Below are 112371 nucleotides of genomic sequence, written 5' to 3' on the forward strand. Positions count from 1 at the left end.
ACGAAGTCCTCGTAGCGGAACTCGTTAAACCCAAACCAGCGGCGGGATTCATCGCGGAACTTCTTCCAGTTCTCGTAGATGCCGCGGTAGGTAGCGTCCCTAGCAGCGATCTCCTCGTAAAGAGCGGTGGCTTCTCTGTTGGCCGCCTGGAGCACGCTGGTAGGGAAGGGCCTGAGCTGAGCCCCCGCCCGCTGCAAGCGCGCCAGCGCCGGGGCGTTTTTGGTATCGTACTCGGCCAGGGTTCGCTCGTTGGCCTCGGCGCAGGCCGCCTTGACGATTTCCTGGTATTCCTTGGGCAGGCTTCTCCAGCGGTCGAGGTTGACCAAGACAGATAGCGTGGAACCGGGCTCCCACCAGCCGGGGTAGTAATAGAAGCGGGCGGCCCTGTGCAGGCCCAGTCTTTCATCGTCGTAGGGGCCCACCCACTCGGCTCCGTCGATGGCTCCGCGGTCGAGGGCCAGGAAGATCTCGCCCCCTGCCAGGGTCTGCACCGTAACCCCCAGACGGGCCATCACCTGGCCACCCAGCCCAGGGATGCGGAAACGCAGGCCTTTGAGGTCTTCTAGGCCCCGGATCTCCTTGCGGAACCAACCCCCCATCTGCACCCCGGTATTGCCCGCCGGGAAGGTAATGGCATTGAAGTCGGCAGCCACCCGCTGCATGGCCTGCAGCCCACCCCCAAAGTAGAGCCAGGCGTTCTGCTGGCGAGGGTTCAGACCAAACGGCACCCCGGCGTCGAAGGCCAGTGATGGGCTTTTGCCTATGTAGTAGTAGTTGGCGGTGTGGCCCATCTCGACGTTGCCGGCCTGCACCACGTCCAGCACCTGCAGCCCGGGGGCAATCTCACCGGCCGGGTAAGGGGTAATCTCAAAACGCCCATCGGTCATTTCGGCTACCCGCTTGGCTACAATCTCGGCGGAGCCAAACAGGGTATCCAGCGAGCGGGGCCAGCTGGTGGCCATGCGCCAGCGCAAGCGCGGCATGGTCTGGGCATAGACCGGGCCAAACACGGTGCTGGCAGCTATAGCACCGACCCCTGCCTTCTTCAAGAAGTCACGTCGCTTCATTAAAGCTCCCTCCTTAGCGAAAAGGTATGTTTTCTTGCACGTCTGGTGCGAGGTGATTATATGCTAGCCAGTATAGGGCATCAATAGCGGTTTCAAAAACCCCTGCTTATGAAAGAGTTCAGCATTCTTTTGCACACAACCCGAGCTGCAGTAAAAGCGGTTCCCTCAATAGCACATATAGCAGTTATGCGAAAATAGCAGCAATCCCTAAAAATCCAACGTTTTTTCCACCTGCCATGGCTGGCACGCCAGCTGGCCCCTAGGATCTCAAACAAGTACAAGTAGATACTAGCGAATGTAGAAATACGTTTCGGCTACATCGCGTACCCTCGAGCCCGAACGCTGAATGTAAATAGAGGTCTGCTGATCCCAAAGCGCCAGGCTGTAGGTACCCCGGAACACAAAGCCGGATGGATGGGGGGTATCGGTATAAATGGCCCGCACCCGCTGCAAACCAAGGGGCGGACGCACCTCGTAGCGGAAGCCAGGCGGCCCCGAAAGCCTATGCGTGCCAGGGTTTAGAAAAACCCGATCGAACTCGTAGGCCAGCCCATCGGAATCTATGCCAACCAGAACCACGTAGCCCGGCCGGGTCAGGCTGATGATAAAGCTCACGCTATCCCCAACCCGATAATCAGCCGCCACCCCCCGATCCGGCTCAAAGCGGGTGATGACAGGGCTTAGTTCGAAACCAAAGCGCAACCCCACCGTAATGCTCGAGCGCGTGGGGAAGCACGCGGAGATCAATGCCACCAAAAGAACCAGCCCCAGCCTTGCACGCATAATTCCTACGAGACCTATTGTACCCCACCGCCGCTGGCAGTGGCCTTGTTTAAACAAAAGCTAAAAAAGCCCGGCTTGGGCCACCGGAGCAAAAGTTCGGCGGTGCGCCCCGCAGGGGCCCAGGGCCCTTAGAGCCTGCAGGTGCGAGGTGGTACCGTAGCCCTTGTGCTGGGCAAAGCCATAGCCCGGATAGCGCTGCTCGAGCGCCTCCATATACCGATCCCGCGCCACTTTAGCCAGGATGCTGGCCGCCGCGACCGTCGGGCTATGCCGATCGGCTTTGGGCGGTGCACGCAGCAGGTGCGGTGCGTCGGGTCGGGATGGGTTGGTGCGCAGATACTGTTGCCACTCCTGTTCCAAGCGCAGGTAATCGGTAAGCAAGGCTTCCGGAGGTACTGTAAGCTGCTCCAAGGCTCGAGCAGCCGCCAGGTGGGTGGCCCGTAGAATGCCAAGCCGGTCTATCTCGGCCACCTCGGCCCATCCCACCCCCCAGGCCAGGGCCACCGCGCGGATCTGCTCGGCCAGGTGCTCGCGCGCCCTGGGGGTGAGGGTTTTGGAGTCGCGAAAGGGATAAAGGGCTGGCTCCGCCAGAGGCGGCAGGATTACCGCCGCCGCCACCACCGGCCCGGCCAACGCACCCCGCCCGGCCTCATCCACGCCGGCCACCCGCAAGCCCAGTTTCCACCAGTCGGACTCGAGCGCTGACATACCGGGCCCAAGCCTACCAGAATCGAAACCAACCAACTTGTAGGGGACGGGTCTTTCAAGTAAGAATGCACGATGTGTCAGGTGAAGCACAAAGCCTCGAGCATTGATGTTAGATTGTCCTCATCTATTGGTACCGGCCATGCCGCCCCGCCCAGCCCCTAACCCCTACGCGACCCTCGAGGTGGCCGATCCCCTCGAGACCTTGCGTATTCGCCTCACCCTGTGGTTACTTCCCCTCGGGGCTGCAGCCGCCCTAACTGCCTGGGGTCTGTCGGTCACTTCCGATAAACTATCGCTGCCCGATCGGTATCTGCTTTTACCAATGGCCGTGGGGTTTATCGCCCTGGAATTTCACCTCTGGCGCAATCCGCAGAACGTTCGATGGGTCTGGCAGATTGCCCTGGGCATAATAGCGATTTACGAGATTGTCAGTCTATTTTATGAGGCCGCCTACAAACTACACCAACGCGACGGCATTACCCCCGCGGCTTTGTGGTTCCCCATGGTCTACCTGATGGCCTTCAATCTGCTTAATCGTAGACAGGCCCTGCGTTTTTCGTTGGTGTATCTGGTTTTGGGTTTGCTGGCAGGCGCTACTGGCATGCTCATGAGCCCTTCCATCAATGTCACCTCCATCAATACCGCACTGCAATTCACTTTTTCCAACATTGCCTACCTGGCCCTGCTGTACATGTTTGCTTACCTGCGACGGCACTACGCCCAGATGCACCAGATGGCCCACACCGACCCCCTCACCAACCTAATCAACCGCCGGGCCATGCAGCAAAAACTGGAAAGCGAGCTGAGTCAGGCACGCCGCTACAATCGCCCCTTTGCGCTTCTGCTGGCCGACCTCGACCATTTCAAACAAATCAACGACACCTACGGCCACTCGGTGGGCGATCAGGTATTGCGGGAAGTAGGCGGAAGGCTGGCGCAGCACCTGCGCGAAAGCGATAGCCTGGCCCGGTGGGGCGGTGAAGAATTTCTGATCCTGGCCCCTGAGACCAACCTTCAACAGGCCTACTTGCTGGCGCAACGGCTGCTGGGAGCCATCTGCGAAAGCCCCATATCGGGCGTGCGGGTCACGCTAAGCCTTGGGGTGGCCTGCTACCGGCAAGGCGACAGCATCGCCGCCTTGCTAAGCCGCGCCGACGAGGCCATGTACCGGGCCAAGGCCGGTGGACGCAATCAGATTGTGCTGGAAGAGGAGATAGAAGACATCGTTATTCCTTCCCACTCCACCACGCCGGAGTTGTGATACCGGATTCAAAAAGACAGCCATCCAAAGCAAAGACCTCCAGAGGCTATCTTTTTGCATCCTAGAGCACACCCCTCGCTACGCTCAGCGAAGAAAGCGTATACCTTCCAAGGGGCGATATCGCCCTCCGCTACGCGGATAACTTCGGTCGGGTTGGTTCACCGAATCTGTTTCCCACGCATACCCATGTACAGCGTATTTTGCTATAGGTGGGTGCAGCCCAGCCGGCCCGATTGGGGATAAGCTATAGCCATGCAATTCGACGAGCTATCGCCCCGCACCCTGCGCGATCCCTACGGCTACAGCGGCAAGTGGCACTTTTACCCCGAGGACGTACTGCCCATGTGGGTGGCCGATATGGACTTCCCCATCAGCCCGGCCATCACACAGGCCATTGTGGAACGGCTGCAGGAGCGGGTGGGCTATCCCCAGATGAAAGGGGATTATCGGCTGCTGGAGCGCATTATTCAGCAGCAAAGCCAGCATGGCCTGGAAGGTCTTACCCCCGAAAATCTACTGCTTACCACCTCGGTGGTACCGGCCATCTACGCCAGCGTGCTGGCCTTGAGCAGCCCCGGCGATGAGGTGATTACCCAGGTACCGGTCTACCCCCCGTTTCTCAACGTGCTCAGCGAACACCACCGCGTAGCCCGGCACAATCCGCTGCAACCCACCCCCAGCGGCTGGGAGATTGACTTTGAGCAGCTCGAGCGCCTGGTAACCCCCCGCACCCGGATGCTGCTGCTGTGCAACCCCCAGAACCCCACCGGGCGGGTCTTCCGGCGCGACGAGCTGGAGCAACTGGCCGAGTTTGCCCTGCGCCACCGCCTGTGGGTGATGTCCGACGAACTCTGGGCCGATCTGATTTACGAGGGCCAGCACATCCCCATTGCCTCCTTAAGCCCCGAGATTGCCCAGCGCACCGTAACCCTCACCGGGCCTTGCAAGTCGTACAACACCGCCGGCCTGGGCGGCGGGGTGGCCATCAGCCACAACAAGCAGATCCTGAGCGCCCTGGCCCAGGTCAGCAAGGGCCTTGGGGGCCACCCCAACGTGCTCGCCATGGCGGCCTGGCGGGCCGCGCTCGAGCACGCCCAGGACTGGTTACAGCAGGTGCGGGCCTACCTCAAGGGCAACCGCGACCTCATCACCCGGTTCATGCAGCAGCACCTACCCCAGGTTGGCTACCGGCCCCCGCAAGGCACCTACCTGGCCTGGCTGGATTTCTCACAAACCCCCCTGGCCCAGGCGGCGCACAGGGTCATCCTCGAGCAGGCCAAAGTCGGCCTCAACGACGGCAGGATGTTCGGGCCGCAGTACCAGGGCTGGCTGCGTCTAAACTTTGCGACCAGCCGCCAGCTTGTACAAGAAGCGCTCGAGCGCATTGCACGGGTAGTCCAGGCGGTCGACTAGGCGCCCCACCCCCGCTTGAACCCTATGGGAAGCAGCGGAAAACGCCGCCTCTCCCCAGGCCCGCGCAGCCCGGGGTCTGGCCAGCAACGCCTTTTCGTAGGCTACCCCCATTTCGGTAGTATCGTTCACTTTGACAAGCCTAAACGATACTACCGAAAGATCGATCGCCACGAAGCTACAAAAACGCGGCCAAATGGATCTTGCCCACCCCGCCTTTGAGCAGCGCAACCAGGATGGGCCTTGCTCGGCTGCATCCCAGCGCGGCAGGGGTTCAGGCGGTGGGCTCGATCAGGCCATAATTGCCGTCGCGACGCCGATAAATCACGTTAATCTGCTCGGTATCGGCGTTGCGGAAAACAAAAAAGTCGTGTCCCAGCGCCTCCATCTCGAAGGCGGCATCTTCTGGGGTCATGGGCTTCATGTGAAAGCGTTTGGTGCGCACGATGCGAGGCTCGGCTTCTTCCTCGGTTTCGCTGCGAGCGCTTCCAGCCAGAACGGCTTCCGGAACCGCGTGGCGCGCGCGCTGAAAGTGGCGTTCTTTGTAGCGCTTGAGCTGGTACTCGAGGCGGTCAATCGAGCGATCGATGGCCGCGTACATATCGGGGTCGGCCTCCTCCACCCGCACAATACCCCCCGGCACATTGACCTGGATCTCAGCCTTGGCCTTTCGCTCGATGCGCGGGCCCTGGGCCATCGAGAGCACCACTTTGGCCTCAACGTTGTCGTCAAAGTAGCGATCCAGGCGGGCCATCTTCTTGTCCAGGTAGTTCTTGAGGGCCTCGGTGATCTCAATTTGGCGACCAACCAGTTTGTAAACGTTCATGACTGCCCTCCAATCGTGTCCCGAGTTGGCTTCCCAGGCGGAGTTTCGGGATGGCAAAGGCACTCGGAAACCTCCGCCAAGTCCGGGATTCCCGAAACGCTGCTTCAGGCTTTCAAAATGCCTACCCGCCTGGTAACTCCATACTACCATCCCCCGGCAAGGGATATTTGTCAGGCCAGGCTGTACCTTCCCTCCCGGTCATCGCGCACCAACTGGCCGGCCTTGAGCACCACCACCCGCTGGGGATAGGCCTCCACCAGATCGCGGGAGTGGGTGGCCACCAGCACGGTGGCCCCTCGAGCGTGCACCGACTTGAAAATCTCCAGCACCGCCAGGGCGTTGGCCGGGTCGAGGTTGCCGGTGGGTTCGTCGGCCAGCAAAACCTGGGGGTCGCCCACCAGGGCCCTGGCAATAGCCACCCGCTGGGCCTCCCCCACCGAAAGTTCGTCGGGGTAGGCTCGCTTCTTGTGAACAATCCCCACCTGGCGCAACACGCGGGTCACCCGCAGATCCCATTCGCTTCTGGGCACCCCCAGCACGTGCAGGGTGAACAGCAGGTTCTCTTCAACGGTTCGATCCCTCAGCAGCCGGTGATCCTGGAAGACCACCCCGATCCGCCGGCGGTGCAGGGCGATGCGGTCGCCATGGAGCGACTTAAGGTTCTCTCCGGCAAAATAAACCGCCCCTGAAGTGGGCTCGAGGCGCTTTAGAATCAGGTTGAGCAGGCTGGATTTACCCGCACCGGAATGCCCGACCAGAAAAACAAACTCACCTTTTTTGATCTCCAGGTTCAGGTCGAAGAGGGCCTTGGTCTGGGTGCGGGGGTACTCGAGCATCACCCGGTGAAAGTGGATCATCGGTATCCAGGGTACAACATGGTGCCGTTTGAAGCCTCGAGCAATGTTTGCACGCGAACACTTCGCTCTCATCTACAACCGCTACACTGGGCTATTAGGTGAACGAGACCATGAAGCGCAGAGCCTGGTTGATTGTGCTGGGTGGCATCCTGGCCGCCCTTGTCTATGCCCAGCTTTCAGGGGGGGTGGCCGAGACCTTCAACCGCAACCCCTACGGGCAAGCCCTGATCCAAACCTATCAGCTTTTGCAAAACCAGTACCTCACCCGTCTCGAGCCCGATCAGCTCAACCGCGTGCTCGAGGGCGGCATACGGGGCATGCTAGGCGCTTTGGACGACGAGTTTACCAGCTACTCGCCACCCCAACGGGCCAACCTGCGCAACCAGGATATCCAGGGTGAGTTTTTTGGCATCGGCGCCACCCTGGCCCCCAACGAGAACGGCGGCGGCGCACGGGTGCAGGGGGTGATCCGGGGCCTGCCGGCCTTCAACGCCGGCATCCGGGCCGGGGACGTCATCGTTGAGGTCGATGGTCAGGATGTCACCAAGCTCGACCTGAACGAAATTGTGGCCCGGATCCGGGGGCCGCAAAACACCCGGGTCACCGTGGGCATCCGCCGCGAAGGCACCAATGCCATCCTGCGCTTCGAGATGATCCGGCAGCGGGTGGAGATCATCTCGGTCTCCAAGACCATCCTGCCCGGCAACGTGGGGTACATAGCCCTGGAAACCTTCGGCAACGTGCGGGTCATTGAGCAGCTCAACGCCGCCCTGAACGAGCTAAAGCAGCGGGGTGTGCAAAAGCTGGTCTTCGACCTGCGCGACAACGGCGGTGGTCTGCTGGATCAGGGCTGCCAGGTGGCCCGGGCCTTTATCCGCGAAGGGCCCATCGTGTACACCCGCACCCGCAACGAGACCCGGCTCTACTGCGAGGCCAACGGCCAGGTCACCTGGAGCGGGCCCATGGTGGTGCTGATCAACGGCAACTCGGCCTCGGCTTCGGAGATTGTGGCGGGGGCCATGCAGGACACCGGGCGGGCCAAGGTGATCGGTGAGACTTCGTTTGGCAAAGGGGTGGGGCAGAATGTGATTAACCTGGCCAACGGCGGCGACCTGACCCTGGTGACCTTTGAATGGCTCACCCCCAAGCGCCGGGGTATTAACAAGCAGGGCATCAAGCCCGACATCGAGGTCAAGGACACCCGCTTTGAAGTACCGGTGGCCTTCGAGGGCACCGGGGCCAAGCCCGGCGAGACCGTGACCATCACCATCGGCGGCCAGACCTTTACCACCAAGGCCGACGCTCAGGGCAAGTTTAACTTCAGCCAGCCCCGGCCCGCGGTCAACCTGCCCGCCGAGCGCGGTCAGGCCGAGGTGGATCTGAACAAGGACGCCATTTTGCGGCGGGCGCTGGAAGAGCTTCGATAACATCGTTGCACACAGGCCGAAGGCTCAAAAGCGGGTTTTGCACCTTTGCGAAGGGCTTTCGGCCTTAGGCTTTAACCGTGGCGATGATCCGGCTGGAAGACCTCAGCAAGCGGTACGGCTCTTTTGTGGCCCTGGACGGATTGAACCTGGAGGTGCGCCCCGGCGAGACCCTGGCCCTCTTAGGCCCCAACGGCGCGGGCAAAAGCACCACCATCAAGGCGCTGGTGGGGTTGCTGCGGCCCAGCCGGGGCCGGGCCCTGGTAGGGGGGGTGGATGTCTGGAAAGACCCGGTGCGGGCCAAGGCCCAGTTTGGCTACGTCCCCGACCGACCCTACCTGTACGGCAAGCTCTCGGGCCTCGAGCTCCTGCGCTTTGCCGCCGGGATCTACCGCCTGCCCAGGGCCCAGGCCGAGGCCCGCATCGAGGCGCTCTTGGTGCAGTTCCGCCTCGACCGCTTCGCTTCCTCGCTGATCGAGACCTACTCGCACGGCATGCGGCAAAAGCTCTCACTGGCTATGAGCCTTCTGCACGCCCCACCGGCCCTCATTCTGGACGAGCCGATGGTGGGGCTCGACCCCCACGCCACCCGGCTGGTCAAGGATCTGCTGCGGGAGTACTCCAAGGACGGGCGGGCGGTGCTCTATGCCACCCACCAGCTCCACCTGGCCGAGCAGGTCGCCGACCGGGTGGCCCTGGTGCACCGGGGCCGTCTGCTGGCTTTGGGCTCCCCTAAGGAACTCCTACACCAGCACGGCTCGAGCGACCTCGAGGAGTTTTTCTTACGCCTCACCGAAGACGCCAGCGAGTCTGCCGGCGTACTGGCCTAGTTGAGCGTGCGTATATCGTCTGGCAGGCGCAGGGCAAAGGCCGGTATCTCCACGCGAAACAGCGTGCCCAGCATGTTCTGGAAGGTATAAAAACCCCACATCGAGCCGGGGGGATGGGCCATGGAGCAGAAGCTGTTGTATTTGTAAAGCTGACCGGGCTCGAGGATGGGCTTTTCACCCACCACCCCCTCACCCTCCACGTGCACCAGCCCTCCCCGAGCGTCCTGAATGAACCATTCCCGGCGCAGGAGCTGGACGGTTTCGTGGCCTCGGTTTTCCAGGGTGATGAAGTAGACGAAGATGTGCTGCCCGGGCCTCGAGTGCGCCTGGGCGTAAACCACCTCTACCTCAATATGGATGTCGTTCCGGATGGGCAGGCTTACCGACACGGTACGAGCATAACCCCTCCCTCGTGAATCCGGATGTTGCGGCCGCCCCAGGGCAACGATTTTTCACCAGGGAAGCAGGCCAGGTTCTCCGCTTAGAGCGGATCATCCTGAAAAACCACCGTTTTCAGGTACAGCGACTCCGGCACATGCAGGCTCCAGGGGTGGTCGGGCGGGTTGTAGTGAACGGCGTGCACCCGCAGGCGGCGGCCTTCATCGGCGGCGGCCCGGCGGGTCACCTCCAGCAGCGCGTCCAGGCCCAGGTAGTAGGCGCAGCTCGAAAGCCACAGCCAGCCTTCCCGATCCAGCAGCCGAAGGGCCGGTCGCAGCAGATCCACCAGCAGCCGCTTGACCCTGGGCAGCTCGTCGGGCTTCTTGACCAGGGTGGGGGGGTCGAGCAAGACATGCTGGAAAGGCGGGGTTTTGCCTCGAGCCAGGTCTTCCAAGACCGCCAGCGCATCGCCCTGGCGAATATCCACCCGCAGGCCCTGCATCGAAGCGGCCCGATCCAGCACCGCCAAAGCCTCGAGGTCTTTATCCACTGCCAGCGCATAGGCCCCCTTGCGGGCTGAACGTAGCGCAAAAGCCCCCACGTAGCTGTAAACGTCCAGCACCCGCTCACCAGGCCCCACCATCTGCTCGAGCCGCCGGCGGTTCTCCCGCTGGTCGAGGTAGTAGCCGGTTTTCTGGGCCAGGGCCAGGGGAATCTGGAAGACCAGGCCATCTTCCTGAACCTCCAGCACCGACGGTACCTGGCCGTACAGCACACCCACCTGCTCCGGGAGTCCTTCCTGACGGCGGCTGTCCACGTCGGAGCGTTCGTAAATGCCGGTTGGCTGCAAAGCTTCGATCAGGGCCGGCAGCCAGTGCGCCCGCAGGGCTTCCATGGCCCGGTTGCGCACCTGCACCACCAGCACGCCGCCAAAACGATCCACCACCAGCCCCGGCAATCCATCGGCTTCGGCGTGCACCAGGCGATAACAATCCCCCATCTGGGCTCGTTTCTGCTGTGCGCGCGCAAAGCGCTGCAGGAAAAACTTTTTGTCCAGGGGCCCGTCCTCGAAGCGGTACACCCGCACCGCCACCCGGCTCTGGGGGTCGTAGTACCCCACACCCAAAAAACCTTCCTCTTCGGAGAAAACCCGCACAAGGCCGGCCTGCCCGGGTGCCGAAGCCAGCTCATCGGCGAACAGGCCCGGATAAAAGTTGCGCACCTTTTTGCCTTTGCCGGCCTTAGCGATAACTTGCTTCACCTGCGCCCTCAAATTGCTCCCTGCTTTGACGACAGCAACCCAAGGTCAGCAGGAGCGGTAACCTGGCTAAAGAATTTGGTGGGCCGTGCAGGACTTGAACCCGCGACCTGGCGATTATGAGTCGCTTGCTCTAACCAACTGAGCTAACGGCCCCCAAGCAGGAACTAGTCTAGCGGGTTTGATCAGTTTGCTCAACGCGGGGGGGGCGGGTGCCTGTCCTGGCCGGTTATCTGGTCTTCCAGCTCGCCGATGTAGGCGGCCAGGGTATTACCGGCCTTTTCGATATCCTCCCGCAGTTCGTCCTCCAGCCGGTCTATGCGCTCCACGATGGACTGCAAGCGGGCCTCGAGGCCCGCCGGGCTCTGGGCTTTGAGGCCGGCCAGCTCACCCTCGAGCCACTTTTTGAGTTCCGAGAAACGGCTGGCCTCGGCCTCGTCGGCCAGCTTGCGGGCCGCCAAGAGCTCGCGGGCATACCGCTTGACCTCGAGCAGGGCGGCGGTTTCGAGGCCCACCGTGTACATGAAGTAGACGGCCACCAGCACCGCCATGATGGTAAGCATCACCACACCAAACGGAGCGGTGACCTGGGTCAAGAAGAGCGAGAGTGTTTTCTCCTCGCTAAAAACGGCCCAGTTTCGCCAAGCGAATAGCGCCATAGCGACAATCAGCAGCAAAAGGAAAACGTTGCGCCCTCGCATCTTCTAGCCCCGTACGATTATATCTCACCCAATTAACCCGCCGGGGCGCTCGAGGCCCTGCGCAGCCGATCCATAATGGCCCGCCCCAGGCCCACCTCGGGTATCGGCTCGGCATAAATAGCCTCCAGGCCCAGCCGGTCGAGCTGGTGCAGCGCTTCAAACAGGTGGGCGGCGGCTTCTAATAGACTACCGGTTGGGGACAAGACCTTGACCACCTTGAACCCCTTGGGCACCTCCTGAAAAGCCAGGTAGCCCACCCGCTTGCGAAGGAGCGGGGGTATATCCTCGGGCGGAGCGATGCGAATGGGGGTGTGGGGGGCGTAGTGCTGGGGCAGCTGGCCCGGAACCAGGGGTTTTTCCCGCTCCCCTACCTGCAGTTCCAGCGCACCCAGCACCTTCTCCAGCTCCTCCAGCGCCACCGCACCGTAGCGCAGCACGGTCGGTTTTTCGGCCAGCAAAACAATGGTCGACTCCACCCCAAACTCGGTTCGCCCCCCATCCAGGATTAGATCCACCCGCTCCCCCAGCGTTCGCAGAACGTGTTCGGCCCGGGTGGGGCTCAGGTAACCGAAGGGGTTGGCGCTGGGGGCGGCCACCGGTACCCCAGCCTGTCGAATGAGCGCCTGGGCCACCGGATGGGCCGGCATGCGCACCGCCACCGTCGGGAGCCCCGAGGTCACAATCCCCGGCACCTGCTCCGACTTGGGCAGCACCAGCGTGAGGGGGCCCGGCCAGAAGCGCTCCATAAGCTGCTCGGCTACCGCTGGAATCTCCCGCACCACCTTTTGCAGCATCCCCCGGTCGGCCACATGAACGATCAGCGGGTCGAAGCTGGGGCGCTGTTTAGCCTCAAAGATTCTGGCCGCAGCCCGGGCATCCAGGGCGTTGGCCCCCAGGCCGTAAACGGTCTCGGTCGGAAACGCTACCAGCCCCCCACTGCGGATGATCTGGGCGGCGCGCTCGAGGTTCTCGGGGGTGGGCGGTACAACCATAACAACCTGCACATCATAGCAGAGTCGGTTTAGCGGCCAGCAAGCGAAGCGGTAGACTGAAACCATGAGTTGGCTAGAGCGCCTCAAAGAAGGCCTGAGCAAAACCCGCGACAACCTGGTCAAAGCCATCCCCTGGAGCGAGAAACCCGAGGCGGTGCTGGAGGAGCTCGAGTTCGCCCTGATTGCCGCCGATGTGGGCGTGGAGGCCACCCAGGAAGTTCTGGAAGAAGTGCGCCAGTCGGGCAAAAAAGACCTGCGCGAGGCACTAAAACAGGCCCTCACGGTGCAGCTCGAGCCCGACCGCTTCCGGGCCAAAATCCGCAAGGCGGGCTTCAACCCCAACGCCAAAAAGGCCACCGTGGAGCCTGCCGGCAAGGTGATTCTGATGGTGGGGGTGAACGGGGTGGGCAAGACCACCACCATCGCCAAGCTGGGGCAGTACTACCAGGGCAAGGGCAAAAGCGTGATGTTCTGCGCCGGCGATACCTTCCGTGCCGCTGGCGGGGCCCAGCTGGGGCTGTGGGGGGAACGGCTGGGCATCCCGGTGATTCAGGGCCCCGAAGGCTCCGACCCCGCCGCGCTGGCCTTCGACGCGGCCTCGGCCCGCAAGGCCCGGGGAATCGATCTGCTGCTGGTAGACACCGCCGGGCGGCTGCACACCAAGCACAACCTGATGGAGGAGCTGGCCAAGGTCAAGCGCTCCATCGCCAAGGCCGACCCCGGCGAGCCCGGCGAGGTCTGGCTGGTGCTGGATGCCGTCACGGGGCAGAACGGCCTCGAGCAGGCCAAAAAATTCCACCAGACCGTGGGCCTGACCGGGGTGATCGTCACCAAGCTCGACGGCACCGCCAAGGGGGGGGTGCTGGTGCCCATCGTGCGCGAGCTGGGCGTGCCCATCAAGTTTATCGGGGTGGGCGAGAAAGCCGAGGATCTGCAACCCTTCGACGCCGGGGAGTTTGTCGAGGCCTTGTTGGGCGCATGACCCCCCGCGAGCTTTACACCCTGTACCGCCCGCTGGCCTCGAGACAGCATTCCGGGGAGGTTGCGGGCATCCCCTATCTGCTCCAGCCCAGCTTCCCTCTGTTGCTGGCCAACACCGCCTTCGGCTACGCCGAGGCCGCGCGAGAGGAGCTCGAGGCCCGCTTTCGGGCCGTTGGAGCGCCCCCGGCCTTTACTGTGCTCGAGGGCTCCGAGGTCTCGAGGCTGCTGGATCTGGGCTACCGGGCTACGGCTGCGTTTGAGCTCTGCCAGTCCGAACCCAGCCCCCGCGCCTACTGGACAGAACAGGTGCCCTGGTCGGAAGCCTGGACCATCGCACGCCTGCTCACCGAGGCCTACCAGGCCCCCCAGTGGCGCTTTGCTTTGGCCCAGCAGGTTGGCAAGCTGCTACAGGCCCCCAGCGGCCAGGCCTTTGTGGCTTATCTGTACGGCGACGCTGCGGGCGCCATCTTCACCCATCAGGACACCGGTCTCCTGGCCGGGGTGGTTCCCCCACGGCTGGGGAACGGGGTGGGCGCAGCCCTGATAGGACGCATCCACCCCAGGCCCTTCGTGCGACTGGCCGGAACCGAGGCCGAGCTGCCTGGCCGCGTCCTAAGCCGCTTCATACGCTACGCCTTAGAATAAACCCGATGCAGACCCAATCCACCCCGCTCGACAGAAACGCCCTCTTGCTGGCCTTCGCCTGGCTGGTGGCGCTGGTCGCCACCCTGGGCAGCCTCTATTACTCGGAGGTGCGCAACTTCATCCCCTGTACCCTGTGCTGGTACCAGCGCATCGCCATGTACCCACTGGTATTCATCCTGGGCATCGCCACCTGGCGCAACGACCCCCACATCCGCCCCTATGCCCTCACCCTGTCGCTTTTGGGCCTGTTCTGGAGCAGCTACCATCTTCTGGAGCTATGGGTGCCCGGCCTGGCCCCCAACGTCTGTAAAGGCCCCATCCCCTGCAACGTGGAGTACATTCCCAGTTTCCCCATTCCGCTGCAGGCCGGTATTGCTTTCTTGCTCATCTCGCTGGCGTTGTTTTTGCTGCGACCCACCCGGCGTTCGTAGCGGCTAGGCTCTTTTGCGAACCCAGTGGGGCACCCAGAGGGTGCAGAACAGGGCCACACCCAGGGGCAGGGCGATGGTGAGCGCCAGGGTGGGGTCAAAAAGCGCAAAAAGCGCCCCGGCACCCATCAGGATGAGGGCAGCAAAGGCAAAGGCCCGGTGTCCGGAGAGCTCGAGGCGCCCAATCAGCGACCCCTTTGCCTCGGTTGTGTTCTGGCGCAGGGCTCTGGTCAGGCCCAGCATGGCGTACCAGGCCAAAGCCAGCATGACCGAGATCACCAGCAGCGCATCGCGCCAGGAGCCCACGGTCTGCACCAGCAGCAGGTAGAGCAGCTGGGTGGCCAGCGTGAGGCTCAGGTGGATGCGGCTCTGCAGGCGGTTCTGGGCCGGGCTCAGGCTCACCTCCGCCGAAACCCACAGGGCCATGGCCCAGGCCAGGAGCGCAAACACCAGGGCCAGCAAAAGGTCAATAGCCATCGGTCACCACGTTGAGCAGGGGTTCACCCCGCAGGTAGCGGGCCACCTGCTCGCGCACCAGCCGGAAGCCCCGCTCGAACAGCCTGGGGGTGGAGCCGGCGATATGGGGGGTGAGAAACACCTCCGGCAGCGACCACAGCGGGTGTCCCTCGGGCAGGGGCTCGGGGGTGGTCACGTCGGTGACCAGGCGCACCTGCCGGGCCCGGATGGCCTCCACCAGGGCCTCCTGGTCTACGGTTTTGCCGCGCCCCGCATTCACGAACAGCGCCCCCGGCTTCATCTGGGCAAACTGGGCGGCCCCCACGAGCTTATCGGTCTGCGGCGTGTAGGGCAGCAGGTTCACGATCACATCGGCCTTTGGGAGCAGCTCGGGCAGGTCGGCCCAGGTATGCACCCCTGCACGGGCCCGGCGGGCCACGCGCAGGAACGAGACCCCGAAGGGGGCCAGGCGCTCCTCGGTGGCCCTGGCGATGGAGCCATAGCCCAGGAACAGCACCGTGGAGCCCTCGAGGTCATCCACCCAGCGGTAGGCCCAGCGCTGCTCGTGCTGGGCATCGCGGAACTCGGGAAAGCGCTTGACGGCGCTCAGAATGGCCCCCACAATCCACTCCGAGACCGGGATATCGTGCACCCCAGCAGCATCGCACAGCACCAGGCCGGGGGGCAGGTAGGGCAGGATCCAGTCCACCCCGGCGGTAAGGGTCTGCACCACCTTGAGCCCTTTGAGGTTGGGCAGCTCGGCGAAAAAGCGCCGGGCCCCGCCATAGGGGGCCACCGCGAACTCGGCCGCAAGGGCTTTTTCCGATAGAGGCCCCTCTTTGGGCAAAAAAGCGATCTCTACCCCTTCCGGAAAGCCCTGTAAAAACCGGGAATCCACTGCTTCGGGAACCAGTACGATCATCAAGGGTTACTATATCGCGCCTCGAGGCTTCCCCCAGCCTGTACAATCACCCTAGCCGTGAGCGATGCGACCGATATTCAAACCCGCAAGCGCAGGCACCTGGAGGTCTGCCTCCAGGAACCGGTGGCGTACACCCGGCTCACCACCGGGTTTGAACGCTACCGCCTGCGCTACCGGGCGCTGCCCGAGCTGGCCCTGGAGGAAGTAGACCTCACCACCCGGTTTTTGGGCAAAACCCTAAAGGCCCCCTTCCTGATTGGGGCCATGACCGGCGGCGAGGCCCACGGGGCGCGCATCAACCAGGCCCTGGCCCAGGCCGCCGAAGAGCTGGGGGTGGGCCTGATGCTGGGCAGCCAGCGGGTGATGCTCGAGCGCCCCCAGGCCCGCGCCAGCTTCCAGGTGCGCGCGCTGGCCCCTAGCATCCTGCTGGTGGGCAACCTGGGGCTGGTACAGCTCAACAAGGGGTACGGCCTGGCGCAGCTTCAGCAGGCGGTCGAGCTGGTACAGGCCGACGCCCTGGCCCTGCACATCAACCCCCTGCAAGAAGCCCTGCAGGTGGGGGGCGACACCGACTTTAGGGGTCTTTTGGATAAGCTGCGGGGCCTGCTGCCCCAACTGCCCTTCCCGGTCATTCTCAAGGAAGTAGGGCACGGAATTGGGAAGGAAATTGCCCAGCAGCTGGCCCCCCTGCCCTTTGCGGCGCTGGACGTGGCCGGCGCCGGCGGTACGAGCTGGGCCCGGGTGGAGGAGCTGGTGCACCACGGGCGCATCCTGCACCCCGAGCTGGTGGAAATAGGCATTCCTACCGCCCAGGCCCTGGTGGAATGCCGGGCCACCCTACCCCACAAACCCCTGATCGCCTCCGGGGGGATCCGCAGCGGCAGCGAGGCCGCCAAGGCCCTGGCCCTGGGTGCCCAGGTGGTGGCGGTGGCCCGCCCGCTGCTGGAACCGGCCCTACAGGGCCCCGAGGCGGTGGTGGCATGGATCAAAAACTTCCTGCACGAGCTGCGGGTCGCCCTGTTTGCCATCGGGGCCCGCACCCCCGCCGAAGCCCTGGGCCGCATCGAACAAGTGCAATAAAAAAGCCCCCGGTTGCCGGGGACTGCGCGGGTTTTGGTTGCGGGGATAGGATTTGAACCTATGACCTTCGGGTTATGAGCCCGACGAGCTACCAGACTGCTCCACCCCGCGTCGGTAGCTGCATGTGACAGCTTTTACATAGTAACCGCGAACGCCCATTTGGTCAAGATGGCTATAAGCACCACGAGGTTCATTTGCCGCTTGTGCCCTTTCTTCACGTGCTACAATGGGCCGCAAGATGAGTTTTAACTTGAAGGAGACGCTATGAAACAACTTTTGTGCGCGGCGCTTCTATTTGTTTCGCTGAGCTGGGCGCAACAAAGCCAGCCTGCACCTGCAATAGAGCAGACCCTGCAGCAGGCCCAGGCCGCCCTCGAGGCCGGGCGCCTGAACGAGGCCGTGCAGGGCTTTGAAGCCGTCATAGCCCGCGACTTCTCCAACTACAGCGCACACTTCGGGCTGGGGCTGGCCCTGTACCGCCTGGGTGATCTGCGCGGGGCGGCCTTCGAGTTCACCCAGCTCACCGTACTGAATCCCGATCGCTTTGAGGGCTGGTTTAACCTGGGGGTGGTGCGCGACCGCCAGGGCCAGGCCGGCGAGGCCGCCGAGGCGTTTGGCAAGGCCATCGAGGTGGGCGAGAAGGCCGGCCTCGGCCCGGGCGAGCTGAAACCGGCCTACGTGGGCCAGGTTAAAGCCCTACGCACCCAGGGTCAGCACGATGCCGCTGCGGCTGCCGCCCGCAAAGGGCTGGAAAAAGCCGCTGGCGACCTCGAGCTAACCTCGCTGCTGGCCGATAGTTTGGTCAAGGCCAACAAGCCGCTCGAGGCCCTCCCGGTGCTGTACCAGATTCTAGCCAAAGACCCAGCCAATACCCAGGCCATCTCGCAAATTGCTGACATCTATGTGGCCCAAGGGCTGCCCCTGCGGGCCCTGCGCGAGATCGACCGGGGACTGGAAGCCACCAAGGACAACACCGCGCGGGCCCAATTGCTGCTCAAGAAATCCACCCTACAACAGGGCCGAGAACAGCAGGCCACCCTGCAAGAAGCCGTCCGCCTTGACCCCAAGCTATGGGCGGCCCACTACAACCTGGGCGTAGCCCGCCTGCGCGATGGCAACCCCCGGGGGGCGCTGGAGTCCTTCCAGAGCGCCTACGCCCAGAACCCCGACGAGCCCAGGGTGCTGCTGGGTCTGGCCACCACCTACGACCGCCTGGGCCAGGCCGCTGAAGCCGCTCGCTTTGCCGAAATGGCCGCCAAGGCCAGCCAGGGCACCGACCGGCTCGAGGCCCTGTTTCTGCAAGGCAAGTCTGCGTACACCCTGCGCCGCTACAGCGAGGCGGCCGAGCTGCTGTCGCAGGTAACCCAGCAAAAACCTGACAACGCCGAGGCCTGGTTCTTCCTGGGAGTTGCACAGTTCAACTTGAAGGACTATGCCGCTGCCGCCGAATCGCTGGAAAAAGCCCAGGCCCTGGCCCCCAGCGCTGCCACCGCGGCCAACCTTGGGGCTGCGCTCTACTCGGCAGGAAGGTACTCCGATGCCGAACGGGTGCTTTCCCAGGCGGTGGCCCTGGATGGCCGCAACGCGGTGGCCTGGTACAACCTGGGCCTCACCCTGCGCTCGCTGGGCCGGGTGGCCGAAGCCCGACGGGCCTGGCAGCGTTCCGCCGACCTGGGTTATGCCCCGGCCCGCGACCTGTTGCGGTAGATTGATGGCATGGGTTGGATTCGAGCAAACTGGTTGGATGCGCTGATCTTTCTATTGGTAGCGGCCATTATGGCGGGTGTGGTGTTCTTTTTGCTCGGGGTCAATCCGTTTAGCGGCCCGCAAGGGAACCCAGCACCCCCACCCGTCGTGGCACCCCAGCCCCAGGCCGCTCCCACAAGCCCGTCATCCGAACCGCAAACCCTGGCACCGGCGCCACCACAGCCCCAGAGCGAGCCGGAGCCTGTGGTAACGCTCCTACCCGTTCCGCAAACCCCCACAACAACCAGCAAACCCGTTCCGGTTCCTCCCAAAGTGACGGATCGCACCCCCGCAAGCCCACAACCCACAGCCCGCTCCGCTCCTCCAAGCAGCGAGCGCCCGAGCCTAAGCGCCGATGCAGACGGCAGTTGGCGGGTGGTGGTGGGTTCCTTTGGCAACCGTGCAAACGCCGAGCGCCTGGCGGCCACTTTGCGTGAGCAGGGATACCCGGTGGGCCTCGAGGCCGCCGGCGACCTCACCCGGGTCTGGGTGGGCCCCTACAGCAGCCAGGGTCGGGCCCGCGCTGTGGCTGGAACCCTCGAGCAGTACCAACCCCAGGTGGGCCGGGTTCCGGCTGCTGCACCCACCCCTGAAACCACCCCGCAAGCTGGCCGCTACCTTCAGGTGGGGGCTTTCCGCAACGCCCAGAGCGCCCAGGCGGTTATCGAGAGCGTGCGGCAGGCCGGCTACCCGGTGGTGCTGGTGGAGGAAGCCGGCCTGGTCAAGGTTCGGGTGGGCCCCTTCGAGGATACCGCTGCGGCAGCCGCCGATCTGCGGGCTCGAGGCCTCGAGGTTCTGGAGGTTCGCTAGATGCAGCAAATAGGAGTGTTCTATGGCTAAAGTACCCAGTGCGGCCATCTCCCGCCTGGTCACTTATCTGCGGATTTTGGAAGACCTCGAGGCCCGGGGGATCAACCGCACCTCCTCCGAACAACTGGCCGAGGAGGCCCAGGTCACCGCCTTTCAGGTACGCAAAGACCTCTCGTACTTCGGCAGCTACGGCACGCGGGGGGTGGGCTACACGGTGCAGGTTTTGCGCCGGGAGCTCCGGCAAATTCTGGGCCTGAACCGCCGCTGGGGCCTCTGCATTGTGGGCATGGGCCGCCTGGGCCAGGCCATCGCCGACTACCCCGGCTTCAGCGAGATCTTCGAGCTAAGGGGCCTGTTCGACCGCGACCCCTCCAAAATTACCACCACCTTCCGGGGTTTGCAGGTCGAAAGCATGGATAACCTGCCGCGGGCCATAGCCGAAAGGCGCATCGAATTCGGCCTTCTGGCGGTTCCTGCAGATTCGGCCCAGGCAGTGGCCGATCGTCTGGTAGAGTCAGGTATCAAGGGCATCCTGAACTTCGCTCCAGCAGTTCTGGAGGTGCCCAAGGAAGTCGCGGTGGAGAACGTAGATTTTCTCACCGGACTGAGCAGGCTCTCGTTCTTCGTCTTAAACCCCAAATGGAGAGAGGAGATGATCGGATGAAAAGGTTCATCGCGCTGGTAATAGCGGCTTTTGCACTGGCCGGCTGTAGCAACTTTGTAACCGACTTTGGGATTCCCACCCTACGCTTCCACCCGGTATCGTTTGGGCCCGCTGCAGGTGGTTACCAGGTCTCGTTTGAGGTGCAGCCCATACCCGGCAGTCCGTCCGCCTATGTTACCCGCATCTACATCAACGGCACGCCCTCCCAGCTATCCGGGTTTGGTGTAGCCGAGTGCCTGCCTCCAACCACCGCCGATGCCTGCCCTAAACTGGCCCAAACCCTTACTTTTGCCGCCAACCCAGGCACCTTGGAGATTACCGGCTACCAAGCCCAGAGCCTGAACGGCACCGTGCGCGATGTCACGCTACCTGCTCCAGTACTCATTAATCCGTAAAAAACTTAAAACTTGGGTAGGCTGGTTTTTTCTGCTCTGTTTCCAAGCTATAATCGTTTAGATGAGCATCAAGGACTTTACCCCCGACCTACCCACCTTGCTAGAAGACTTTGAGCTGCGCCTGCGTGAGGTGGTGCGCTCGGAGGTGGAGTTCGTCCGGCTCATCGAGGAAGACCTGGTCACCGCGGGGGGCAAGCGGGTGCGTCCCCGGCTGGTTTTTCTAGCCAGCAACGCCCTGGGGGGTGTGCCCCATGCCATGGAGCTGGCCCTGGCGGTGGAGCTTTTGCACTCGGCCTCGCTCCTGCACGACGACCTCGTAGACGACGCCGAGACCCGGCGCGGCAAGGAGGCCGCCTTTCGCAAGTACGGCAACGCAGTCTCGGTGCTCTCGGGCGACTACCTGCTCTCGAGGCTCATGGCGCTTTTAGCCCAGACCGGGCGCATGGAGCTGGTGGCCATGTTTGCCGAGACCGCCCGGCAGCTCTCCGAGGCCGAGGTGCTGCAGTTTCAGGTGGCCGCCCTGCACGACTACTCGCTGGAAAACTACGAACGCATCATCGACGGCAAGACCGCCTCGGTGATGCGGGTGGCCTGTGAGGGGGCCGCGGTGCTGGGGGATGCGCCCCCGGCAGAGCGCGAGGCCCTGGCCCGTTTTGGCTCGCTCTATGGTCAGGCCTTTCAGATGCGCGATGACTACCTGGACTTGATGGGCACAGCCGAGGTGCTGGGCAAGCCCGCCGGCGGGGATGTGCGCGAGGGCAAGGTAACCCTCATCACCCTGCGGCTTCTGGAAGCCTACCCCGAAGAGGTGGGGGCCATCTTCAAGCGCCGGGCTGCTGAGCCGGGGGATATCGCCCGCCTGCAGGAGCTGGCGGTGCTTTCGGGGGCCGACCTCGAGGTCATCAATGCCATCGCTGCGCGGGTAGAGCAGGCTATTGCGGCGCTACGGGTTCTTCCCCACTCGCCCTACCGCGACGAGCTAGAAAGCCTGGCAAAGCGCGAGCTGGTGCGGATTAAATAGGCTCTACCCTTCTACGGGTGTGGGCTTGCCGTGCTCATCCACCGCCACATAGGTAAGGTTGCCTTTGGTAGCCAGCACCTTGGGCTCGCGTAGGTTCTCGCGGTAAACCTCGACCTCCACCGTAAGCGAGGTGCGGCCCACCCGTACCACCCGGGCCACCACCTCCAGCAGATCGCCCACCTTAATAGGCACCTCAAACACCACCTCGCCCACCCGCACCGTCACACAACGCTTGCGGGCGTGGCGGATGGCCGCATAGGAACCCACCTTATCCATCAGACCCAGCACAAAACCGCCAAAGGCGTTGCCACCGGGGTTGGCGTGTTCGGGAAAAACCAGCTCTAGGGTGCGGGCTTCGCTCATAGCACCCACCTTATACCAGATTCAGCCTCCCTCGACGAACTCCTCGAAACAGGTAATACTCTTGACATTCTGCATATGGTAGTCTCTTAGGCGTTGAAAACAGAGCGGTTTTCAAAAAACTTGCGACGCTTGAAAGCAGGAGAACCGCGCTAGGGGCCAGCATCCAGAGCACAGGCCCCACACAACGGAGGTTGCGTCATGTCACTCAGAAACGCCTACCGCCCCCCTGGCGACTCGAGCCTGTGGGATAGTTTTTTGCGCCGCCTCGAGACCACCATCCAGGTGGCCAAGATTCACCCTGCCACCATCCAGTACCTAACCCACCCCAAGCGCATCGTAGGGGTCTCGCTGCCGGTGGTGATGGACGACGGAGGGGTGCGCAACTTTACGGCCTACCGGGTCATTCACAATATCGCCCGCGGGCCGGCCCTCGGAGGGGTGCGCTACCACCCCGAGGTGGGGCTGGGCCAGACCTGTGGCATGGCCGCCTGGATGACCCTTAAATCGGCGGTATTTGGCCTGCCCTTTGGTGGCTCGGCCGGGGGCGTGGCGGTGGAGCCTACCAAGCTCTCCAGGCGGGAGCTCGAGCGCCTCTCGCGCCGTTATGTGACCGAGCTTATCGAACTCATCGGGCCGGACGAAGACGTGCTGGCCCCCGATGTGGGCACCAACGCCACCGTGATGGCCTGGTTTCAGGACACCTTCACCATGACCCGCGGCCAGACTTCTCTCAGCGCCGTGACCGGCAAGCCCACCCCGCTGGGTGGGGTGGCTGTGCGGGATGAGGGCGGCGGGCAGGGGCTGGTGTATGCCCTGGCCGACCTGGCCCGGGTCAAGGGCTGGCCGGTAGAGGGTGCCAGCATAGCCATCCAGGGCTTTGGACAGGTGGGCAGCGCGGTGGCGCGCTACGCCGCTAAGGAAGGGCTGAAGGTGGTAGCGGTCTCCACCAGCCGGGGCGGGGTGTACAACCCCGAGGGGCTGGACGTGGCGGCTCTCGAGCAGCACTATGCTTTGCACGGCCACCTCGAGGGCTTCCCCGGGGCCAAATTCATCACCAACCACGAGCTGCTCACGCTCAAGGTCAACTACCTGGTTCCCGCGGCCGTCGAGGGCGTGATTCACGAGCACAACGCCCGGCAAATTGCCGCCGAGGTGGTGATCGAGGGGGCCAACGGGGCCATCACCCCCGAGGCCGAGTACCTGCTCAAGCTACAAGGTGTTCAGGTAGTGCCCGACATCCTGGCCAATGGCGGGGGTCTGGTGCTCTCGTACCTCGAGTGGGTACAGGATCTCTCAATGCTTTTCTTCGAAGAGGCAGAGGTGCAGCAAAAGCTGCGTGAGTTTATCCACCAAAGCTTGCAGGCAGTGCTCGAGCGGGCCAAGCCCCTGCAGGGCGACCTGCGGGCCGGCGCTTATGCCCTGGCCCTCGAGCGCATCAACGAGGCCACCCGCTTGCGGGGGGTGTATCCATAAAGAGTTTTTAGCCAACCACCTATCCATTTTCGGAGGAACACATGAAATCTGAACCTCTCTCCTATCTATGCAGCGACAACATCGGCCCCTGGGAAATCTATCTGGCCCAGGTGGATCGCGTCACCCCCTACCTGGGCAAGCTGGCTTTCTGGGTGGAGGATCTCAAGCGACCCAAGCGCATCCTAATCGTGGACGTGCCCGTCCAGATGGACGACGGCTCGGTGGCCCACTTCGAAGGCTACCGGGTTCACCACAACACCTTCCGCGGCCCGGCCAAGGGCGGGATCCGCTACCACCAGGACGTCACCCTTTCCGAAGTGATGGCCCTCGCAGCCTGGATGACCATCAAGAACGCCGCGGTGGGACTGCCCTACGGGGGCGGTAAGGGCGGCATTCGGGTAGACCCCCGCAAGCTAAGCCCCGGCGAGATCGAGCGCCTGACCCGGCGCTACACCTCCGAAATTGGCATTATCATCGGCCCAGACAAGGACATCCCCGCCCCCGACATGGGCACCGGGGCCCGCGAGATGGCCTGGATGATGGACACCTACTCCATGAACGTGGGCCGCACCGCACCGGGGGTGGTGACGGGCAAACCCATTGCGGTGGGCGGCTCACTGGGGCGACAGGATGCCACCGGCCGCGGGGTGTTTGTAACCGCTGCCGCCGCTGCGGAAAAAATCGGGCTGCCCCTGCAGGGCAGCCGGGTCGCGGTGCAGGGCTTTGGCAACGTGGGCAACGCCGCCGCCCGCATCTTCCACGACCACGGGGCCAAAATTGTGGCGGTCTCAGACGTTACCGGCGGCATCCGCAACGACGGCGGCATCGACCCCTACGACCTCACCACCTACGTCCGGCAGATGGGCGGGGTCAAGGGCTACCCCAAGGCCGAGCCCATTCCAGCCGCCGAGGTGCTCACCACCCCCTGCGAGTTTCTAGTGCCGGCTGCCCTCGAAAAGCAGCTCACCGAGGCCAACGCCTGGAAGGTGCAGTGCAAAATTGTGGCCGAGGGTGCCAACGGCCCCACCACACCCGCCGCCGATGATATCCTGGCTGAGCGGGGGATTCTGGTAATACCCGATGTGATCGCCAATGCCGGTGGCGTAACGGTGAGCTACTTCGAGTGGGTGCAGGATTTCAACAGCTTTTTCTGGACGGAAGACGAGATCAACGCCCGGCTCGAGCGCCTTATGCGCCAGTCCTTCGAGGCGGTCTGGCAGGTGGCGCAGGACAAAAAAGTGACCCTGCGCACCGCCGCCTACATCGTGGCGGCCACACGGGTGCTGGAAGCCCGCTCCTTGCTGGGCCTGTACCCGTAATACCGGATTCAAAAAGATAGTCCTCCAAAACAAAGACCTCCAGCGGCTATCTTTTTGAATCTAGAGCACTCCCTTCGGTCGGGTTAGTTCGCCACCATTCGGTGACGAACTAACCGAATCTGGTTCGGGCCACGGGTTGAATTGCCTAAGACGGCCCCAGCGCCTTGGCGTATGCTAAATATGTGACGCTCAGCAACACCTGGCCCCGCTACGGCAAAGTAACCCTCAAACCCTTTACCGAAGCCCTTACCGAGACCGAGTGGCGGCGGTTTTATGAGTGCTTCCGCGATCCGGAAATTGCTGAGTGGAACGGAAGCCGTCCGCTCAGGATGCCCTTGTGGCTTTTCAAGCGGGTGGTGATGGGCGAGGTCAGCCGGGGCGATCGGATGGGGTTTGGCATCCTGGACGAGAACGGGGAGTGGCTGGGCACGGTAGAGCTTTACGAGATGAGCCGCAACGAGGCCACCTTGGGCATTCTGATTGGTGCCAAAGACCGCTGGGGGCAGGGCTACGGCACCGATGCGGTTCGGGCGGTGCTCGAGTACGCTTTCTGCACCCTGCAGCTGCAAAAAGTCAAGCTGCGCACCTACCGGCACAACCTGCGGGCTCAACGGGCCTTCCAGAAAGCCGGTTTTCGCTACCTCGAGACCCCCCCCACCCCAACCCCCCGCTTCAACTTCGGCCTGGCCCCCAAAGCCGAGTTTGTACCGATGGAGATTACCAGGGAAGACTGGAGCTGCTACTGAACTGTGCGCAGCCACAGCGCACCCCGGGGTGCCAGGGTCAGGCCGGGTTTGGGCTGGGGGTCGCCCCGCAGGGGCTCGAGCGGCCCGAAAAGCGAAAGGGCCACCCCCAGCACCATCTGGGCAAAGTGCATCCCCAGACAGATGCGCTCCCCCCCACCAAACGGCAGATACCCCCAGGCCGGAATGCGCCCCTCGAAGCGCGCGGGGTCAAACACCAGGGGGTTCTGCCACAGGTCGGGGTGGCGGTGGGTCAGGTAGGGGCTGTAAAGCGCCAGCGCACCTTGTGGAATGAAGATTCCGTCGAACTCGAGGGCCCGCGCCACCCGGCGGCTCCCGATGAAGCCCGGCGGGTACAGGCGCAGGGTCTCCTTGATGAGCAAGGGATGCCCCGCAGGGTGATGCCAGTCGGGGTGGCAGGCCGCGTGCCACAGGGCCCAGGCCAGGGTGTGGGCGGTGGTGTCGTAGCCCGCCGCCAGCCCGATCAGCACCTCCTCCAGGGGCAGGTGGGCAGCCAGCCCCAAACCCCGCGCCTGCAGCTCGGCCGCCCGGCGGCGCACCCGGGCAAACAGCAGGGGCCGCGGCCACAAGGGGGCGGGAAAGGGCCGTTTGAGCGGTGCCAAAAACCGGGCCAGCTCGGCCTTTGGAAACTGCCCCTCAAAGTAGGCCAGATTGAGAGCCGTCTGGGCCACCTCGGAGGCCCAGCGGTTGGCCTCGAACACGCCCTGGGGGCGGATTTCTTGCAGGGCCGTGCGGAGGCGGGCCTCGAGCCCCCCCAGGGCCCTGGCGTGGAAATGGGGGTTGAGTTCCTGGCGCCGGGCCCTGTGCAGGGGGGCCTCGGTGGTGATGATGCCGCCGTTCAGGTAGGGCACCAGGCTGGAAAAGCTGCCTTTGGAGCGGAAGGTTTCCAGGTCGCTCAGAAGCCGCCGGTTCCACTCCGGGCTGTACCCCACCACCGCCGGGCGGCCCAGGCCCAGGGCAAACAGGGGCCCCAGGGCCGCCCCTTCCTCGAGCAGGCCCAGCGGCTCCCCTGCCCAGCGCGGCAGGTGGGCGAAAACCCCCCAGGGATACCCCCGGGGCTTTGGCAGCCCCCTAAGCAAGCCCACCCCCTTCCAGGAGCCAGCCGGCCCCGTTCCAGCCCGAAAGCAAGGAGAGCGGAACCCCCCCGCCCGGGTGAACCGTTCCGCCCACCTGCGCCAAATTGCGCAGACCCGCCACCCCCCAGCCAGGCCGCAGGGCCCCCAAGAGCCCGTGCGGCGCCCGCCCGTACAGGGCCCCGCGGTAGGCGGTCAGGCTGTAGTCCTGGGGGCTCATGGCCCGCCAGGCGGCGATGGGCAGGGGGTGCACCTGGGCGAGCCTGCCCAGCAGCAGCCGGGCGTAGTCCTCGGCTTCCGGGGGCCTGGCCCGGCCCATCGGGGGTGCGTTCACCAGCAAGAAGGCGGCCTGGCCATCGGTGTGCAGGTACAGGGTGGGATCCCGGGGCCAGCGCCCGGCGGCGATCTCCCGCCACTCGGCCCGGTAGTCGGAGGAAAAATAAATGTGGTGGCCCAGCGGCACCGCCTCGGACAGCTTTAGTAGCAGGGCAAAACCCGAGACCCCCAGGGCATAGCCCGGCATGGGCAGGCCCAGCCACTGGAGGGTGAAGTGCCGGTCGGCGGCGGAGATGTAGAGGTCGGCCTGGAAGCGGCCCTGGTCGGTCTCCACCCCCTCCACCCAGCCCCGCCTGTGCCAGATCTTTAGCACCCTGTGTCCAAAGGCGAACTGCACCCCCTGGGCCAGGGCCAGAGCGTACAGCCGGTCGGCCAGGGCCCGCATCCCCCCCGCCAGGTGAAACACGCCCAGCCCCAGCTCCACCCAGGCGATGTTGTGCAGCACCGCCGGGGCCCGGTAGGGGTTGGCCCCCAGGTAGGTGGCAAAGCGCAGGAAAAAGGGGGTCAGGTAGGGGCCGGACTGCACCAGGGCCGCCAGCGACCGGGTGGGGTGGGCCTTCAGGCCGTCGCGCAGGGCGTAGCGCAGCAGCCGGGCCGGGTGCGGGGGGGCCCCTTCGATGAAGGTATCCCTGGCCCCTTCGTAGATCGTGCGGGCCGCCTGCAACAAGCGCTGGTAATCCCGGGCTTCCTGCAGCGAGAGCTGGGCTAAGGTGGCCTCGAGGTTCAGTTCCGGCGCGAAGACCCGTCCATCGGGCCAGGTGTAGCGGGTGAGGGGCGAAACCGGCTCAAGTTCGGGCAGTCTGGCCCCAAAGGCTTCGCAGATGCGGCGGGGAATCTCGGGCAGGGTGAGGACGGTGGGGCCGGTGGGCACCCCTTCCCAGCCGATGGCCTTGCCGCCCGGGGCCTCGAGCTGCTCGAGCACCGTGACCTCGAGGCCCGCCTTGCGCAGGCGCAGCGCCGCCGCCAGCCCGGCAAAACCCGCCCCAATCACGATGGCCTTCATCGGCTATATTCTCGCCCTTTCCAGGTATATTTGCCTTGTGCAGAACGCCAGTAGATGGGCGTGCTGAGCAAGGGGGCCAGCGGCACCAGCACCGCCTCCCAGGCCGGACGCCCGGTTTTGAGGCCCAGCAAGAGGCGCTCGAGCAGCCCCAGCACCCCCACCCCAAGCCACAGCGGATTGAACAGGGCCAGCGGCCAGCACAGGGTATAGGCCAGCAGGTGCCCCAGGTACGAGAGGGCCAGCACCGCCCGGCTGCGCCCATGAAACTCGATCAGGTTCTTGCCCAGGCCCTCCACCATCTCGCCCAGGCCCCGGTACATCCGCACCGCCACCAGGCCACCCCCCAGGGCCAGGGCCAGGCGCTGCCCCGCGGCCTTGGTTTTTTGCGCCAGGCGCACGTCCTCCAGCACCTCCCCCCGCACCCCAGCATGCCCCCCCGAGGCCCGGTAGGCCGGCCGGGTAAAGGCCATCACCTGCCCATTGGCCGCCGACGCCGAAGGAAAGGGGGTTCGCAGGAGGGGGTAGGGCAGGTAGCACAGGAGCACATCATCGATCAGGGGCAGGATCACCCGTTCGGCCAGGCTGTGGGTCATCTGGCGCGGATACACCGAGACCAGCCCGGCCCCTTCGCGCTCCATGCGGGCCAGCACCGCCTGCACCCCGCCCTGGCCCCAGTGCACATCGGCATCGGTGAAGATGAGCACCTCGCCCTGGGCGGCCTGGGCCAGCTGGTAGCAGGCCCAGGTCTTGCCCAGCCAGCCCTCGGGTTTGGGCAGGCCCACCAGCAGGCGCACACGGGCATCCTGGCGGCTATATTCCTCGACCACCTGGGCGGTCGCATCGCTGGAGTGGTCGTCCAGCACCAGAATTTCCTGCACCCCCTGCCGCAGCAGGCCCGGCAGGGTTTCCCGCAGGTTGTGGGCCTCGTTGCGGGCCGGCACCAGGAGCGAGACCGCAGGGCGCGGCCCGTGGGGCTCCTCCCGCTTTAGAACCGGGAACAGGCGCATATTCAAAAGCAGCACCGCAAGCTTGAGGCCCAGCCAGGCCAGCACCCCGTATCCAAGCACCCCGAGGATAGACAGCATACGCTTACGAAGCGCCTTTACGCTCGGCCAGCGCAATCAGTTTACCCAGCGCCGCCCCCCAGGCCGCCATGCGCTCGTGGGTGCTCCTGCGCCCGGCCAGCCAAAGTTCGAAGCCCGGCAGCGGTTCCTCGGGGGGCGCGTTGCGAATCTGATCGTCCAGCCCGGCCAGCATCTGCTCCAGCTGCTCGCGCAGCAGCTTCAAATCGGGTTCTATGGGCGCACCAAAGACCAGGTAGGCCTCGGGGTACTCGTGCCCGCGCAGCACCACCCTCGAGGCCACCGGCACCACCGGCACCAGGGCCTGTTCGGCGAACCAGACCACCCCCCGGCTGAGCTCGCCCAGCGGCCCCGGCGGGCACAGCTCACCCTCGGGGAAGACGATCAGCACCTCTCCTCGCTTGAGGGCCGCCAGCGCATCCCTGGGCTTGCTGGCCGAGACCGTATCGAGGTGGCGAAAGAAAGCAAACTCCCGCAAGCGGCGCTCCCCCACCACAATTCTGAAAGGCCGCCCGGCTCCCCAGAACAAGACGGGCAGCAGATAGCCATCCCACCAGGAGTGGTGATTGCCGGCCAGCACACAGGCCTGCCCCGGCAAGGCCCCCCGCACCCACACCCCCCGCAGGCCCCGCTGCAGCGTGCGGCGAAACAGGGCCTTGAAGGCTACGGTCAGCAAGCGTTCCCAGGGACGCATCATATCTGCCCTCTGAACCGTTTCAGGCCGCCGCGCCCCCCCAGCGGCAGGTATTCCAGCCAGGCCAGCCCGTTCATGGCCAGGCCACAAACCAGCGCCCCCGGCCACAGGCCCAGCAGGGCCAGCCCCACCGGCAAAAACAGGGCCTCGAGGCGGTAGGCCCAGGCAAAAGCACCGTCCTGGTGCAGGCTGGGCCCCAGCCGTCGGTACATCCAGGAGATGGCATACCCCACCACAAACCAGGCCAGGTAGTTCTGGATGGGCGCGCCGTACCACAGGGGGTTGGGGTCCTGCCAGGTCCAGTAACCCTGGGCGGGCATCAGGGCCTCCAGCCCCAGATCCCAGGCCACCACCAGCAGGCCGGTGCGCCAGGGCTGCCCGCCGGCCAGCACATGGGCCGAGAGCACCAGGGCAAACCAGCCCAGCGGCACGATCAGGGGCACGCCCGCAATGGCAGGCTGCGGTGCGCCCTGGTAGGTGTAAAGCCCAAAGGGAAAGCCGGTCTGGCTGCCCAGCAGCTCCACCCCCAGCCCCAGCGCAAAGGCCAGCACCGCCAGCAGCACAATTCGCACCCCCACCCGCCCCCAGCCCCACAGCAGGGCCGCCAGGCTTATGAGCAGCATCTGCACGGTGCCGATGAGGGGAAAGCCCTCCGGCCACAGCGGCACCGGGATGCGCACCAGCACCGCCAAAGCCAGCAGCACCCTCCAGGGTTGCAGGTGCTGTCGGAGCCCGCGCAGCCGGGCCCGGGCCTCGGGCTGCGCGATGAGCCAGAGGGCCTGGGCGGTGGCCGTGGACACCAGCAAAGCCCAGACTACAAGCGCAGGGGATTGGTAGAACAGCCAGCCCACCCCGCCCGCCAGCAGCGCGGCGGCCCCGCTCGCAAGCAGCAAAACCCTGCGGCCTGCCCAGAGCAGATCGCCGCCCCAGACCGCCAGCAAGGCCAGCCCACAGCCCCAGCCGGCCAGGGCAGCCCCAAGCAACCCGCCCCACCCCAGCACCAGCAGCGCCGCACCCAGCAGGGCCAGGCCCATACCCCCAAGCCCACCCAGCCCGCGCAGCCAGACCGGGCCTGCCACCGCAGCGGGCCCCAGGTGCCGCGCCCGAAGCAGAAGGACGGTCGCCAGCAAGACAGCCCACAACGTGGTGATCAGCACATCCACCGCTACCCTCGCCCAGGCTCCATCCGGCGCGACTTTGCCAGAGGCCAGCGCGACCTTCCCACCGCCAGCGCAGCCCTCAGAAAGGCGGGAATATCCACGCTGGACATAATCTGCAAATCTTCCAGCAGGCTGGTTTCCTCGTCCAAAAAGCGCAGCACCCGCTGGGGGGGGTTTTTCCGGAACAGGTCGCTGAAAACCCGTTTACCCGGAGTGCGCCGGTGCGCCAGCACGTTCAGGAGCACGCTGTCCATGTAGGCGTGCCGGTTGAAGGCCGGCTCGGGGAAAAAGGGCCGGCCGGTCTGGGCCAGCGCCTCGGCAATGCGGCGCGACTGCTGCTGAATGCGCCGGAAGGTGTAGCCGGTAGAGGCCTTGGTACAGCCTCCGGCGGTGCCGATGTTCATGACGTGGGGGCTTGGCCGGCGGGCCAAGGGCGCGTCGGTCATGGGGATGACGCCGAACTCGGTCTCGAGCACCTCGTACTCTGCCAGGCCCAGCAGGCCCTCGAGGTAGGCCCGCAGCCCTGCATCGTAGGCCTCCGGGGGCAACAGCTCGGGCGAGAAAAGGGTGTACTCCACCAAAGCCGTCCGCTCATCGAAGGGCAGGACATAGGCAAAACGCACCGCGCCCTCCTGGGGAACCCGAAAGTCCATAAAGGTCGCGGCCCCGGTATCGAAGGCCGGCCGGGGGGTTCGCACCACCCAGCCCTTGAAGTGCTGCAGCAGGTAGTGGTAGCCGGGCTGCAAAGGCGCGGGCTGGTACAGGCTGCTAAAAGCCCAGCGGCCCGTAAACACCTGCCCCCCCGCCACCACCCGCACCCCTTCCGGGGCCTCCTCGAGGCGGGTGACCTCCCCGTAGTGCAGGCGGATGTTGGGCTGCTGCGCCATCCAGCGCTGCATGAAGGTGTAGAAATCGAGGCCGCGGATCATCTTGTAGGCGTAGGGCACAATCTCAAGCCGCTCCGAGAGGCCCTCCCCATGAAACCAGACCCGATCCCAGCGGCGGAAGACCACCGGCTCGAAGGGGCCCTCCCCCACCTCCCAGAAGCTCCAGGTGCGGTCGTTGGTGGTCTTGGGGGCCCGCTCGAGCAGCAGGATCTGCTTGTCGCGCAGGCCCACCTGCACCAGATGGTAGGCCAGGCTCAGACCGGCCGCCCCGGCCCCAAGAATGATGTAGTCGTAGTCGTAAGCCGCGCTCACCTGGTAACAGGCTACGCCGCCGTGGGAAAACCTGGCTAGCCGGGGTTACAAAGTAGGAAGGAGGTTTGGCTGGCCTCCCCCTAAACCCGGTTGCGGCTCAAGTCCCTGAGCAGCACCCTGGCGGCATTGCGCCCGCTCGCGCCCATGATGCCCCCGCCGGGGTGGGTGCTGGCCCCGGTCAGGTAGAGGCCTTTTAGCCCCGGAAACCTGTACTCGTGGGCCCCCAGCCAGGGGCGGAAGATGAACATCTGGTCGGGGGTCATCTCGAGGTGCATCACATTCCCCGCCGGCATGGCAAACTCCTGCTCGAGCCACAAAGGGGTCTGCACCAGTTCGGCCACAATCTTGCGGCGGATTCCGGGGTCGAAGCGCTCGAAGCTGCGGATCACCCCCTCCCGGGCCTCCATAGCGCGGGTTTCCCACGTCCCCGAGGCCAGCTTGTGGGGGTAGTACTGGGCCCACAGCCATAGGGTCTCGCCCCCGGGGGGGGCCAGGGTCTCGTCTACCGCGCTGAAGCTCATGGCGATGAGCGGGGGGTCGCGGGTGGGCTCGCCCGCCAGGTAGTCGCCGTAGGCCCGGCTGAGCTGCAGTTCGTCGGTGATGAGGAGGCCCAGGCCGATGCGGGCCTCGGGGCCGGGGTGGGTCTGGTAGCTAAGCTTTTCCGAAAGCCCCAGCCGCAGCACAAAGCCGAAGCCGTTGCCCACCCGCAGCCCTTTGGCCACCTCGGGGGTTTGCTCGGCGGGCAGCAGGGCCAGGGTTTTCTGGATGTGCGCCCCGGCCACCACCGCTCGAGCGCTCACGCTTTGTCCGTCCTCCAGGCGCAGGCCCACGGCCCGCCGGCCCTCCAGCACAATCCCGGCCACCGGGCTGCTTAGGTGCACCTTCCCCCCTTTAGCCTCGATGGCCCGCACCAAGGCCAGCGAGAGCCCCCCCGAGCCCCCCCGGGGCCGGGCCACCCCGCCCACGTGGTAGAGCGGGTGCCACAGCAAAAAGGGCGCGGACAAGGGGTCGGAGGGCGGCGGCCCGGACTGCGCGGCCATCCAGACCAGGGGGGCCCGCACCCGTTCCTCGCTGAAGTATTCCCGCGCCACATCGCCGTAAGGGCGCAGGATCTGCGGCAGGCGCTTCTGCCAGTCGCGCCTGAACCCAGCCCCCAAAAGGAGCTTCTGCCCCAGGTTGAGCGGGCTGGGCGAGGCCAGAAAGGCCTCTTTGACGGCCTGGGCGAAGGGCAGCCAGTCGCGCAGGAAGCGGCGGTAGGCCTGGCCCTGCCCTGGGTAGCGCTCGTCGAGCTCGGCCGCGGTGCGCTCGGGGTCGCGCCAAACAAACCAGCTTTCCCGCGCATCCGAAGCGTGAAAAAGGGGGTCGAGCTCGAGGTACTCCAGGCCGTACCTGTAAAGCTCGAGCTCCTCCACCACCGGGGTCAGGCGGATGAGGATGTGCGCGCTGCCCCCCAGGTCGAAGCGGAAGCCCTGGTAATCGATGGTCGAGACCGCCCCGCCCGGCACCCTGCGCCGCTCGAAGACCCCCACCCGGTACCCGGCCTGGGCCAGATAGGCCGCCGTTACCAGGGCGTTGTGCCCCGCCCCCACCACCGCTACATCGAAGTCCGGCATCTCGGGGGCATGATACCGCAGAAGGCCTATTTCAGCGGTAGACATCCCGCCGATGCCCAATCCGCAAGACCAGCACAGTGATTCTTTGATCCTGGATATGGCAGATCAGGCGATAATCACCCACCCGGTACTTCCAAAACCGGCCCAGCTCCGGCCCGTGCAAGGCCTCCCCAAGGCTACGGGGATCATCCAGCAAGGCCACCCGCTCGCGCAAAAAACGCACGATGCGGCGCGCCACCTCACGATCCAGCTTCGCCAGCTCCTTCTCGGCCCGTGGGTCGAACTCAATCCTGTAACCCAAGGCGGCGCTCCACTTCGTCTAGGGGAATGCCTGGCAACTTCTGCTCGAGCCGCTCTACGGCCAGATAGTAGTCCTCGAGGTCATCGAGGTGCTCCAGGATGGCCTGGCGCACGTAATAGCTCTTGCTGCGCCCGGTTTTCCGGGCAAGGGCCTCGAGGCGTTCCTCTATCTCCTTGGGCAGCCGGATAGCCAGCATTGCTATACAAGTATAGCACCGGGCTTAAGGACTTCGCCCCACCGCCCGAAGCTTCAGGCTCCCCGCAGCCAGATGGCCTTGGGCAGGAGCATCACCCGCTCGTAGGTGGAAAGCGAGGCCCGGCGCGAAAGGTTGTCCCAGCCGTTTAGCTCCAGCTTGTCCAGAATGCCCTGGTACTGCAAAGCGGCCAGCGCCACCGCCCCACGCCCGGTTTTCAGATACTTGAGGCCGGCCAGCCCCTCGCGGTAGAGCCGGCGGGCCTCCTGGGCCAGCTCGCGCATCAGGCCGATGTAGCGCGGGCTGATCTGGCCCTGGCGCAGATCCTCGAGGGAGACCTCGTATTTGCGCATCAGCTCGGCAGGCAGGTAGACCCGGTTCAGGGCCAGATCTTCGCCCACGTCGCGCAGGCAGTTGGTGAGCTGCATGGCCTGGCCCAGCTGGATGGCCGCCTCCCGCCCAGCCTCCCCGGCCCCGCCGATGGGGGCAATCATCAAGCCCACGGTGCCGGCCACCCGGTAGCAGTAGGTGAAGAGCTCCTCCAGGGTCGCGAGCCGCACCGGGTGCAGGTCGGCCAGAAAGCCCTTTTTCATATCGGCAAAGGCCTGCTTGGGAATCTCCCAGCGCGCCAGAGCCCAGGCTAAAGCCGCCTCCCAGTCGGTTCTGGGCACCCCGGCATAGGCCCGCTCGATGCCCGCCCACCATTCGTTCAGGTCGGCCTGGGGGCTGGCCGACTCGTCCACCGCGTCGTCCCCAATGCGGCAGGCTGCATACACGGCCCAGGCCCCTTTGCGGGCCTCACCCCGGAACAGCAGGCTACCGTAGTAGAACGTGGCCGAGTGACGGCGGATAATGGCCGATACAGCCTGCCAGTTGGGTTCCATACGCATCTCCTCAAAACACCGTTTGGCTAAGATTGCACCGAGCTTTGCATAGTGACTTTTGTCCCTGCCACAAATCCTACCGACCCCTCGCGCCAACCGTCTACCTTGAAACCACTTTTTGTGAGTGAATCCATAAGCTCTGAAAGGGTGGGAAAGCGCAGCCCGGCCGCCTCTAGCAGGCGCTGCAAAGGGCTTGGCGAGCGGTGGCTGAACATGACCCAGAGCCGCCCGTCTGACTTCAGCACCCTGTACAGTTCGTGTACAACCGGCTGGGGATCGGGAAACTCGTTCCAGCTACCCCCCACCACCACCCCATCCACCGAGGCCGGGGATAGCGGGATGGCCTCGGCCCTGGCCAGCAGGGGTACAAAACCGGGGTACCCCCTGGCCTTCCCCAGCGCCACCCTCAGCATGGCCGGCGAAAGGTCGAGGGCGTAGACCCTGGCGGCGCCCGCCCCCAGCAAGGCCCGGGCGTACAGGCCGGTGGCGGTGCCCAGATCCAGAAAAACCCGCCCGGCCACCGGCTGCATCCGCTTGAGCATGAGCGAGAGCTCCTCTTCTAAGGGAAAAGCCCTGCCGGAAAGCAGGCTGAGCGCCCGTCGGCGCCAGGCCTCGTAGCCCAGGGCGGTGAGCGGCCACAGGTTGGTGCGCGCCGCCAGGGTAAGCGGGGCTTTAGAGCGTTGATCGGGTAATTTTTGCATGGACTCCTTCATCTCGGATAAATTCCTAAACTTAGACAGAGATTAGACATAAATCCCCACAAAGCCTTGACATAAGTTATACAGTAAGATATTCTTATTTTCAACAAAGGGCTTGTCTTATGCGGAACGATCTGGGGGTTTACACCATTGCCGAAGTGGAGGAGCGCACCGGGCTCTCCAGCGCCCTGCTGCGGCAGTGGGAGCGTCGGTATGGCTTCCCCCGGCCCGATCGCTCACCGGGTGGACACAGGCTGTACAGCCATACCGACCTCGAGGCCCTGCGCCAGATCAAAAAGTGGATCGCCGAGGGGGTCACCCCGGCCCAGGCCGTCCGCCGCTACCTCGAGGGCCTGACCCAGGAGGGCCCGCGCCCCCCCGAGGCCCTCTCCATGGAGCTCGAAGAGGCCCTGCTGCGGGCCGACACCGAGGCCGCCGAGCGCACCCTCTCGGAGGCCTACAAGCTGCACCCCATGGAAACCGTGGTGATGGAGGTCATCGCGCCCTGCCTGCGCCGCATCGGCGACGGCTGGCACCTCGGCCGCGTGAGCACCGCGCAAGAACATTTCGCCAGCACCTACCTGCGGGGTGCCCTGCAGGGCCTGCTCAACCTGATGGGGGGGTCGCTGGGGCCCACCCTGGTGGTCTCCACCCTGCCGGGGGAGCAGCACGAGATCGGGAGCCTGATCACCGCCTTGTTCCTGCGCCGGGCCGGCTACACCGTGCACTACCTGGGGCCCAACACCCCCCTGGCCGACCTCCGATCGTTTGCCGAACGCACCGGGGCCAAGGCCGTGGTGCTCTCAGCGGCGCAGCCCATTTCCCTGGAGTCGCTGCCGCACGAGGCCCTGCGCCACCTGGCCCCCGTGGTGGTGGTGGGGGGCCGGGCTGCAGCCAACGACCCCCACCTGGTGGAGCGGCTGGGCGCGCATTATATGGGCAACGATCCCCGTGAGCTAGCCGACCGGCTTTCACACACCTTGAAGGAGCAGGGCTTGTGGTAAGCAGGCCTTTGATTTGGGGTTCATCCGGGCTGAAGCGCAAGATTGGGAACAAGGAGGCCGTATGAAAAAGGTACGTAGGAAAGAAGTGATCTACCGGGCGGGCGACCGCGCGGACACGCTGTATCACCTCGAGCGTGGCCTGGTACGTATCATCGAGATCTTGCCCGACGGTCGCCAGCTCACCTTGCGGCACGTGCTGCCCGGCGACTATTTCGGCGAGGAGGCCCTCTCCGAGCGGCAGTACAAGTACACCGCCGAAGCCCTCACCGAGGCGGCGGCTTTTGCTGTTGACCCCCAGACCCTCTCCAGCGAAGACCTACGAGCCCTGGCCGGAAACCTGGCCAGCCAGATGGCCCAGGTACAGGCCTACGAAACCCACCTGCAGTGGGGGGAGCTGCGCAGCCGCATCTGCCGCTATCTGCTCTACCTGGCTGCCACCGCCGCCCAGGGGCAGGATGAGCGGGGAACCTATGTCACCGCCAGCCATGAAGAGATTGCCGATGCCACCGCTTCCACCCGCGAGTCGGTGAGCAAACTGCTCTCCGACCTGCGCCACGAAGGCGTCCTGGATACCGGCTACCGCAAAATTTACCTGGTAGACCGCAAAACCCTGGAGCTGGAGGCTGAAAGCCGGATGCTGCAAGCGGTTTGAGGTGGCGATGAAGGTACTGATTGTCGGCGGCAGCGGCTATGTGGGCACCCACATGGCGCAGCACCTGCTGGAGCAGGGCCACCAGGTGACGGTGGCCTCGAGGCGGGGGGCGGGGCCCCTCGAGGGCGTGCGCTACGTGGTGGCCGATGCCGCCAGGAACGAGGGTCTGCTCGAGGCCGCTAAGGGCCAGGAAGCGCTCATTTACCTGGTGGGCATCATCCGCGAGCGCGGCGACCAGACCTTCCGCCAGGCCCACGTGGAAGGGGTGCGCCACAGCCTGGCCGCCGCCAAGGCCGCGGGCATTTCCCGCTTTGTGCATATGTCGGCGCTGGGCACCGCCCGCGGCACCGGCAGCCGCTACTACGAGACCAAAGCCGAGGGCGAAGAGCTGGTACAGGCCTCGGGGCTCGACTGGACCATCCTGCGCCCCAGCCTAATTTTTGGCCGGGGCGACGAGTTTTTCGGGGGCATCCTGAAGGGCCTGGTCACCGCCCCCCTCCCCTTCATCCCCCTGATTGGCGATGGTCGCTTTGTCTTCCGGCCCATCTGGGTGGGGGATGTGGCCCGGGCCTTCGAGCAGGCCCTGAACCGCCCCCAGACCATACACCGCAGCTACAACCTGGTGGGGCCTAAGGAATACACCTTCCGCGAGCTGCTGCTACTGGTGCGCGACACCCTGGGCTCACGCAAACCCCTGCTCTCCATCCCACTAACCCTGATGGACTGGGTGGTTCCCCTCATCTCCCCCCTGCCCTTTAGCCCCATTACACGCGACCAGTACCTTCAACTAAAGATGGGCAATACCGCCGATCCAGTCCACATGCGCCACGCTTTCGCCCTGGAAGAACGCTCGCTCGAGACCGAATTACCCAAAATCCTCTCAGCCAAACGGTTGGTCGGTGCTTAATCTGGAATACTGTTGAAAAACTCAGGTGGGTCTAACCTAGAGCCTGCTAACTAGCTGTTCGTAAAAGCTCCACAGTTTTCGCTGTCATCAGAATCGAAAAAGCCAACCAGTGCCAACCTCGCAAGGTCTCAGCCAGCCGCTCATAGTCTCGCGCCAGCCTGCGAAACCGGGATGTCCAGGCAAACGAACGTTCCACCACCCAACGCTTCGGCAGCAGCACGAATCCTCGTTTGGCCCCTTCCACCTTGACCACACACAGGGCGATGCCTTCCGCCTCTGCCGCTTGTGCCGCTTCCTCCCCAGTGTAACCCTGATCCACAAAGGCCACTTCCACCTGCTCCCCCGTCACTTCCTGCACCTGTTGACTGAGGGCTCCCACCTGGGCCCGTTCCTGTTCACTGGCCGCCGTTACTACCAGGGCCAGCAGATGCCCCAGGGTATCTACCGCCAGGTGAACTTTGCTTCCCTTGCGTCGTTTGTACCCATCGTATCCGGCCCGCTCCCCACTTTGCGGGGTGGACTGTAGGGTGCGAGCATCGTAGATGGCAGCGCTGGGATGGGCGGCTTTGCCCTGGAGCATTCGCAGGGTCATGCGCAGGTCGTGTACCAGGTCTTCGAAGACCCCCCGGTTCATCCAGCGGTAGGCTTGCGCCTGAACGATATGGGGGGGTGGGAAGTCGTGGGGCAGGTAGTCCCACTGAGCACCGGTTCGAACCATCCAGCGCAGGGCGTTGAACACTTCGCGCAGGTCGTACTTGCGCTGGGGTGCTTCCAGCGGGGCGAGGGTCAAATAGGGCAGCACCAGAGCCCATTCCTCATCACGGACGTCCGATGGGTAAGCACGGCGGTTCATGCTCTAAACATAACTGCAGTGCCTGATTTGGGTAAGGTGGTTTGTAGATTCTAGGGTGCGATGGAGTCTGCCCGGCCCTACCTATTGAAAATGAACACGCCCACCGACCCGCTCAAACGCTTTGAGGAAGCCCCTCCAAAGAGCCGCGAAGCCCTGCTCAAGCTATGGGCTGCGCTGGGGCCCCGTGTGCGTACCGCCGACCCCGCACGCTACTACGCTGTGCAGGAAGCGCTCGAGCTCGATATACCTTTCTCGGTGCTGGCGCTGTACGTGTTTCGAGAATGCCGCCGGGCCCTTGAAGACAACCCCCTGCAGGAGCGCCTGGCCGAGTAGGCAGCCTACAACGAGCCCAGCCTGTGCGCGCCCAAGAACAGAACAGCCGCCAACAACACCCCTAAAACCAAGCCCATCCCAACGCTCAACTTGCCTATCACCAGGCCTGCCAGCACCAACACCCCGCTGACCAGCCAGACCACCGCCACAGTCTTGGCTGGGTTCCGCAAGTAGAGCTGATCTAGTCGATCGTAGGTGTGATCCCGATCCCCGTCAAAGATGGGCCTGCCCCGCCGCCAGCGCCGGATAATACCCGCTGCGGTGTCGTACAGGGGGAAACCCACCATCACCAGCGCGGCCAGAAAGGTGGCCCCACCCTGGGCTGCCGCCATCAAGAGCAGCATAGCCAGTAGATAGCCAATGGATAGGCTGCCGCTATCACCCATAAAGGTCTTGGCCCGGGGGTAGTTCCAGAAGAGAAACCCCAGCAAGCTCGAGGCCAAAATTACGGCCAGCCCAGCCCCAGCAGGAATTGACCACAGCAAGATGGCAATTCCAAGCGCAGAGATGAGGGCATTGCCGGCGGCCAGGCCGTTCATGCCATCAATCAGGTTGATCGCGTTGGACATGAGCAGCACCAGCACCACCGCCAAACCCATCCCCCCCCATCCCAAAACCTCCCAGAAGTGCATACCCAGCGCAACCCCAGCCACCAACTCGGCCAGCAGACGCAGCCTGGGTGAAAGGCCGAAGCGATCATCCAGACCGCCCGTAATAGCTATAACCAGCAGTCCCAGCAAAGCCCAGCCAGCCACTACTTGGGTGTAATAGCCCCAAAGCAGCACAGAGGCCACTATCCCCACCCCACCAAAGCGCGGGGTGGGCAGGGTATGAATCTTGATGGCCCCCGGCCGGTCTACCACGCCCAGGTAACGGGCCAACGGCATGGATAACCCTACCAACACAACAGCGGTCAGTGTTACCAGCAAAGCCAACAACGGTTCATTCGGCATACACACCCTTCCACCATCTACAGATAGAGACATTCGCTGCCCCTCAGCATAGGGACTTTACCCCGCATGGCCTGTTTGTTTGCGGCAACAGTGCCCCTTTTACCGCCGTAACGTATTGCGTTACATCGCTAAAGTTTTTTAAAGGTTGACTTAACGTTAATCAGAAAAAACTCTTTCAATAGCCCCATATCGTTTGTAACGATATGGGGTTTGACAAAGCCCAGCGCTCCAACCCCAGAAAGGTAACACCTTTATTCAAGGAGCTTTTTCTGATGCGGCAACTGTCCTCCCTTTTACTGGTCGGGTTGTTGGCGGCCTGCTCAACCAATGAACAGGCGCCCTCCTCCACCACCAACCAGGCCCCCAGCCTACGCATTCTTAGTCCATCCAACGGGGCCAGCATAAGCGGTTCCGGTACGCGGGCCGAGGTAAGCGTCAGCGACGACAAGGCCGTAACCCGCCTGACCCGCCAGGTAAACGGCGGTTCCGAGCAGGACGTCGAGATACAGCCCACCCAGAGCGGTAACATCATCTTCTGGATTCCGCTGGTGAGCGGCAGCAACGCTGTGGTTATTAGGGCCTACGACGCTGAGGGCTTGAGCACCAGCGCCAGCCTGAACCTGCAGGTTGGTAGCCCAGGCAGTGGTGGTTCAGGTGGCGGTTCTTCTGGCACAGATTACGGCGGCTACACCCTGCCCAGCGGCCCCACCTACTACGTGGGCCCCGGCGGCAGCAACACCAACGACGGCTCCCGCGACCGCCCCTGGGCCACCCTCTCCTTCGCCGTCCAGCGGCTCAAGCCCGGCGATGTCCTGCGGGTGCTCCCAGGCTCCTACAACGAGTCCGTCCAGGTTACCGTCTCCGGTACCCCCAGCCAGCGCATCACCATCGCCTCCGATACCCGCTGGGGCGCCAAGTTGAACGCCCAGGGCAATCTCTTCGGTATTGATGTGCGCGGTAGCTACGTGGATATCGTAGGGTTTGAAGTTACCAACGCCACCAACAGCGGCATCATCAGCTGGGCCCCTTACAACCGCTTCCTCTTCAACCATGTCTACGGCATCCGCGCCCAGTGTGATTCAAATGGCGGGGCCGGCCTGAACATGAGCTCGCCCAACTCCTCGGATGGCGTAATACTGGGCAACCTGGCGCACGACATCGGCGACCTTTCGCAAGGGTTCTGCGTTCGCATCCACGGCATCTATCTGGGTGCGCCTCGAGGCATCATCCAGAACAACATTGTCTATCGGGCTCGCGGCAACGGCATCAACACCTGGCATGCCGTGACCGGGGCAGTCATTACCCACAACCTCTCCTTTGCCAATCTTTACTCGGGAATCTCGGTGGGCTCGGGCGACAACACCAACGGCAACCGGGCCGAGAACTTCCTGGTAGCCAACAACATCGTTGTCTATAACCCGCGTGGCATCAGGGAGGTAAACAACACCGGGGTCAATCGCTTTGTGAACAACCTGGTCTGGAACAACGAGGTCAACTGGATTTTACAGACCAGCACCCAGCAAGGCAGCCTTTCCCTCGACCCTGGTTTTGTAAACTACCGGCCCGATGGTAGCGGCAACTACGCCCTGCAAAGCACCAGCCCGGCCATCGATAAAGGCATTACCGAGCAGACCCCCAGCATCGACTTCCAGGCTAAGCCCCGCCTCCAGGGCAGCGCCCCCGACTTAGGGCCTTTTGAGGTGCGCTAGGGCCGGCTGGCATCCCGCAAGCGCACCACCCGGGCCTCCGAGGGCACCCCCCGGCCATCCAGCACATAAAGCTGGTAGTAGCCGGGGGTGGCCAGGTTGGGGCTCTGCGGGGCCGTCACCTGCAGGGTGTTGGGGCCCGTGCGGGTAAAGCTCAGCTCGATGAAGCGCTGGCCCATATTAAAGGCGTGGGTGACCGCCCCAAAGGCCACCAGGGTCACCCGCTCCACCACCGTGGCGGGCACATCGGTGTTCAGGGTAAAGCTCTGGCCGTAGCTAATCCGCTCCGGCGCGCTCTGCACCACCGGGCGGCTGGCCGGGCTGCCATCGGCATTGTGCAGGTAGGGCGGGTAGTAGATCTCGGCGTTGAGCTGGTTGACCTTCTGCAGAATGCCCTTGGTTTTGTCGCATTCTGGTGAGTTTGGGGGATCATCGCCTCCGGTGGCACCACCGCCCATGGTGATGATGGTGCCGTCGAGCAAGAGCAGGGCGGTGGAGTGGTAGGTGCGGGGGCACTGGGCCTCGGCGGCACGCTTGAAGGTCTCGGTAAGGGGCGACCAGATCTCGCTTTCGTAGACCGCGGTTGCGTTGCTGAAATTTACCCCATCCTCGTTCCCACCATTGACAAAGATGCGGCCGTCGGGCATCAGGGTGGCGTTGAGGTGGGTGCGCTTGTGGGCCATGGGGGCCACATCGCGCACCCAGACGCTCTGGTTGTTGGGGTTAAGTTCAATCACCTGAGCGGTCGCACCCCCCTGTTCGTCGGAAAAACCCACCCAGCCACCCCCCAGCACCAGAATTTTTCCCGGCTCATACATCACCGAGGAGCCGTAGTAGCGGTTGTATCTTTGGGGGGGGAATTGGTGTGTCCATGCGCCCGCACCGTTGGTGTCCAGGTAGTACCAGTTCTTGTAGCTGCCCGACAGGAAGACCTGGCCGTTGGGGGCCACGTGCACCCAGGGGTAGAAGTGCTCGATGCCCTTACCAAAAGAGGAAGCCCCGGTCAGGCGGCGCAGGGTGTTGGTAAAGGGGTTCCAGACGTCGGGGATATAGTTTTTGTCATTATCTATACCATCCCCATTGTGCTGGTCGGCGTTGCCGCCGATAATCAGCATCTCCTCGTTGGGCAGGGTGATCACACTGGGGTACCAGCGGCCCTGCTCCATGTCGCGGCCTGCACTCCAGGTGTTGGTGCTGGGGTCGAAGATGTTGGTGTGGGTGTGGCCGGCCGCGAATCCAAACTCGTCGCCGCTGGCACTGTAGTCGTAGCCCAGGTTGCCCCCGGCCATGTAGAGCTTGCCGTTGGCAGCCAGCACATAGCCCACACAGAAAAGGTCGGTGCGTTTGTTGTCGTAGCGGGCCTGGCTCTGGGCATCGGTGGGGGTGCCGGGCGTCCAGACAAACACCTGGGTGGAGGCGTGCTTGCTGTAGTCGCGGTAGTTATCACTCTGGCCCTTGCCCACCGGGTCGAGGCCGTGGAAGGTCATCACCCGGCCATCGGGCAGCAGGACGGCGTGGGTGGCTACGGTGGGCCAGGGCAGCTTGGGGCCGAAGTAGCCGATACTGGCCTTCTTGTGGCGCACAAACGCCGAAGGGGGCACAACCTGCTCGGGCTGGCCGGGGTAGGCCCAGCGCAGCTTGACGGCCCCCCGGGCGTCCCGGTTGTAGTACTCGAGCTTGAGGCGGTAGGTCTGGCCTGCCTGGAGGGAGATGGTGGCGCTGCGGCGGGTGAGGTTCTGGTCGAACCAGGCGCCGATCAGGAGCTGGTCGTTGACCCAGAGCCGCACCCCGTCGTCGGCCAGCACGGTGAAGGTGTAGGTGCCGCTGACCGGCGCTTCGATCAGGCCAATCCAGCGAATGCTAAAGGTATCGGGGCCCATGCCCGGCAGGGGTGGCTGGCCGGAGAAGGTGTGGTTAATGTCGGTCTCTATGCGCCGGGCGAAAAGACTCGTGAGATCGGGGTTGTCAAAGTACTCCACGTCCAGGCCATTGTCGGGGCTGGTCAGGGGGTGGATGTAGGGATTCTGGCCGGGGGGGCGGTCGTCGGTAAGGCTATAGCTGCTGGCAGTCTGGGTAAAGCCCGGCTCGCTGTAGGCAGGGGTCTCGGCCAGCACGGTGGCCGGGCTGGCGCTGCCCGCGGCGTTGTAGGGGGTGAGGCGGTAGGTGTAGGGGGTGCCGCTGCCCACCGCTGTATCGGTGTACTCGGTGGTGCTGGCGGGCAGGGTGCTGCTCAGGGTGACAAACTCGCCATCGCGGGCGCGGCGCTCCAGCACATAGCGGGCTACCCGCTGCGGGGCCGTCCAGCGCAGCACCACCCGGGGGGTGGCGTCGGCAGTGGCCTGAAAGCTGGCTGGGGTGTCAGGGGGAGCCAGGGGCCGTTCGGGGGTGGTGGCGTTCTGCTCGGCCGGGCCGCTTACAGCGGCGTTGTTGCGGGCGGTCAGGCGGTAGGTGTAGGTGGTGCTGTAGTCCACGTTTTCATCGGTGTAGTCGGTACTGGTAACCACACCCAGAACGGTGAAGGCTCCACCGTTTGTTTTGCGCTCGAGGACATAGTCCACCGCTCCTGCCACCGCCTCCCAGCGCAGCACCACCCGGGGGGTGGCGTCGGCAGTAGCCTGGAAGTTGGCAGGCGTTGCCGGGGGTCGGGTGGTATTACAGGCGGCTAGGCTGAGTACAGCTAGTACAAGTAAAAACCTTCCCGGAAGGGCCAATATCTCCTTCACTCACCACCTCGCACATGCACACTTGCTTTACCGCCGCTCCCCGCGGCAATTGAGTACAACCCTAGGCCTGGGGTACGGTGGCCGGCCCCTGTTCCTCTTTCGGCTCGTAGGTCTGTTGGATCAGGGACTTTTCCCAACCCAGGTAGTACTGTTTGACAATCTCCGAGCTGGCCCCTTCGGTGAGGTACTTAACGTTGGAGTACATGGCCGCCCGGTAGTCGCGCACCCTGCCGCTCTGCAGGGCCTCGATAACCTGCTGGATGCCTTGCTCCACCGTCCACTGCGGCTCAAAGCCCAAGACATTGCGAATTTTGGAGAAATCGACACGGTAGTTGCGCCGATCCCCATCGCGACCCGAGTCGATCAACTCAGCGTCGGGCACCAGCTTCTTGACCAGCTCCCCCACCATGCCCAGGGTCATGTTGCCCTCGTTGCTGCCCACATTAAAGGTTTCGTTGTGCACACGCTCTTTGGGGGCCTCCACAACCAGCATGACCGCGCGCGCGGCATCATCTACGTGCACAAAAGGCCGCCACTGGTCGCCCCCAAACACGGTGATCTTCTTGTCCACCACCGCCTTGGCCGTAAGCAGGTTAACCACCAGGTCGAAGCGGGTGCGGCCCGAGAGGCCATAAATGGTACCAAAGCGCAGGATCACCACCGAGAAATCGTCGCTCTGGAGCTGGCGCAGCACCTGTTCGGAAGCAATTTTGCTGCGGGCATACAGCGAGACTGGATTGAGATTGCTGCGCTCGTCCAGCACCAAGTCGCTGGCACCGTACACCGAGCAGGTGCTGGCGAAGATAAAGCGCCGCACGCGCATGCCCTTGGCAATCTCGGCGATGGTGCGGGTGGCCACCAGGTTAATCTCGATGGTGAGGTTTTCATCCAGGGCACAGGCCGGATCACCTACCAGCCCCCCCAGGTGCACCACGGTGTCCACCCCGCGCATGGCCTCCACCACCTTGTCCACCTGGCGGAAGTCGGCCTGGATGATTTCCAGGTTGGGGTGGTGCAGCACGTGTGCTATGGGTTCCTTGCCAAACAAGAGTAGGTCGAGCAGGCGCACCCGGTAGCCGCGCTCGAGCAGCCGCGGCAGCAACCCCGAACCGATATAGCCGGCCCCACCAATCACCAGCACGATGCGCTCATCGCTGATCAGGGGCGGGATGGGCTGGGCCCTGGCCCTGCGCCGGGCCTCGACATTGTCCCAGTAGTGCACCCAGGCCCTCGAGGCCAGGGTCAGGCCAAGGGTCAAGAATCCGCTGGCAAACAGCACCGAGCGCGGAGGGTCTACCAGCGGTAGCATAAACACCGCAAAGCCAAAGATGAGGTAAGTCAGCGTTACCGCCTGGGCCACCACCAGCATCTTGTAGCGGCTCTGGTAGGCCCGACCGCGGGTATAAAACCCGCTGGCGGCAAATACCACAAAGGCAACGACCATCAGAATGCCCACGTTCTTGCCGTAAATTTGCGCATAAGCCCCCAGCAGCGCCGCATCGGCAGCACCGCGGTAGGCCCACAGCAGGTGAATCACCATGGCCACAGCAAAGCTGCCGGCCACCATGAGCTGGTCGGCCAGTACCCGCAAAATCACATCGGCGGTAAAGCGCAATTCCTTTAAATGAACCATCCTTGCTCCCTCCCTAAACCGAGGCCTGTTCCATTACCCGTTCAACTGCATCGGCGGTGGCTTGCATGTGGGCCTGGCCCAGGGTGGGGTGCACCAGGAACATCAGTGAGGTTTCGCCCAGTGCCCGGGCCACCGGCAAGCGCTCGGCCGGCTGCCAGCCCCGCCGGGTAAAGGCTTTCTCGAGGTAAATCTCACTGCAGCTGCCGCTCATGCAGGGAATGCCCATCTCGCTGACGGTCTGCATAATGCGATCGCGGCTCCAGTCGGGCTTGAGCCGCTCGGGGCGCACATACACGTAGTACTTGTAGTAGGCGTGGTACAGGTGGGCGGGTACTTCGGGCACCCGCAGGGCCGGAATCTGGCGGAAGCGCTCGCTCAGGTAGTGGGCGTTGGCCCGGCGCTTTTCGACCCAGCCATCCAGCTTGCGCAGAATCACCCGGCCAATGGCCGACTGCACCTCGAGCATCCGCCAGTTGGTGCCGAAGTCTTCGTGTAGCCAGCGGAAGCCGGGGGGGTGCTGGCGGTTGTAGACCGCGTCGTAGCTCTTGCCGTGGTCTTTGAAGCTCCAGGCCTTGCTCCAGAGTTCATCGTCGTTGAGGGTGAGCATCCCCCCCTCGCCGCCGGTGGTGAGAATTTTGTCCTGGCAAAACGACCAGGCCCCGGCATGGCCAATCGAGCCCACGCTCCGGCCTTTGTACTTGGCCCCATGGGCCTGGGCACAGTCCTCGATGACCCAGAGGTTGTGCTTGCGGGCCAGCTCCATGATGGGATCCATATCCGCCGGCCAGCCGGCCAGGTGCACCACGATGATGGCCTTGGTGCGGGGGGTGATGGCCCGCTCGATGGTCTCGGCGGTAATCAGGCCGCTCTCGGGGTCTACATCGGCAAAAACAGGCCTTGCTCCACGCATCACCGCCGCGCTGGCCGAGGCAATGAAGGTGCGGGGGGTGGTAATAACCTCGTCGCCCTCGCCCACCCCCATGGCGTAAAGGGCCAGCTCGAGCGCCACCGTACCGTTGTGCAGGGCAATGGCGTGTTTGGTTCCGACATAGTCGGCAAATTCACGTTCGAACAGGCGGCCCTCCTGGCCCGTCCAGTAGTTCACTTTTCCCGACTGGAGCACCTTTGTAGCAGCTTCGATCTCGTCTGGCTCAAAGTGGGGCCATGGTGCAAAAGGCACTGTAATGAAGGGTTCTTTTAGCATCTACGTGCTCCTTCGAGGTGGCTTCCTCCGAAAATATGCTTCAAAGTCTAGTCCAGGCCTCGTTATGATCGCGTTATTCGACAGGAATCCCCTCTGCTAAAGGCAGCATAGAACGCGTTAACTTGGGTAGCGGGTTATTAATAGCACGCAACTCTCGCGTAACGATGGGTATAACGCCGTCCAAAAAAGAAGGGCTCGAGGGTACCCTCGAGCCCCAGAAAAACCATCGCTACTTCTTGCTACCGTCGGTGTGGTACTTCAGCACGAAGATGTCCTCGAGCCCCTGGTTGGTGTAGCCGTCCAAAGCCCCCTTGCTCCAGCCGGTCAGGTAGAGGTCGCTGCCGTGCAGGGTGACGGCCAGGGCGATCTCATCCTGGGCGCTGCCCTCCTGGCGGGCCCAGCCCCTGTCACCGTTGGCCAGGTACTGCAGGATGAAGACATCCTTCAGCCCCTGGTAGGTTGCGCCGGTATCCACCGCCTGGTTCACCTCGCCCACCAGGTAGACATTCCCCGAGGCGTCGGCCACCATGCCGTAGGGGCTGATTTTGATATTGGTGGGCGTATCATCCGGGCTGTACTGCCTGCGCCAGATTTCGGCACCGCTGCTGTCAAATTTGGTTACAAACAGGTCGGTACCACCGTTGTAGGTAAAGCCCGGCTCATACCCTCCGGCCACATAGCCGGCCACGTAGACAGCCGACCCCTGCACCACCACCGCACTGGCCCCATCGTCGGAGGGTGTGCCGAACTGCTGGAGCCACTGCTGGGTTCCGCTCCCATCGTACTTGACCACAAAAGCGTCGGTTCCACCCTGGTAAGTCCCGCCGGACAGGATCCCGCGGGCAAACCCTGCAGCGTATACCGCACCGGAGGCATCCACGGCCACTGAGGTAATCTGGTCGTCGCCGGTCGAGCCCAACTGCCGGGCCCATTGCAAGGCTAGGCTGGTGTTGTACTTGTACAAAACGGCGTCCTCTCCACCGGCGTTGGTTCCACCCGGCGCGGTTCCGGCGGTATAGCCGCCCACATACACATCGCTACCCACCACCGCCACGCTGGTAAGACCGTTCTCTACGTTCAGAGTGCTTTCGTCCAGCTTGATCGAGTCCAGCCTTGCCCCATTCGGGCCTAGCTTGAGGATAAAGCCCTTGAAGGCGTTGCTGCTGGAAACATATGCACTGCCCACCACGTAGATATTACCGGCAGCATCGGTGGCCACCCCTTTGGCCTGCGACTCCGCGTTGGGAGAGGTGTTGGGATCGCCCACGGTGAACTGCTTGACCCACAGACGGCTGCCGTTGGGTGCATACTTGGCCACCACCACATCCGGGAAGGCCAGGGCGAGCGTGCCCACCTCATCACCCAACACTTCTTTAGAGAGGCCCGCCACAATCACATTGCCCTGGGCATCGGTGGTGATGGCGTTGCCTATATCGGTTGCACTAGAGGCCAGCCACTTGGTGTAGGGGCTGCACTCCACCACCAGATCAGTCACGTTGGCCCCATTCACAATCACGCTGCTGGGGGTGACGGTGCAGGTCTGGGCCGGGCTGGTGGGCTGGGTCTGTACGCTCACGCTGTAGGTACCGTTCTGTACAGGGGTATTGAAGGTGAAGGAGCCGTTGCTGGTGATGGTTTTGGTCTGCGAACCCAGGGCCAGCACCAGGCCCGAACCGTTCAGGTAGCGCACCTCCCCGCCCACGGTGTAGGTAGGAATGGCGGTTACATTCAGGGTGGCGCTGCCCTCCTTACCCCCAGCCTTGGCCTTGATGGTAGCGGTACCGACCGCAACCGCCGTGGCCAAGCCGCTGCTATTCACCGTGGCTACCGATGTGTTGCTCGACTCCCAGGTAAAGGTAACACCGGAAATCACATTGCCGTTCGCATCCTTGGCCACCGCGTTGAACTGCTGGGTCTGGCCCACCGGCTTGCTGGCAGTAGCCGGGGTCACCTCAATGGTCTCGATGGGCGGTGGCGATGGGTTGGTCACGGTAAAAGTGGCGCTACCCTCCTTGCCCCCGGCCTTGGCCTTGATGGTAGCGGTACCGACCGCAACCGCCGTGGCCAAGCCGCTGCTATTCACCGTGGCTACCGATGTGTTGCTCGACTCCCAGGTAAAGGTAACACCGGAAATCACATTGCCGTTCGCATCCTTGGCCACCGCGTTGAACTGCTGGGTCTGGCCCACCGGCTTGCTGGCGGTCGCTGGGGTGACTTCGATGGTGTTAATGCTAGGCGCCCCACCTCCCCCGCAGGCAGCCAGGAACAGCGCGGCTAATAGTAGTAAAAACCAGCGATAGGTCATGAAGTACCTCCTTGGAGTTTGGATCTGGGTGATCCTAGGCCCTGAGTATAGCCATAAAAAATGGGTTGAAAATGCTCGTTGGCACCGTAAGAAACGGCCGTGACCCAGGGGCTTAACGCCGCTCAAGCCCGGCTCGCCAATCTCCATCCAGCCACCCAGCCAGGCGCTTTTAACACGGCCAGCAACCTACAAACCAAACGCCTGGCCGATTGACCAGAAAAGTACTGGCGGTTAACGCCCCGATAACGATGCAGTTTACTCAGCCTGTCTTTGTTCGGCCCAATCCAGCCTATGGGCAAGATGCTCAAAAACAGCAATATTAACCGGCCCTACCAGGTTTCCACGCTTCTTGCGTCCAGGAATTACAACCTGCGTCCGAGCTGGGGTAGCCAGTTGGTTATGGTCAGAATACACTTTCCAAAAAACCGCCCTGAACTATGGGCCACAGAGGGATCAGCGGCCTGCTGAGACAAAAGCACCAGGATTGGCGGTAGGCCAACTCCTCACCCAAGCGGCGCAGGTTGTCCTGCAAATTAACAGGGATGTTGGCCCTCCAGTGCCGGGGGTGCAGCAAAATTTCCACAAACGGAAGACCGGCGTGGATGGCCTCGAGGGGGTTGCCGTCCAGCCATAGGTTGGGGTAGGCCCCATCAGAAAAACGCTGGGTGTAGTGTTGCAGCAAGACCAGATCGTAGGCCTCGAGCTCAATACCCAGCTCTTCACGCAGGCCTCGGTCTTGCAGCAGTTCGTGGTTGATCACCCCCAACCGGCGGTTGAGCCAGTCGCCGTGCGAGGCCACCGTGTGCAGGGGCAGACCGGTGAGGGCCTTTATCCTGCGGTAGTTCTCTGCGAACAAAGCCCGGATGGCAGGCATATGGGCCTCGACCTCGGCACGGCTTTTGAGGCGGTGGCGTTTAGCGTAGGTAGCGATCTCTTCGTAGTGGTAGCTGGCCTCGCTGCCTGCGGCGTGAATCTCCTGCATCAGATTCACATGCAGGGTGGAGAGTCGAAAGTAAAACGAGGCCTGCACACCCATTTCGCGCACAACCCGCCACAAAGCCCGTGTGGTACGCAGGTCAGTATCAATGTCCAGCCGCAAAACCAGGTATGGGCCATCCTGAAGCTGCCCGGCCTTGATCTTTTCCCAGATGGAAGCGATGGAGTGCACCTGGTAGCCCTGGGCCAGGGCCTGCTCGAGCAAACTGTGCAGTTCATGCACCCGACTGGGGAGTAAAAAGTCGGAGTAAAAGCGATGCCAACCTGACCGCAAAGCCTGCTGAAGTTTGAGAGACTTTGAAGGTGTTGAAGGTGCCTGCATACTCAACTCAACGCTCCCTCGAGCAGCTGACGGTACAACTGTACCAGTGCCTGTGCATTTCGGCTGGCATCGTAATAGTGGTAGACGTGCTGCCGCAAGCGCTCACCCCGGGCCTGGGCCTCCAGCGGGTTGCTCCGCACCTGGGCGATGGCCGCCAGAATCGCTGCCGGGCTGATCTCCTCGAGGCGGTAACCGGTCTCGGGGGTCACAATTTCGGGTGTACCCCCCCGGTTGCTGGCGATCACCGGCAGACCCACCGCACCGGCTTCCACCACCACCGTGGGCAATCCTTCGCGGTAGGAGGGCAGGATGAGCGCATCGGCAGCGGCCATGTAGCGGCGTACCACCGCATTGGGTTGCTGGCCCAATAAAATACGCTGCGTTCGAGAAGTACCCCCCAGACCATCACGCAGCGGCCCATCGCCGATAAATACAGCCAGCACCCCCTCATCGTCGAGTTGACGCAAGGCTTCGGAGAGCTCGAGCACCCCCTTGTACTGCACCAGCGTGCCCACAAACAGCAAGACAAAGCGATCCTGGGGAAGGCCAAGCTGAGAGCGAAGCGCTGTTTTGTCGGGATTTTCTTGTATTGGCGGCAGTCTGAGGCCCACCCGGTGGGTCAGCACCGGGCGCTGGGTGCGGGCCTGGGCTTTTTGACGGATTCCATCGCTTACCGCCAGAATCAGGTCGGCCTGGGCCAGCACCCGCTCGTAGTATTTACGGTAACGGGGGCTCTGCTCGGGGTAGGTGTTGGCGTCGTCGCCGTGCAGCGTAACCACCAGCGGCTTCTTCCAGCGGCGCTTGAGTAAAAGACCCAGGGTTCCCTCGGGATGGGCGAAGTGGGCGTGGATCAGATCGCAGGGATGCGCTGGCAGCGAGAAGACTTTTAATCGGTGCGGCCACCCCCAAAGATTTTCATTCGGGAAGGCCAGGTAGCGAGGACGCAACACCCGAACACCCTCCACGTCATACCGATTGGGAATCTGGGCATAGGCCCGCCAGTTTGGTTTGAGCCGGGCCATTCCCGGCAGTACCAGCGGTATGGGCGCGTGCACGTCTACCTGCACCCCCAGGCGCTGTAGCTCCAGGGCCTGGGTCTGCACAAAAATACAGGCCGAAGGGTGTACATTCGAAGGGAAATCAGGGCTTAGAAACAACACGCGCATAGCTGCCACCTCGAACCATCATGGCCAGACCGTGTAGAAGCGCAATGGTTAGCCAGAGGTACTTGCGCTCCAGAATCCCTAAAAATGCCCCCTGAATCAGGTAGGCCAGGAGACAGGCTTTGAGGATCAGAATCAGATCTGGATGCACTGCCTGCCGTAAGCTTACCTGCAGCAACACCCACATCCAGGCCAGAAATATACCCAGTCCTATAAGACCCACCTCGCTAACGAGCTCGAGGTAGATGTTGTGAGCGCCCCGGCCATCGGTGATGTAGTAGGTGTCGATGGACTCGAGGTCAGACTCAGCGGCAATCCCCTGTCCAAACAAAGTTGTAAAGGTGCCCAGTCCATGTCCAAAAATGAGATTTTGTTGTGCAATGTACCATCCAACCGTCCAAATAGCGGTTCGACCTGCCCCCCCATCCTCGGCTGCCGAGGTAATGCGGGAGGTCAGGAACTGGTTGACCGCTGGCAGCTGAAACAGCGCCAGGCCCACCAAGCCAAAGGTCACACCCAGCGAAAGAAACTGCCGCCAACCCAGGCGGGGCAGCACCACCAGCGCCAGGGTAATTATGATGGCTACCCAAGCACTGCGGGTGCCCGAAAGCACCACCGCTAAAGTGCACAAGGCAAAGCAAAGCATGCTATACCAGCGCATCCAGGGGCTTTTTGTGGTCAACCACAGCCCCACTGCTATCAGGGAACCCAACAAAACCACTGCCGCAAAATCGGCGGCATCTGCTGCTCCCGTAAAGGTAGTGCGGCTCAACGGATTACGCAGATAGTTGAAGATGCCCTGTAGCGCAGCAATACTGGCCCCCAGCGAGTAAAAGAACAGCGTAGGCTGTAGAGTATTGGGCCGCACCATAATAAAAAAAGCGATGGCCAAGGCCCCCACCAGTTGCTGAGCCAGGGCCTGCAGCTTGTCCCAAGTAGCTGATGGGTCGGCCGACCAAAAATAGCTCAAACATGCCCAAAAAAGCAGTACCACCGCGAGTATAGAAATTCGCAATCGAGGAATATACCGCCATGTGAGAACCAGGGCCGGAAACCAGGCGATTTTCGGGCGCCTGATCTGAAAAACCAAAGAAAGCAAAAATAAACCCAGTAGCGCCTTGGATAAGGTGAACACCCCTTCGATAGCAAAAACTCCCTCGAGCGGCAGGCTAAAAGTGTATAGGTACAGCAAAATTTGTGGGAAGGCCAGCCAAGACCACAAAGGGAACAACAAGGCCGCCGTTACTGGCGCAACCAGTCTCATATCAAACCTTCCTTTCTGAGTTCTTTGGCAGTAAAAAACAGGACTATAGCGCCTAATAATACTGTTAGGCCCAACAGGCTCCAGCCGGCAACCCAGTGGGTAAGCCCCCAAAGCAGCAGCAAAGCCGGCAGGTTGAGCCAGACGTACCTGCGCAGACTTCGCCCAAAATCGGCCCAGCGTGCCCCGGCTGCGCGGAAAAATAGGGCCAGTGACATTCCAGCCACCAGGGCACTGCTCGAGGCGAACAAAAAGACTGCCCAGTACATCTGCTGGGTGGCAATACCCAAGTAGATGGCTCCCATGCGCAAGGCCAGTTCGAAGACAGTAAAAACCAGCAAGGTTTGCTGCCATTCCCTAACAGTTAGCAAAGTGGAAAGGGGCTGGGCCACAATGGAAAGAAGCAGGTATGGCGCCAGCAACCGGGCATACACCCCGGCTTCGTACCAGTTGGGCCCAAAAATCAGAGGGAAGGCCTGGGGCGAGACCACAAACAATGCACCAAATATCGGCAACCCCACCGCTATCAGCATGGTGGCAGTTCGGACAGTGAGCTGGGCCAGCTCGGGGGTCTCGCGGGCTGCGGCAGCACGAGCAAAAAAAACCTGCCCAATGGACTGGGCCACCAGGGTTACCGGAATGGTGGTAAGGCGGTAACTCAGGCTAAACTGACCCATCGCAGCAGTGCCGAAAAAAGCGGTCAACAAAATAAATGGTAGGTGAAAGCTGGCCGCCGTTAGCAAAGCCGCGCTGGTACCAAAAACCAGGAAACTCCGGTAGCGGCGGGCCGTCTGTTGCAAGGTGTGCCAGGTGATGCCCTCGAGGCTCCGGGGCCACAAACGCCACAAAGCCTGAACCCCCCCCAAGCGCCCGAAGACGTCGCCCAGTAAAAGCCCCGCTGGCCCCTTAACAAGCAGCCCCAGGGCCACCTGGGTCAAAGCCTGCCATAAGCCTTGCTGAAACTTGGTCTGGGCCAGTACGCCAAAGCGCTGTAACCGCAAGGCCCACATACTGCCCGATTGCATAAGGGCTATGCAAGCCAGCCCCACCCCCACTAGGGCCGCGAACCAGCCTGGGATTGGAACACCCAACCACACCGATAAGACATCCCGAAAAAACCAAAAAAACCCACCTATCAGCAGGCTCAAGCCCAGGCCAACGCCCACTGCAATTAGCAAAAGCCCACGGGCTTCTCGCTCCTCTTTGGGTAGCTGGATGGCCTGCTCGTAGCGAAGGTTGATCACCACTGCGGCCAAAGAAAGGATGGAGCCATACAAGGCCCACCAGCCAAAATCTTCCGGCTTATATACACGGGTCAGAAGGGGCTGTACCAGAACGACCAGACCCTGGCCCAGCACCGTACTGCTGGCCAGCAGGGCCGCGTTCCCCACAAAAGACGTTTGCGTCAGAAAACTTTTGATCCGGGTCATATAAGGCCGTGAGGATTTCGGTTTTGCCCCGGCTCAGGAGCACTTCTGCCTCAATGGTACACAGCTTAGTTGCGGGCACTGGTTCTTCTGCGTAACCCCAAGCGTTAATCTCTTGTAGAAGGAGTTATTTCTGGGGGCGTTGGGTTGTTTTCGCTGGCATTCGTGCGGTAATACGGTTAGGCTGAATCCGCAGGGGCCGGGCTGGCCAAAAGGTGGGGTTTCCCGGCCATTAGGTTCGGCTGAGAACTCGAGGAAACACAATGAGAAGCACATCCAGCATCAATGATTTCGATCGCTTACTCTTGAGCTTTAGCCGCTACATGTGGGTATTGCTAGGGGTTTCGGTGTTAATTGCAGTAGTAGCTTACCTGCTGAGTGTATCCCAGCCACGTGTCTACGAAGCCTCGGCCCGTTTGCTCTCAGCCCAGCCGGTTGAACTAGGTTCTACTATCAGCACACCGCGGTTCCAGCCCCTCGCCGCAGCCGCCTACCGCGAAGCTGCCTACGGAACGCTGGTACTGGAGCAGATGAACCGTCGCTTTCCTGGCGTATTACCAAACGAAGTAGCGAAAGTGCGAGAAAAATTGCGTATCCGCTCTATCGAGACGGTAGGCTCGAGTTCCACTGTTTTTGTATTGAGCGCTCGTGATAACGATCCCCAACGCTCGGCAAACTTAGCCAACGCCTGGGCTGAAGCCCTGCGCACCTGGGAAGAAGCCCTGATTCGAGACAACTTCAAACGCGCCAGCATTTCGCTAGAAAACCGGATCCGTTGGGTAGATATTCAAATTTCGCAGGCTAACAACCGCACAGACCAAACCGTGCTGCGTGAGCTACGCACCAGCCTCGAACGTGAGCTAGGAATCATACGCTCGCTGGAAAACAGCGCCACCGGCCAGCTCTCACTCCTAGCCCAGGCCGAAGTACCCACCGAGGCCATCTGGCCGCGTCCTTTGCTCACCGCAGGCATTGCTGCCATCTCTACCCTGTTGCTCGGATTTATCCTGCTGGCCGTTCGAGACCGGTTGTTAGGCCCCACCGGGTAGCTGCAAAAGCATTCTTATGCCCTCCGGCGGCGAACCAACCTGACCGCAGGGATACGCGTTCTTCAGCGAGCGTAGCGAGGGGTGGGCTCGAGGATGCAAAAAGCTGGCCTCTGATGGTCTTTACCCTGGATAATACCGGATTCGGTTAGTTCGTTACCGAATGGTGGCGAACTAACCCGACCGAAGGGAGTGCTCTAGGATTCAAAAAGATAGCCTCTTAATGTTTTTGTGTTTGGAGATTATGTTTTTGAATCCGGTATAACTATCTTTCTGAATCCGGTAATTGAGGTACCTGGGCCAAAAATCCACCACAGATCCGGGGATGGTTGTGTTGTCCAGAGGCAAATGGCTATATTGGTGTACCACGTGTATTCGCTTGATAATCGTTGTGGTGCTTATGAGAAAACAATCCATTGCCCCCCATATCCCTCAACCATCGGTTAGGCATATCAGCCTGATCTGGGTGGTGGCATTCCTGGTTGTTTTGCTTGCGGCCTGCATTACCAGTTCTCAGCACAACACCCCAATCCCCAGCCCGGACACCTCGTATGGCTTGTTCAGCATTCCCAGCGGCCCCACCTACTACGTGGGCCCCGGCGGCAGCAACACCAACGACGGCTCCCGCGACCGCCCCTGGGCCACCCTCTCCTTCGCCGTCCAGCGGCTCAAGCCCGGCGACGTCCTGCGGGTGCTCCCAGGCTCCTACAACGAGTCCGTCCAGGTTACCGTCTCCGGTACCCCCAGCCAGCGCATCACCATCGCCTCCGATACCCGCTGGGGCGCCAAGTTGAACGCCCAGGGCAATCTCTTCGGTATTGATGTGCGCGGTAGCTACGTGGATATCGTAGGGTTTGAAGTTACCAACGCCACCAACAGCGGCATCATCAGCTGGGCCCCTTACAACCGCTTCCTCTTCAACCATATCTACGGCATCCGTGCCCAGTGTGACACCAACGGTGGGGCGGGGATTAACGCCAGCCAGCCCAACGCCAGCAACACCAGCATTTTGAGCAACCTGGTGCATGATATAGGCGATCTTGCCGCAGGCCCCTGCACCCGCATCCACGGCATCTACCAAGGAAGCCCCAAAGGCATCATTCAGAACAATATTATCTACCGCGCCCGGGGCTTTGGCATCACCACCTGGCAGGCCGCTACGGCTGTGGTGATGACCCATAACCTCTCCTTCGCCAACCTGTACGGCGGCATCTCGGTGGGCTCGGGCGAAAATACCCTCGGCAACAAAGCTGAAAACTTCCTGGTGGCCAACAACATTGTGGTGGGCAACCCCCGCGGCATCAGCGAGGAAAACAACACCGGGGTTAACCGATTTTTGAACAACCTGGTCTGGAACAACGCCACCAACTGGGCTCTGCTCACCAGCAGCCAGCAAAACAGCCTGAACGAAGATCCCCGCTTTGTTCAATTCAAAGCCGATGGCTCCGGCAACTACTATCTGAGCAACGATAGCCCAGCCATTGACAAAGGCATTCGTGAGGCTGCACCTGGCTTTGATTTCATGGGCCACCCCCGCATCCTGGGGATAGCCCCCGACCTTGGCCCCATAGAAACCCGCTAAATACCGTTACCTGCCGACCTCTCATGAAGCGTTGAGTTCACATACCTAGAGGTGAATCTGTAACGGTCATTGCGTCAAAAAAACCTGGCCGGAAGCATAAAACTAACTACACTACGTAAGATGAGCAAGCTATATACGGAAGTCGCAAATGGTGCGGCGCGCGCACCTAGTTCGCAAAGACGGCACTCACCAGGCCCAGCCAGCGCTGGCCAGGAAAACTTCCACCATCTCAGAACTGCCTCACCGGAGGTTGTGTGCGCTTCCTGTTTCTAACCCAGTACTTCCCCCCGGAAATTGGGGCAGCCCAGGTACGGCTGGCCTCGGTCATCCGCGAGCTGGTGCGGTTAGGGCATCAGGTAGAGGTGCTAACGGCCATGCCCAATTACCCCACCGGGCATGTGTTTGATGGTTACCGCGGCAAACTCTGGCTCGAGGAAGACTGGGAAGGGGTGCGGGTGGTACGCACCTGGATCTACCCGGCCATGGGCACCGGCCCCAAGCGGCTGCTTAACTACTTTAGCTTTGTGCTGAGCGCGCTGGGTGGACTGCTAAAGGTTCAAAAACCCGATTACATCTTTGTGGAATCGCCGCCTCTGTTCCTGAGCCTGACCGGCTACCTGGCCTCGAGGCGCTTTGGCGTGCCTTTTATCTTCAACATAGCCGATCTCTGGCCGGACTCGGTGCGCCAGCTCGGCCTGATGAAGGAAGGCCTTTTGCTGCGCCTGGCCGAAGGTCTGGAGGGCTGGAGCTACCGCCAGGCCCACTTCATCACCGCGGTGACCGAGGGCATCCAGAAGGTCTTGCTGGAAGAGAAAAAGGTGCCCCCGCACAAGGTGCTCTACCTGCCCAACGGTGTGGATACCGATCTCTTCAAACCCCTGCCGCCCGACCTGGCCCTGGCGCGAGAGCTGGGCCTCGAGGGCAAAAAGGTGATCCTGTATGCCGGCAACCACGGCTACGCCCACGGCCTGGAGGTGGCCCTGCAGGCCGCCCGGCTCCTGACCGACCCGCAGGTGGTGCTGGTGCTCATCGGCGACGGCTCGGAGAAACCCCGCTTGAAGCAGCTGGCCCAGGAGATGGGGCTTGCCAATGTGCGCTTCCTGGATCCAAAGCCCCCCGCCTACATCGCCCGGCTTTATTCGCTGGCCGTGGCTGGCCTTTCCACCCTGCGCGACTCGCCGCTGTTCGAGATGACCCGCCCGGTCAAAATTTTTGCCGGTATGAGCTGCGCCAAGCCCATCCTGTATGCAGGGCAGGGAGAAGGAGCGCGGCTGATTGAGGGGGCTCGAGCCGGCCTGGTAAGCCTCCCTGAGGACGCCCCCACCCTGGCCCACAACATCACAATGCTGGTACAAAACCCCCACCTGGCCGAGCAATTAGGCCAGAACGGGCGGCGCTACGTGGAAACTCACCTGAGCTGGTCGGTGCTCATCGAAAACTGGCTGTACCAGCTTCAATCCCAGCAACCCAAGGCCGAAAAAGTTCCGGTGTAAGGAGAGCGTATGCAGACCGTTGTAGATCCCAAAACCCTTCTGTTACAGCGCATTGAGGACAAAACCGCCGTGGTGGGCGTGGTCGGCATGGGCTATGTGGGCCTGCCCTTTGCCGTGGAGAAGGCCAAGGTGGGCTACCGCGTGGTGGGCATCGACCGCAGCGCCAAGCGGGTGGCGATGATCAACCAAGGGCAGAACTATATCGGCGACGTCAAAGACGAGGAGCTGCGCGACCTGGTGGCCCAGGGCCTGATCCGGGCTACCACCGGTTTTGAAGTGGTGCCCGAGCTGGATGTGATCGTCATCGCCGTGCCCACCCCCCTGACCAAGAACCTGGTGCCCGATCTGCAGTACGTGGAGGGCGTGACCCGCGAAGTTGCCAAGTACCTGCGAAGGGGCCAGCTGGTGAGCCTCGAGTCCACCACCTACCCCGGCACCACCGAGGAGGTCATGCTGCCCATCCTGGAAGAGAGCGGCCTCAAGCTGAACCAGGACTTCTTCCTGGCCCACAGCCCCGAGCGGGTCGACCCCGGCAACGCCCGTTACACCACCAAGAACACCAACAAGGTGGTGGGCGGGGTGGGAAAGGAGAGCCTCGAGGTGGCGGTGGCTTTTTATAGCAAAACCATCCTCCATGTGGTGCCGGTGAGCAGCGCCAAGGCCGCGGAGATGGTCAAGGTCTTCGAAAACACCTTCCGGGCCGTGAACATCGCCCTGGTCAACGAGCTCACCCTGCTGTGCGACCGCATGGATCTGAACGTCTGGGAGGTGCTGGACGCCGCTTTTACCAAGCCCTTTGGCATCATGCCCTTCTACCCCGGCCCCGGCGTGGGCGGCCACTGCATCCCCCTCGACCCGCACTACCTGGAGTGGAAGGCCAAGGAGTACAACTTCAACACCCACTTCATCAACCTGGCGGGCGAGATCAACCGCAAGATGCCGGAGTTCACCGTGGACAAGGCCGCTCGCGTGCTGAGCCAGCACGGCAAGCCCCTGCGGGGGGCCAAGGTGGTGCTTTTGGGCATGGCCTACAAGGCCAACCTGGACGATTACCGCGAAAGCCCGGCCATCGAGGTCTTCAAGCTCCTGCAAAAGCGGGGGGCCGAGGTGGTCTTCCACGATAGCTGGACGCCCCACGTAGAGGAACACGGCTTTGTGGCCGACAGCGTGGAGCTAACCGACGAACTGCTGCAAAACGCCGACCTGGTGATCATCACCACCAACCACTCCAACGTGGACTACGCCCGCGTGGTGGCCCTGTCCAAAGCGGTGCTCGACACCCGCTACGCCACCCGGGGGATCAAAGCCGACAACGTGGTGCTGCTCTAGGGGGAAGTATGAAGAACTTTGCACTCATCGGCGCAGCGGGCTACATCGCCCCCCGCCACCTCAAGGCCATCAAGGACACCGGCCACCGGCTCGTCGCCGCGCTCGACCCCTTCGACTCGGTGGGCATCCTGGACTCTTACTTCCCCGAGGCCGAGTTCTTTACCCAGCCCGAGCTGTTCGAGGACTACCTTTACCGCCTGCGCGGCACCCCAATGCAGGTCGACTACGTGAGCATCGCCAGCCCCAACCACCTGCACAACGCCCATATCCGCATGGCCCTGAGGGCCGGGGCCGATGCCATCTGCGAGAAGCCGCTGGTGCTCCACCCCGAGGAGATCCGGGAGCTCAAAGACCTCGAGGCCGAGACCGGGCGGCGGGTCTGGACCATCCTGCAGCTTCGCACCCACGAGGCTTTGCAGAGCCTGCACGCCCGCCTGCAGGCCCAGCCTTCCCGCAAATACCAGCTCGACCTGACCTACATCACCAGCCGGGGCACCTGGTACCTGCGCAGCTGGAAGGGCCGCACCGAGCAGTCCGGGGGCCTGGCCACCAACATCGGGGTGCACTTCTTCGATATGCTCGCCTGGCTTTTTGGCAAGGTGGAGCAGGTGGAGGTGCACCGCCGCGACGAGACCGTGGCCGCGGGCTACCTCGAGCTCGAGCGGGCCCAGGTGCGCTGGTTCCTCTCGATCGACGTGAACTACGTACCTCCGGCCCTGCGGGCCCAGGGCAAGCGCACCTACCGCTCCATGCGCTTAGACGGTGAGGAAATCGAGTTCTCCGAGGGCTTTACCGAGCTGCACACCCGCGTCTACGAGCGCACCCTGGCCGGCCAGGGCTTCGGCCTCGAGGATACCTACGAGGCCATCGCCACCGTGGCCCGGATCCGCACCCTGCCCTTATCCGATCGCACCGCCACCATGCACCCCTTCCTTCAGACTGTCAAACAATAGCTATGGACTACTTCAAGCACGAGACCGCCATTGTGGATGAAGGCGCCCAGATTGGCCGCGGCACCAAGATCTGGCATTTTTGCCATATCAGCGCCAAAGCCGTCATCGGGGAGAACTGCACCCTGGGGCAAAACGTGTATGTGGCCAACAACGTGATCATCGGCAACGGGGTCAAGATCCAGAACAACGTCTCGGTCTACGAGGGGGTGATTCTGGAAGACTACGTGTTTTGCGGCCCCAGCATGGTCTTTACCAACGTGCTAACCCCGCGCAGCGAGTTTCCCCGCAACACCTCCGCCGACTACGGCCGCATCCTGGTCAAGCGCGGGGCCAGCATCGGGGCCAACGCCACCATCGTGACCGGCGTAACCCTGCACGAAGGGGCGTTTGTGGCGGCGGGGGCGGTGGTCACCAAGGACGTACCGGCCTACGCCATCGTGGCCGGTGTGCCGGCCCGCATCATCGGCTGGATGAGCGCCTACGGCGACCGCCTGGACTTCAGCCAAAGCGACACCGTAACCGACTCCCAGGGGCATGTCTACCAGAAGGTGGGCCCCCTCGAAGTACGGAGGATTAAGTGAGCACCCTGACCCAGATTCCCATCCTCGACCTGAAGGCAGAGGTAGACGAGCTGTGGGAGGAGCTCAACGCGGCCATCCAGCGGGTTTTGCGCTCGACCCAGTTCATCCTGGGGCCCGAGGTGCAAGAGCTCGAGCAGCAGCTCGCGCAGTACCTGGGGGTTAAACACGCCGTGGCCCTGAACTCCGGCACCGATGCCCTGATCATCGGCCTGCGGGCCCTGGGGGTGGGGCCTGGGGACGAGGTGATCACCAGCCCCTTTACCTTTTTCGCCACCGCCGAGGCCATCAGCCTCCTGGGGGCCCGGCCGGTCTTTGTGGACATCGACCCCCAGAGCTTCAACCTCGATCCTGCCGGGCTCGAGGCCGCTATCTCCCCCCAGACCAAGGCCATCGTCCCGGTGCACCTGTACGGGAATCCAGCGGACATGCGCCGGATTCTGGAGATTGCCCAGCGGTACGGGCTAAAGGTGCTGGAAGACTGCGCCCAGTCCTTTGGTGCGCGCTACGAGCCCCTGGGCCGCTTTACCGGAACTTTGGGCCACGCCGGGGCTTTTTCCTTCTTCCCCTCCAAAAACCTGGGGGCCTACGGCGACGGGGGCCTGCTGGTCACAGACGACGAGAGCATCGCCGAGCAGGCCCGGATGCTGCGGGCCCACGGCTCGCGCAAGAAGTACTACAACGAACAGGTGGGCTACAACTCGCGGCTGGACACCCTGCAGGCCGCCATCCTGCTGGTCAAGCTACCCCACCTCGAGCGCTACAACCAGGCCCGGCGGGCCATTGCGGAGCGCTACAACCAGGGCCTGGCCGGCCTCGAGGGCCTCCTCACCCCGGCCCTGACCCCGGGGCACGTCTTCCACCAGTACACCGTGCGGATTCTGGGCAACCGGCGCGATGCGGTACAGAACCGGCTGGCCCAGCTGGGCATCGGCACCATGGTCTACTACCCGGTGCCCCTGCACAAGCTGCCCATCTACCAGCCCCTGGGGCTGCACCTGCCCGAAAGCGAGCGGGCCGCCGCCGAGGTGCTCTCGCTGCCGATCTGGCCGCAGATGCAGCCGGAAACCCAGCAGGCCGTGATTGAAGCCGTGCGAGCCGCCTTGCAGGGCTAGATCGAGGGAGGTGGCGCTTTTGTGTGGCATTGCCGGTCTCGCCTTAAATAAGCCGGGCACCCTGAACTGGGCGGGCCGGGCGCTGGAGGGCCTGCGCCACCGCGGCCCGGACGACCGGGGGTGGCTGGTCTGGAGCCCCACCGGCGCGGCCCGCCGGGGCAAGGCCTGGGACGAGGCCCCCGGCTCGGTGCTGCTGGTGCACCGGCGGCTGTCCATCCTCGACCTGTCCGAGCTGGGCTGGCAGCCCATGTCGAGCCCGGACGGGCGCTACCACCTGGTGTTCAATGGAGAAATTTACAACTACCTCGAGCTGCGTCAGGAGCTAGAAGCCCTGGGCCACTGCTTCCGCTCCCACTCCGACACCGAGGTGCTGCTCATGGCCTGGGCGCACTGGGGTACGGCCTGCCTACAGCGCCTGGTGGGCATGTTCGCCTTTGCGGTGCTGGATACCGAGGAGCAAAGCCTGCACCTGGTGCGGGACTTTTTTGGCATCAAGCCGCTGTACTACTGCGCTTTTGCCGGGGGTGTGGGCTTTGCCTCGGAAATCCCGGTCTTGCTGGAGCTGCCGGGGGTGGGACGGCAGGTGCACCCCGAGGGCCTGTACCGCTATTTGCGCTTTGGCCTGACCGACGACGGGGCCCAGACGCTTTTCTCGGATATCCGGCAGCTTCCGGCGGCGCACTACCTGCGGTTGGATCTGAATAACTTGCAACTCACCGAACCCCAGCGCTACTGGCAGCCCCGCCTGCAAAACCCCCTCGAGCTCTCCTTCGAAGAGGCCGCCGAGGCCGTAAGGGCACAGTTTTTGCAGAATGTGCGGCTGCACCTGCGCTCGGATGTGCCGGTGGGCGCGGCGCTTTCGGGGGGCATCGACTCCTCGGCCATCGTGGCGGCCATGCGCCACCTCGAGCCGGGCCTCGAGCTGCACACCTTTACCTACGTGGCCGATAACGGCGTATCCGAGGAGCACTGGGCCGACCTGGTCGGCCAGGCGGCAGGGGTGCGGGCCCACAAGGTCAAGCCCAGCGCCCCTGAGCTGGTCGCCGATCTCGATGAGCTAGTACGGGTACAGGGCGAGCCCTTCGGCTCCACCAGCATCTACGCCCAGTACCGGGTGTTCCGCCTGGCCCAGGAGGCCGGTATCAAGGTGATGCTGGACGGCCAGGGGGCCGATGAGGTGCTGGCCGGCTATGCGGTGTACGGTGGGGCCCGCCTGGCCTCCTTGGTGCGGCAGGGGCGCTGGCTCGAGGCCCTGGCCTTCCTGCGGGCCAGCCGGCTCGAGCCCGCCCTTAAGGACACCTGGAAAAGCGCCCTTGGATTTCTGATACCCCCCCGCTGGCAGCCCCTGGGCCGACGCCTAATCGGACAGGATCTGGCCCCCGCCTGGCTCAACGCCGCCTGGTTTGCCGAGCGGGGCGTCCCTATGGCCTCCCCGCGCAGCCAGCACGGATCGGAGGTGCTGCGCGAGGAGCTGCTACAATCCCTCAGGGAAACCAGCCTGCCCAAGCTCCTGCGCTACGAAGACCGCAACTCCATGGCCCACTCCATCGAAAGCCGTGTGCCCTTCCTCACCCCCAAGCTCGTCGAGTTGCTACTCAACCTGCCCGAAGCCTACATCCTCTCGCCCCAGGGACAGACCAAGGCCGTATTCCGTCGGGCCATGCAGGGTCTGGTGCCCCAGGCCATCCTGGATCGCAAGGACAAGGTGGGGTTTGCCACGCCCGAGCAGCACTGGTTGCACCAACTGGCCCCCTGGGTTCATCAGCTGCTGGACTCCGAAACCCTGGGCCGGATACACCCCATCCAGCAGACGGCTGTAAAAGAGGAATTCGCGGCCATTCTGGCCGGACGCAAGCCCTTCGACTCCAGAGTCTGGCGCTGGATTAATCTGATCGCCTGGGCCCGGGCTTTCCATGTGCAGTTCGACTGAGCAGCCCAGGTAACCCATGCGCCCCCCAGGTAATACCATGCCACAGCCCCTGCCCAAGATCGTTCACCTCACCTCGGCCCACCCCCCCTTCGATGTCCGTATTTTTCATCGAGAGTGCGTGAGTCTGGCCCAGGCGGGCTATCCGGTCGTGCTGGTCGCACCCCACGAGCGAGACGAGGTGCGCCAGGGGGTGCAGGTACGCTCGGTTACAAAGACCAAAGGCCGCCTGGGCCGGATGCTGGGCACAGCCTGGGCCGTATATAAGCAGGCCTTGGCCGAGCGGGGGGACATCTATCATTTCCACGACCCCGAGCTGATTCCTGTAGGAATGCTGCTGCGCCTGCAGGGCAAAAAAGTGGTCTACGATGTCCACGAGGACGTACCCACCGACATTCTGAGTAAGAACTGGATTCCCAAGCCTCTGCGTGGCCTCGTTGCCAGCGGCATGCGGCTGCTGGAGCGCCTGGCCGGCCGTCTGCTGAGCGGAATTGTGACGGTTACCGAGCCCATTGCGGCCCGCTTTCCGGCCCACAAAACCATCCTGCTGCAAAACTTCCCACACCCCCAAGAAATTGCCGCCCTGGACAGCCCATCCTACCAGAACCGGCCCGCCCGGGTGCTGTACGCCGGGAGCATTACCGCGGTGCGCGGGCTGTTCGAGATGCTGGGGGCCATGCAGCACCTGCAAAACCCGGAGGTTCGCCTGACCCTGATTGGGGCTTTTGCCCCGCCAGGCCTGCAGGCCGAGGCCGAGCAGCACCCCGGCTACCGCTACACCGAGTATCTGGGCTACAAAAACCGCCCCGAGACCCTCGAGCTTTTAGCCAGCAGCCGCATTGGTCTGGCCGTGCTGCATCCCATCCCCAGCTTTCTGGTCTCGCAACCGACCAAACTCTACGAGTACATGATGGCCGGGATTCCCTTTGTGGCCTCGGATTTCCCGCTCTGGCGGCGCTCCATCGGCGACGCCTCCTGTGGCCTTTTCGTCGATCCCAGCGATCCCAAAGCCATTGCCGAGGCCATCCGCTGGCTGCTCGAGCACCCCGCCGAGGCCGAGGCCATGGGGCGGCGCGGGCGGCAGCTGGTTCTCGAGCGGCTCAACTGGGGCGTGGAATTCGCCAGGCTTACAGCGCTGTACCAGCGCCTGTATAAAGCGGGTCACCTGGAGGCCTGAATGTGTGGTATTGCCGGAGCATTCTCAACCAGCCAGCCCATGCCGGAGCTGAGCAGGCTGGTCGGTACAGTTGTGAACAGCCAGCTTGCGCGGGGCCCCGACCACCAGGCCGTAGTAGAGCTGCCCCAGCCCACCGGCCAGCTGGTGCTGGGCCACAACCGCCTGAGCATTATCGATCTATCGGAGCACTCCAACCAGCCCCTGTGGGATCACAGCGGGCGCTACTGCATTGTGTTCAACGGGGAAATTTACAACTACCTCGAGCTGCGCGCCGAGCTGCAGGCCCAGGGCCACCGCTTTCAAACCCAGGGCGACACCGAGGTGATCCTGGAAGCCTACAAGGCCTGGGGCCCGGCGGCCTGGGAGCGCTTTATCGGGATGTTCGCCTTTGCCCTGCTGGATACCCAGGCAGGGCAGCTCTGGCTGGTGCGCGACCGTTTTGGGGTTAAACCCCTGTTTTATCTGATGCGCGATGGCGTGCTGGCTTTTGCTTCTTCAAGCGAGGCCTTAGCCCGGCACTTCGGCCTCTCTCCCAACCTGGAATACGTCAGCAGGGGGCTTTTTTACTACGTCTACGAGGACGATAGCGATATAACGCCCTATGAGGGCCTGCACGCCCTGCCCGCCGGGCACCACGCCTGCGTAAGGCTCAACCGGCCCAGCCTTGAACCCCGGCCCTACTACGACCTGAAAAGCCGGGTCGAGCAGAAAATCCAAGCGCTTAGGGGCTTGCAGGAAAAAGACTTGCTGGAGGAGCTCGAGGCCACCTTACATAGCGCCGTTCAACTGCGGCTGCGCTCCGATGTGCCGCTGGCCATCTCGCTTTCGGGCGGGCTGGACTCCTCCCTGGTAGCAGCTCTGGCCGCACAACAGCACGAGCGGGTGGTGGGCTTCTGCTACGGCCACCCCCAGGCCCCCCGTTCGGAGGGCCCCCTGGCCCAGGAACTGGCCCAGAAAGCTGGCATTGATGTGCATTTTGTCTGGCCCGAACTCTCTAAAGAGCGCCTCGTCCAGGCCTTCGAAAAAACCCTGGCGGCCCAGGAGGCCCCTTTCCCTACCCTTAGCATCCTGGCCCAGAACTTTGTCTACCAAGCAGCCCGCAGCGAAGGTTACAAGGTACTGCTGGGCGGGCAGGGGGGCGACGAGGGCTTTATGGGCTACCGTAAGTTTTTCCTGTTCCAGCTCCGTTACCTGCTCGCCCAGAAGCAGTACCTCGAGCTAGCGGGCTTTGCTGTGGGGCTGGCCCAGCTCCTGAGTGCAGAAATGTACAAGCTGGGCCTGTTCTGGCAAAACCGCCAGCGCTATTTGGGCGGGCCCGCTCAAGGAAGTTTGCGGCTGCCTTCGGTGCGGTTGGCGCTTGGCACAAACCATCGCCAGGCCCCCTGGCTCAGGCAGATGCTCGATGTCACCCGGTACAGCCTGCCCACCCTGCTGCGCTACGAGGATCGCAACTCCATGGGCCACAGCATCGAGAGCCGGCTGCCTTTCCTGGACTACCGGGTGCTCGAGCTGGGCCTGGCCCTGCCAGTACACCTCAAGCTGCGGCACGGCTACGGCAAGTGGGCCCTGCGCCAGGTGGCACGGGGCAAAATCCCCGAGTCAATACGCACCGCGCGCTACAAGCGGGGCTTCGACGTCACCCAAGGCTGGCTGGCGGCGGGCCTGGGAAGCCACCTGCAAGAGCAAATACAAGCTGCGAAACCTGTGCTGCGTGAGGTACTAGACCCCAGCCTGAACCTTGCCCAAACTTACTCTCCTGCCCAGATGCAGCGACACCCGCGCCGGCTGGCCGAGGCCATCAGTTTGGTCTGGCTGGCCAGAAAGCTTCAATAGCAGGTATCAAAGCCATGAGCGTAGATAAACGCCTTCACTACCTGGACTGGCTGCGCCTGCTGGCGGTGTTCCTGGGATTGGTGTTTCACGCCGGACGCCCGTTTGATGGCTGGCCATGGATCATCAAAGGCCCGGAAATCGGATGGCTCACCTACTTCAACGAAGCCCTCACCACGGTGCGCCTACCTCTGTTGTTTTTTGTATCTGGTGCCGCGACTGTGTTCGCACTACGCAAGGCTTCCGCCATCACCTATGCAACCGACCGCTTCAAACGGCTGATTATTCCTTTGGTCGTGGGGGTTCTGCTCATCGTGCCACCCCAGCAATACATCCGCCAGCTCTCCCTGGATGCCAGAAATCCTCAGCATTTCGAGGGTAGTTATGGGCAATTTCTAACCGGCCCCTGGTGGGGGGATGGCACCTTTCTATTTGCCCATTTGCGTACAGAACATCTGTGGTTTCTTTTGTATCTGTTCTACTTTTCGTTGCTGGCCCTGCCGGTGTTTTTATACCTGCGCAGTCCCCTGGGGCTGGGCTTTCTGGCCCGGCTTGAGATCTGGCTTCAAGCCGCTCCCTGGCGGATCTGGTTGCTGGTTATCACACCCGCGGCACTGGGGGCTTTGCTCCCTCTGGGATTGGGTTCCCATCCGGGTCTAGCCGAAGATCTGGCCAACCTTGGCTTCTACTTTGAGCTATTTGTTCTGGGCTTTGCGCTGTACTTACGGCCCGGCTTATTGCAGGTAGTTTTTGGGCAAAGCCGCCAGTTTTTGCTGGCAGGCCTGGGTCTTATTCTGCTAAAAGCTTATTTTTACTCTTCTGTCCTGCATCGCAACTTGTTTGTCTCTAGCGAGCTGCTTACCTACCATGAGCTTTACTGGTTGCTAAGAGATCTGGCCGCTCTGAGCCTTATATTTGCCATTCTGACCTACGCTCGCCGCTTTCTCGACAAGCCTTCGGGATTCCTAGACAGGGCCCGCCACTGGGTGTATCCGTTTTATATCTGGCACCAGACTGTGATCGTGGTGATGGGGTATTTCGTGCTTAAACTAAGCCTGCCTGTAAGCTGGTTGTATGTGCTGCTGCTGATGGGCTCGCTGGTGGTTACCGTGTTGTTGAGCGAGTTGGTGCAACACAGCACCATCAGCCGTTTCTTGTTTGGCGTTCATCGTAAGGCTCAGGCTGAAACCCAGCCAGCTACTACCCGCACCTCCCGGACTTCAGAACCCAATTAGAGAACCGCTATCGATGACGCAGGATATAGCGCAGGGCGGCCTCGAGCTGCTCGTCGGGGTTTTCTTCTACCAGATCGGGTTCCACTCCGCGCCCCTCCCAGGTGGGGCCGGAGAATGGGGCCAGCACGCCGCCCGCCACCAGGGCCACCCCGCCATCGGGGAAGCAGTAGGGGGTAAGGGCCTCGGTGTTGCCCGCGCTGCGGGTGCCGATCAGGTAGGCCCGTCCTGCATTTTTTAGGGCCCCGGCCAGGCCTTCGGCGGCGGAGTGCACGTTTCCATCAATCAGCACCACCAGGGGTTTTTGCGTCTGCGGGCGGCCCAAGAAGGGGGTGGTGGGCAGTGGAACGCCCCCCAGACCCCGGCTCACAATGCGCCAGGGCACCCCCCGCATAAAGATGCCGGCCACCTCGGCCATGCGCAGGGCCAGCCCGCCGGGGTTGCCCCGCAGATCCAGCACATAGCCCCGGGCCCTGGCCTCGTACTGGCGGATGGCGTTTTGTAGTACGCTCGAGCTCGTCGCATCAATCAGGTTGCTCAGCCGCACCACGACCACCCCATTGATGAAGCGCACCTGGGGGGCCTCGGGAGGGGTTCGAGAGGGTTGAGAAGGGGGTGGGGCCGGGGGCGCTGGCTGGGCTGGCCTGGGGCTGGGCGGGGCGACGCTGGGAAGTAGATCTTGATCTTTGAAAGGCAGGGGCAGGCACTGCGCACCGCCCAACAGATGCCGGGCCTCGGCAGGGCTCAGCACCCTCGAGTGGTCGTCGCGCAGTTCGCCGTACATCTCATCGAGCAGGCGGTATAGCCCCTCCCAGTCCCGTACCTCACCCAGGCGCTGCCGGTAAGCGTGGCCTATAGCCTCCCAGTCCAGCCCTTTGAAGCTGGTGTCGTAGTAACGCTCCTTAACCAGCCGCCAGGCCTGCTCGAGGCGCAGGGCAAAGGCCTGGGCATCTGAATTCTGGGCCAAAGCCAGGCCGCCTAGTAGCAGCAAAACCATCACCCGCCAGCGCATAGCTGCATGATACGCCAAGGGCCAAGGGTACACTGTGGCGGCCGGGCTGCTGGTTATTCCCTGTCCTCTTTATCGTGGCCTTCCTCGAGCCGGGCAAAGGCCTCCAAGCCCGCCCGGATCTTTTCTTGCAGACCCCGGAAGCCCTCCATGCGGGCACCGGCCAGAATCTCGAGGGCCTGTTCGGCCGTCTCAACCGCGTAGATGTGGAACTGCCCAGCCCGAACGGCCTCGAGCACCTCGGCCCGCAGGGTCAGGTTGGCCAGATTGGCCTCGGGCAGAATCACCCCCTGGGTTCCGCTCAGCCCCAGCGCCTTGCAGACCCGGAAGAACCCCTCCACCTTGGCATTGATGGCCCCCACCGCCAGCACCTTGCCGGTCTGGTCTACCGCACCTGTCACGGCCAGATCCTGGCGCAGGGGAAGGTTGCCAATGGCCGATAGCGCCGCCACCAGCTCGGCCAGCCCAGCCGAGTCGCCCTCGATGGAGACGTAGTTTTGCTCGAAAGCCAGGCTGATCGTTACCGGTAGGGAGCCATGCTCGATGTAGCGGCTGCGTAGGTAGCCGGCCAGGGTGAGCACCGCCTTGTGGAAAATCTGCCCGCCCAGGCCGGCCTCGCGGTCTATGGAAATCAGGTGATCGCGGCCGGGGGCGGCTCGAGCGGTCAGGCGGGCCGGGCGGCCCCAGTAGGGTGCGGCCTCGACCACCACCAGGCTGTTCACCTCACCCACCGCCCTGCCGGTAGTACGCAGGCGGATGACCCCCTCCTGCACCGCCCGCAAAAACTCCTCCTCGGAGAGAAAGCTCCGGTGCTCGCGGGCGGCAATGGCCTGCTCCACGGACTCGGCGGTGAGGAGACCTCCACCCAGAACAGCGGCCTCTTCGGCCAGGGCCCGAATCTCCACCAGGCGGGCATCCATGCGGTCGCGCTGCTCGGCCATCCTCCGGGCCTCGTCGTAAAGCCGGGTGAGGCCGCCCTGGGTAAGCTGGAAGCCCTGGGCCAGGAGCCACCCCCCCAGGGCCGTGCAGTTTTCGGGGCTGGCGGGCAGGGTGGGTGAGAACTCGGCCCGGATGCGAAACAGCTCGCTGAAGGCCGGATCTTCCTCCAGCCCCTCGAAGGCCTCGGGGGTGCCGACCAGGATCACCTGCATCTGGATGGGGAAGGGTTCGACCTCGAGGCCGGCCGGGGCCTGGGGCTCGGTCACCGGCTCAACCTGGCCGTTGCGCAGGGCCCGCTTGAAGGCCTCCCAGGTGCCCTCGCGCTTGAGGCTCAGGGCATCCAGGATCAGATACCCCCCCTGGGCACGGTGCACCGCGCCGGGGCGGATCAGGCTGACGTTGGTGCTCCACACCCCCCGATCCACCAGGTAGTCCAGCCGCCCAAAGAGCCGGGGGGCGGTGGCGTAGGGCTCGTAGACGATGGGGGGTGGGGTGCCGCTACTGGAGGAGGTGAGCAGGTTGGGCCGCCACTGGGCCGGGTCGAGGGGCTCGCCGGTCTCGGCGTAGCGGGCCAGGCGGGCCCGCAGGGCCTCGAGGTAGGCCCTGGCCTGGGGGAAGCGCTGAAACAAGGGCTCAAAGCGGTTGTTCAGGTAGTGCAGGGCCCAGTCGCGGCGCAGCCGGCGGAGGGCGACCTCGAGCTCGGCGGAAGCGGCCAGGCTGCCCAGGGTGACCTCCTCCAGCCGGGCACTGAGTTCGGCGGGCACCGGGCCGGGGCCGGTGAGCTCCAGCCGCTCGCCGTTGGTAGACAGGGCAAACCCCGCCTCCTGGGCTTCGCGCCGGAGCGCTTCGAGCTGTTGTTCGCGGGCCTCCTTGAAGCGGGCCTCGAGCTGGGTTTTTTCCCGCAGAAAAGAGCCCTGGCGGAACAGCTCGTCCAGCCGGTTGACCTCCAGCAGAAGGCCCTCCACCGCCTCGGCCAGGTGAATTTCCTGCCCGCTGGGCAGGGTCAGCACCGCTACCTTCCGCTCCGAGAGGGGTACGTACAGCAGGTCGGGCGGGGTTTCCACGCTCTGGGTGCTGAGGTAAGCCAGCAGGGCCTCGTGCTTACCCAGGCTGGGCGGCCCCACCAGGTAGGCGTGAAAACCTCCCCGAATCGCCAGCTCCAGCGCCTCGCGGGCCCGCTCCTGACCAAAAAAAGGCGGGGGCGGCGGCAGGGAGACCGGTTCGGTGGAATTTTCAATGGGTGTGCGCCATTCGAGCGCCTCGTAGGAAAGCCTCATGCTGGAAAAGTATACCCACAGCCCGCTCACCAAGAACCTGAGCCAGGGCGGATACCCACCCCAGGCTTTTAGCGCAACCGCAGGCCTGTTATGCTGTTGGCAAAGGAGGCAACTTCGTCATGTCTATGCGAGTTTTGGGGATGATTCTCGCGGGGGGTCAGGGTTCAAGGCTGTTCCCGCTCACGGCCAAGCGCGCCAAGCCCTCGGTGCCCTTCGGAGCCCGCTACCGCATCATCGACTTTGTGCTCAACAACTTCCTGAACTCGGGAATCTATGGGATTTATGTACTAACCCAGTTCAAAGCCCAGTCCCTTACCGAGCACGTGCAGCGGCACTGGCGGTTTGGCGGCTTCCTGGAGGATGCTTTCATTCTGTTGGTGCCGGCCCAGATGTACCGCTACGAGGAGCTGGGGCCGGTCTGGTACCGTGGCACCGCCGATGCCATCTACCAGAACCTGCACCTCATCCACAACCACAAACCCGAGCACGTGGCCATTTTCGGGGGCGACCACATCTTCAAGATGAACATCGCCCACATGCTGGACTACCACGAGGACCACAGGGCCGACCTCACCATCGCGGCCTACCCCGTGCCCATCGAGCAGGCCAGCCGTTTCGGGGTGCTGCAAGTAGACGACCAGTGGCGCCTGGTGGGTTTTCAGGAAAAACCCAAGAACCCCACCCCCATCCCCGGCAAGCCCGAGCTGGCCCTGGTTTCGATGGGCAACTACATCTTCCGTACCGAGGCCCTGGTAGAGAAGCTCGAGCACGACGCCAAAGACCCCAACTCCTCGCACGACTTCGGCAAGGACGTGATCCCCCGCGCCCTGAGCGAGGGTTACCGCATCCAGGTCTACGATTTCAAACGCAACCCCATCCCCGGCCAGAGCGGCCCCAACACCTACTGGCGCGACGTGGGCACCATTGACGCCTACTTTGAGGCCAGCATGGATCTGATCCAGGTCACCCCGGAGTTCGACCTGTACAACCCCGAATGGCCCCTGCGGGCGGCCAACTTCAACTCGCCCCCCGCCAAGTTTGTGCACGAGGCCGGGGCCCGCACCGGCCAGGCTTTCAACAGCCTGATTGCCGGGGGCTGCATCATCTCCGGCGGCACCATCCGCGAATCGGTGATCTTCCGCCGAACCCGCATCAACTCCTACGCCCTGGTTGAGCGCAGCGTGCTCTTCGACGAGGTGGAGGTGGGCCGCTACGCCAAGCTGCGCAACACCATCGTGGACAAAAATGTGGTCATCCCACCCCACACCGAGATCGGCTACGACCTCGAGGCCGACCGGGCCCGGGGGTTTACCGTTACGCCGGAAGGGATTGTGGTGGTGCCCAAGAGCTACAGATTCTAGCCCGAGGTGGGTAGCCTGTAGCCTCAAGAGGTCTAGGGTAGACTATGGGCCATCGGCATGTATGGACAAGCACCCCGGCAAGGTTTTTTACCGCCTGACGCGCATCTTCCCCGGTGACGAGCTACCGGGCGGGCGGGCCCCGGCAGCCAAGGTCTATGCCAACCCGCTGGAGTCGGTCGAGCTTGCAGAGCCAGCCCGCGATGGGGGCCCGGCGGTCTGGCGGGTGCTCTCGCGGGTGGCCCCCACCACCCCCAAGGTGGGCTCCTCCATCACCCAGGCCGAGCTTTCGCAGGTGCTGGCCCCCCTGGCGGTGCGCCGGGGGGGTCGGGGGTATCCCTCGGCGGGGGGTGCGTATCCGCTCGAGGTCTACCTGGCCGTGCAGCACCTGCAGGACACCTTCCAGGGCATCTACCACTACGCGGCCAAGCAGCACCAGCTAGAACAGCTTTCCAGCCGCTTCGACCCCAAAAGCTGGCGGGCCGCCCTGATGGATCTGGAAGCGGTGGAAGCCTCGGCGGCGCTGGTGGTATTCAGCGCCGTACCGGAGCGCTCCGAGGCGGTCTTTGGGCTGCGCGGCTTCCGCTATGCGCTTCTGGAGGTGGGCTATGCGGTGGGCGAGGTAATGGTGGCTGCCACCGCCCTGGGGCTGCAGGCCTACCCCGCCGCCACCTTTTACGACGAGGAGGTGCGCAAGCTCCTCTCCCTACCCGAGGCCGAACACCCGGTGGTGGTGCTGCTGCTGGGGCGGTAGTCCGCAAGGCCTACCGTACTTGCTGCGTGCTAAACTTAGATCAAGATGCTGGCCTTACCGCGTGGTCTGGAAAAGAAAATCGCCGATCTGAAAAAGATAAAGGGTAAAGGATGGGATCGGGAGCTGGAAAAAGCCATTGATATTATGCTGGCTGAAAGCCTGCTCCTGCGCGCCAACCCTCATCAAGAGCGAAGCGAAGAACAGGCAATAGAAGAGGCCAGCAAAGCTGTAAAGGCGTACCGGGCAAGCCGAAAAAAAGGTAAGTCTGTGTGAAATTGGTGCTCGATACCAGCTTTTATATAGCTGCCCTTCTCAACCCCGGTGGCCCCACCGCCCACACCCTGGTGAAACTGCTCAAAGGCAAGCACCAGGTCTTTTATTCCGAAGCGCTGATCAAAGAGATCAAAGAAGTTGCCAACCGCAAAAAAGTGGAGCCCCGATATATTGCAGCGGTTGTCCTGCTTTTGCGCGCCCGCGGGATCAAGGTTGTTCCTGGAAGAATCCGAGACGATTCTCCCGACCCTAAAGACGATTTCCTGATTGCGCTGGTACGAAAGTGCAAGCCGGATTACGTCATCTCCGGCAACCCTGAAGACCTCCAAGCCGTCCAAAAAGAGGGGGCCGTTCTTCTAAGCATTCGAGAAGGCATCAAGCACTTCGGGTGAGCGAAGCAATAGCGGTATGCTTGGCTGAAGATGAAGGTTCCAGAAGCGGTTTTTGTCTACGGTACCCTCCAGCAGGGCGAGCGCAACTTCCAGGTCTCGAAAGAGGCCGGCTGGCTGCGCTCGGCCGAGGCCTATATAGAAGGTTTCCAGCTCTTCCACATCCCCAAAGGCAAGGGCCGCCCCTACGCCTATCCAGGGGTGGTGCCGGGGGAGGGGCGGGTCTGGGGCGAGGTGCAGTGGTTTGCCGACCTGGAGTATGCCCTCCTGCTGCTGGATCGGCTCGAGGATGAAGGCCGCGAGTACCGGCGCATCCCCACCACGGCCTACCTGAGCCAGCAAGCCCTGCAACCCTGCGCAGTCTGGGTGTATACCTATCCCAGCCTGCAGGCCATGCAAAGCGTCGCGGGCCTCTGGCTGCCGGAGGGGGTCTGGCGTGAAGAAACCCGGTCAGAGGGGTAAACTGCCTATACGCCTATGAAAGTTGCCTTTGTCGCCTCCGAAGCCTTCCCCTTTGCCAAGGTGGGGGGCCTGGCCGATGTGATCGGGAGCCTGCCCCAGGCCCTGAAGAAGCAGGGCCTCGAGCCCACCATCTTTATCCCCTGGTACTGGGGTATCCAGGGCTACTACGTGGGCGAGGCCTGGTTCAGCTTCGAAGGCCAGCGCGAGAAGATTGGGATCGGCCACGCCGAGCACGGCGGGGTGCGCTACGTGCTGGTGGGGCTGGGGGATTTCGCCCGCGACAAGCCCTACGGCTACCCCGACGACTTCCGCCGCTTCGTGCGCTTCGCCCTGGCCGCTGCCGAGCTGCTGGGCGATTTTGATATCGTACACGCCCACGACTGGCAGGCCGCCCTGCTGCCGCTGCTGCGCAACCTGGGCTGGTTCCGGGCCCGCACGGTCTACACCATCCACAACCTGGCCTACCAGGGGGTCTGGAACCCCGAGGACTTCTACGCCTGGACGCGCCTGCCGGGTGAGACCTACTACGGGGCGGGCCTCGAGCACCACGGCTCGGTCAACCTGATGAAGGCCGGCATCGTGAACGCCGACGCGGTGACCACCGTCTCGCCGCGCTATGCCTGGGAGATCACCACCCCCGAAGGGGGCGAGGGGCTCGACGGGGTTCTGCGGGCCCAGCAGTGGAAGCTGCGGGGCATCCTGAACGGCCTCGACACCGAGTACTGGAACCCCGCCACCGACCCTTACCTGGCGCACCCCTACGACGCCAGTGACCTCTCGGGCAAGGCCCGCAACCGGGCTTTGTTGCTATCGGAGCTGGGCCTGGAAGACCGGCCCACCCTGGGGGTGGTCTCGCGTTTTGCCCATCAGAAAGGGATGGATTTGATTGCCGATGCAGTGGACGGCCTGATGGGCCTGGGGGTGAATCTGGTGGTGCTGGGCAGTGGCGACCCCAACCTCGAGCGCACCTTCGCCTGGATGGCCGCGCACCTCAAAGGCCGCCTGGCCTACACGCAGGGCTACAACGAACCCCTGGCCCACCGCATCTATGCCGGCTCCGACGGCTTTCTAATGCCCTCACGCTTCGAGCCTTGCGGCCTGGCCCAGCTCATCGCCATGCGCTACGGCACCCCGCCCATCGTGCGGGCGGTGGGCGGCCTCTTGGACACCGTAAAGCATGGGGAGACCGGCTTTATCTTCGAGACCGCGGACGTTGGGGGGATCCTCTGGGGGGTGCAGGCCTTTCTCCACCACCCCGACCGCAAAGCCGTAGCCCGGCGGGCCATGCAGCAGGACTTTTCCTGGGAGAAACCGGCCCAGGAATACCTGGCCCTCTACCGGCAGCTGCTAGGGATTTGATGACTGCTTGCTTTTCGTGTCGACTGGCCGAAACACTTCCATTGGAAGTGTCAGGCTTTTATCAACTGAGCCAGTGAAAGAGGGGCGTGGGATTGGTGGAGAAACTACCAGCACCAGCATGAACAACATCCGCTGATCATAGGTGGTGTTGTAGACCCACAGATCAAAAGTACCTGCTACCTGCATCAAGCATGGGATGGGGCTAGGTATGGGTTTATTCGGTTTTATGCCGAGCCTGTGGTCATTTCTCACAACGGAATCCAAAGGTATGTACTAGATTCGGTCAGTGGGCACTTAGGTTGCTTATGGTGTTTCGTTTGAACACTGCAAACACATAAAGCACGTGTGGCCCAAAGGAGGATTATGAGAAAATTGGTGAAAGCCACCGGCCTTTTAGTTCTCCTCAGCATGTTGGTATCTTGCTCGCCTGGGTCAAGTGATTTGAGTAATGATGTTCCTGGGGTGCCTACTGACTCCCTCACTGTTTTTAGCGCGAGTCAGGCCAGTGCCCACAAGTCAATACTGGTAAATTATGTTGACCAAATCGCGACAGGCATAGGAGGTGGCGTAGGCACTCTCAACGCCTTGGGATTTGCGGCCGCGTTGGTTGAGCGGGAGTACCCTCAGGTGGCTGGCTACCTGCGCCAACTGGGGGTAGAGGGAAGCCTTATCCACGTGCAAGGTACGCTAAATTGCCCGGGAGGTGGGAGCATTACATATCCGGATAATCCGGTTGATAGGGATCGGGATGGTATTCCCGCAAGCGCTGAGGCTTTCTACAACAACTGCAGAGACAGCAATGGTGCTGTTACCAATGGTTCGATAAAAATTCGGGATAAAAACGACGGCGATCCACGCAGCGGTTATACGGTTGTAATCAACCTGAGTGTGAGTGGCGGCGCCAGCCAAGGCAGGCTTGTCTTGGGTGTAGATTTTACCCCGGGCTCGGGCGGGGCCTACCAGGTTCGATACGGGTTCCTAATCGAGGAGGGTAGAGACAAAATTGCTTTTGGGCTCAACCTGAGTTACACACCCAGCTTGGATGGCAATAGCAACCCTTACGATGCAGGGGTCACCAACTTTAATGGCCGTTTTGCCTACAGGGTATCTGGTGAAAATTTTGTGCTTGATATGAATGGTGAGAACCTGCAACATAACAGGGCAAGCTGCATGTCCTCCTTCATTGCTGGCAAGGCCACCTTCCAGGACAGCGCCAGCAACAGGCTGGTAATTCAGTACAACGGCTGCAACAGCTATACGGTAACCTATAACGGCAACCCAATATAGTTGGTGCTGCGTGCACAACTACGCCGGGCTGTCTATTCTGGGCAGCCCGGCTGGACTTTTGCCGAGATTTCTTCCTGCAAAGTGAAGAGTGACCTTTAGATTTAGGCCTCAAGGGCCAGCCGCACCAGCCGGTCGAGCAGGTCTGGGTAGGCCAGGCCGGTGGCCTGCCAAAGCTTGGGGTACATGCTGGTGGGGGTGAAGCCGGGGATGGTGTTGAACTCGTTGAGATAAAGCCCCCCCTGGGGCGAGAGGAAAAAGTCTACCCTCGCCATCCCGCGCACCCCCAGGATCCGGTAGGCTTCGATAGCGGTGGCGCGGATTCGTTCCGAGAGTTCGGGGGGGATGGGCGCGGGCAGGTGAAGCTGGGCTTTGCCCGGGGTGTACTTGGTCTCGTAGTCGTAGAACTCGGCCTGGTAGGTGATCTCGCCCACCACGCTGGCCTCGGCGTGAATGTTGCCCAAAAGGGCCACCTCGAGCTCCCGCACCCCCTCAATGCCCTGCTCCACCAGCACCTTTGAATCCCAGGCAAAAGCTTCGGCCAGGGCACGGGTTGCGTCCTGCTCAGCCTTGACCTTGGAGATGCCCACCGAGGAGCCGGTGTTGGCCGGCTTCACAAAGTAGGGCGGGGAGAAGGGGATCTCTGGCAGCGTTTCGCCTTTGTACAGGGTCACCCAGGGTACCACCGGGATACCGGCCTGGCGCAGCACCCGCTTGCAGAGATCCTTGTCCATGCACAGCGCCGAGCTGGCCACCCCCGCGCCCACATAGGGCCGCCGCAGGAGCTGTAAAAACCCCTGGATCACCCCATCCTCGCCCAGGGGGCCGTGCAGCAGCGGAAAGACCACATCGTAGTCTTGCCAGGGAACGGGGGGCGGAAAGGGATGGGTGCCCTGCTCGGCTACACCGGCCTGCAGGGCTTCGTGCGCGTCCTCGCCCAGCAGCCACTTGCCATCTTTGGCGATCACGGCCAGCTCGGTGGGGTGGGGCATGGCCGCCAGCACCCCCCGCGCCGAGGAGAGCGAGACCTCGTGTTCGCCGGGGGGGCCGCCGGCCAGCAGCAAGACCTTCAACAGACCCCTCCCACCGGTTGAGCAGGCCACGGATTTGTAAGGAGTACAATGTGCAATTGGCTCATATAGATGATGATACTACTTCGCTGCCGCGGCCCATGACCCACTAGACTAGGGCTATGAGCTGGATTGTGGTTTTTCTGGCCCTCTTTGTACTCATCGCCCTGTTTGGCCTGGTCAACTACTGGGGTTACCGGCGGGTCGAGCAGGCCCAGCAGGCCTGGTTCCGCCAGATGCTGGGCGAGGGGGTGGACCTCGAGACTTTCCTCCAGTCGGCCCCTTACGAGTACAAACCCCTCAAGGGCAGCAAGGCCTATGGCATCGTGGACAAGCGCACCGGCGAGGAGGTCTACCGGGCCAGAACCCCCGAGGAGGCCGAGGCCTGGATTGTCACCAACACCCTGGCGGAACAGGGAAAGCTGCCAGAGGCCAACCCGGAAAACCCCGGCTAGAGGCTATCTGGCTGGCACTGCGGGCAGAAGTGGGTTCCACGGCCGCCCACCACAATCTTGGCAATCCGGCCCTTGCAGCCCCTGCGCTTGCAGGGCTGGCCGGTGCGGTCGTAGGCGTTGTGTTGGAACTGGAAGTAGCCAGGCTGGCCATTGGGCTGCCGGTAACTCTGGTCGGAAAGCGTGGAGCCACCGGCCTCCACCGCCCGCTCCATCACCTCCCGGATGGCCCTGTACAGCCTCCTGATCTCAGGCAAAGATAGCGTATGGGCGGGCCGTTCGGGGTGAATTTTGCTCAGCCACAGCGCCTCGTCGGCGTAGATATTGCCCAGCCCCGCCACCGCTTCTTGCGCGAGCAGCACCTCCTTGATCTTCCGGGGGGTGCTAAGTGCCTGCTGGAAGTGCGCGAGGGTGAAATGGTCCGAGAGCGGTTCGGGCCCCATGCGCTCCAGGAGGCCAATCTCACGGTAGTCGCCCGCCTTTACCACCCACCACTTCCCAAAGCGCCGGGGGTCGGTGTAGTAGAGGATCCGGTCGGGCAGGTGCAGGGTGACCCGGGTATGCCGGTGCGGCTCAAAGCGAAAGCCCCCGGTCATACCCAGGTGCACGATGAGCTCGAGGTTCTTATCCAGGTGAATAATCAGGTACTTGCCCCGGCGGGAAGTACCCAGCACCCTGCGCCCCTCGGCCCGCTCGGTGTTGCGGTAGCGGGCGGGGTCTTGGTGCCGGAGTTGTTGGATGCGCTGGCCCAGCAGGTAGGGCTCGAGGATGCGCCGGGTGGTCTCCACTTCAGGTAGTTCGGGCATGGCCGTCTTTGTTTATACCAGCCCTCGGCCAAAACAACCCTGCCGCGCGTAACGAAGGCCAGACAAACAGGTTAGCAAAGGCACAGTGCACAGCCCAGGTTCTCCCTAAACTACTCACTGGCTATGATTACGATGTACACAACCTCCTGGTGTCCCGACTGCCACGCCGCCAAACAAGCCCTAACCAACCTTGGCCTGCCCTTCCAGGAAATCAACATCGAGCATGATCCCACCGCGGCCGAGCTGGTCATGAAGATCAACAACGGCAAGCGCAGTGTACCCACCCTGGTGTACAAAGAGCACGCCACCTCGATGAGCCGCTTCTCCATTAGCAAGCTCAGGGCCTGGATAGAGCAGGTCGGCCTTCAGGCCAGCCTATAGTACCGGATTCAAAAAGATAATTTTCAAATCGCTTCGCTCGGCGAAGAAAGCACATCCCTGGTGCTTTTCCAGGGGCTTGCAGCTTGTGCGTTGGGGGCACCGACCCCCGTCTGGAGTTAGTTTTTCCTGGCGGCCTCTACCGCGCTTCGAAAAAATTCGAATACCTCCACTTTAGGAGCCGACTGCGCTAAAAGAGGCGGCGCCACACGGTAGGAGGTGACCTCGAGGTCTATCAGACCGCTCTCAGCGCTGCTGGTCAGGCGGATGCTGGCGCCAGCCGGCACCCGGAACCAGACGTCGAGCTCCTCCTGCAAAGGCAACAAAAGCGCATTGTCAGCCAGCGCACCGGCCTGGATGCCCGGGAGGAAGATGGCGCGGGCTTCGCGGGGCTCCTGAATTTCCAGCACGAGGGGGGCGGCGCGACCCGAGATGCCGACTCCCAGGGGGTTTTCTACATAGGCGTTGCCCTTGAGGTGCAGCAGCGAGGCTTCATCGTGCGCTGCCCAGATAATGCCCGAGGCAGTGCTCTGGGAGGGTGTGCGCATCCAGCGCACATGGCGTCCATCCACCTCAAAGCCCTGTCCAAAGCGGGCCTCCTCCAGCAGAACCAGTTCGCTGCCCTTGGCCACTTCGCTAAGGCTGGGCGCCATCGGAAGGGTTTCGTGCATGCCCAGCCAGGCCTTGAGGCCGTAGCGGGTCCAGCCCGGCAGGGTGTTGACAAAAGTGCCCCAGTCGGCGGTATCCCCGGCCATCAGGCGGTGGTAGGCCTCGGCCATGCGCTGCTCTTCCATCGCGCACTGCAGGGCGGCCTGGCGGTGGTACTGCTGGCGTCGACCGGGCTGCAATCCCAGGTACAAAACCCGGCGGCTGGCGTCATCGGAAAACTGCCACTGGCCGGCATAGATCAACCAGCCGCGGCGCTCGAGTTCGTCGAGGTAGGGCGTGGCCTCGAGGGCATCCAGCAACCCCTGGCTGTAGGGGCCGGGGTGCACCGACAGGCGCTCCAGGGCCAGCCGGGCCTCCAGCGACAACATCCGGGACTCGAGCTGAACCTGCGCCCGCACCCGCTGGGGCAAGGGCATCTCGCTGCCGTTGTGCGGCACAGCCAGCAGCTCCCGCAGGTGGCCGGGCGACCCCCCCGAGGCCAGAAACAGCCGTGCTGCCTGGGCAAAGGGCAGGTTGGCGAGCACGGAAGCGCGGGCCTCCGCCCAGGACAGGGGTGGCAGGGTGATGTAGCGGGTGCGCTCGGCGGGGTAATGGCTTCTCAGCTCCAGGATGAGCCTGGGATCCTCGCCGTAGGAGGAACGCTCCACCACCCAAAGCCCGTCCCGGTCGGTAAGTATGCGCTCTATCGAAACATCGGCGTAGGGGGGGCGCAGGTAGTGCAGGGCCTTGCCACCCCCTCGAGGGCCCTCCAGAAAGGGCATCCCCAGGGCTTTAGCCAGAGCTTGAGCAAAAGCCGTGCGCCCGGAACCGGGCCGTCCAGTTAGAATCAACACCGAGGGCAAAACGATCTGCGAGGCCACCTCCTGCACCAAACGCTCGCGCCCTACCATGCCGGAGCTATTGGCCATGAGCTGTGAGCGCTGGCCCTCGAGCCAGGCCCTGAACTCCACCGAGATTTCCTCCAGCCCTTCCATGGGCGCCCCCGGCGCCGGGGTACGATCCAGGGTAATAAAAGGTGGCAGTTGTAGGGGGTCTTCCCCGGCTTTGAACAAGGTATACCCCAGGGGGGCCAAAGCCTGGCCCAGGCGGTGCAGCTCAACCCGCAGGTTCTGTGAGGCCGCCGAGTGGCCCCAGAGCAGATCCGCCAGCACTTCGCGGCGGGTAGCCCCTTCCAGGGCAAGGTAGTACAGTATGGCCAGACCCTTGCGCTGAAGTTTCAACTCGCGCCCCTGGTACTCCAGCCGGGCCGGGCCCCATAGTTTAAGCTGAATGGGTCCTCCGGATTTACTCATGTACACGCTCCTTGCTCAATGTCCAGTGGGCCCAGGCGGCGTATGTGCGACCGTATACCTGTCCCGCACGAATCCCCGGTCGACTATTGCGCAGCGTTGAGAGGGCGTAAGGGCACACCACCAGGGCCAATTCAGCATGGGATCGCTTCGGCAAACCCCGCCGGAAAAAACCTCCGAGCGGTTGGCTCGAGCCAGCTTGCTTGTGTTTGCTACCTCCCCTTCTCAAGGCGTGAACTCCTTCGTTAAACCTCCCATGCAGGGTAACACGGTGAAAGCCAACCCGATGTGCAAAATGCACATCCACGTAACACCCACACCCCAAGGGGGTGGACGCTGTACACGACCCCTACCGTTAATGGCGCAGCAAAACCGCAACAGCAAGCACGACGGGGTTTTTCACCGGAGCCAATACCGGATTGGGGTAGTCGGCCACCTTCCAGCACCGAACCAACCCCACCAAAGGGACACGTTTTCTTCGCTGAGCGTGGCGCGGGGTGTGCGCTAGGATGCAAGAAGCTGGCCGTGGAGCAGGCCGTTAGCAAGCCATGGTGGTGCCAATTTGCTTGCCCGGGGGTGCTACATAACCTCGGGGGCTTCCATGCCCAGCAGGCCCAGGCCCTGCTTGAGGGTCTGGCGCAGGGCCTTCACCAGCTCCAGCCGCACCCCGCGCAGCCCCGAAGGCGCGGTGAGCACCGGGGTGGCAGGCCGGCCATCGGGGGTTTTGGCGTTGTAGAAGCCGCTCCAGGCCGCGGCCAGCTCGAGCAGGTACTGGGCCACGATGTGCGGGGCTTTGTTGCGGGCAGCGTCCTGCACAGCCTCGGGGAAGCGCAGCAGGGTCTTGGCCAGGGCCACCTCATAGGGCGTGGCCTGGGTGAAGTCAGGGGCTTCCTGAATAAGCCCCTGCTCCTCGGCCTTGCGCAGGATCGAGCCAGCGCGGGCGTAGGCGTACTGGATGTAGGGGCCGGTATCCCCTTCGAGGCTCAGGGCCTGGTCGTAGCGGAAGTCGATCTGCTTTTTGGCCTCGGTTTTGAGCATGGCGAAGCGCACCGCCCCCACCCCGATCTGCTCGGCGGCTTCCTGGGGGTTGGGGTGGTCGGGGTTTTTCTCGGCGATCACCGCCCGCACCCGTCTGACTGCTTCGTCCATCACCTCGTCCACCGAGACCACGATGCCCTTGCGCCCAGACATCTGCCGGCCCTCGAGCAGCACCGTCTCGTAGGCCAGGTGGAAGCATTTCTCGGCCAGGTCGTGCCGCCCCTCTACCTCGAGCGAGGCCTGTACCACCCGCAGGGCGTGGCTCTGGCGGGCGTCCACCACGTTGATGGTCTCGCTGGCCCCACCGAACGGCAGGGGTAGGCCTTCGGGGTGGGTGCTGTACAGGGGCGCCCCGCTGGGCTGGGTATCGTAGGTCACGAAGCGCAGGCCCTCGAGCAGGCCCATCTTCCAGAACTGCAGGGCGATGTCCTTGGCGGTGTAGGTGGAGGTGCCGTTGGAGCGGATCAGCACCAGGTAGGGGTCTTCCAGGCCGGGGATAAAAGCGCTGGTATCCATGACCAGGGCCCCCGCATACTTGCCCTCGATGGGGCGCGAGACGTAGGGGGAGGCTTCCAGGATTTGCATGGCCTTGCCCAGCAGTCCTTCCCGCACGATGTCGGACTCCCAGACCAGGGCGTTGTACTCGGCACCCAGGCGGTACATGGTTTGTAGCTGGGCCCGCAGAATTTTGTCTACCTCTCCGCGCAGCTCGCCCGCCTCCAGGCGGTGGAGGGTGGATTGCACCCCCTGCTCGATGCGGGCTTTTTGCTCGGGATCTTCCATGGCCTGGTGCAGCCGCACGTAGGCCTCGCCCACCCAGTGGTCGTATTTAACCCCGGCCGGGGGCCGATCGAGGCCAAAATACGCCAGGGCGTAGAGGCTCTCGGCGGCCTGCCGCCCGGTGTCGTCGATGTAGTTCATTACTTCTACCTCGCGGCCCACAAAGCGCAGTATGCGCGCCAGGGAATCCCCCAGGCAGATGTTGCGCAGGTGCCCTACGTGCAGCTCTTTGTTGGGGTTGACCGAGGTGTGCTCCAAAAGCACCTTGCCCGCCACCTTAGGAAAAGGGGCCATGGGCAGCGTGGCCGACTGCACCAGAAAGGCCGGCTCGAGCTCGAAGTTAAGGTAGCCCCCCAGCACAAAAGTACGCCGAACCCAGGCCGGGAGCTGGATGTTCTGCAGCAGATCGGCGGCGATCTGGGGCGGGGCTTTGCGCAGGGTACGGGCCAGGCTCATGGCAATTGGCGTACCGTAGTCGCCTTCCTTGTCCGGTGGGGTTTCCTGCACGACAATCTCGGGCCACTCCGAGAGGCCCAGGGCCTCCAGGGCCTGGGCAATGGCGGCTTTGAGCTGGGACTTGATCTCGGGGCGAGAGGCTAACACCGAAATAGGATAGCAGAAAGATTCCCCTAGGCGGCCCCAAACAGTAGTATGAGCCCGTGAAGCCAATCGAGTACCTACAGCCCCAACTTCCGGCCATCCTGCAAGACCTCGAGGCCATTGTGACCCTCGAGGCCCCCTCCCACGACCTGCCCGGCCTCGCCCGGGTAGCCGACTGGATTGCCGCGCAGTTTGCGCCTTTGGGAAGCCTCAAGCGCGAGGAAACCCCCAACGGCCCGCTGCTGAGGGTGGGCATCCCGGGCACGGGCAAAAAAGCGCTGGTGCTGTGCCACTTCGACACCGTGCACCCGGTGGGGGCTTTTGCGGTGCCCTGGAAGATTGAAGGCGAGCGGGCCTACGGCCCTGGGGTGTACGACATGAAAGGCAACATCGTGCAGCTCCTGTGGGCCTTGCGCACCAACCAGGCCTTAGGGCTGGGCCTGCCCGCGCTCGAGCTGCTCTTCACCCCCGACGAGGAGGTGGGCTCCACGGCCTCGCGGCCGGCCATCGAGGCCGCTGCGCTGCGCAACGACCTGGTGCTGGTGCTGGAAGCCCCCATGGGCAACGGCGACCTCAAGGTGGCCCGTAAAGGGGTGGGCCAGTACCGCCTCACCGCCCACGGCAAACCCGCCCACCAGGGCGTCGAGCCCGAGAAGGGGGTCAACGCTATCGTGGAGCTGGCCCACCAGGTGCTCAGGGTGGAGGCCCTGCAGGACTGGGACAAAGGCACCACCCTGGGGCCCAATGTGATCAAGGGGGGCACCACCAGCAACGTGGTGGCGGCCACCGCCTGGGTGGAGATCGACCTGCGGGTCTGGACGATGGCCGAGGCGGAGCGGGTGGAAAAGGCCCTCAGGGCCCTGCAGCCGGTGCTGCCCGGGGCCACCCTCTCGCTCGAGGGCGGCCTGAACCGCCCCCCCATGGAGCCCAGCCCGGCCTCGCTCGAGCTCTTCGAGATGGCCCGGCGCATCGGGGCCGAACTGGGCCTGCAGCTCGGCCCTGGGCGGGTTGGGGGCGGCTCCGACGGCAACTTTACCGCGGCTTTGGGGGTGCCCACCCTGGACGGGCTGGGCCTGTTCGGCGAAGCCGCCCACCAGCTCAGCGAGAATGTCTACATCCCCCAGATACCCGCCCGCATCGCCCTGCTTTGCGGCATCCTGCACGAGCTTTCGCGATGAAGCTATCCCCCAGCGCGCAAAAAGTGCAGGAAGCCCTGAATCGGCGGGGCTTTGCCCACCTGCAGGTGCAGGAGCTATCGGCTTCAACCCGCACCGCCCAGGAAGCCGCCGCGGCGGTGGGCTGTGCGGTAGGCCAGATCGTCAAGTCGTTGGTTTTTCGGGGGGCCGGGAGCGGCAAGCCCTACCTGCTTTTGGTCTCGGGGGCCAACCGGGTGGATGTAGCGCGGCTCGAGGCCCATCTGGGGGAAAGGCTGGAAAAGCCCGACGCCGAGTATGTGCGCCGGGTCACCGGCTTTGCCATCGGCGGGGTGCCGCCTGTGGGCCACGCCCAGCCCCTCGAGGCCCTGATGGACCCCGATCTGTTCCAGTACCAGCGCATCTACGCGGCGGCCGGCACCCCTTTTGCGTTGTTCGGCCTCTCGCCGGAGGAACTGCTGGCCCTCACCGGCGGCCGCGTGGTGGCCTTAAAGAGCGGCTAAACCCAGCTCACCGCCCCAAAGGTGTCCTCGCGGCGGGGGCTGGTGGAGAACATCACCACCGGGGTCTGGGTGTAGTCTTCGATGAGATCGATGAAGTACTTCAGGCTGGCCGGCAACTCCTCCCGGCTCTGGATGCCGGTCAGGTCGCCCCAGCCGGGAATCTCCGCGTAGCGCACGCTCCCGTCCGGGCGGTGCTCCACACCCACCTTGACCACCGGGAAGCCCGAGAGCACGTCGAGCTTGGTGAGCACCAGGCCATCGAAGCCGTTGACCTCGCAGGCATACTTGAGCAGCACCAGGTCGAGCCAGCCGGTGCGCCGGGGCCGCCCGGTGGTCACCCCAAACTCGCCCCCTTTCTGCCGCAAATACTCGTCTTCCTGGCCGAAAAGCTCGGTGGGGAAAGGGCCGTTGCCCACCCGGGTGGCGTAGGCCTTGGCCACCCCATAGACCTTGTTGATGGCCTTGTGGTTCACACCTGCGCCCACAATAATCCCCCCCACCGTGGGGTGTGAGCTGGTCACGTAGGGGTAGTCGCCGTAGTTGAGGTCGAGTAGGGTGGCCTGGGCTCCCTCAAACAACACTTTCTGGCCCTGCTTGATGGCCTCTCGCAGCAGGTGGCCGGTGTCGGTGATATGGGGGGCCAGGATCTCGCGCATCCGGTGCAGATCGGCCAGGGCTTTTGCAGGGGTGTCCCAGCCGGCCTCGCGGGTCGAGTTAGGTTTCTCGGCAAGCAGGGTCTCAACCCGCTCCTTGAGCACCGCCTCGTTGAGCAGATCACCGGCGCGGATGCCCACCCGCCGGGCCCGGTCGGAGTAGGCCGGCCCGATGCCGCGCTTGGTGGTGCCCACAAAGTTGTTGCGGGCCTCCACCGCCTTGTGATGGGGCAGCACCAGGTGGGCCTTGTCCGAGACCAGCACCCTGGGGTTTAGGCCCTCGGCCCGGATGTTCTGCATCTCCTCGGCAAAGCGGTAGGCGTCGATCACCATCCCGTCGCCCAGCACGTTGGTGGCCTGGGGGTGAATAACCCCGGTGGGCAGGAGGTTCAGCTTGAAGGTTTTGCCCTGGGCCACCACGGTATGCCCCGCGTTGGCCCCCCCCTGGTAGCGCACCACAAAATCGGCGTCCTCGGCGAGGGCATCGGTTACTTTGCCTTTTCCTTCGTCACCCCACTGGGCTCCAATGATAGCGATTCCTGGCACGGGTATAGCCTAAAGCCAAAAGCCCCAGGCGAAAAGCCCGCCCCCCTACAAGCCCGGCCACACCAGGCCGAGATACAACCTCGGCCCAGGCTCCCCCAGACCCTGGGCCCCGCCCAAAAGCAGGCCGGCCGGCACCTGGTAAAACAGCGTCAGGCCCAGGCGCAGTTCGGCCCCCAGCGAAAAACGTAGCTGGTTCAAGTCCAGGGGCGAACCGGCGGCCCCTGCGTCCAGGAAAACCGAGAGGCTCAGGTCGTCGAAGAACAAAGGCCAGTTGCCCAGGCCGCGCTCGAGGCTCCAGGGGGGAAGGCGGTACTCCAGCGAGCCCACCAGCGCCTGCTGGCCGCGAAGCTGGCCCGGCGCAAAACCCCGCACCGCCAGCGGCGGCTGGCCCCCGGCCACCAGGGGCCAGGCCCCCAGGTCGAAGCCATCCAGGGCCAGCGGCGAGGTGGTGAAACCACCCCCCAGCCGCAGCCCGACCACATGCGAGGCCTCCAGCGGCAGGCGGAACTGCAAGCCCAGCGCCCCCTGCAGGCGGTAGCGCCAGTCCGGGCTGCCCTCGCGCACAAAGGCCGTCCCCACCGCCATGAGGCTGCTCCTGGAGCGGAACAGGTCGCTGCCGGTGGTGCTGGCGCCGTTCAAACGAAGCGAAAAGGCATGGGTCACGGTGTTCTGGTTGGGGTCGAGGGCGGGCTCGAGCACGTCCGAGCGCACGTACTGCAGGCCCAGGCTGCCCTGCGGCGACCAGAACGAGGCGGCGATGCCCTGGGCGCTGTCCCGGCCGGCCCCCACCGCCTGCAAGACCAGCGGGAAGCCCAGCCCGGCGTACCGGTAGGCCAGGTCGTAGAACACCCCCCGCAAACTGCTGTCGAAACCGGCCCCTACCGAGTAAGCGTGAAGGCCCACCGGGTCGGAGGCGGCAAACGAAACCCCCAGGCCGAACCCATCCACCCCCACCCCGGCCATGGGCAGCCAGTACAGCGGGCGCAGGTAGGGGAAGGGGTTGTAAGGCTCACCGCCAGCGGCCTCGGCCGGCTTGAAGGCGGGCAGGGGCTCACGCTCTAGCTCCACCCGCTTCCAGGCGCTGGGGTCGTAGCTCACTTGGTACAGGTTGTAGCCGGTCTCGTCGTAGCCGACAAAGATAATCCGCTCTTTGTCGTGGGAAAAGGTGGGTTGGAAGGCTCCGGTGAGCAGGTTGGTCACCTGGAAGACCGCCCCGTCCTCCAGCCGGTAGGCGTACAGGTTGTAAACCCGGTTCACGTCGCTGCTGTAGATCAGGTAGCGCCCATCGGGGCTAAACACCGGGTCGCTATCCACGTTCCTATCCTGGGTGAGGGGCGTGAGGGCCCCGGTTTGCAGGGTGTAGCGGTAGAGGTCTTGAAAACCCCCCCGCCGCAGCAGCGCAAGCACCAGCGAGTTACCGTCCGGGGCCACCGCAAACGAGTGGATCACCCCGTCCTGGTGGGGGAAGCTGCGCAGGGGCTGGGTACGGTTGAATTCGATAAAGTAGCGGGCCAGCTCGGTGGAGCCGTCGGGGGTGTTTTTGGCTAAAAAGATGCTCTTGCCATCGGGCGCGTAGCGGGCGTAGTAGACCCGTTCGCCCTGGGTCAGGCGTTTGACGCGGCCCTCGAGGCGGTCGTACTGGTAGAGGTCGCTGCCCACAAAGTAGGGGCTGACCGCGCTGCTGGCGGTAAACAACAAGTAGCGCCCGTCCGGCGACCACTCTGGATACTGGGCCGGGCCATTGAGCAACTCGCGCTCACTCTCGTTGACGATAATACGCAGGCCGCTGCGCAGCGGGGAGGCGTGCGAATACACAAGGCCGTTCGGCGAATCCGTGGCACCTTCACTAAAAAACCCCAGGTTGCTGAGCCTGGTGATGGGCGTCAGGCCCTCGGCCTGGATGCGGGCAATCTCGCCTTCGAACTGGCCGGGCAGCCAGCGCACAAAGTCGGCGTAAATCTGGTCGAGCGAGACCCCAAAGGCCCTGCGGAAAGGCTCGTTGAAGTCTTTGAAGGCCAGCATCCCGGCGTTGGCCTCGGTAAAGCGCCGGTAGGCATCCTCGCCAAAGCGCACCTCGAGGTACTGCACCAACCAGGCGCTGTAGTTGTAGACCAGAAAGCCCAGGTAGGGCCAGGTGGATCGGCTGTAGGCCTGGCGAATCTCGTCGAGGCTGGGAAAGCGGCCCGAAAGCACCATCTGGCGCAGCATCATGCGGGTGGTGGCGTCGTTCAGGCGCGACTCGCCCAGCTTTTTGTACTTGAGGTAAAGCGCCGTCCCCTCCACAAAGGGAAGGGGCTTCACCGCGCTCTGGGCCGGCAGCCGCCCGAAGATGCGGGTCTGGTCTTTGAGGGGGCCGCGCACCTGGGAGAGGTCGAAGATGTGGACAATCTCGTGGAAAATCACCGTCTCCCACCAGGAGGAAAGCCGGGGGTTAAACAAGTCCGAGCTGCGGAACTGCCCGGTAAAAATGCCCACCCGGCCCTCGGCGGGGCTGGCAAAGCCGTTGAGGGTATCCCCCACGTCCGAGAGCACCAGGCTGATGCGTCCCGGTGGCGGTTCGAAGTCTTCTACCAGCAACGCATAGGCTTTTTCCGCGTAGATGGCGGCCTCGCTGGCTACACGCTCGAGGCCCGCGTGGTAGTGGATGTCGAAGTGCTCGGTGCGCACCGTAAACCACGGCCGGGTGGGGTCGAACTGGGCCAGGGCCAGCGAAGCCATCAGCAAAACAACCGCCAGGAAGCGCAACATTGGGCCCAGTATAGGCAATCAAGATGAAGCAAAAACAAAAACCCTCCCGCACGCGGGAGGGCTGGAAACCCCGCTGGGGTTAGCGGATCACCTGCGGCACCACCCGCACCTCGCGGGTCTGACCGTCGCGCCAGACCTTGAGGGTCACCGCTTCCCCTTGCTTCTTAGCCAGCAGCACCGCCCGCAGGTCGTTGATGTTGTTGATGGGGTTGCCGTCGGCCTCGAGCAGGATGTCGCCGTTGACCCCCAGCTCAATCACCTGGCCGGTGCGGAGCTGAAGCTGCACGTTGCGGGTTGCAGGACGCAACCCGGCCCGCTCGGCCGGGCTACCCCGCTCGACCTGCTGGATCATCAGGCCGCTATCGGGCAGGCGGTTCTGGCGGCGGATGTTTTCGGGGTACTCGGCCATCGAGAGCAGCGAGAGGGTCACACCCAGGCGGGGCCGCGAGCGCACAATCTCTTCGGCGGTGATGTCTTTACCGGCTTTAAGATCGGCCAGGTACTGTTTGACCAAGTTAATGGGGATGGCAAAGCCAATGCCCGCCGACTGCGCAGCCCCAAAAGCCCCCGCCGAGCTGTAGATGAAGGTGTTGATCCCGATCACCTCGCCGCGGGAGTTGAGCAGCGGCCCGCCCGAGTTGCCAGGGTTGATGGCCGCGTCGGTCTGAATCACGGTAGGCACAAAGGCCCCTTTACCGCTGCCGCTGCCGTCGTTGGGGTTGCGCCGTATGGCCGAGACGATGCCCTCGGTCACGGTGAACTCCAGGCCAAAGGGGTTGCCCATGGCGATGGCCTTCTGCCCCACCCGCACCTGGTCGGAGTCGGCCAGTGGCATGGGCTTCAGCTTCTCGCGCGGGGCCTGCACCCGGATCAGGGCTATGTCGAGGGGCTCGGCCCGGCCTATCACCCGCGCCGGGTAGCTCTTGGGGTCGTTGTGGAAGCGCACGGTGATCTGGTCGGCCCCTTCGATCACGTGGTAGTTGGTGAGAATCAGCCCATCCTGGTCAAGCACGAAGCCCGAACCCGTGCCCTCCTGGGGCTGGGGCTGCAGGAAGGGCGCAAAGAAACCAAAATCGCTGCTCACCCTGGGGGTGGATCGCACCGCCACAAACACCACACCATCCCCGGTGCGCTGGACAACATCGATGGTATTGCGTTCATTTTCCAGGAAGGCGCGGTTCTGGTCGAAGCTCTGGGCTTGAACCTGCGTCTGCGGGGCGGGCGAGGCCTCGATCTGGCTCTTGCTCAGATTAAACCAGAGCACCCCCCCACCCACCATCATCAGCAAACCCAGGAGAATAGAGGAATTTCTCATGGACATCTCAAAAACCTCCTGGTTATAGTGTAGCGAAGCTCGGTGAAGACGGCATGAAGGGCAATTATGAAAACACCACCGTCTTGTTGCCGTACACGATGATGCGGTCTTCCAGGTGCCACTGCACCGCCCGGGCCAGCACGTTGCGCTCGAGGTCGCGCCCCAGCCGCACCAGGTCGGCCACGTCGTGCCGGTGCGAGACCCGGGCCACGTCCTGCTCGATGATGGGGCCCTGATCCAGCTCCTCGGTCACGTAGTGGGCGGTGGCCCCGATGATCTTCACGCCCCGCATATAGGCCTGCTTGTAGGGGTGGGCCCCCACAAAGGCCGGCAGAAAGGAGTGGTGGATGTTGATAATGCGGTGGGGGTAGTGGGCCACAAACTGCGGGGTGAGAATCTGCATGTAGCGGGCCAGCACCACCAGGTCGGTGCCCGCCAACAGCTCGAGCATCCGCGCCTCGGCCTCTTCCTTGCGGTCTTTCTCCACCGGCACGTGGTGGTAGGGGATGCCAAAACGCTCCACCTCGGGCCGCAGGTCGGGGTGGTTGGAGATGACCTGGGTGATGGTACAGGGCAGCTCGCGGTTGCTGTGCCGCCAGAGGAGTTCCAGCAGGGCGTGGTCGTATTTGGAGACCAGGATGGCCACCTTTTTAAGATCCGCCGCATAAGCAATGCGCCAGTTCATATCGAAGCAGGCGGCCACCCGCTCGGCAAAGGCTTTCTCGAGGATTTCCCGCGACACGTCGAGGTGCGGGGTCTGAAACTCCAGCCGCATGAAGAAAAGCCCCCCCTCGGGGTCGGTGGAGTGCTGGTCGAGCGCGGTGATGTTGGCCCCGTGGTTGAAGAGAAAATTCGAGACCGCCGCCACAATGCCGGGCCGGTCGGGGCAGGTAATCAGAAGCCGTGCAGTGGTATCCGACTGCATATCTGCCCCAGGCTAAAGGCTCTGGGCCCAAAGCTCAAGGCATATCTGCTCCTTCAAAGCAGCCAGGCCCGCCCAGAAAAAACCCACCCGTAATACGGGTGGGCATGGTCGGCTCGCTCGCTTACTGCCGAACGCTGGCGTTGTAGCGGGCAAGCACCTGGTCGGCCCGCTGCTTGGCCTCGTCGAGGGCCTGCTGGGCCGGCTTGCCCCGCAGGGCTTCCTCGATGGCCGACTGCACGATCTGGCGAATCTCGGTGAAGCCACCCATCAAGCAGCCGGCCGAAGCGGTGTTGACCTTGGAGGTCTCGAGCTGCCGCACCGCGGTGGTGTAGTTGGGCTGGCGCACATAGGCCTGACGCACACTGGGCAGCTCGGTCACCCCCTTGACCACCGGGAAGTAGCCGGTGCCGATGATCCACTTGGCCTGGGTCTCGGGGCGCAGCAGGAAGCGGATGAACTCCCACGAGGCCGCGTTCTGCTCATCGCTGAAGCCACGGATCAGGTAGACCGCCGCCCCACCAATGGCCGTGCCGTTGCGCTCGCGCAGGTAGGGGTAGAAGGCGGTGCGCACCGGGAAGCGGTTGCCCACCTGGCGCAGCACCCCGGTTAGGGAGGCCGTGGAGTAGACCGCAATGGCCGCTTGGCCCTGGGCGAACAGGCTCTGGCTATCGGCCCAGTTGCGCCCGGTGTTGGCCGCCACCCCTTCCCGTACCAGGCGGGCCCAGGTGTCCAGGAAGGCCACCGCCGCCGGGTTGTTGAAGGTCACCTCGGTGGCCCGGGCTTTGCGGCCGTTTTCGTTGTTGCAGAAGTACTGGCCGGAGTTGTAGCTGAACTGCTCCATGAACCAGCTATCTATGGGGATGGAGAGGCCGTAGCGGGTGGTCTTGCCGGCGGCGTCTTTGATGGTCAGCTTGCGCGCGGCGGCCTCGAGGTCGGCCAGGCTCCAGGTGTTGCGGTAGGGGATGCCGGCCTGCTCCAGGGCCTGGGCGTTGAAGTAGAGGATGGGGTTGGAGCTGTTGAAGGCCAGCCCGTACAGTTTGCCGTCCACGGTGTAGTAGTTGCGAGGCTGCGGCACAAACTGGGAGAGGTCAAAGTTGTTGGCGCGGGCCAGGTCTTCGAGGGGCAGCACCGCGCCCGAGTCGGCCATAAACCGGGCCCCAATATCGTAGACCTGGATCACATTGGGCCGGCCCTGCCCCCCAGCCTGCAGCGCGGCCCGCAGCTTGTTGAGGCCGTCGTCGTAGGAGCCCACGAACTGGCTGCGCACCGTGACCCGGTTCTGTGCAGCGTTAAAATCCTTGACCAGGGCCTCGGTGGCCTCGCCCAGCACCCCGCCCATGGAGTGCCAGAAGTCGATGGTGATGCGCTGCTGGGCCAGCCCCAGCCCCCCCAGTGCGATGCCTGCCAGAATTAACCAAAGTCTCAGCATATCTGCCTCCTAGCGTTATCCCTTCAGCCCGCCCAGCGCGATGCCCCGGATAAAGGCCCGCTGGGCCAGCAGGAAGGCCAGCAAAGTAGGTAGCAGCACCAGCATGGCTGCCGCCGCAACCACGTTCCAGCTCGAGACCTCCACGCTCTGCACCTGAGCGATGGCGATCTGCGCGGTTTTCATCTCGTTCTGGTTGATTACCACCAGCGGCCAGAGGTACATGTTCCAGGCCCCCAGAAAGCTCAAAGCCCCCAGGGCCCCCAGGGCCGGGGCGGCCAGGGGCAGGGCCACGTACCACAGCGTCCGCAGGTGGCCGGCGCCGTCGATCCGCGCCGCATCGAACAGATCCTGGGGCAGGCTTTTGATGAACTGCCGCATCAGAAAGATGCCCAGCGGCGAGGCCAGAAAAGGCACTATCAGCGCCCAGTAGCTGTTGATCCAGCCCAGTTCCTGTACCAGCAGGTAGCGCGGTAAAAAGGTGACCTCGTCGGGGATGAGCAGGAGCCCCACCACAAAGCCGAACAGAAGGCTCTGCCCAGCAAAGCGAACCCGGGCCAGGGCATACCCCAGGGTGGCCGAGGTCAGCAGCACCCCTAAAGTGATGGCAAGCGAGACCACCAGGCTGTTGAGCAGGTAGCGCAGGATGGGGTGTTTGGCCAGGGCCTCCCGGTAGGCCTCGAGGGTGGGCTGGGGTGGCAGCAGGCCCGGGGTAAAGAGGTCGGCCTCGGTACGAAAGCTGGCCGAGAGCAGGCTCAAAAGCGGCAACACCAAAAGCCAGGCGTAGACCCCCAGGAGCAGGTAAAACAGCGGGCGGGCCAGCCAGCGGGGCAGGCTACTCATAGTGCACCCTCCGGCCCAGCCCGCGGAACTGCAACGCGGCCAGCAAAAGCAGCACCAAAAACAGCGCCACCGACTGCGCCGCCGCATAGCTAAAGCGGAAGTTGAAGAAGGCGTCCTGGTAGATGCGGTAGATCCAGACCGTGGTACTCTCCATGGGGCCGCCGCGGGTCAGCAGGTGGATCTGGCCGAAGGCGGTCAGGCTGGTGAGCACCGTCAGCAGGGCCACCAGGAACAAGGTGGGCGAGAGCATGGGGAGGGTGATCCGCCAGAACTGCGTCCAGGCTCCAGCCCCATCCATCCGGGCCGCCTCGTAGAGGTCTTCGGGAATCTGCTGGAGCCCCGCCGTCAGGAGGATGGCGGTAAAGCCCACCCCGGCCCAGGCCGTCACAATCGCCAGGGTGGGCAGCGCCAGCTCAGGGCTGGTCAGCCAGGGCTGGGCCGGCAGGCCCACCGCCTCCAGCCAGCGGTTGAGCGTCCCCCCGATGGGGTGCAGGTACCAGCCCCAGGCCACCGCCGCTACTGCAGTCGGCACCGCGGTGGTGAGGAAAAACAGGGTACGAAACAGCGCCACGCCGGGAAAGGGCCGCGCCACCATCAACGCCGCCAGCAACCCCAGCACAAGCTGTACCGGAACCACGATGGCCGCAAACAGGAAGGTGGCCCCCACCGCGCGCCAGAAAGCCGGGTCGCGCAGCATCTCGGCGTAGTTGGACAGGCCCACCCAGTCCCGCTCGGTGCCCAGAAGGTTCTCGCGGTGAAAGGAGAGCCAGAAGGCGTTTAGGGTGGGCCAGACGGTGAACACCAACAGCAAGAGCAGCGCTGGAAGCAGCAGCAGGGCTACCTCGAGGCCCTCGCCCAGCCGCCCTGCCTGGCGCACCGGGATGGACTTTTGCAAGTTTCGCTCGGAGTTTTTGGCATTAATCATGACCGCATCCCAAAGAATCCGCCAGCATTTTCAAAAAAACATCAGCCGGGGGCTTACAATCCGCTGACCATACGGCTTAGCAGGCCAGCCCCTGGGCTAGCAGCCATTGAGCAGCCACGGGCAGTTGCTCGTGCCGTACCTCCAGGATGAGACGGGGCCGGCTCTGGAGGGCCTCGAGGGCCGCAAACAAGGCCCGCCAGTTGATCCCGCCCTGGCCGGGGCTCCAGTGGCGATCCAGCAGACCATCGTTGTCCTGAAGATGCAGGTGGGCCAGCAGCGGGCCAGCTTCTTTGACCCACTGGTCGGGTGCGGGGCCCCCAAGCTGCTGCATCAGATGGGCATGGCCCACATCCAGGCTCATGCGCACATGCTCAGAGCCAAACGACTGCACCAGGGTGCGCAGGGGTTGTGGGTTGGTATCGCGGATGTTCTCGATGACCAGCACCAACCCCAGGTTGCGGGCCAGCGGCAGCACGGTTCGGAGGGTGTCGTGCACCCACTCGATCTCGCGCTCGAGGCCGTTGCCGGGCGCATGGGCCATCTGGGGGTGGCCGAAGAATAGAAAAGGACTGTGAATGACCATATGGCTGGCCCCCAGGTCGGCGGCAAATTCCAGCGCACGCCGGTAGCGCTCGGCGATCATCCGCCGCACAAAGGGATCGAAGGAGGCCATCCAAAGGCCATCGTAGGGGCCGTGAATCCCCATTCGCCCGGTGTAGCCCTCCAGGGCCTGCCGGGCCAGGGCCACCAGAGGCTGCCAGTCGCCGTCCAGCACCTCCGGGCGCACCGCATCCTGTAGCTCGAGGTCGCGCCCCCCGTGCTCCAGAAACCAGGAGCGAAACTCGGGCAGGCGTTCGATGGGCAGGGCCAGGCCTAATACAGGCAGAGGAGGTTTCATACCTACGCGAATCTAGGCTTCCTCTGTCAGCCCCACATCAGGCCTGGGCAGGCTGCAGATGCGCGGTGGTATATTGGTGGTATGAAGGTCAAGACATCTATCACCCTCGAGCGCGAACTCCTCGAGGCCATTGACCGGCGCTTCCCCAACCGTTCGAAGTTTCTTGAACAGGCCGCCCGGTCTTACCTGCGCGAGCTGCGCCGGGCAGAACGGGACGCCCGCGACCGCGCCCTCTACGAAAAGTATGCAGAGGAGCTCAATCGACAGGCCCTCGAATCGCTGGCGGATCAGGCCGAAGCATGAAACGTGGCGAACTCTATCGTATTGAAAACCGAAACACCGATGATCCTAAGCGTCGGAGGGTCTACGTACTCGTAAGCCGCCAATCCCTGATCGACAGCCCACACTCCACCGTGGTGTGCGCCCCGGTGTTCTCGAGCTACCATGGCATCGCCACCCAGGTTCCTGTGGGGGTTGAAGAAGGTTTAAAACACCAAAGCAGCATCCACTGCGACGACCTGACCAGAATTGAAAAAAGCCGCCTGACCCAGTACGTAGGGAGATTATCACCCCAAAAAATGGCCGAGCTTGACCGCGCTCTGGCCATCGCCCTCGACCTACCCGAGCCCGAGGAGTACGAGATTTAAACCGTCTCGGCCCGCTTGCGCTGGCTGGGGTCGAGCACCCGCTTGCGCAGGCGCAGGCTCTGGGGGGTTACTTCCAGAAGCTCGTCGGGGGCCAGGAACTCCAGCGCCTCTTCCAGCGTAAACTTGCGCGGGGGGATGAGCCTTATGTTCTCGTCGGAACCAGCGGCCCGCACGTTGGTGAGCTTTTTGTTGATGTTGACGTTGACGTTCAGGTCGTTGTCGCGCACGTGCTCGCCCACAATCATGCCCACGTACACCTCGGTGCCGGGTTCGATGAAAAAATTGACCCGCTCCTGCAAGCGGTACAGGCTATAAGCGTAAGCCACGCCCGCCTCCATGGCCACCGCGCTGCCGGTGGTGCGGGTCTCCAGGCTGCCCACGTGCGGCCCGTAGGCATGGAAGCTGTGGCTCATCACGCCCTCGCCCGCGGTAAGGGTGAGGAACAGAGTACGGAAGCCAAACAAAGCCCGGGCGGGCACGGTGAACTCGGCCCGGATGCGCCCCGATTCCTGCTCCATATGCACCATCTGGGCCTTGCGGCTGCCCAGGGTTTCCATCACCGGGCCGAACCTGGCCTCGGGCACGTCCACCACCAGGTACTCGTAGGGTTCTTGAATCTGGCCTTCGATCTCTTTGAACAGCACGCTGGGCTGGCCCACCGAGAACTCGAAGCCCTCGCGCCGCATGGTCTCGAGCAGCACCGACAGGTGCAGCTCACCGCGCCCGTGCAGCTCAAAGGTATCGGGCGTAATCTCGATCACCCGCAGGGCCACGTTGGTCTCGAGCTCCTTCAGAAGCCGCTCGCGGATCTGGCGGCTGGTCACATACTTGCCCTCCCGTCCGGCAAAAGGCGAGGTGTTGGGGGTCACGGTGATGCTCACCGTGGGCTCGTCCACCGCCAGGCGGGGCAGGGCCTCGGGGGCTTCGCGGGCCGCAATGGTATCGCCAATCTCCACGCCTTCCATCCCGGCAATGGCCACGATATCGCCGGGGGTGGCCTCCTCCACCTCGAGGCGCTCCAGGCCCCGGTGGGTAAACACCGCCACCACCTTGAGATCGCGGTGGCCGTGTTCGCCCACGATGGTCACCAGCTGGTTTTTGCGCACCGTGCCACGGTGCACCTTGCCCAGGGCAATCTTGCCCAGGAAGTTGGAGTAGTCGAGGTTGGCTACCCGAAGCTGGAAGGGGCCCTGGGCCACCTGGGGGGCTGGAATGTGCTTGAGGATGGTCTGGAAAAGGTCGGTCAGGTCGGGCTTGGGCTGGTCGCCCAGCCAGGCCGCGCCCTCGCGGCCAATGGCGTAGAGGTAGGGAAAGTCGAGCTGCTCGTCGGAGGCGCCCAGCTCGGCCATCAGGTCGAAGGTCTCGTTCAGAACCTCGTCGGGCCGGGCGTCTTTCTTGTCCACTTTGTTGATCACCACGATGGGCTTGAGGCCGGCCTCAAGGGCCTTCTTGAGCACGAAGCGGGTCTGGGGCATGGGGCCCTCGGCGGCGTCCACCAGGAGCAGCACCCCGTCTACCATGCTCAAAGCCCGCTCCACCTCGCCGCCAAAGTCGGCGTGGCCGGGGGTGTCCACAATGTTGATCTTCACGCCCCCCCACTCCACCGCGGTGTTCTTGGCCAGAATGGTAATACCGCGCTCGCGCTCCAGGTCGTTGGAGTCCATAATGCGCTCGCCCTCCGCCTCGTGGCGTGAGAGGGCTTTGGCCTGCTTGAGCATCGCATCTACCAGGGTGGTCTTACCGTGGTCTACGTGCGCAATAATTGCGATGTTTCTGAGTTCCATTGTGTCTCCGGGAAAGGCTCGCGCGGCGGCGGGCAACCCTAGTAGTCTAGCCGATGCGGGCAGCTTTGTATATGCCCGGCAGCCCCCACTAGAGGCCCAGTAGCGTATCGGCGGCCTTCTCAGCCAGCATCAGGGTGGGGATGTGGGTGTTGCCCCGCACCACCCCCGGCATCACCGAGGCATCCACCACATACAGGTTCTCGGTGCCGTAGACCTTCAGGCTGGCGTCCACCACCTGCCCCATGCTGCAGGTTCCGGCGGGGTGGTAAAGGGTCTGGGCGTAGCGGCGGATGTAGGCCTGGATCTCCGCGGGCGTCCGGGCCCCGGCCTGCTGGGCGTGGGGCTGGCCGCGGTAGGGGTCGAAGGCTTTTTGCGCGGCAATTTCGCGGGCGATGGCCACCCCGGCCTGCAAAACCTCGAGATCCCCTGGCTCGCTCAGGTAGCGGGGCTGGATGAGGGGCGCGGCCTCCGGGTCGGTGCTCCTGAGGGCAATAAAACCCCGGCTCTGGGGGGCCACCAGGGTGGGGCCGATGGTGAAAAAGTAGCCTTCCTCGCGGTCGAAGCCGTGGTTGCGGAAAAAGGCCGGCCCAAAGTGAAACTGTAGGTCGGGTGCTTTGGCCTGGGGCTGGGTGCGCAAAAAGGCCCCCGCCTCGGCGATGTTGCTCACGAACGGGCCGCGCTGGGCCAGCAGGTAGCGCACGATGTTGGCGAGGTTCTCGGCTTTGTCCAGGCTCACTGGCTGGGTGCTGTGCCAGATCACCGGCAGGGCCAGGTGATCCCACAGGTTCTGCCCCACCGGCAGGTCTTGCCGCACCTCGATGCCAAGGGCTTTGAGGTGATCGGCAGGGCCAAGGCCCGAGAGCATCAGGAGCTGGGGGGACTGCACCGCCCCGCTCGAGACGATCACCGCCCGGCGGGCCCGCACCTGCCAGAGCCGGCCCTGGTGGCGGTACTCCACCCCCACCGCCGCCGCCCCCTCAAACAGGATGCGGTGCGCCCGGGCCCCGGTCTGGGCGTCCAGGTTGGGGCGCGGCAGGGCCGGGGTCAGATAGGCCGCGGCGGCGCTGTGCCGGGCCCCGTTTTTCTGATTGACATGGAACAGCCCCACCCCTTCCTGCTCCGGGCCGTTGAAGTCGTCGTTGCGCTTCAAACCCCACTGCTGGGCGGCCTCGAGGAAGGCCACGGTCAGGGGGTTGGTGTATTTGCGTACCTCCACGTGCAAAGGGCCCCGATCGCCGTGGTAGGGGGAGGGGCCCAGGGGGTGGGTCTCGAGCTTCTTGAAGTAGGGCAGCACCTCGGCAAACGACCACCCCGGCTGCTGCCAGTCGTCGTAGTCGCGGGGGTTGCCACGGATGACGATCATGGCGTTGATCCCGCTGCTCCCCCCCAGCCCCTTGCCCCGGGGCCAGTACAGGCTGCGCCCCTCCAGCCCGGCCTGGGGCTCGGTAAAAAAGGCCCAGTCGTAGGGCCCCTTGAAGAGCTTGGGGAAGGCCGCCGGGGCCTTGCAGTACAGCCCCTGCATGGGCTCCCCGGCCTCGAGCACCAGCACCGTCCGGTCGGGCCGGGCCGAGAGGCGGTGGGCCAGCACACACCCCGCTGCCCCGGCCCCTACGATGAGGTAGTCGTATTCCTTTCTCACTGGGTTTTAGCATACCTCGAGGCCTCCAGCCCCATGCTATACTTCAGATTGGCTATGATTTATCGGGCAACTTTGGCCGCGCGCGGACAATTAACCATTCCCAAGGAAATACGCGAGAAATTCGGAATTAGGGAAGGTGATCAGATTAACTTTGAGGTTACAGGCGACACCATCCGGCTGAAGGTGGTTCCCCGCATGCGCATCGAGGAGCTGTTCGAGCACCTGCCCGGAGCAGCGGCCCCCTATCCCGGCCCCGAGAAGGAGCGCGAGGTCATGCGGGCGCGCCATGCGCGCAAGGAGAAGCGGTGAGCGCGGAACCGGCCCCGCTGTACGTGCTGGATGCCAATGTCCTGCTGCGCTTCATCACCAAAACCCCGCTCGAGCAGGCCCGGCAGGCGCGCGACCTGCTGGCCTCGGGGCAGCAGGGCACGGTGCGCTTGGTGCTCGAGGCCCTCACCCTGGCCGACGTGGTGTATGTGCTAAAAAAACTGTACCAGATGGAGTACGCCGAGATCGAGGCGGCCCTGCTGCGGCTGTTTGCCTCGGGGGCGGTGGAGGTGGTGGAGCGGCAGCGCTGTGAATCGGCCCTGGCCCTCCAGGTGCAGCACAACATAGACTTCGAGGACGCTTACCTGGCCGTGATGGCCCAGGAACTGGGGGGCGGGGTCGCCTCCTTCGACCAGGACTTCAAAAAGCTGGGGGTAGGGTGGCTGCGGCCATAAGCTGAGGCCCCCGCTGGGCTATCGCACGGGCGTATCCCGGCCCCGGGCCTCGGGCCAGCAGAACCCCACCCGTGCGCCCCCCTCGGGGCGGTTTTCGGCCCGCACCCGAGCGTCCATCACCCGGGCCACCGCCGCCACCAGGGCCAGGCCCAGCCCCACCCCATCGCTTCGGTCGCTCTTAACGAAGGGCTCGAAGGCCCTGGGTTGCAGTTCCGGTGGGAAGCCGGGCCCCCGGTCGTATATCCAGAGCCAGAGGCCCCCGGCGTCGGGCTCGAGCACCACCTTCTCCACACCCCCGCCGTGTTGGGCGGCGTTGTGCAGCAGGTTCTCCACCACCACCGCCAGCAGATCGGGGTCGGCCTCCACCCAGCCGTTCCCCTCCACCACAAGCCCGCGCTGTTCGAGGAAGGCTTTCAAGTCCAGCGGCTGGCCCCGCGCTCGCCCCTGGCCCTCGAGGCGGGCCAGCGTCAGCAGGCCCTGCAGCAGCGACTCCATCCGGGCTGCCTCGCGCAAGGCCCCCTCGGTGGCCCGGGGCTCCCCGGGCCGGCGCTGCAAGACTTCCAGATACCCCTTGAGGGCGGCAAGGGGGTTGCGCAGTTCGTGGGAGGCCCCATAGGCAAAGCGCCGCGCGGCCTGCTCCTGCACCTTGAGGCGCTGCAAGGCGGCCTCGAGCTGGCCCATCAGAGCATTCATGGCCTCGACTGCCGGACGAACCTCGGGCAGGCCTGGGGGGGGAAGGGGCTCGAGGTACTCGGCATTGCGACGGGCCAGCTCCTGCGAGAGGGTGTCCAGGGGCCGGAGCGAGCGGGACAGGCCCCAGGCCCCCACGCCAAAGGCCAGCAGGGCCAGCACCCCCCCGAGGCCCAGATAGAGCTGCAACAGCCGCTGGGGCAGGGCCGCCACCTCCTCCAGGGGCGTGCCCAACCCCAGGCCCCCCTCCTCAGCGGGCAGCGCCACCCACAGCCAGTTATCCCGCACCTGGCGAAAACCCTGCCCCGCTCGCAGGGCCTGCTCGAGGCCCTCGGGGAGCTGGTAATCGCCCAGGTCGGTAAAGGTTATGCGGCCTTGGGGACCCAGGATAAAGCCCACCCCGCCAAACTCCTGCACCACCTGGGCCAGATCCTGCACACGCACCGTCCCCTGGCTGACCAGAAAACCCAGCCGGGAAAGCACCGCCCGCTCGAGGGCCTCCTGCACGGTGCGCTGGGCCTGCTGTACCGTCAGGGCGCCCAGCGGAAACAACAGCAGCACCAGGGCCAGCAACAACCACAGCAGAAGACGCAGGCGGAGGGTCATGGCCGCTTACTTGCGCAGAATGTAGCCGTGCCCCCGCAGGGTGTGCAGCAGCATGGGTTCGCCCAGTTCCCGGCGCAGGGCCGAGAGGTGCACCTCGAGGGTGTTGGGCTCCACCTCCTGGCCCCAGACCCGTTGCATCAGGGCCTCTTTGGACAGGACGTACTCGGCGTGTTCCAAAAAACACTGCAGGAGCTGTATGGCTTTGGGGGATAGCTCGAGCAGCCGCCCACCCCGGCGGGCCTCCATCCTGCCTGGATACAGCACCACATCGGCGTAGGAAAGCACCTCCTCCGGGCGCTTGCTGCGGCGCAGAAGGGCCTCGAGGCGGGCCAGCAGCTCCGCGAGGGCGTAGGGTTTTACCAGATAATCGTCGGCCCCTTCCCGCAGGCCCTTGACCCGCCACTCCACCTCGTCCAGCGCGGTGAGCATCAGCACCGGCACCGCGCTTTGCCGGCGTATCTCGCGCAGCACCCCAAACCCATCGCCCCCGGGCAGCAGCACATCCAGCACCACCAGCTCGGGGTTCTCGGTCAGCCTGCGCAGCCCTTCGGCGCCGCTGGCCGCCTCGAGCACCACGTGGCCCTCGAGTTCTAACCCCAGGCGCAAGGCCTCGCGCACCCCAGGGTCGTCTTCGATGAGCAGCACCCGGGCCATGCCTCTATTCTGGCAGATACCTGTGCAAACAACGAGCGCCCACCCGCCCCGTTAGGTGGACTCCCCGGCCCTGTCCGGCAAGCCCCGCACAAACAGGGCCACCCCTTCCTGCAAAAGCGCCTCGGCCGAGTAACCGGGCATGTGCTGGGCGGTCATGTAGGCCCCGTGCACAATCGAGGCAAAGATAACCGCCAGGGCCCGGCCATGCCCCGGCGCGACCTGCTCCAGCAGGCCGGCCAGCTGCTCGAGGCCGCGCCGCATGGCCTCGCGGGCCAGCTCGACTGCCTCGAGGTCGCCGCCCCGGCGGCTCGAGTAGGCGGTCATCAGGGCGGTAAGGGGCTCCACCTGTCCCCGGTAGGCCAGGGCCAGGGCCATCAGGCGCTGGTACAGCGTGCCCGGCTGGGCAATGGCCCGCTGGGTCTCGGCCAAGCCCTCCTGCAACAAAGCCTCCAGCAGCTCCCGCTTGGAAGCGAAATGGTGGTACACCGCGGCCTTGGTCAGGCCCAGGGTGCGGGCCAGGTCTTCCAGGCTGGTAGCGGCGTACCCCCGCTCGGCAAACGCTTTACGGGCGCTCTGCAAAAGGGCTTGGCGGGTGTCCATGTAGCTATAGCCTACGCCTCCTGCCGCTGGCCGGGGTGTGGCTTCCACAACACTGGCGTTCATGGCGGCTTCCTTCAGAAAAGGTAGTTCACCCCGAAGCGGAGCTGGATGCCCAAAGCTGTTCCATAAATGCCCGTGGCATCGCTGGCCAGGTAAAAGGTTGGCACGGCTTCGGCAAAGAGACCCGTATCGCTGGCGGTGCTGTAGCTAACCCCGGCCAGACCGCGAATGCCAAAAAAGTTCAGCGCCCCCAGGCCCACCCAGTGGCCCCCCAGGCCCCCATACGGAAGCAGGCGTCCTGTTCCAAAGGGAAAGAGCAGGTCGGCGCCGAGCTCGAGGAAGCTGGGGCTCAGCCCGATGCCCACACTGGCCCGCGCCCCAAGACCACCCCCCAGGTTGTAGCTGCCAGCCTGCAGCATCAGGCTGGTGAGAGGGGTTCCTTCCACCCACTGAAATACCAGGCTGGCCCCGGCAAAAGGCCTGGAGCTTTGAGCAAGGGCCGTCCAGCCCAGGCATAGCAGGAAAAACACGGCGATTTGTTTGCCCATGATAAGCCCAATTCTATGCCGTCTTGGGGCCTCAAAAGCCCGGTCAGGTGTTACATAAAGATTTCATTAGCCGGCCCTAAGACTTCCCTCGAGGCCCGCTCCCTAGACTGCCAATTATGCGCCCTTGGTACCTGGCCCTGCTGCTCGGCCCGCTTGCGGTGGCCTGTAGCGGCCAGAGCGTCCTCCGACCCCCCAGCACCCCCTCCACCCCCGGCGAAAGCTTTAGCCTGGCCGCCGATCCCTTCACCCTGCAACGGGGCGGCACCGCCACCCTCACGGTGCGGGTGACCTTCAACGCCAGCAACCTGACGCGGGTTTTTTTGAGCTACCAGAGCAACACAGGGGGCCTCGAGGTCACCCCCAAGGAGCAAAACGCCGTACGGGGCAGCACAAATACCCAGAGCGCCACCTTCACCGTCACCGACCGTGGGGTAGACCCTATGGAAAAGAAGCCCTTCTTCTACATCTACGGCATCGCCTGCACCAGCAACGGGTGTAGCGGCCAGTCCCAGCGCAGCCTCACCATACAGTGGAATATGCCTTAAGCATTCACCCCCGGCCGTCGCCGCCTACCGCTTGAGCGCCCCCAGAAAAGAGATGGTGGATGACTATCTTTATATCAGCGGCGCACTCCAAAAAACCACCGGCGAGGCCCGGCCCCGCCGGTTGGTGATGGGCATCTTTAGTTCACCGTGCCCAGCGCGCCCTCGAGCTCGACATCCTGGGTGCTCCCACCCCGCACATACAGCCCGCGCCAGGCATCCTCGGTGGTGAAGAAGCCATCCAGGCGCAGATCGGTTCCGGGTTTGATGTACTGCTTGAGGGGGCCAGTCCCTGAGTTGCGGTCGCCGGCGATGTAAGGCCCATCGCCGTACAGGTTGGTCTCGAAGTAGCCGTCGCGGTCGGGGTCGAGTTCGGGCTTGTAGCGCAGCCGCAGGTTCATGATCTGCAGCGTGCGGCGGGTGCTGGAGGAGTTATTGGTGACCAGGTCGGTGCAGTTGAGGGCGTTGCAGGCGGTGGCCGGGTTCTGGATGTCAATGCCCAGGCCGGGGCCGCTAAACTCCATGCCTAAAGCCTTGACCAAACCCCCATCCCACTGCTCGTAGCCCGAGTTGTTGGCGGCGATGCGGATGCGCTTGGAGGCCCTGGTGCTGCTTTGCAGTTGCTGGCCAATCTGCTCCTGGGTAACCTGCTGGCCGGTGCGGGGGTCGGTGCAGGTGTTGGTGAAGTAGGGGTTATCGCCCTGGTTCTGCCTCGAGGCCCCAAAATCCCCCTTGTAGTGGAGCTCGGCCAGCTTCTCGCCGGTGCGCCAGCGGGTGGCCACCACCACCACGGTGTGGAAGCGGGCGCAGACCCGCTGGTCGGTGCTGGTCTCGGAGTGGATGTTGATGTACCAGCCAATCTCGCCGTCGCGGATGGCAAAGCCCTTGAACCCCTCGGCCCGCTCGGGCTGGTTGTTGGTGTACTGCGCGGTGTAGAGGAAGGGGGCCTGGTAGCCAATCAGGCCGGGGTCGGCGTTGTGGTCGTGGCGGTAGTAGCACCAGTAGACCGGGTCAATCTGGGGGTGCCAGCTCGGGTAGTTGCGCCCATCCGGCCCCTTGGCCAGCCAGAGGTTGTCGAGCCAGGAAGGGCAGGTGGTGTTGGGCACCGGCCGTTCGGTGATGCCGCTGGGCAGCCCCGGCTCCGCTGAAGGCTGCCCATTGCCCTCGGCCAGCAGCACCCAGTACTTACCTTTGCCCTCAGGGGCGCCCAGGGTGATCTCACCCGCCCGGAAGGTGCGGGTGTAGGTGTTGAACTTCTTGCCATCGGCGGTGGTGGTCTCCCCTTTCTGCCAGCCTGCCAGCCACAGCGCCGAGTGTTCCCAGGCCACCACCACCGTGGCCGGGCGGGTCAGGCTCAGGCGCAGCCAGTCGGCCCGCGAGGCGCTCGAGCCGGGGGTTTCCAGGATGTCCCAGCCGGCGTACTGGGTAAAGCGCGGCCCCGAGGGCTGGCTGGGGTTGTTGGGGTTGCGGTTTTTGTCGGCCTGGCGCGGCCAGTAGCGCAGCCCGCCGTAGCTGGCCCGCAAACGCCCATTGTCTTCGCTCACCACCAGGTAGCGGTTGAGCAGGGTCAGGGGCTGGTGGGTGGGGTGCTGGGTGAGGGGCTCGGCCAGAAAGGGGCCGTTGGAGCTATCGGGGGTGGGGTTGTCGGTGTACTCCCCACCGCAAGCCCCTAGTAGCAGGCCCAGGCCGCCCAGCAGCAAAAGCCTCTTGGTCTGTCGCATTGGTCTTCCTCCTGTGCCTTGCTCGAGGTATGAACAACCCTTAGCCACCAACGTACAAGGATTTTTGAGCGTTACTTTTCTGGATTAACCACAGCTTAAGAAAAGAGGCCGGACTGGCTCAGAATACCCTAACCGAACTCACACACAGGCTTCTAATTGCGGTACTAAGGCCAAACAGGTTGGGGCAGGCCTGCCCCAAGATTGCGTAGAATACAGGGCGCATGGACGAGGCCCTTTTTTTTGCAGGCATTGCCAGCCAGATGGGCAGACCGGGCACCTACCAGGCCGCCGATCTGCAGGCCCGGGTGCGCCGCCACCTCCCCGACCTGATGGCTGGTTTGCAAGCGGTTTACCCCCAGGCCCCCGCCGTGGCCGAGCGGGCGGCCCAGGTGATTGGGCGGAACCTGGCCGAGCGCCCTCCCGAACTGCTGGCTTTGGATCTCGAGCGCATCCACACCCCGGACTGGTTTCAGCAGCCCCATATGCACGGCTACATCGCCTACGCCGACCGCTTCGCAGGCACCCTGCAGGGTGTTGGACAGCACATCGGCTACCTCAAGGAGCTGGGCATCCGCTACCTGCACCTGATGCCCTTGCTGCTCCCGCGCGAGGGCGAGAACGACGGCGGCTACGCGGTGGCCGACTACCGGCAGGTGCGCCCCGACCTGGGCAGCATGGAGGACCTCGAGGCCCTCTGCACCCAGCTGCGCCACGAAGGCATCAGCCTTTGCCTGGATCTGGTGCTCAACCACGTGGCCCGCGAGCACCCCTGGGCGCTGGCCGCCCGGCGCGGCGACCCAAAGTACCGCAATTACTTCTACATCTATCCCGATCGCACCATCCCCGACCAATTCGAGCGCACCCTGCCCGAGATCTTCCCCGACTTTGCCCCCGGCAACTTCACCTGGGACGAGGAGCTGAAGGGCTGGGTCTGGACGACCTTCAACCGCTGGCAGTGGGACGTGAACTGGAGCAACCCCGAGGTGTTTCTGGAGTACCTCGACCTGATTTTGTGGCTGGCCAACAAAGGGGTGGAGGTCTTCCGGCTCGACGCCATCGCCTTTACCTGGAAGCGCCTGGGCACCCACTGCCAGAACCAGCCCGAGGTGCACGCCCTCACCCAGGCCCTGCGGGCCGCGGTGCGCATGGCCGCGCCGGCGGTGGCCTTCAAGGCCGAGGCCATCGTGGCCCCGGAAGACCTGATCGCCTACCTGGGCAGCGGAAAGCACTACGGCAAGGTGAGCGAGCTGGCCTACCACAACACCCTGATGGTGCAGATCTGGAGCAGCCTGGCCAGCCGCGACACCCGGCTTTTTACCCAGGCCCTGCGGCGCTTTCCGCAAAAGCCCCCCAGCACCGCCTGGGCCACCTACCTGCGCTGCCACGACGACATCGGCTGGGCCATCTCCGACACCGACGCCGCCGCAGTGGGCCTGAGCGGCCCGGCCCACCGGCGCTTTTTGTCGGACTTCTACAAGGGTGATTTTCCGGGCTCGTTTGCTCGAGGCCTGCACTTCCAGGAGAACCCCACCACCGGCGACCGGCGCACCTCGGGCAGTGCGGCCAGCCTGGCCGGGCTGGAGGCCGCGCTGGAGTCCGGCAATCCCCGCCTGATCCACCTGGCCATCGAGCGCATTCTGCTGGCCCACGCGGTCTTTATAGGCTATGGGGAGGGCATCCCGCTCATCTACATGGGCGACGAGCTGGGCATGCTCAACGACTACGACTACGCCCAGGAGCCCGCCCACAAGGACGACAACCGCTGGCTCCACCGCCCCCGGATGGACTGGGCCAAGGCCCAGAGGCGCCACCAGGAAGGCACCGTAGAGCACCGGATTTTCCACGGCATCAAGGCGCTTTTGCAGGCTCGAGCCCGCACCCCCCAGATGCACGCGGCCTTCCCCACCCAGGCCCTCTGGCAGCCCAACCCCCACCTGCTTTTACTCAAGCGCGAACACCCCCAGGGCCGGCTGGTGCAGGTGTATAACTTCAGCGAGCAGGATCAGCCCTTCCCCTTCGAGGCCCTCGGGCAGGAAGGCATCGTGCAGCCCTTCGACCAGATCACCCAGGCCCCGGCCCCGGCCTATCTAGGGCCCTATGCCCGGCTGTGGCTCACCCAGCACCCGGTATAAAGGAGAGCTTTATGGAATGGTGGAAAACCGCAAGCATCTATCAGATTTACCCCCGCAGCTTTCAGGATTCCAACGGCGACGGGATTGGCGACCTGCCGGGCATCCGTAAGCGCCTGCCCTACATCCGCGACCTGGGCTTCGATGCCATCTGGCTCTCGCCTTTTTACAGGTCGCCCATGAAGGACTTTGGCTACGATGTGGCCGACTACTGCGACGTAGACCCCATCTTTGGCACGCTCAAAGACTTCGACGAGCTCCTGGCCGAGGCCCACCGGCTGGGCCTCAGGGTGCTGATCGACTTTGTACCCAACCACACCTCCGACCAGCACCCCTGGTTCTTGGAGTCCAGGAGCAGCCGCGACAACCCCAAGCGCGACTGGTACGTCTGGCGCGACCCGGCCCCGGACGGAGGCCCTCCCAACAACTGGCAGTCCTACTTCGGCGGCCCCTCCTGGACGCTGGACGAAAAAACCGGCCAGTACTACCTGCACCAGTTTTTGCCCGAACAGCCCGACCTCAACTGGCGCAACCCCGAGGTGCGCCAGGCCATGTACGAGGTGATGCGCTTCTGGCTGGACAAGGGGGTGGATGGCTTCCGCGTCGACGTGATCTGGCTGCTGGTGGAGGATGCGCTCTTCCGCGACGAGCCCGACAACCCCCAGTACAAGCCCGGCGACATAGACCGCTTCCGCCACATCCACATCTACCAGGAAGACCAGCCCGAGACCCGCGAGATCGTGCAGGAGATGCGCGCCGTGCTGGACGAGTACCCCGGCGACCGGGTGATGATCGGGGAGATCTACCTGCCCTACCCCCAGCTCATACCCTACTACGGCACCCCCGAAAGGCCCGGCTGCCACCTGCCCTTCAACTTCCACCTGATCTTCCGGGGCCTGAACAACTGGACGGCCGAGAACATCCGCAGCATCGTGGAGGAGTACGAGGCCAGCCTGCCCCCCTTTGCCACCCCCAACTGGGTGCTGGGCAACCACGACCAGCACCGCCTGGCCAGCCGTATCGGGCACGAGCAGGCCCGGGTTGCGGCCATGCTGCTTTTTACCCTGCGGGGCTCGCCCACCTGGTACTACGGCGACGAGATTGGCATGGTGGACGGGCAGATTCCCCCTGACAAAGTACAAGACCCCGCAGCCCTGCGCCAGCGCGGGGCCGCCGGCGAGCACGGCCTCGACCCGGGCCGCGACCCCGAGCGCACCCCCATGCAGTGGACCCCCCATGCCTACGCCGGCTTCAGCACCCGCGAGCCCTGGCTCCCCATCAACCCAGACTACCCCGAGCGCAACGTGGAGGCCCAGGACGCCGACCCCTTCTCCATGCTGACCCTGGTGCGCACCCTGCTGGTAGTGCGCAGGGAAACACCGGCCCTGCTGCACGGGGCCTATCAGACCTACAAGGCCCCCGAGGGGGTGTTCGCCTACCTGCGCGGGGGTGAGGTGCTGGTGGCCTTGAACTTTACCCAGGAGCCCAAAGCCCTCTCCACGCCCGGAGGGGAGATCCTGCTCTCGACCCATCTGGATCGCTACGGCAGGGTGGAAGGAGGCCTGCTCGAGCTGAGGCCCCATGAAGGCCTGATAATAAAGCTATGACCCGCGTGCTGTTTGTCTGCATGGGCAATATCTGCCGCAGCCCCATGGCCGAGGGCATTTTCCGCCGCAAGCTGCGCGAGCGGGGGCTGGAGGGGAAGTTCGAGGTGGACTCCTGCGGTACGGGCGGCTGGCACCAGGGCGAGCCCGCCGACCCCCGTACCCAGGCCGTGCTGCGCAAGTACGGGGCCGACTTTCCCCATGTGGCCCGCCAGATCCGGGCCGAGGATATGGAGTACTTCGACCACATCTTCGTGATGGACAAAGAGAATCTGCGCACCCTCGAGCGCATGTTTCCCGCCCACCGGGGCAAGGCCCGGCTGCTTTTGGACTTGAACGGCGGGGGCGAGGTGCCCGACCCCTACTACGGCGGGCCCCAGGATTTTGAGGCGGTTTATCAGATGCTCGACGGGGCCCTCGAGGCCTTCTTCCAGGCGCACACAACGACCTGATCGCCAAGGCTCAGGGCAGGTTTTTCAACCACTGCCGGTACTGCTCAATCTCGCGGCTCTGTACGGTGATAACGCCCTGGCAGAAGCGTTTGAGTTCGGCCCTGGCCGCCTTTTGCAAGCACAGCCTGGACATCTCCACGGCATCCTGGTGGTGGGGAATCATACCCTCCAGGAAAGCCCGGTCGGGGGAGCTGCCGTGCCCCGGCATCATGCCCATCAGGGCGGTGTCCATCATGGCCTGCATGTCCGCGCGCATCATCGCCATGTAGCGCTGGCTGGGGGCTACGCCATACCAGCTTCTAAGCCAGTTGGTAAGTTGGGTAATTTCTTTGTTCTGCAGCGCGATGATTTCCTGGGCGGCTTTGCGGATGCGGGCGTCTTTGGAAACCTTCAGGATGGCCTGGGCCAT

106 protein-coding genes and 2 tRNA genes (2 of these 108 running past the window's edge) are annotated in these 112371 nt (G+C 63.6%); 51 read left to right on the forward strand and 57 right to left on the reverse strand.

From position 1 onward, the window contains the following. The 3 genes from MTAI_RS12370 to MTAI_RS12380 form a co-directional block, all read right to left on the reverse strand. Positions 1–1067, reverse strand: partial view of a TRAP transporter substrate-binding protein gene (locus MTAI_RS12370; RefSeq protein ID WP_027886972.1) — the 5' portion only. Its footprint begins 16 nt before the window's first position; the window shows 1067 of its 1083 coding nt (coding positions 1–1067); its start codon is at positions 1065–1067; its stop codon lies off the left edge, out of view. Between the two features lie 288 nt (positions 1068–1355). Next, the gene (locus MTAI_RS12375; protein WP_027886971.1) at positions 1356–1850 is read right to left on the reverse strand and encodes a DUF4384 domain-containing protein; all 495 of its coding nucleotides are present in this window, start codon (positions 1848–1850) and stop codon (positions 1356–1358) included. A 60-nt stretch (positions 1851–1910) separates the two neighbouring features. Then, positions 1911–2558, reverse strand: a complete 648-nt coding sequence (locus MTAI_RS12380) for a ribonuclease HII (protein WP_027886970.1) — start codon at positions 2556–2558, stop codon at positions 1911–1913. A gap of 139 nt (positions 2559–2697) precedes the next feature. Here MTAI_RS12380 and MTAI_RS12385 point away from each other — a divergent pair, with 139 nt between their 5' ends. Together MTAI_RS12385 and MTAI_RS12390 are read left to right on the forward strand one after the other, a co-directional pair. After that, positions 2698–3819 carry a GGDEF domain-containing protein gene (locus MTAI_RS12385; protein ID WP_036196867.1) on the forward strand — a complete coding sequence of 374 codons (1122 nt, stop codon included), beginning with the start codon at positions 2698–2700 and terminating at the stop codon, positions 3817–3819. Between the two features lie 252 nt (positions 3820–4071). After that, a complete protein-coding gene (locus tag MTAI_RS12390) occupies positions 4072–5232 on the forward strand; it encodes a MalY/PatB family protein (RefSeq protein WP_027886968.1) in 1161 nt (386 codons plus the stop codon). 271 nt (positions 5233–5503) lie between these two features. Here MTAI_RS12390 and hpf read toward each other — a convergent pair whose 3' ends face one another. Together hpf and ftsE are read right to left on the reverse strand one after the other, a co-directional pair. Beyond that, positions 5504–6055 carry a ribosome hibernation-promoting factor, HPF/YfiA family gene (gene hpf / locus MTAI_RS12395; protein ID WP_027886967.1) on the reverse strand — a complete coding sequence of 184 codons (552 nt, stop codon included), beginning with the start codon at positions 6053–6055 and terminating at the stop codon, positions 5504–5506. Positions 6056–6225: 170 nt separating this feature from the next. Beyond that, positions 6226–6912, reverse strand: coding sequence for a cell division ATP-binding protein FtsE (gene ftsE / locus MTAI_RS12400; RefSeq protein ID WP_027886966.1), 687 nt, complete (start codon positions 6910–6912; stop codon positions 6226–6228). A gap of 110 nt (positions 6913–7022) precedes the next feature. On the opposite strand from ftsE, the gene MTAI_RS12405 reads away from it, so the two are divergent. Together MTAI_RS12405 and MTAI_RS12410 are read left to right on the forward strand one after the other, a co-directional pair. Then, positions 7023–8339 (forward strand): S41 family peptidase, encoded by a 1317-nt coding sequence (locus MTAI_RS12405; RefSeq protein ID WP_027886965.1) that lies wholly within the window; start codon positions 7023–7025, stop codon positions 8337–8339. Positions 8340–8422: 83 nt separating this feature from the next. Next, positions 8423–9166 (forward strand): ABC transporter ATP-binding protein, encoded by a 744-nt coding sequence (locus MTAI_RS12410; protein WP_027886964.1) that lies wholly within the window; start codon positions 8423–8425, stop codon positions 9164–9166. Here the strand turns inward: MTAI_RS12410 and apaG are convergent. The 5 genes from apaG to MTAI_RS12435 all read right to left on the reverse strand — a co-directional run bounded on the left by apaG (position 9163) and on the right by MTAI_RS12435 (position 12495). Then, positions 9163–9555 carry a Co2+/Mg2+ efflux protein ApaG gene (gene apaG / locus MTAI_RS12415; RefSeq protein WP_027886963.1) on the reverse strand — a complete coding sequence of 131 codons (393 nt, stop codon included), beginning with the start codon at positions 9553–9555 and terminating at the stop codon, positions 9163–9165. The genes MTAI_RS12410 and apaG overlap by 4 nt on opposite strands. 92 nt (positions 9556–9647) lie before the next feature. Further along, positions 9648–10805 carry a class I SAM-dependent rRNA methyltransferase gene (locus MTAI_RS12420; protein WP_027886962.1) on the reverse strand — a complete coding sequence of 386 codons (1158 nt, stop codon included), beginning with the start codon at positions 10803–10805 and terminating at the stop codon, positions 9648–9650. A gap of 76 nt (positions 10806–10881) precedes the next feature. Further along, positions 10882–10958 (reverse strand) — tRNA-Ile (locus MTAI_RS12425). 38 nt (positions 10959–10996) lie between these two features. Then, the gene (locus MTAI_RS12430; RefSeq protein ID WP_027886961.1) at positions 10997–11503 is read right to left on the reverse strand and encodes a hypothetical protein; all 507 of its coding nucleotides are present in this window, start codon (positions 11501–11503) and stop codon (positions 10997–10999) included. Positions 11504–11535: 32 nt separating this feature from the next. Further along, entirely contained in the window at positions 11536–12495 is a 960-nt protein-coding gene (locus MTAI_RS12435) for an L-threonylcarbamoyladenylate synthase (RefSeq protein WP_027886960.1), read from the reverse strand. A 64-nt stretch (positions 12496–12559) separates the two neighbouring features. On the opposite strand from MTAI_RS12435, the gene ftsY reads away from it, so the two are divergent. The 3 genes from ftsY to MTAI_RS12450 are packed head-to-tail and all read left to right on the forward strand — an operon-like array spanning position 12560 to position 14552. Further along, positions 12560–13477 (forward strand): signal recognition particle-docking protein FtsY, encoded by a 918-nt coding sequence (ftsY, locus tag MTAI_RS12440; RefSeq protein WP_027886959.1) that lies wholly within the window; start codon positions 12560–12562, stop codon positions 13475–13477. Further along, positions 13474–14121: a hypothetical protein gene (locus tag MTAI_RS12445; RefSeq protein WP_027886958.1), complete on the forward strand. Its 648-nt coding sequence runs from the start codon at positions 13474–13476 to the stop codon at positions 14119–14121. Before ftsY ends, MTAI_RS12445 begins: the two co-directional genes overlap by 4 nt. Before the next feature lie 5 nt (positions 14122–14126). After that, positions 14127–14552 carry a disulfide bond formation protein B gene (locus tag MTAI_RS12450; protein ID WP_027886957.1) on the forward strand — a complete coding sequence of 142 codons (426 nt, stop codon included), beginning with the start codon at positions 14127–14129 and terminating at the stop codon, positions 14550–14552. Between the two features lie 3 nt (positions 14553–14555). On the opposite strand, the gene MTAI_RS12455 is transcribed toward MTAI_RS12450, so the two are convergent. Both MTAI_RS12455 and MTAI_RS12460 read right to left on the reverse strand, forming a co-directional pair. Next, positions 14556–15026 carry a hypothetical protein gene (locus MTAI_RS12455; RefSeq protein WP_027886956.1) on the reverse strand — a complete coding sequence of 157 codons (471 nt, stop codon included), beginning with the start codon at positions 15024–15026 and terminating at the stop codon, positions 14556–14558. Then, positions 15016–15927 carry a 2-hydroxyacid dehydrogenase gene (locus tag MTAI_RS12460; protein WP_043982906.1) on the reverse strand — a complete coding sequence of 304 codons (912 nt, stop codon included), beginning with the start codon at positions 15925–15927 and terminating at the stop codon, positions 15016–15018. The genes MTAI_RS12455 and MTAI_RS12460 overlap by 11 nt, the downstream gene beginning before the upstream one ends. Before the next feature lie 57 nt (positions 15928–15984). Here MTAI_RS12460 and fni point away from each other — a divergent pair, with 57 nt between their 5' ends. Further along, entirely contained in the window at positions 15985–17007 is a 1023-nt protein-coding gene (gene fni / locus MTAI_RS12465; RefSeq protein WP_043982908.1) for a type 2 isopentenyl-diphosphate Delta-isomerase, read from the forward strand. Positions 17008–17041: 34 nt separating this feature from the next. On the opposite strand, the gene MTAI_RS12470 is transcribed toward fni, so the two are convergent. After that, positions 17042–17118, reverse strand: a tRNA-Met gene (locus tag MTAI_RS12470). A 153-nt stretch (positions 17119–17271) separates the two neighbouring features. On the opposite strand from MTAI_RS12470, the gene MTAI_RS12475 reads away from it, so the two are divergent. From MTAI_RS12475 to MTAI_RS12495, 5 genes are all read left to right on the forward strand, one after another. Further along, positions 17272–18714, forward strand: coding sequence for a tetratricopeptide repeat protein (locus tag MTAI_RS12475; RefSeq protein WP_043982912.1), 1443 nt, complete (start codon positions 17272–17274; stop codon positions 18712–18714). A 243-nt stretch (positions 18715–18957) separates the two neighbouring features. After that, positions 18958–19563, forward strand: a complete 606-nt coding sequence (locus tag MTAI_RS12480) for an SPOR domain-containing protein (RefSeq protein WP_223299769.1) — start codon at positions 18958–18960, stop codon at positions 19561–19563. Positions 19564–19585: 22 nt separating this feature from the next. Further along, positions 19586–20227: a redox-sensing transcriptional repressor Rex gene (locus tag MTAI_RS12485; protein ID WP_013012690.1), complete on the forward strand. Its 642-nt coding sequence runs from the start codon at positions 19586–19588 to the stop codon at positions 20225–20227. Continuing rightward, entirely contained in the window at positions 20224–20622 is a 399-nt protein-coding gene (locus tag MTAI_RS12490; protein ID WP_027886953.1) for a hypothetical protein, read from the forward strand. Before MTAI_RS12485 ends, MTAI_RS12490 begins: the two co-directional genes overlap by 4 nt. A gap of 61 nt (positions 20623–20683) precedes the next feature. Further along, positions 20684–21643, forward strand: coding sequence for a polyprenyl synthetase family protein (locus tag MTAI_RS12495; protein WP_027886952.1), 960 nt, complete (start codon positions 20684–20686; stop codon positions 21641–21643). Positions 21644–21646: 3 nt separating this feature from the next. On the opposite strand, the gene MTAI_RS12500 is transcribed toward MTAI_RS12495, so the two are convergent. Beyond that, on the reverse strand, positions 21647–22006 hold the full coding sequence (locus tag MTAI_RS12500; RefSeq protein WP_027886951.1) for an acyl-CoA thioesterase: 360 nt from the start codon (positions 22004–22006) through the stop codon (positions 21647–21649). Between the two features lie 198 nt (positions 22007–22204). Here MTAI_RS12500 and MTAI_RS12505 point away from each other — a divergent pair, with 198 nt between their 5' ends. The 3 genes from MTAI_RS12505 to MTAI_RS12515 all read left to right on the forward strand — a co-directional run bounded on the left by MTAI_RS12505 (position 22205) and on the right by MTAI_RS12515 (position 25544). Then, a complete protein-coding gene (locus MTAI_RS12505) occupies positions 22205–23479 on the forward strand; it encodes a Glu/Leu/Phe/Val family dehydrogenase (protein ID WP_027886950.1) in 1275 nt (424 codons plus the stop codon). A 41-nt stretch (positions 23480–23520) separates the two neighbouring features. Then, on the forward strand, positions 23521–24798 hold the full coding sequence (locus MTAI_RS12510) for a Glu/Leu/Phe/Val family dehydrogenase (RefSeq protein ID WP_027886949.1): 1278 nt from the start codon (positions 23521–23523) through the stop codon (positions 24796–24798). A gap of 182 nt (positions 24799–24980) precedes the next feature. Beyond that, positions 24981–25544: a GNAT family N-acetyltransferase gene (locus MTAI_RS12515; RefSeq protein ID WP_027886948.1), complete on the forward strand. Its 564-nt coding sequence runs from the start codon at positions 24981–24983 to the stop codon at positions 25542–25544. Here MTAI_RS12515 and MTAI_RS12520 read toward each other — a convergent pair. From MTAI_RS12520 to MTAI_RS12570, 11 genes are all read right to left on the reverse strand, one after another. Continuing rightward, complete coding sequence (locus MTAI_RS12520; RefSeq protein ID WP_187388554.1) at positions 25538–26641, reverse strand: cytochrome P450; 1104 nt, start codon at positions 26639–26641, stop codon at positions 25538–25540. The two genes, MTAI_RS12515 and MTAI_RS12520, sit on opposite strands and share 7 nt — an antisense overlap. Then, a complete protein-coding gene (locus tag MTAI_RS12525; RefSeq protein WP_027886946.1) occupies positions 26634–27974 on the reverse strand; it encodes a phytoene desaturase family protein in 1341 nt (446 codons plus the stop codon). Before MTAI_RS12525 ends, MTAI_RS12520 begins: the two co-directional genes overlap by 8 nt. Further along, entirely contained in the window at positions 27971–29059 is a 1089-nt protein-coding gene (locus tag MTAI_RS12530) for a glycosyltransferase family 2 protein (protein ID WP_027886945.1), read from the reverse strand. The genes MTAI_RS12525 and MTAI_RS12530 overlap by 4 nt, the downstream gene beginning before the upstream one ends. Positions 29060–29063: 4 nt before the next feature. After that, a complete protein-coding gene (locus tag MTAI_RS12535; RefSeq protein WP_027886944.1) occupies positions 29064–29753 on the reverse strand; it encodes a lysophospholipid acyltransferase family protein in 690 nt (229 codons plus the stop codon). Next, on the reverse strand, positions 29750–30907 hold the full coding sequence (locus MTAI_RS12540) for a carotenoid biosynthesis protein (RefSeq protein ID WP_223299768.1): 1158 nt from the start codon (positions 30905–30907) through the stop codon (positions 29750–29752). Before MTAI_RS12540 ends, MTAI_RS12535 begins: the two co-directional genes overlap by 4 nt. 8 nt (positions 30908–30915) lie before the next feature. Continuing rightward, entirely contained in the window at positions 30916–32109 is a 1194-nt protein-coding gene (locus tag MTAI_RS12545; RefSeq protein WP_027886942.1) for a lycopene cyclase family protein, read from the reverse strand. 80 nt (positions 32110–32189) lie between these two features. Further along, positions 32190–33722 carry a phytoene desaturase family protein gene (locus tag MTAI_RS12550; RefSeq protein ID WP_027886941.1) on the reverse strand — a complete coding sequence of 511 codons (1533 nt, stop codon included), beginning with the start codon at positions 33720–33722 and terminating at the stop codon, positions 32190–32192. Positions 33723–33753: 31 nt separating this feature from the next. After that, entirely contained in the window at positions 33754–34023 is a 270-nt protein-coding gene (locus MTAI_RS12555; protein ID WP_027886940.1) for a type II toxin-antitoxin system RelE family toxin, read from the reverse strand. Next, positions 34007–34219 carry a type II toxin-antitoxin system RelB family antitoxin gene (gene relB, locus MTAI_RS12560; protein WP_027886939.1) on the reverse strand — a complete coding sequence of 71 codons (213 nt, stop codon included), beginning with the start codon at positions 34217–34219 and terminating at the stop codon, positions 34007–34009. Before relB ends, MTAI_RS12555 begins: the two co-directional genes overlap by 17 nt. A gap of 53 nt (positions 34220–34272) precedes the next feature. Next, complete coding sequence (locus tag MTAI_RS12565; RefSeq protein WP_027886938.1) at positions 34273–35100, reverse strand: phytoene/squalene synthase family protein; 828 nt, start codon at positions 35098–35100, stop codon at positions 34273–34275. Between the two features lie 26 nt (positions 35101–35126). Beyond that, positions 35127–35801, reverse strand: a complete 675-nt coding sequence (locus MTAI_RS12570) for a class I SAM-dependent methyltransferase (protein WP_027886937.1) — start codon at positions 35799–35801, stop codon at positions 35127–35129. A gap of 119 nt (positions 35802–35920) precedes the next feature. Between MTAI_RS12570 and MTAI_RS12575 the strand changes: the two genes are divergently transcribed. The 3 genes from MTAI_RS12575 to MTAI_RS12585 all read left to right on the forward strand — a co-directional run bounded on the left by MTAI_RS12575 (position 35921) and on the right by MTAI_RS12585 (position 38361). Beyond that, positions 35921–36802 carry a MerR family transcriptional regulator gene (locus MTAI_RS12575; RefSeq protein WP_027886936.1) on the forward strand — a complete coding sequence of 294 codons (882 nt, stop codon included), beginning with the start codon at positions 35921–35923 and terminating at the stop codon, positions 36800–36802. 61 nt (positions 36803–36863) lie between these two features. Continuing rightward, entirely contained in the window at positions 36864–37454 is a 591-nt protein-coding gene (ldrP, locus tag MTAI_RS12580; RefSeq protein WP_043982676.1) for a transcriptional regulator LdrP, read from the forward strand. Positions 37455–37461: 7 nt separating this feature from the next. Next, entirely contained in the window at positions 37462–38361 is a 900-nt protein-coding gene (locus MTAI_RS12585) for a complex I NDUFA9 subunit family protein (protein ID WP_027886935.1), read from the forward strand. Between the two features lie 46 nt (positions 38362–38407). Here MTAI_RS12585 and MTAI_RS12590 read toward each other — a convergent pair whose 3' ends face one another. After that, positions 38408–39214, reverse strand: a complete 807-nt coding sequence (locus MTAI_RS12590; protein WP_119342530.1) for an IS5 family transposase — start codon at positions 39212–39214, stop codon at positions 38408–38410. A 90-nt stretch (positions 39215–39304) separates the two neighbouring features. Between MTAI_RS12590 and MTAI_RS12595 the strand changes: the two genes are divergently transcribed. Beyond that, positions 39305–39547, forward strand: coding sequence for a hypothetical protein (locus tag MTAI_RS12595; RefSeq protein ID WP_245453118.1), 243 nt, complete (start codon positions 39305–39307; stop codon positions 39545–39547). Positions 39548–39552: 5 nt separating this feature from the next. On the opposite strand, the gene MTAI_RS12600 is transcribed toward MTAI_RS12595, so the two are convergent. Then, entirely contained in the window at positions 39553–40434 is an 882-nt protein-coding gene (locus MTAI_RS12600; RefSeq protein ID WP_223299767.1) for a glycosyltransferase family 4 protein, read from the reverse strand. A gap of 338 nt (positions 40435–40772) precedes the next feature. Between MTAI_RS12600 and MTAI_RS12605 the strand changes: the two genes are divergently transcribed. After that, positions 40773–42209 carry a right-handed parallel beta-helix repeat-containing protein gene (locus MTAI_RS12605; RefSeq protein WP_187388555.1) on the forward strand — a complete coding sequence of 479 codons (1437 nt, stop codon included), beginning with the start codon at positions 40773–40775 and terminating at the stop codon, positions 42207–42209. Here the strand turns inward: MTAI_RS12605 and MTAI_RS12610 are convergent. From MTAI_RS12610 to MTAI_RS12645, 8 genes are all read right to left on the reverse strand, one after another. Then, positions 42206–44929, reverse strand: coding sequence for a galactose oxidase-like domain-containing protein (locus MTAI_RS12610; RefSeq protein WP_027887663.1), 2724 nt, complete (start codon positions 44927–44929; stop codon positions 42206–42208). The two genes, MTAI_RS12605 and MTAI_RS12610, sit on opposite strands and share 4 nt — an antisense overlap. Positions 44930–44990: 61 nt before the next feature. After that, positions 44991–46562 carry an NAD-dependent epimerase/dehydratase family protein gene (locus MTAI_RS12615; RefSeq protein ID WP_027887664.1) on the reverse strand — a complete coding sequence of 524 codons (1572 nt, stop codon included), beginning with the start codon at positions 46560–46562 and terminating at the stop codon, positions 44991–44993. 13 nt (positions 46563–46575) lie between these two features. Further along, positions 46576–47766 (reverse strand): DegT/DnrJ/EryC1/StrS family aminotransferase, encoded by a 1191-nt coding sequence (locus MTAI_RS12620; protein WP_027887665.1) that lies wholly within the window; start codon positions 47764–47766, stop codon positions 46576–46578. 229 nt (positions 47767–47995) lie between these two features. Then, positions 47996–50071: an Ig-like domain-containing protein gene (locus tag MTAI_RS12625; RefSeq protein ID WP_063843419.1), complete on the reverse strand. Its 2076-nt coding sequence runs from the start codon at positions 50069–50071 to the stop codon at positions 47996–47998. A 403-nt stretch (positions 50072–50474) separates the two neighbouring features. After that, positions 50475–51290 (reverse strand): hypothetical protein, encoded by an 816-nt coding sequence (locus tag MTAI_RS12630; RefSeq protein ID WP_223299766.1) that lies wholly within the window; start codon positions 51288–51290, stop codon positions 50475–50477. A 101-nt stretch (positions 51291–51391) separates the two neighbouring features. Further along, positions 51392–52555 (reverse strand): glycosyltransferase, encoded by a 1164-nt coding sequence (locus MTAI_RS12635; protein WP_027887668.1) that lies wholly within the window; start codon positions 52553–52555, stop codon positions 51392–51394. After that, the gene (locus MTAI_RS12640; RefSeq protein WP_223299770.1) at positions 52530–53522 is read right to left on the reverse strand and encodes an O-antigen ligase family protein; all 993 of its coding nucleotides are present in this window, start codon (positions 53520–53522) and stop codon (positions 52530–52532) included. Before MTAI_RS12640 ends, MTAI_RS12635 begins: the two co-directional genes overlap by 26 nt. A gap of 290 nt (positions 53523–53812) precedes the next feature. Then, positions 53813–55243 carry a lipopolysaccharide biosynthesis protein gene (locus tag MTAI_RS12645; protein ID WP_027887670.1) on the reverse strand — a complete coding sequence of 477 codons (1431 nt, stop codon included), beginning with the start codon at positions 55241–55243 and terminating at the stop codon, positions 53813–53815. A gap of 260 nt (positions 55244–55503) precedes the next feature. Here MTAI_RS12645 and MTAI_RS12650 point away from each other — a divergent pair, with 260 nt between their 5' ends. The 11 genes from MTAI_RS12650 to MTAI_RS12700 all read left to right on the forward strand — a co-directional run bounded on the left by MTAI_RS12650 (position 55504) and on the right by MTAI_RS12700 (position 69505). Continuing rightward, positions 55504–56289 carry a GumC domain-containing protein gene (locus tag MTAI_RS12650; protein WP_122959143.1) on the forward strand — a complete coding sequence of 262 codons (786 nt, stop codon included), beginning with the start codon at positions 55504–55506 and terminating at the stop codon, positions 56287–56289. A 586-nt stretch (positions 56290–56875) separates the two neighbouring features. Then, a complete protein-coding gene (locus MTAI_RS12655) occupies positions 56876–57868 on the forward strand; it encodes a choice-of-anchor Q domain-containing protein (protein WP_376738254.1) in 993 nt (330 codons plus the stop codon). Between the two features lie 254 nt (positions 57869–58122). Next, a complete protein-coding gene (locus MTAI_RS12660) occupies positions 58123–59361 on the forward strand; it encodes a glycosyltransferase family 4 protein (RefSeq protein WP_027887673.1) in 1239 nt (412 codons plus the stop codon). A gap of 9 nt (positions 59362–59370) precedes the next feature. After that, positions 59371–60690 carry a nucleotide sugar dehydrogenase gene (locus MTAI_RS12665; RefSeq protein WP_027887674.1) on the forward strand — a complete coding sequence of 440 codons (1320 nt, stop codon included), beginning with the start codon at positions 59371–59373 and terminating at the stop codon, positions 60688–60690. 8 nt (positions 60691–60698) lie between these two features. Then, positions 60699–61643 carry a Gfo/Idh/MocA family protein gene (locus tag MTAI_RS12670; protein ID WP_027887675.1) on the forward strand — a complete coding sequence of 315 codons (945 nt, stop codon included), beginning with the start codon at positions 60699–60701 and terminating at the stop codon, positions 61641–61643. Between the two features lie 2 nt (positions 61644–61645). Further along, positions 61646–62224 carry an acyltransferase gene (locus tag MTAI_RS12675; RefSeq protein ID WP_027887676.1) on the forward strand — a complete coding sequence of 193 codons (579 nt, stop codon included), beginning with the start codon at positions 61646–61648 and terminating at the stop codon, positions 62222–62224. Next, positions 62221–63336, forward strand: a complete 1116-nt coding sequence (locus tag MTAI_RS12680) for a DegT/DnrJ/EryC1/StrS family aminotransferase (RefSeq protein ID WP_027887677.1) — start codon at positions 62221–62223, stop codon at positions 63334–63336. The genes MTAI_RS12675 and MTAI_RS12680 overlap by 4 nt, the downstream gene beginning before the upstream one ends. A 10-nt stretch (positions 63337–63346) precedes the next feature. Next, a complete protein-coding gene (asnB, locus tag MTAI_RS12685) occupies positions 63347–65266 on the forward strand; it encodes an asparagine synthase (glutamine-hydrolyzing) (RefSeq protein WP_245453119.1) in 1920 nt (639 codons plus the stop codon). A gap of 37 nt (positions 65267–65303) precedes the next feature. Beyond that, the gene (locus MTAI_RS12690) at positions 65304–66440 is read left to right on the forward strand and encodes a glycosyltransferase family 4 protein (RefSeq protein ID WP_027887679.1); all 1137 of its coding nucleotides are present in this window, start codon (positions 65304–65306) and stop codon (positions 66438–66440) included. Continuing rightward, positions 66441–68273: an asparagine synthase (glutamine-hydrolyzing) gene (gene asnB / locus MTAI_RS12695; RefSeq protein WP_027887680.1), complete on the forward strand. Its 1833-nt coding sequence runs from the start codon at positions 66441–66443 to the stop codon at positions 68271–68273. Positions 68274–68287: 14 nt separating this feature from the next. Next, positions 68288–69505 carry an acyltransferase family protein gene (locus tag MTAI_RS12700; RefSeq protein WP_036196952.1) on the forward strand — a complete coding sequence of 406 codons (1218 nt, stop codon included), beginning with the start codon at positions 68288–68290 and terminating at the stop codon, positions 69503–69505. A 7-nt stretch (positions 69506–69512) separates the two neighbouring features. Here the strand turns inward: MTAI_RS12700 and MTAI_RS12705 are convergent, their stop codons facing one another. Continuing rightward, entirely contained in the window at positions 69513–70514 is a 1002-nt protein-coding gene (locus MTAI_RS12705; protein ID WP_027887682.1) for a S41 family peptidase, read from the reverse strand. A 53-nt stretch (positions 70515–70567) separates the two neighbouring features. Beyond that, a complete protein-coding gene (locus tag MTAI_RS12710; protein ID WP_027887683.1) occupies positions 70568–72727 on the reverse strand; it encodes an AAA family ATPase in 2160 nt (719 codons plus the stop codon). Between the two features lie 119 nt (positions 72728–72846). Here MTAI_RS12710 and glgC point away from each other — a divergent pair, with 119 nt between their 5' ends. From glgC to MTAI_RS12745, 7 genes are all read left to right on the forward strand, one after another. After that, on the forward strand, positions 72847–74088 hold the full coding sequence (gene glgC, locus MTAI_RS12715) for a glucose-1-phosphate adenylyltransferase (RefSeq protein WP_027887684.1): 1242 nt from the start codon (positions 72847–72849) through the stop codon (positions 74086–74088). A gap of 61 nt (positions 74089–74149) precedes the next feature. Next, positions 74150–74839 carry a SagB/ThcOx family dehydrogenase gene (locus MTAI_RS12720; protein WP_027887685.1) on the forward strand — a complete coding sequence of 230 codons (690 nt, stop codon included), beginning with the start codon at positions 74150–74152 and terminating at the stop codon, positions 74837–74839. A gap of 45 nt (positions 74840–74884) precedes the next feature. Beyond that, the gene (locus MTAI_RS12725) at positions 74885–75112 is read left to right on the forward strand and encodes a hypothetical protein (RefSeq protein ID WP_027887686.1); all 228 of its coding nucleotides are present in this window, start codon (positions 74885–74887) and stop codon (positions 75110–75112) included. Then, on the forward strand, positions 75109–75504 hold the full coding sequence (locus MTAI_RS12730) for a putative toxin-antitoxin system toxin component, PIN family (RefSeq protein ID WP_027887687.1): 396 nt from the start codon (positions 75109–75111) through the stop codon (positions 75502–75504). Before MTAI_RS12725 ends, MTAI_RS12730 begins: the two co-directional genes overlap by 4 nt. A gap of 30 nt (positions 75505–75534) precedes the next feature. After that, a complete protein-coding gene (locus MTAI_RS12735; RefSeq protein ID WP_027887688.1) occupies positions 75535–75963 on the forward strand; it encodes a gamma-glutamylcyclotransferase family protein in 429 nt (142 codons plus the stop codon). A 15-nt stretch (positions 75964–75978) separates the two neighbouring features. After that, the gene (locus MTAI_RS12740; RefSeq protein ID WP_027887689.1) at positions 75979–77322 is read left to right on the forward strand and encodes a glycogen synthase; all 1344 of its coding nucleotides are present in this window, start codon (positions 75979–75981) and stop codon (positions 77320–77322) included. 363 nt (positions 77323–77685) lie between these two features. Beyond that, positions 77686–78609 carry a hypothetical protein gene (locus tag MTAI_RS12745; protein ID WP_131455679.1) on the forward strand — a complete coding sequence of 308 codons (924 nt, stop codon included), beginning with the start codon at positions 77686–77688 and terminating at the stop codon, positions 78607–78609. Positions 78610–78710: 101 nt separating this feature from the next. Here MTAI_RS12745 and MTAI_RS12750 read toward each other — a convergent pair whose 3' ends face one another. After that, entirely contained in the window at positions 78711–79679 is a 969-nt protein-coding gene (locus MTAI_RS12750; protein ID WP_027887691.1) for a D-alanine--D-alanine ligase family protein, read from the reverse strand. Positions 79680–79798: 119 nt separating this feature from the next. On the opposite strand from MTAI_RS12750, the gene MTAI_RS12755 reads away from it, so the two are divergent. Continuing rightward, positions 79799–80131, forward strand: coding sequence for a hypothetical protein (locus MTAI_RS12755; protein ID WP_027887692.1), 333 nt, complete (start codon positions 79799–79801; stop codon positions 80129–80131). On the opposite strand, the gene MTAI_RS12760 is transcribed toward MTAI_RS12755, so the two are convergent. After that, a complete protein-coding gene (locus MTAI_RS12760) occupies positions 80128–80934 on the reverse strand; it encodes a DNA-formamidopyrimidine glycosylase (RefSeq protein ID WP_027887693.1) in 807 nt (268 codons plus the stop codon). The two genes, MTAI_RS12755 and MTAI_RS12760, sit on opposite strands and share 4 nt — an antisense overlap. A 123-nt stretch (positions 80935–81057) precedes the next feature. Between MTAI_RS12760 and MTAI_RS12765 the strand changes: the two genes are divergently transcribed. Continuing rightward, a complete protein-coding gene (locus MTAI_RS12765) occupies positions 81058–81315 on the forward strand; it encodes a glutaredoxin family protein (RefSeq protein ID WP_027887694.1) in 258 nt (85 codons plus the stop codon). Positions 81316–81431: 116 nt separating this feature from the next. Here MTAI_RS12765 and MTAI_RS12770 read toward each other — a convergent pair whose 3' ends face one another. Continuing rightward, the gene (locus MTAI_RS12770) at positions 81432–83273 is read right to left on the reverse strand and encodes a transcriptional regulator (protein ID WP_043982665.1); all 1842 of its coding nucleotides are present in this window, start codon (positions 83271–83273) and stop codon (positions 81432–81434) included. 576 nt (positions 83274–83849) lie between these two features. After that, positions 83850–85691 carry an arginine--tRNA ligase gene (locus tag MTAI_RS12780; protein WP_027887695.1) on the reverse strand — a complete coding sequence of 614 codons (1842 nt, stop codon included), beginning with the start codon at positions 85689–85691 and terminating at the stop codon, positions 83850–83852. A 56-nt stretch (positions 85692–85747) separates the two neighbouring features. On the opposite strand from MTAI_RS12780, the gene MTAI_RS12785 reads away from it, so the two are divergent. Both MTAI_RS12785 and MTAI_RS12790 read left to right on the forward strand, forming a co-directional pair. Continuing rightward, the gene (locus tag MTAI_RS12785; RefSeq protein WP_027887696.1) at positions 85748–86866 is read left to right on the forward strand and encodes a M20 family metallopeptidase; all 1119 of its coding nucleotides are present in this window, start codon (positions 85748–85750) and stop codon (positions 86864–86866) included. Further along, positions 86863–87345 carry a YbaK/EbsC family protein gene (locus MTAI_RS12790; RefSeq protein ID WP_027887697.1) on the forward strand — a complete coding sequence of 161 codons (483 nt, stop codon included), beginning with the start codon at positions 86863–86865 and terminating at the stop codon, positions 87343–87345. Before MTAI_RS12785 ends, MTAI_RS12790 begins: the two co-directional genes overlap by 4 nt. On the opposite strand, the gene MTAI_RS12795 is transcribed toward MTAI_RS12790, so the two are convergent. From MTAI_RS12795 to MTAI_RS12830, 8 genes are all read right to left on the reverse strand, one after another. Further along, on the reverse strand, positions 87342–88544 hold the full coding sequence (locus MTAI_RS12795; RefSeq protein ID WP_027887698.1) for an adenylosuccinate synthase: 1203 nt from the start codon (positions 88542–88544) through the stop codon (positions 87342–87344). The two genes, MTAI_RS12790 and MTAI_RS12795, sit on opposite strands and share 4 nt — an antisense overlap. 45 nt (positions 88545–88589) lie before the next feature. Further along, complete coding sequence (locus MTAI_RS12800) at positions 88590–91292, reverse strand: PD40 domain-containing protein (RefSeq protein WP_027887699.1); 2703 nt, start codon at positions 91290–91292, stop codon at positions 88590–88592. 79 nt (positions 91293–91371) lie between these two features. Further along, positions 91372–92613, reverse strand: coding sequence for a S1C family serine protease (locus MTAI_RS12805; protein WP_027887700.1), 1242 nt, complete (start codon positions 92611–92613; stop codon positions 91372–91374). A 58-nt stretch (positions 92614–92671) separates the two neighbouring features. After that, positions 92672–93532 carry a formyltetrahydrofolate deformylase gene (gene purU, locus MTAI_RS12810; RefSeq protein ID WP_027887701.1) on the reverse strand — a complete coding sequence of 287 codons (861 nt, stop codon included), beginning with the start codon at positions 93530–93532 and terminating at the stop codon, positions 92672–92674. Between the two features lie 121 nt (positions 93533–93653). Next, complete coding sequence (locus tag MTAI_RS12815; RefSeq protein ID WP_027887702.1) at positions 93654–94961, reverse strand: ABC transporter substrate-binding protein; 1308 nt, start codon at positions 94959–94961, stop codon at positions 93654–93656. A 15-nt stretch (positions 94962–94976) separates the two neighbouring features. After that, positions 94977–95801 (reverse strand): carbohydrate ABC transporter permease, encoded by an 825-nt coding sequence (locus MTAI_RS12820; protein WP_027887703.1) that lies wholly within the window; start codon positions 95799–95801, stop codon positions 94977–94979. Further along, complete coding sequence (locus MTAI_RS12825) at positions 95794–96726, reverse strand: carbohydrate ABC transporter permease (RefSeq protein ID WP_027887704.1); 933 nt, start codon at positions 96724–96726, stop codon at positions 95794–95796. The genes MTAI_RS12820 and MTAI_RS12825 overlap by 8 nt, the downstream gene beginning before the upstream one ends. Positions 96727–96802: 76 nt before the next feature. Beyond that, positions 96803–97624: a sugar phosphate isomerase/epimerase family protein gene (locus MTAI_RS12830; protein ID WP_027887705.1), complete on the reverse strand. Its 822-nt coding sequence runs from the start codon at positions 97622–97624 to the stop codon at positions 96803–96805. Positions 97625–97705: 81 nt separating this feature from the next. Here MTAI_RS12830 and MTAI_RS12835 point away from each other — a divergent pair, with 81 nt between their 5' ends. Then, a complete protein-coding gene (locus tag MTAI_RS12835; RefSeq protein ID WP_027887706.1) occupies positions 97706–97927 on the forward strand; it encodes a CopG family ribbon-helix-helix protein in 222 nt (73 codons plus the stop codon). Beyond that, a complete protein-coding gene (locus MTAI_RS12840; protein WP_027887707.1) occupies positions 97924–98271 on the forward strand; it encodes a type II toxin-antitoxin system PemK/MazF family toxin in 348 nt (115 codons plus the stop codon). Before MTAI_RS12835 ends, MTAI_RS12840 begins: the two co-directional genes overlap by 4 nt. Here MTAI_RS12840 and typA read toward each other — a convergent pair. Together typA and MTAI_RS12850 are read right to left on the reverse strand one after the other, a co-directional pair. Continuing rightward, complete coding sequence (typA, locus tag MTAI_RS12845; protein WP_027887708.1) at positions 98268–100055, reverse strand: translational GTPase TypA; 1788 nt, start codon at positions 100053–100055, stop codon at positions 98268–98270. The genes MTAI_RS12840 and typA overlap by 4 nt on opposite strands. Before the next feature lie 88 nt (positions 100056–100143). Then, positions 100144–101694 (reverse strand): GMC family oxidoreductase, encoded by a 1551-nt coding sequence (locus MTAI_RS12850; protein WP_027887709.1) that lies wholly within the window; start codon positions 101692–101694, stop codon positions 100144–100146. Between the two features lie 54 nt (positions 101695–101748). Here MTAI_RS12850 and MTAI_RS12855 point away from each other — a divergent pair, with 54 nt between their 5' ends. Together MTAI_RS12855 and MTAI_RS12860 are read left to right on the forward strand one after the other, a co-directional pair. After that, entirely contained in the window at positions 101749–102003 is a 255-nt protein-coding gene (locus MTAI_RS12855) for an AbrB/MazE/SpoVT family DNA-binding domain-containing protein (RefSeq protein WP_027887710.1), read from the forward strand. After that, complete coding sequence (locus MTAI_RS12860) at positions 102000–102416, forward strand: type II toxin-antitoxin system VapC family toxin (protein ID WP_027887711.1); 417 nt, start codon at positions 102000–102002, stop codon at positions 102414–102416. Before MTAI_RS12855 ends, MTAI_RS12860 begins: the two co-directional genes overlap by 4 nt. A gap of 18 nt (positions 102417–102434) precedes the next feature. On the opposite strand, the gene MTAI_RS12865 is transcribed toward MTAI_RS12860, so the two are convergent. The 4 genes from MTAI_RS12865 to MTAI_RS12880 form a co-directional block, all read right to left on the reverse strand. Further along, positions 102435–103712, reverse strand: coding sequence for a sensor histidine kinase (locus MTAI_RS12865; protein WP_027887712.1), 1278 nt, complete (start codon positions 103710–103712; stop codon positions 102435–102437). Positions 103713–103718: 6 nt separating this feature from the next. Continuing rightward, positions 103719–104366 (reverse strand): response regulator transcription factor, encoded by a 648-nt coding sequence (locus MTAI_RS12870; RefSeq protein ID WP_027887713.1) that lies wholly within the window; start codon positions 104364–104366, stop codon positions 103719–103721. A 51-nt stretch (positions 104367–104417) separates the two neighbouring features. Further along, a complete protein-coding gene (locus MTAI_RS12875) occupies positions 104418–104966 on the reverse strand; it encodes a TetR/AcrR family transcriptional regulator (RefSeq protein WP_027887714.1) in 549 nt (182 codons plus the stop codon). 74 nt (positions 104967–105040) lie between these two features. Then, complete coding sequence (locus tag MTAI_RS12880; protein WP_027887715.1) at positions 105041–105514, reverse strand: hypothetical protein; 474 nt, start codon at positions 105512–105514, stop codon at positions 105041–105043. Between the two features lie 116 nt (positions 105515–105630). Here MTAI_RS12880 and MTAI_RS12885 point away from each other — a divergent pair, with 116 nt between their 5' ends. Continuing rightward, the gene (locus MTAI_RS12885) at positions 105631–106059 is read left to right on the forward strand and encodes a hypothetical protein (protein WP_036196954.1); all 429 of its coding nucleotides are present in this window, start codon (positions 105631–105633) and stop codon (positions 106057–106059) included. A 137-nt stretch (positions 106060–106196) separates the two neighbouring features. On the opposite strand, the gene MTAI_RS12890 is transcribed toward MTAI_RS12885, so the two are convergent. Then, positions 106197–107777 (reverse strand): hypothetical protein, encoded by a 1581-nt coding sequence (locus tag MTAI_RS12890; RefSeq protein WP_027887717.1) that lies wholly within the window; start codon positions 107775–107777, stop codon positions 106197–106199. A 221-nt stretch (positions 107778–107998) separates the two neighbouring features. On the opposite strand from MTAI_RS12890, the gene MTAI_RS12895 reads away from it, so the two are divergent. The 3 genes from MTAI_RS12895 to MTAI_RS12905 are packed head-to-tail and all read left to right on the forward strand — an operon-like array spanning position 107999 to position 111962. After that, positions 107999–109909: an alpha-amylase family protein gene (locus MTAI_RS12895; RefSeq protein WP_063843395.1), complete on the forward strand. Its 1911-nt coding sequence runs from the start codon at positions 107999–108001 to the stop codon at positions 109907–109909. 11 nt (positions 109910–109920) lie between these two features. After that, a complete protein-coding gene (locus MTAI_RS12900; protein WP_027887719.1) occupies positions 109921–111513 on the forward strand; it encodes an alpha-amylase family glycosyl hydrolase in 1593 nt (530 codons plus the stop codon). Beyond that, positions 111510–111962: a low molecular weight protein-tyrosine-phosphatase gene (locus tag MTAI_RS12905; RefSeq protein ID WP_027887720.1), complete on the forward strand. Its 453-nt coding sequence runs from the start codon at positions 111510–111512 to the stop codon at positions 111960–111962. The genes MTAI_RS12900 and MTAI_RS12905 overlap by 4 nt, the downstream gene beginning before the upstream one ends. Before the next feature lie 10 nt (positions 111963–111972). Here MTAI_RS12905 and MTAI_RS12910 read toward each other — a convergent pair whose 3' ends face one another. Next, positions 111973–112371: the 3' portion of a DUF305 domain-containing protein gene (locus MTAI_RS12910; RefSeq protein ID WP_027887721.1), read on the reverse strand. Its footprint extends 183 nt past the window's final position; 399 of the gene's 582 nt are visible here — the last part of the coding sequence; the start codon falls outside the window, past its right edge; the stop codon is at positions 111973–111975.

This window comes from Meiothermus taiwanensis WR-220, assembly GCF_003568585.1.
Lineage (GTDB): Bacteria > Deinococcota > Deinococci > Deinococcales > Thermaceae > Meiothermus > Meiothermus taiwanensis.

Coding starts and splice junctions, on each gene's coding strand:
- MTAI_RS12840 (WP_027887707.1), top strand. CDS start 97,924: ATGAAACGTGGCGAACTCTATCGTATTGAAAACCGAAACACCGATGAT.
- MTAI_RS12430 (WP_027886961.1), bottom strand. CDS start 11,503: ATGCGAGGGCGCAACGTTTTCCTTTTGCTGCTGATTGTCGCTATGGCG.
- MTAI_RS12460 (WP_043982906.1), bottom strand. CDS start 15,927: ATGATCGTACTGGTTCCCGAAGCAGTGGATTCCCGGTTTTTACAGGGC.
- MTAI_RS12720 (WP_027887685.1), top strand. CDS start 74,150: ATGGACAAGCACCCCGGCAAGGTTTTTTACCGCCTGACGCGCATCTTC.
- MTAI_RS12755 (WP_027887692.1), top strand. CDS start 79,799: ATGAGCTGGATTGTGGTTTTTCTGGCCCTCTTTGTACTCATCGCCCTG.
- relB (WP_027886939.1), bottom strand. CDS start 34,219: ATGCTGGCTATCCGGCTGCCCAAGGAGATAGAGGAACGCCTCGAGGCC.
- MTAI_RS12725 (WP_027887686.1), top strand. CDS start 74,885: ATGCTGGCCTTACCGCGTGGTCTGGAAAAGAAAATCGCCGATCTGAAA.
- MTAI_RS12585 (WP_027886935.1), top strand. CDS start 37,462: ATGAAGGTACTGATTGTCGGCGGCAGCGGCTATGTGGGCACCCACATG.
- hpf (WP_027886967.1), bottom strand. CDS start 6,055: ATGAACGTTTACAAACTGGTTGGTCGCCAAATTGAGATCACCGAGGCC.
- MTAI_RS12710 (WP_027887683.1), bottom strand. CDS start 72,727: ATGAGGCTTTCCTACGAGGCGCTCGAATGGCGCACACCCATTGAAAAT.
- MTAI_RS12475 (WP_043982912.1), top strand. CDS start 17,272: ATGAAACAACTTTTGTGCGCGGCGCTTCTATTTGTTTCGCTGAGCTGG.
- MTAI_RS12530 (WP_027886945.1), bottom strand. CDS start 29,059: ATGCTGTCTATCCTCGGGGTGCTTGGATACGGGGTGCTGGCCTGGCTG.
- MTAI_RS12625 (WP_063843419.1), bottom strand. CDS start 50,071: ATGACCTATCGCTGGTTTTTACTACTATTAGCCGCGCTGTTCCTGGCT.
- purU (WP_027887701.1), bottom strand. CDS start 93,532: ATGCAGTCGGATACCACTGCACGGCTTCTGATTACCTGCCCCGACCGG.
- MTAI_RS12375 (WP_027886971.1), bottom strand. CDS start 1,850: ATGCGTGCAAGGCTGGGGCTGGTTCTTTTGGTGGCATTGATCTCCGCG.
- MTAI_RS12705 (WP_027887682.1), bottom strand. CDS start 70,514: ATGCGCTGGCGGGTGATGGTTTTGCTGCTACTAGGCGGCCTGGCTTTG.
- MTAI_RS12825 (WP_027887704.1), bottom strand. CDS start 96,726: ATGATTAATGCCAAAAACTCCGAGCGAAACTTGCAAAAGTCCATCCCG.
- MTAI_RS12870 (WP_027887713.1), bottom strand. CDS start 104,366: ATGGCCCGGGTGCTGCTCATCGAAGACGACCCTGGGGTGCGCGAGGCC.
- MTAI_RS12665 (WP_027887674.1), top strand. CDS start 59,371: ATGCAGACCGTTGTAGATCCCAAAACCCTTCTGTTACAGCGCATTGAG.
- ftsE (WP_027886966.1), bottom strand. CDS start 6,912: ATGATCCACTTTCACCGGGTGATGCTCGAGTACCCCCGCACCCAGACC.
- MTAI_RS12595 (WP_245453118.1), top strand. CDS start 39,305: ATGAACACGCCCACCGACCCGCTCAAACGCTTTGAGGAAGCCCCTCCA.
- MTAI_RS12495 (WP_027886952.1), top strand. CDS start 20,684: ATGAGCATCAAGGACTTTACCCCCGACCTACCCACCTTGCTAGAAGAC.
- MTAI_RS12410 (WP_027886964.1), top strand. CDS start 8,423: ATGATCCGGCTGGAAGACCTCAGCAAGCGGTACGGCTCTTTTGTGGCC.
- MTAI_RS12885 (WP_036196954.1), top strand. CDS start 105,631: ATGCGCCCTTGGTACCTGGCCCTGCTGCTCGGCCCGCTTGCGGTGGCC.
- MTAI_RS12590 (WP_119342530.1), bottom strand. CDS start 39,214: ATGAACCGCCGTGCTTACCCATCGGACGTCCGTGATGAGGAATGGGCT.
- MTAI_RS12505 (WP_027886950.1), top strand. CDS start 22,205: ATGTCACTCAGAAACGCCTACCGCCCCCCTGGCGACTCGAGCCTGTGG.
- MTAI_RS12525 (WP_027886946.1), bottom strand. CDS start 27,974: ATGAAGGCCATCGTGATTGGGGCGGGTTTTGCCGGGCTGGCGGCGGCG.
- MTAI_RS12700 (WP_036196952.1), top strand. CDS start 68,288: ATGAGCGTAGATAAACGCCTTCACTACCTGGACTGGCTGCGCCTGCTG.
- MTAI_RS12510 (WP_027886949.1), top strand. CDS start 23,521: ATGAAATCTGAACCTCTCTCCTATCTATGCAGCGACAACATCGGCCCC.
- MTAI_RS12835 (WP_027887706.1), top strand. CDS start 97,706: ATGAAGGTCAAGACATCTATCACCCTCGAGCGCGAACTCCTCGAGGCC.
- ldrP (WP_043982676.1), top strand. CDS start 36,864: ATGAAAAAGGTACGTAGGAAAGAAGTGATCTACCGGGCGGGCGACCGC.
- MTAI_RS12550 (WP_027886941.1), bottom strand. CDS start 33,722: ATGCCGGACTTCGATGTAGCGGTGGTGGGGGCGGGGCACAACGCCCTG.
- MTAI_RS12880 (WP_027887715.1), bottom strand. CDS start 105,514: ATGGGCAAACAAATCGCCGTGTTTTTCCTGCTATGCCTGGGCTGGACG.
- MTAI_RS12635 (WP_027887668.1), bottom strand. CDS start 52,555: ATGCGCGTGTTGTTTCTAAGCCCTGATTTCCCTTCGAATGTACACCCT.
- MTAI_RS12865 (WP_027887712.1), bottom strand. CDS start 103,712: ATGACCCTCCGCCTGCGTCTTCTGCTGTGGTTGTTGCTGGCCCTGGTG.
- MTAI_RS12490 (WP_027886953.1), top strand. CDS start 20,224: ATGAAAAGGTTCATCGCGCTGGTAATAGCGGCTTTTGCACTGGCCGGC.
- MTAI_RS12650 (WP_122959143.1), top strand. CDS start 55,504: ATGAGAAGCACATCCAGCATCAATGATTTCGATCGCTTACTCTTGAGC.
- glgC (WP_027887684.1), top strand. CDS start 72,847: ATGTCTATGCGAGTTTTGGGGATGATTCTCGCGGGGGGTCAGGGTTCA.
- MTAI_RS12895 (WP_063843395.1), top strand. CDS start 107,999: ATGGACGAGGCCCTTTTTTTTGCAGGCATTGCCAGCCAGATGGGCAGA.
- MTAI_RS12450 (WP_027886957.1), top strand. CDS start 14,127: ATGCAGACCCAATCCACCCCGCTCGACAGAAACGCCCTCTTGCTGGCC.
- MTAI_RS12800 (WP_027887699.1), bottom strand. CDS start 91,292: ATGTTGCGCTTCCTGGCGGTTGTTTTGCTGATGGCTTCGCTGGCCCTG.
- typA (WP_027887708.1), bottom strand. CDS start 100,055: ATGGAACTCAGAAACATCGCAATTATTGCGCACGTAGACCACGGTAAG.
- MTAI_RS12905 (WP_027887720.1), top strand. CDS start 111,510: ATGACCCGCGTGCTGTTTGTCTGCATGGGCAATATCTGCCGCAGCCCC.
- MTAI_RS12805 (WP_027887700.1), bottom strand. CDS start 92,613: ATGTCCATGAGAAATTCCTCTATTCTCCTGGGTTTGCTGATGATGGTG.
- MTAI_RS12830 (WP_027887705.1), bottom strand. CDS start 97,624: ATGAAACCTCCTCTGCCTGTATTAGGCCTGGCCCTGCCCATCGAACGC.
- MTAI_RS12565 (WP_027886938.1), bottom strand. CDS start 35,100: ATGGAACCCAACTGGCAGGCTGTATCGGCCATTATCCGCCGTCACTCG.
- MTAI_RS12455 (WP_027886956.1), bottom strand. CDS start 15,026: ATGGCTATTGACCTTTTGCTGGCCCTGGTGTTTGCGCTCCTGGCCTGG.
- MTAI_RS12535 (WP_027886944.1), bottom strand. CDS start 29,753: ATGATGCGTCCCTGGGAACGCTTGCTGACCGTAGCCTTCAAGGCCCTG.
- MTAI_RS12790 (WP_027887697.1), top strand. CDS start 86,863: ATGAAGCTATCCCCCAGCGCGCAAAAAGTGCAGGAAGCCCTGAATCGG.
- MTAI_RS12500 (WP_027886951.1), bottom strand. CDS start 22,006: ATGAGCGAAGCCCGCACCCTAGAGCTGGTTTTTCCCGAACACGCCAAC.
- MTAI_RS12900 (WP_027887719.1), top strand. CDS start 109,921: ATGGAATGGTGGAAAACCGCAAGCATCTATCAGATTTACCCCCGCAGC.
- MTAI_RS12385 (WP_036196867.1), top strand. CDS start 2,698: ATGCCGCCCCGCCCAGCCCCTAACCCCTACGCGACCCTCGAGGTGGCC.
- MTAI_RS12890 (WP_027887717.1), bottom strand. CDS start 107,777: ATGCGACAGACCAAGAGGCTTTTGCTGCTGGGCGGCCTGGGCCTGCTA.
- MTAI_RS12740 (WP_027887689.1), top strand. CDS start 75,979: ATGAAAGTTGCCTTTGTCGCCTCCGAAGCCTTCCCCTTTGCCAAGGTG.
- MTAI_RS12760 (WP_027887693.1), bottom strand. CDS start 80,934: ATGCCCGAACTACCTGAAGTGGAGACCACCCGGCGCATCCTCGAGCCC.
- MTAI_RS12605 (WP_187388555.1), top strand. CDS start 40,773: ATGCGGCAACTGTCCTCCCTTTTACTGGTCGGGTTGTTGGCGGCCTGC.
- MTAI_RS12390 (WP_027886968.1), top strand. CDS start 4,072: ATGCAATTCGACGAGCTATCGCCCCGCACCCTGCGCGATCCCTACGGC.
- MTAI_RS12620 (WP_027887665.1), bottom strand. CDS start 47,766: ATGCTAAAAGAACCCTTCATTACAGTGCCTTTTGCACCATGGCCCCAC.
- MTAI_RS12770 (WP_043982665.1), bottom strand. CDS start 83,273: ATGAGTAAATCCGGAGGACCCATTCAGCTTAAACTATGGGGCCCGGCC.
- MTAI_RS12615 (WP_027887664.1), bottom strand. CDS start 46,562: ATGGTTCATTTAAAGGAATTGCGCTTTACCGCCGATGTGATTTTGCGG.
- MTAI_RS12855 (WP_027887710.1), top strand. CDS start 101,749: ATGATTTATCGGGCAACTTTGGCCGCGCGCGGACAATTAACCATTCCC.
- MTAI_RS12745 (WP_131455679.1), top strand. CDS start 77,686: ATGAGAAAATTGGTGAAAGCCACCGGCCTTTTAGTTCTCCTCAGCATG.
- MTAI_RS12765 (WP_027887694.1), top strand. CDS start 81,058: ATGATTACGATGTACACAACCTCCTGGTGTCCCGACTGCCACGCCGCC.
- MTAI_RS12445 (WP_027886958.1), top strand. CDS start 13,474: ATGACCCCCCGCGAGCTTTACACCCTGTACCGCCCGCTGGCCTCGAGA.
- MTAI_RS12820 (WP_027887703.1), bottom strand. CDS start 95,801: ATGAGTAGCCTGCCCCGCTGGCTGGCCCGCCCGCTGTTTTACCTGCTC.
- MTAI_RS12575 (WP_027886936.1), top strand. CDS start 35,921: ATGCGGAACGATCTGGGGGTTTACACCATTGCCGAAGTGGAGGAGCGC.
- MTAI_RS12405 (WP_027886965.1), top strand. CDS start 7,023: ATGAAGCGCAGAGCCTGGTTGATTGTGCTGGGTGGCATCCTGGCCGCC.
- ftsY (WP_027886959.1), top strand. CDS start 12,560: ATGAGTTGGCTAGAGCGCCTCAAAGAAGGCCTGAGCAAAACCCGCGAC.
- MTAI_RS12570 (WP_027886937.1), bottom strand. CDS start 35,801: ATGCAAAAATTACCCGATCAACGCTCTAAAGCCCCGCTTACCCTGGCG.
- MTAI_RS12670 (WP_027887675.1), top strand. CDS start 60,699: ATGAAGAACTTTGCACTCATCGGCGCAGCGGGCTACATCGCCCCCCGC.
- MTAI_RS12380 (WP_027886970.1), bottom strand. CDS start 2,558: ATGTCAGCGCTCGAGTCCGACTGGTGGAAACTGGGCTTGCGGGTGGCC.
- MTAI_RS12675 (WP_027887676.1), top strand. CDS start 61,646: ATGGACTACTTCAAGCACGAGACCGCCATTGTGGATGAAGGCGCCCAG.
- MTAI_RS12600 (WP_223299767.1), bottom strand. CDS start 40,434: ATGCCGTTGGCCCGTTACCTGGGCGTGGTAGACCGGCCGGGGGCCATC.
- asnB (WP_027887680.1), top strand. CDS start 66,441: ATGTGTGGTATTGCCGGAGCATTCTCAACCAGCCAGCCCATGCCGGAG.
- MTAI_RS12735 (WP_027887688.1), top strand. CDS start 75,535: ATGAAGGTTCCAGAAGCGGTTTTTGTCTACGGTACCCTCCAGCAGGGC.
- MTAI_RS12690 (WP_027887679.1), top strand. CDS start 65,304: ATGCCACAGCCCCTGCCCAAGATCGTTCACCTCACCTCGGCCCACCCC.
- MTAI_RS12875 (WP_027887714.1), bottom strand. CDS start 104,966: ATGGACACCCGCCAAGCCCTTTTGCAGAGCGCCCGTAAAGCGTTTGCC.
- MTAI_RS12485 (WP_013012690.1), top strand. CDS start 19,586: ATGGCTAAAGTACCCAGTGCGGCCATCTCCCGCCTGGTCACTTATCTG.
- MTAI_RS12815 (WP_027887702.1), bottom strand. CDS start 94,961: ATGCTGAGACTTTGGTTAATTCTGGCAGGCATCGCACTGGGGGGGCTG.
- MTAI_RS12645 (WP_027887670.1), bottom strand. CDS start 55,243: ATGACCCGGATCAAAAGTTTTCTGACGCAAACGTCTTTTGTGGGGAAC.
- MTAI_RS12435 (WP_027886960.1), bottom strand. CDS start 12,495: ATGGTTGTACCGCCCACCCCCGAGAACCTCGAGCGCGCCGCCCAGATC.